Origin of the sequence: Bradyrhizobium tunisiense (assembly GCF_042263385.1) — a bacterium.
In the GTDB taxonomy this organism is placed as follows: Bacteria; Pseudomonadota; Alphaproteobacteria; order Rhizobiales; family Xanthobacteraceae; genus Bradyrhizobium; species Bradyrhizobium tunisiense.
This window is the reverse complement of sequence record NZ_JBHLEV010000005.1, coordinates 341,450-427,567: the sequence shown is the minus strand read 5'-3', so window position 1 is coordinate 427,567 and position 86,118 is coordinate 341,450. Positions and strand designations below refer to the sequence as shown.

Below are 86,118 nucleotides of genomic sequence, written 5' to 3'. Positions count from 1 at the left end.
AGGGAAAATACCGCCCCAGTTTGTACCGGTCATGATCTATTATCCTCAGTTAGGAGATGTGGTTGGAGTTGCGGCCGGCTGTGCGGCAAGGGGGCCGAGCAGACGAGCCTGTTCTGTGAAGCGTCCGACGAAAGCGGCGAGCCTTGGATTGGCGTTCGACAGCAGGAGCTCACGGGGTGCGCCGCTGGCAGCGACGACTCCTTGGTCCATGAAGACCACGCGATCGGCCAACTCATAGGCAAAACCGATCTCGTGCGTGACGATGACCATGGTCATGCCCTCGGCGGCAAGCTGGCGGATAGCGGCGAGCACTTCGCCCACCAGTTCCGGGTCCAGTGCGGATGTCGGCTCGTCGAACAACATGATACTGGGCTGCATGGCAAGCGCACGTGCGATCGCGACCCGCTGCTGCTGGCCACCCGACAACTGGGAGGGGTACTTGTGCCCGGCGTCGGGAAGACCCATGCGGGTGAGAAGCTCGTGCGCCCGTGCTTCGGCTTCGGCACGGGGCAGTTTCTTCACCATCAGTGGGGCTTCGATAATGTTCTCTAGCGCCGTGCGGTGAGGGAATAGGTTAAAGGTTTGGAAGACCATGCCGGTCTTAATACGCACGGCGCTCACCTGCCTACCGGAGAGCTTCAGCCGCTCGCCCCCGGTGCGGCGGAAAAGAGGCGCCCCCTCGATGACGATCTCGCCCTGATCCGGCTCCATCAACAAGTTCATGCAGCGCAGCAGCGAGGTCTTGCCCGAGCCGCTTGCGCCGATCAGGCAGACCACTTCTCCGCGATGGACGTCAAGATCGACGCCGCGTAGTACGTGATTCTTCCCGTAGGACTTCTCGATGCCACGTGCACTCAGCACGATTTCGGAGGTTGTTGCGGTCATCACGCGGCCTCCTTGCGCTCGAACCGGCGCGAAAGAGCGCTAAGGGGAAACAGCATGAGGATGAAGACGACGCCGATAGCGGTGTAGACCTCCATCGGCCGGTAGGTAAAACTGGCAATGTAGCCCGCCTGATAAAGCAGATCCGGAATGGTCAGCACGGAGAGGAGCGTCGTGTTTTTGAGCTGCATGATGGTCTGGCCCATCAGCGGCGGCACCATGCGGCGCAGCGCCTGCGGCAAGATGATCCGCTTCATGCGCTGAAAATACCCCATGCCGAGCGCAACGGCGGCGTCGGTCTGGCCACGGTCGATAGACTGGACGCCGGCGCGCAGGATCTCGGCATAGAAGCCGCTGGCATAGAACCCGAGACCGAGGACGCCCGCCGTTTCCTTGCCGATCTGGATCTGAAGAAAGATTGGCAGCGCATAATAGGTCCACATAAGCAACACCAGCAGCGGGATGTTGCGGAAGAACTCGACCCAGATTCGGCCGGTCCAGCGCACGAGTGGCCAAGGGGAAAGTTGCAGCAGCGCCACAAAGAGTCCGATCGCGAGTCCGATGGCGCAGGTGTAAATCGTGTACTTCAGAGTAACGAGCAGGCCGTAGGCGAGGATGTCCCAATTCGCGAAGACGATAGACGGATCGAATTTCATGGCACTCTCCGTCAGTTGGGGAGGAAGCCGGCAGGCAGCGGATCGTCCGATTCCAGAACGAGGGTAGAAAATGCGGTGACATGAGCCATGCCCCGCACCTCCGGAATTACAGCGGGCTTGCCGTCACTCTCCTCAGCCAACTCTGCTATTTTGGCTTCGAAGGGCACGCCGAGGATGTTCTCGGCCCGGTATGGAGCGCCGACCGCCAGCTGCCCGCGGGCGTGAAGTTGGGCCAGCCGGGCGGAGGTACCAGTGCCACAGGGCGAACGGTCGAACTTGTTGCCGGCCAAAACGACCAGATGGCGGGCGCCGCCCTTGATGGAATGATAAAATAGAACGCTGCCAACCTGCGGCAGTCCGCTGCGGGCATTTAGCGTTTCCTTGATCGCCATGCCCGCGCGGCACCATCGGCTGGCATGGTCGATGTCGAAGGGGAGATTGACCCGGTCAGCGTCGACTAGCGCATATGTAATACCACTGTAAGCAATGTCGCAGGTCACCCTGCCGAGGCCTTCGACCTCCGAGACAATGTCGGAGGCGAGAACAACGCAGGGCACATTGCGCAACAGGACAGAAGTCAGCTTGCCAGCCTCGAACGTGCCGGTCACATGGACGATACCCGCCGGGGTCTCGATGGACATGCCGTTTTGCTCAAAGCCCTGCGGGAGAGCTCCCATAGCGGCGAGACTGGCGATGTAACCGATAGTGGCATGACCGCACATGTCGGCGTAGACGTAAGAGAAGATGAAGAACAGCCCCATGTCCGCCTCGCGGGAGGCCACGGGCACGGCCGCCGCCATGGCGGCATGCCCGCGCGGCTCATGGAGCAGCAGCGCTCTCAAGCCGTCATGGGTGTTGCGGAAATCGTCCCGCTGCTCGCGCACGCTGCGCCCGTGCAGCGGAGGGATGCCGGCCAAGACCGTTCGAGTGGGATGCCCTGCAGTGTGGCTGTCGATGACAGTGAAAAGACGGCTCGTACGCATGGCGTCAGCAATACTTGCCGGACTGAGGAACCACTTTCATATCGATACCGCGCTCGAGCATGTAGCGAGTGATGCGCGAGCACGCGAGGCCGAGCGAATTCTGCTGCGACATCCAGTTAGCCAGGAAATTGGCGAACCCCTCGTTACCAGCTTCGCGGCGGATGCCGATCGTTGCCGGGTTGCGCAGGACCGGTGTGGGCACCACGGCCTTGCCGACGCCCTTGGAGTCGAGGAGCGCGGCGTCCTGGTCGGCAATAATCATTGCATCGACCTTGCCTGACTGCAATTCCAGCACCGCTTGGTCGCGTGTGGGCACGACAACAATGGTGGAGTTGGGGATCACGGATTCGGCGATTACCTGCATGGTGCCGCCCTTCTGCACCGCGACGCGCACTTCCTTCTTATCCATCTCGCGCCAGGTCTTGGGTGCGAAGCCGGGACGCGCGACGAGCGCCCAGATGCCCTCGACGATGGACCCTGGCACATAGTCGATGACGAGCCCGCGGCGAGGATTGGGGTTCAGTGCCACCGCGAGATCCACCTTGCCGGCCTGGAAGTCGGCAGCAAGATTGCCCCAGGTTGTCTCGTAATATTCGATCTGAACGCCAAGCAGATTGGCAATATCCTTGCCCCAGTCCACGAAAAATCCGGACCATTCGCCGGTGCGCGGATCCTTGATATAGCCCGGCTCCTCTGCAATCATTACGGGAAATTTTAGCTTGCCACTCGCCTTGATGCGGTCGAGTACCAGGGAGGGATTTTCGGCCCGGGCCTGATCTGAGAGCGGCCCGAACAGCATGGCGGCACCAATGGCCGCGGCGACGATTGCGCTTATCCACCGGTTCATTGAAGTCTCCCTGTTGTTATTGAACCATGTCATTTATTGATTGAACTATATCATTTCGAGAAGACAGTGCAATACCAAACTTCGCGCCAATGATCCTTATCCCAACGCAGACGATACTGAGTGCTCGAGGGGGCGGGCTGGGCCGTGCGACGATGTCGGCGAGCATGACGCGCTGCTGACGCCCTAGCTGCAACGCCCATTGGGCGGCGGAATGTACAGGACTCGTGCGCAGATATCGCTCGGGATCGCCACGCCGAACGCCCCTTCCCGGGCAGGGAGGACGTAGACGTCGCGGAAGGGTCGGAAACGGCCCGTCTCCCTCCAAGCCACGCCATCAATGCATTTGTTCGCGAACGCTAGCTTAGGATGGAAGCCACCGATGATCGGAAGACTGTCCGGCCGATGGCTTTACATCCATCCAATTCGTCTTTGAATCGCAAGATCGCGCGGGCGCATGCCGAACCTAGTTACTTTGCTTTGCGTTGCGCAGCCGATCGGACCTTGAACTTGGTGAAGCCCACGATCCACTGCGTTGTGTCTGTCAGGGGGCGCTCGAAATCCGATGGCCCGCGATCGTGCGCGCCCATAGGGACTGCAATGACAACTGGATCGCAGCGGTGCGGTCTAATTTTGCTCGTAAGGACTCGCCCATTATGTTGGTCCAATAGCCAAAATCCGGCTTGCCCCATAGATAGAAATACCTCACGGCCGCACCGCGCTTGGAAGTGCGCAAGCGGCTAAATAGCCTCTTAGGGATGCGCCGCAGCGGCTTTGTGCAAAGCATCTATGAAGGTCTCCTCCATCGGATAATAATCCTTTGCCCGATCTTCCGGCCAAACCGAGTTGAGCGCAATCACCAGGTTGTCCTTCGGATAGATAAAGATTCTTTGGCCAGCGTGGCCAATGGCCGCGAAGTGATCCTTGTAGGTCCACCAGTTATAGCCATATCCCTCCGCGCTCAGAAAGCCGAACCCATCGCTAGGTGACAAGGTAAGTTGAGTATTAGTCGCTTGTGCCAGCCAGTCCCGCGGCAGCACCTGGACGCCGCCGGCTTTGCCGCCCTCTAGCACGAATTGGCCGATGCGCGCGAAATCGCGCAATGTCGTAAGAAGGGTGCCACCACCGCGTTCGATGCCAGCGGCATCCGTGACCCAGTATGCCTCTTTTTCCATGCCGAAGGGCTGCCAAATTTTTACCGAGAGATACTCGGCTAGCGAGCTGCCAACCGCCTTCGAGACTAATATCCCGGCGAGATCGCTATCGGCGGAAGAATAGTTGAACTTGGTGCCCGGTTCATTGGCTCGTGGAAGGCGGCTCATGAATGCGACGGTGGGATCGACGCCATTCACGAACGGCTCCTTCCACTGCTGATCGAGGAGCTTTTCATCCCACTTTACGCCCGAGGTCATGGTCGCAAGTTGGCTGATTGTAACCCCCTCATAGGCACTCCCTTTGAGCTCGGGAAGATAGTCGGTGACCGGCGAACCCATGCCTTTGATGTAACCATCATGGATCGCTGCGCCGATTAAGAGCGCGGTGACAGACTTTGTGGTGGATTGGCCATCCCAATGGTCCTTTGGCGTGCGCCCGAGACCATAGCGTTCGTAGAGTATCTTACCGTCTTTGAGCACAATAACGCCCGAGACGCGTGTCGCTTCCATGTAGCGATCCACGTCCATAGGCTGGCCATTCCAGGTCCAGTGAGGTGATATCTGATGCACTGCTAGCGGCAAGTGGCGCACATTGGACCCGTCGCCCGCTCCCACCATACGGGTTGGCTCGATCTGCATTCGCTTCATGTAACCGACGATCTGCTGCTCGGGGGTCCAATGATAGGCTATGCCCCGAGGCGGTAAGGGTTCGACTCCAGGTGCCTTGGCGGGGTTTTCGGCTCGAGCCGGCACGGAGGCCGCCCCCAACAGCGTGGCGGCACCAACACCAAAGCTGATCGCATTTATCCAACAGGCCATTGAGCCCCCTATTGAACTATGTCAATTTGTAATCGAGACATGTTGTTTGCTTTGGACGGTGCAAGATAAACTTACGCCGCCTACCTATTTCATCGCACCCGATAAGGGCCGTTCGAAATCCGGGGCGCACGGCCCGCGACGAGGTCGGAGATAATGGCCGCAGTCATGGCGGCTCCACTGATGCCCATGTGACCATGGCCAGTGGCGAACAAGATGTGGGCGTGTTTCGGATGGGGACCGATGATCGGGAGGCTGTCTGGCGTCGACGGTCTTACGCCCATCCAGTCGTTCACCTGGCTGATGGATATGTCCGGCAACATTGCACGGGCGTATCCCTGCAGCTTGAGACTCTGCTTTGCATCGCGCGGCGCATCGGGCGCATTGAATTCGGCGATGCCCACGATGCGCAGTCCTTCGTTGAGCGGCGTGGCAACGAAGGCCGAGGCTGCGTCGGTAACGGGGCGGCTGATGGCACCGGAAGCACCGGGCATGGTGATGTGATAGCCGCGCTCGCTAGCCAGCGACAGGGAAATTCCGAGGGAGCGCGCTAGATCGCGGCTAGCGATACCCGCTGCGATAACCACTGTATCGCAGCTGAGAGGCCCGGTACTCGTCTGCAGTGTTACACCTTCTGTACCGGGCTCGATGGCCTCAACCCGCGCCGCCCAAATTGAAGCGCCAAATGCAGCGGCTCGATTCATTAGGCCCTCCACCAGCGACGGAGGTGAAGTCACATGACCACTGCCTGGAAAGAAGATCCCGCGCTTGTAGTCATGGGACAAAGCGGGCTCCAAGTCCTGCAACTGCTCAGCGCTGAGGCTCTCAAAGGCCACGCCATGCCTCGTCCGCAGACTGCCCACCAGCTCATCTAGCGCGCTGGGTGATACGTCGCGCCATACATGGAGAGCACCGCTCGGCCGAAACAATCGTTTCCATTCAGTGTCGCCGAGCATATCGCGATAGAGAGCGGCACACGGCTGGTTGAGCGCGTGCAACGCCGTATACGCCGCCTCCCAAGCCTCCGGACGCCCGGTACGCAGGAAGCGGACGAGCCATGGGAGGGTGCGGGGAAGCTCACGCGGGGCGAGCCGCACCGGGCCCTTGTTGTCGGCAAGCCATCGCAATGCACGCCACATGACGCCGGGATGAGCCATCGGGAAAGCCGATCCCGCGTTGTATTGGGCACCGTTGCCCCAAGAGCAGCCATGGCCGATGCGCCCCTCTTCGACCACGGTGACGCGGTGTCCCTCCCGCGCCAGCATGAGCGCGCAGCTTACGCCAACTATGCCCCCGCCAACGATGGCAACGGTGCGAGGTTCAGCCATGCGACATCTCCTGTTGGCGCCAAGCCGCGAACGAGACCCGCTGCGCCTCGATCATCACCGAGATGCGGGCCAATCTTCACGGTAAGCTCCCTCTGCCTGAAGATTGATCTAGTTCATACAAGGGGTACCCTGAAAGATTGACCTAATACAACAAACTTAATGGGAGGATTCAATGGCGATTTCGTTTGCCGGACGTTGTCATCTTTGTCAGGACCTGATTCGCGATAACGGCCGACGCAATCGCTGCAGCGGTGACTGCGCGGCGGAGCGCGACCGGATGAGCTGTCCCACTCGACGGCCGTCACGTTGCTCGAATTCCCACGGTTCTGGTCCGGTGACGCTCAAGCAAATTGCGGTCGATACCTCACAATCCTACAAGTGGCAGCAGAGTTGCGAATGAGCGTCGCTACCGCTGCGATCGCAACAGCGACGGTCGAATCAGGCCTACTCTCTCTTTTCAGGGCTCAACTGAAGGAGCCGCTGAAGCAGCGACACGCATTGGAAAGACTCATTCACGAAACACTGATCACAGGCAACTCACCAGAAGGCCTCGACCACGCCACTGGAATTTCGAGATCTTCGCTGGGCGATGTCGCGCCCCAACATCAAAGCCTCCGCCCAGCGGCAGAGACACTGAGCATCAAGCAGTCAACGGCCAGTCCGAACAATCCGTGCGGCAGCATCGCTGATGAGGTATCTTCAGCGCAGAGAGGAGCGCTGAATGGACAGCCTCGATAATCCTTTGCTCGCTCCCTCGAGCCCAGCCGCCCGTCCTGATCCGCGTACTTGGCAATTCGACGATTCTCTTGAGAGACTTGGCATCATATTTTGCTCCCTTAGGCAGAGGAGGTTGGTACCTCCATACTGAAGAACGCCGTTCTTACGATCTCCATTTTGGTCAGGCGAGCTGGATTTTCTTCGCCTAGCATGCACCTTTTCGACAACCTTAAAAAAAGGTCCGCTAAGCGAGAGATGATCTGCTTCGCTAGGTCGATAAACAAGCGAAGCTATTATGCCAATGCGGAACACGCGTTAGATGGCCGCAAATCTGCGCACGGCTGCACGATCACTAGCGCCCCTCGTTACGAACGAGATTCAATATTCCGCTTTTCAATGGTTCAGTCTGCGGCACCGAGACAGACCGATGGACAGATTTGTCTGAGATCCGAGCACTGGATTCGTGTGAAGCCGCAGGTGGTCAGACAATACGATAGCGCACGTTAGTTCGCAGAGAATATGAGAAGGTGTGCCCTCCCTATGCTTCTGAACTCATGCGTTCGTGAGACAGCTGCTTGATTGTCGGTTCCTTGTGCGCAGCGTGACAGCAGGCCTACGCCGGCTGGCCTTCCGAAGGCAGTCCGCTCTATGAGGAGGCGACACGCCTTCATGCCAAGTAAAGACGGCACGCTCTAATGAGCAAGTTTAGACTGGTTCTACCTACCGGTCAGGCCACTACGCCCGACGTTTCGTCAGGCGATCGGCTCAGCCCGTTGTGTCTGGAATCACGTTCTGCGCGCGCGGCCTGGGCCGCCAGCCCGTCACGTAGAAGGCGACTAGCCAGAGCACAGGCAAAAGTATCAGCAGCGATGCCACAGCAGCAATTGTCGGGTCGATCTGATTGCGTATGTTCTCCCACATTTTCAGCGGTAAGGTACGGATCGAGAACCCACTGACCAGGGATGTTTTGACGACCTCATCGAAGGAGTGGATGAACGCGAATAGAGCGCCGCCGATGATACCCGGTCGAATGAGCGGCAGCGTCACCCTCCTGAAGGTCTGGAGAGGCCCAGCCCGCATGCTGTTCGCCGCTTGCTCGAGCCGACGGTCGAAATTCGCCAGAGTAGCTGAAACGATCACCACCACATAAGCAATGGCGCCGATGCTGTGCGTCAGGATAATACCCGTCTTGGTGCCGATCAGTCCGAGGTTGAGTAGACCAAAATAGGCAGCAATGCCAACAACTATGCTCGGAAAAGTGATCGGCGCGAGTATGATCAAAGTGAGAAAGCCGCGCAGCTGCGGAAATGTACGGTTAATTCCGTATGCTGCGAGGGTCCCGACTATGGTGGACAGGACGGCGACCGCCACTCCGATCTGAATGCTCATCCAAGCTGCGCCGGTCCAGGAAGGATCGCCGAAGAAGGACCTGTACCATTTCAGCGAAAGGGTAGAGGGCGGGAATTCCAGAAACTCCCCACCACTGAACGACATGATGATGACTACAACACTCGGAAATAACAAATAAAACATAACGAGCAGGATGAACAACGTACCGAGGATGGTCCACCAGCCGCTGCTGCCGCCGGCCTGGTAGAGCTTAGCCGTCCAGCGCTTCGCCCGATACGGACTCGCAAGCTCATTAAGATACCGCGTCAAAGTACGGAATGAAAGCAGACCGCTGCTCCAGGATTTTCGCGGTAGCCGAGCCTTGTCGGTCTGCGTATCGGAAAGGTCGAGTCCAAGAAGAGAGAGAACCACCGCGGCGATGCCAAGAAGGATAAACGCCGAAGCCGCGGTTTGCGCCATATTGAAGGAGCTTGCCACTTGGGCTGCGATGAAGGTCGAGAGCATGGCGTCCCGTAACCCGCCGAGGGCTGCGGGCGTGATGTAGAAACCTAGGCAAAACACGAAGACGAGCAACAAGCCGCTGCGCACTCCCGGCAGGCTGAGTGGAAGGAACACACGCCAGAACGCGGTAAAGGGGCGCGCACCCATGCTGCCAGCAGCCGCCACTAACGATTTATCGATGCCCAACATGACGCTGACCAACGGTAGAATCATTACCGGCAGCATAATATGGACCATGCCGATATAGACGGCCATTCGGCTGTAAATGAGTGACAGCGGGCTGGAGATTAATCCGAGGCCGAGCAGCAGGTTATTAATCAATCCGCTGTCGCCGAGTATCACAATCCAGGCATAGGTGCGCACCAAAAGGCTGGTCAGATAGGGGATGATAACGAGCACGAGCAGGACCATACGCACGCGCTTCGAAGCGGCCGTGATCAGATAGGCCATGGGATAGCCGATGATCAGACAAATGGCCGTGGCTACTACACTGACCTGAATGGTTTGGAATAGTACGCGCACGTTTGCCGGCTGGCGCAAAAACGCCTGATAGTTGCCGAGCGAGAAGGCCGGCGCATTAACGCTGGTCAGGAAGAGCAGAACGATCGGTAAGCCGAAAACAACTAGCAGGATCGCGAAGGCTGGGACCGTGAGCCCGATAGGCATTCGCCCGAGCTTCTGAAGCGTTTGCATCTGCCTTGACCTCTCAGCGCCTCATGCCGCAACGAAGCGGATATCGGAGCGCAACCACTCGAGCCGAACTTCGTCGCCAGGTCGGAAGATCTCCTGTCCCGAAGCAACATGCTCACGCACCATGAGCAAACTATTCCCAACACGCACACGGTATTTGCGCAAAGGACCAGCATAGATCATGTCGTCTACCGTGCCGGTGACGGATTGGCGCTGCTCTGCATCCGCGCGCTTCGTTTTGTCGGTAGGGAACACGCAGATACGTTCCGGTCGGATCATGGCAAGGGTGCCAAGCGGCTTAGGTGCAGCGGATTCGACGTCAAAACCAGGATTATCGAGAATGTTGGCTTCGCCGAGAAAATTGGCAACAAAACGGCTTGCTGGTCGATCATAGAGGGCTTCCGGCGTGTCAGTCTGCTCAATCCGTCCTTCTCGCATGACGACGATGCGATCCGACAGCGTGAGTGCCTCCTCCTGATCGTGCGTAACGCAGACGGTGGTGATGCCAAAATCTTTGTGCAGGCTCTTGATCTCGCCCTGCATCTGTTCGCGAAGGTTGCGATCAAGCGCCCCGAGCGGCTCGTCAAGCAGGAGGATCGGCGGATCGGCGATCAGCGCACGGGCAAGCGCAACGCGTTGCTGCTGGCCCCCACTGAGTTGCGACGGCATGCGCTCACAGAGATCGCTAAGGTGCACGCGCTGGAGGATGCGATCGACCCGCGTTGTCCTCTCGACCGCCTTGACGCCTCGCATTTCTAGCGGAAATTCGAGATTTCGTCGCACCGTGAGGTGTGGAAAGAGCGCATAGCTTTGGAAGACGATGCCTTGGTCGCGCCGATATGAAGGCACTGCGGCGACGGATTTACCGGCAATCAAAATGTCGCCCTTGGTTGGTGCCTCGAAGCCGGCGAGCAGCATCAGTGTCGTGGTTTTGCCGGAGCCGCTCGGACCAAGAATGGTCAGGAATTCGCCGCGATGAACCGCTAGCGAAAGATCCCTCACAGCCGCAACGGGGCCGTACATCTTCGTGACGCGGTGAAATTCGATTTGCGTCGGCGGAACCAAGCTTTTCTCCAATGCTTCATACTGGGCAATTTGGAGTGGACGTGTGACATGCACAGATGGCAAATTGTGCTCCAAAGTAATCCGATTGTATAGCTAGCCGGAGCGGCGCGCCCGATGTGCGGACCTGGCGCGCTGTCCGACTTACTCGCCCAGCACCAGTGATTATATCAGAGCAGAACCCACTCGTTCCAGCGCTGACGGAGCTGCTCGGCATTGGTCAGGCCATCCGCGCCGACCTCACCGTACCACTTCGCATTCGAGGGAAGGCTGATGGCCATGTAGTCGGGATGGCTGGCTAGATTGCGCGCTACCTTCTCGGGGATCAGCTTGAAGGCGTTACGGTTAGTTGGGCCGTAGTTGAGCAGCTGGGCGAAGACGGCCTGGCGGTCGGCACGGGTGGCGAATTCAATGAACTTCTGCGCGTTCGCCGCATTCGGACTACCCTTCGGAATCGCCCAGTAGTCCCATCTCAGCTTTGCCTGATTTCGATTGATCTCGAGCGGCGCGCCCTGGTTGATCAACTGGCTAGCCCGGCCATCAAAGGCATTCACAAGGTCGGCCGTCTTGTCGTGCATTATTTGCTGGATCTCGGACCCAACAGTCCACCATTTGCGGATGTGCGGCTTTATCTTGTCCAAGCTCTTGAAAATGCGGTCAATGTTCATGGGGTAGACCGCGTTCATAGGAACGCCGTCCGCCAGCAAGGATTCCTCCCAAGGCCCCTCGACGCCACGCTGGCCGGTCGGCAGCACGCGGACGCCAGGAAACTTGCTCACGTCCCAGAACTCGGCCCAAGTCGTGGGCCGCGGCTTGCCAGCCGGAAACTTCTCCGTGTTGTAGACCATCACGTTCGCATACATGAGCGATCCGACAGCGAACGGTTCTTTGGCGAAGTCAAGGATACCATCGAGCTCGTCCTTTTTGTAGATGGAGTAGTCAATCTGTTCGAGCTGACCTCTTGGGCCTGCGATGGCAACCGACGGCGCGCCTAGGTTGATCACGTCAAGGGTCACGTTTTTTGTGGTCACCATTAGCTCAAGCTGCGCTATCGTCGAATCGTCGGTGATGGGATTCACCTTGATCCCCGTTTCGGCTTGAAATGGTTTCACATACGCTTCGATGTTCGCCTTCCCCCATTCGCCTCCACCGACGGATACCCGAAGCTCGTTCGAGGCTCCCCAAGCGCGAGTGCTGACAGAATTTAGCGTCCCCATCATGAGGACGGACGAACTCGCCTGCATGAGGCGCCTACGATTGATCAAAAAACTCATGGTTCCCTCTCCAGCGTTTCATTCTGCTGTCCGTGTCTCTTTCCCGTGACGGTCTTTTCTTGCTTTGGGATAGTGTATTGAGTCCTCGAAGCAGATTTTCCCAAAAGTAAGAGCTAAACCAGCAGGAATCCTGCGCCTCATCGGTGAGAATGCAAGCTTTTCTGCGGTCACGCGCCCTTGTCGGCCCGAACAAGACTCAAGAGTGGTCAAGTTTTTGGATACTGGAGCGCCAACCACGACATCTGCATTCATGATTACGGACTGACTCCGCTCGTCGTATTCCTTGTCCACTGATGCGACGCTTCACCCGGGCGGCGTATCATGCACGATGCGTGTCGCCGAAGTTGCGCTTGACGATAACCCTGTGAATCCCTCAGCTGCACGCGGCTACCGTAGAGCTATAGGGCTCTCAGGCCAGCCAGCCTCCAAACCGCTATCACGTCTCTGCAGGCTGGCCCTCAAGTGTCTAAATTAGACTTCGAATATTTGCCGTGGCAGTTTGGAGAAGGTTTCGGCTCCCATGTCGGTAACGCGCAATGTCTCGCTGATCACATAACCAAAGTCCTCATCGATCCAATTGCCGAGCATCAGATGGAACGTCATATTTGGCTGCAGGACGGTTCGATCACCTTCCCGGAAGCTGGCCGTCGGCTCTGTCCAGTCGATTCCGATGGCGTAGCCGCACCTGGACTCTTTCTCGAAACCATATTTTTTCAGAGTGCGGCTAAATGCCGTGGCGACATCACTACAGGTCGCACCAGGTTTGACGGCAGCGAGCGCGGCTTCCAATCCGGCAACTTCACCTTCGTGGAGTCGACGCAGGCGATCTGAGGGCTTACCAATCGAGACTGTCCGCATCAGAGCCGAGATATAGCCATGACGCACGCCGCCAAATTCGAGATTGATCTGTGAACCTTGGCGGAAACTATCTTCGCTCCATCGGATGTGGGCAGTGGCGGAACGCGGTGAGGCACACAGAAAAAAAGCAGACAGATCCGTGCCCGGCTTGCCATTCGCGCCGCGCACCAGCGTCGCGACGATTTCTGCGGCCGCATCGGCCTCTCTCACACCCGGACGGATCACCTCCTTTGCTCGCAACATGCCCGCATCGGCAATTGCAGCGGATTCCCGCATCACGGCAATTTCGAGATCGGACTTAATTCCCCGAATCCAGTGGATTGCATTTCCGAAATCGACCACCATGGCTTTCGACATTCTCGTCTTGAACTTGTCGACAGCTTGAGCCGAAATGAATTTGGCTTCGAGACCTACGCCCGCGCCGGCAAGGCCCTTGTCATGCAAGAGATCGATCACCGCATCAAAGCCGTCCAGGTCAGGATTGGCGATAAGATGTTCCGGATAGCCAATAACCCGAGTATTGTCGATGAACATTTGATGCATCGCCGCCGGCGCATCCATACGTCGCGTAATGAAACTCGGCTCCTCCTCCCGCAGGCTAAGGACCAGGCCTTGCGGCACATAAGCAGATTTGCTGGTGTAGCCGGAAAGGTAGGTGATGTTGGCGGGACTCGTGACGATTAGCGCGTCGATCTCTCGACGTTCCATTTCCGCTTTAACTGCGGATAGTCTTTGCAGATACTCAGCCCGCGGGAAAGCTGGTGGTGCTTTTGGCATTGCCATTGTGCGTATCTCCTTCTGTCTATTCTGCTGGTACTAGCGCCAAACGGAAGCAGTCGCAGGCGGCTGTCGACCGTTTGCGGTGCGCGATCCGTTCTACCCCGAGACAGGCGCGATGCGCGCCTGCCGATCAGATGGTCAAAAACCTGCCCAGACTAGCGTATCACGCGCGGTAGAGGGTCGGAGGCGTCTTGCTGAGTATCTCGGCGCCGCACTCGGTCACTAGGACGCTCTGGCTACAACCCGACAGGTAGTCGCCCTCGCCGATGAGAATAATCGGCATGTGAAGGGTCATCCCAGCCTTAATGATGTCGCCCGCGCTCGGCTCCAGACTCAGATTGCCCCGCTCGCTCCAAGGGGCGCCGATCTGATATCCTACCCGATGGTTCAAGCCCTGCGGACGAACGGACCGCTCGACCACCTTGCGCCCGGCGGTGTCCACGTCTCCCGCTGTCACGCCTGGCTTAATGGCTGCGATAACGGCCGCAAGTGCTTCCTCGGCCACAGCGTGGAGCGTTTCGGCCTCTGCGTGGCGCCCAAGCACGGCGCTGCGGACCAGCCCTGCCGTGTATCCGTTCTTCGCTCCGCCCAGTTCGACCATCGCGGGCTCATTGTTTCCGATGGGATGGCGCGTCAGTTTCGTGTGTGGCAGCTTCGTGCGCTCGCCGAACCCAATGGAAACCAGCCTGGGGTCATCGCCCCCTGCTTTCCTGACCTCAGCGAGGATTGCCGTGGCCATTTCCACTTCGGTGATTTCTTCTCGAAGCGAATTCTGGAACGCCCGCACTGCAACATCGGTCATGGCCATCGCCTCGCGGAAAATCTCGATCTCCAGCTCATTTTTTACGGCCATGACAGAGGAAACCAAACGAGAGGCATCCGTAACCTTCATGTCTGGAAGCAGCGACTGGAGCGCGGTCACATCGGCGTACGCAAGATTCCAACAGCCGAGTTCTAAGCCGACCCGCTTGCTCGCTAATCCGTACCGTCTGAGCACATCGGCGCAAACCTTCGCAAAGTCCGTCTGCTCGGCATAACCGATGATTTCGTCGATGCAGCTTTCCGCGCGAACGCCAACCAACTCGAATTCGCGGACGACATAGGTCGGCGATCGGCCCGGAACAAGGATCAGTGGGAACGGCATGAAGTATCCACCCATCCCATCGTATCCCGTGAGATATCGCAGATGACCGTGGGCAGTAACCAGGAGGGCGTCGAGTTCGGCGCGCTGCATGACGTCCAGCACATTTCGTTGCCGGCGCTCGTACTCTGACCTTGCGAATGGCGGATTAGTAAAAGGAATTGGTTTGAACGTCCGGGTCATCGATTAGCTCCTTTTCGTTTCCTATGGTTCGTTTTTCATTCGACCAGTTGGTCGGACGTCTCGCGGTCTGTTGGCGGCCTCGAGCCGGTCAGTGTCCGAATTCGATTGAAGGGCGTGTATCCGTGTCGACTCCGTTTTCCTTCAGGCCTGGACGCGACTGCAAAGCTAAGCTTATGGGTGCACTGCTCGACGGATCTAAAAGCGACTGGTCTGCCGAAATGTTGGCTCTTTCGCCAACCAGGAAGGTCCTTAGAGTGATATGGTGAACAGTGCACTCGCCGGCGAACAGCGCCGGACATGCTGACCGAATTGCGAGTGCAGCCTGCTCCCAATTACCCCTTAGCTTGAGTTGAAAGTTCGCTCTCGACATGTAGCTACTCTACAGCTCTAAATGTTATCGAGAGCTTGTGGATGCCTTGGTGCGCGCGCCCAACCATCTTCTTCCAATCAACGACCCATTGCTGTGACATGCTAATGATCGCAAGAGCCGAATTAGCGCAATCAGAGGCATCCTGCTCCAGAAATTCTGCGTTCGATTAGGACAATGCGAAGGTTTCGAACAAAAGGTTCGGGCCTCCGGTTTCGGCGCCGCCATCCGGCGTACGATATCGCCTCCGGCGCGACCAGCCTCGCTCGGTCGCTCTAAGAAACTTAAGGCGTAAGCTACATCTGAATTACGTCGGCGAATGGCTGACACTGAAACATGATGATGCGCCATCGGCAGCTGTGCGGCGTTGTGGGTTCCTGTCGAATTTCGTGGATAGCGCCGCATTCGCTTCGCTGCCGCGCCAACGCCGCACATGAAGTGCGGCGTCACCCTCTCCAATCTCTCTGGTCCATCGGCATGCTTGCAGAGATTGCCGCGCTGTACTTATTCTCAATCAGTGCACAGACCAGCGGGCCCACGCGCAGTTTGCGCGTGGGCCCGCTTCTTCTGAGTCCGCCTCTGCGTCGAACTGACCGAACGGGACAAGTGATCTCAGCTAATTGACATCAAGGTCATCCGGCAGAGGGTGGAGATATCGTATAAGGGCAGAGTCGTGACGCGACGGATTGCTGGGGTTACTTGCGGCGCAGCCGTACATTCGAACACGATCGCCGCAATTTCCGGATGGGCTTCGCACAAGCGCACAACGCAGGCGACGAACTCCGCCTCTATATCGGCGACGTCGGTCGGCGGCGGCGGGCGCTTCATTTCGTTCTCCAAGAGTTTACCGCCTTCGATGCCCCCGACAACCACCCTCGCCCGTTCGGCGGGATCGTCTACGCCGAGTAGATCTTCACCGCAATTGGCCGAGTCGGCTGTCACGACGGCAAGCTTTGCAGATGGTGGCAGCTGACGGAGCAGGGTCGGCACCAAAAGCAGACTCGAGATCGCCACAGGAACATTCACCGATGCCGCCACCGCCGCCTGATGCCGGATAGAGAAACCGCAGTTCGCGGTTATTGCGACCGCGCCTCGCTCGACCAAACGCCGGGCAGCAGCGATGTACGCCGACTCGAGGGCTGGGTCACCGCAGATGACTCTGTCCGCCCAACCTCCTGCTATGGTCTCCGAAATGACCGGGAACCCGCAGGTAGCCGGATTCAGGAGCGAGCCAGGCTGAGGCGGCGGCGGCGAGGCGTCGGGCGGCCTCCCGCGTTCGAGGTTCAGGACTCCGAGATAACGTGAGATCTTCGATGCCATTTAGAACTCCAATAGAGCGATGCGATGCGCAATTTGGAAGAATGAGGCATGGTGGCTGGCCAGCGGAGTGGGTATAGTCGCTAGCAGAGGCGCGCATGTCGGTCGCTACGTGGCTCACCAACTCCAGACCTCTTCTTCATCCACGGATGATCAGACAATATCTCGCGGGGCTTTGTGCGTTTTTCAATGTGTATATGCAGCATATCCGCATTCTATCTGGCCCAACGCCGGAAAGCGGCGGCGATAAAATTCCGCCGCATACACGGACTGTGCGCGACCTCAGTTAAGTTGGTCGGCAAAGTTGAAGACTTGCTGAGCTGATAGCCAATTGCGCAGCGCGCGCTCAAAAGGCGCAAAGATCGATTTTGACGCCTGTTTCCTTCGCGAACCTTCGACCAACGCTGGAAATCGACGCCAAGTTTCAAATACGATCTCGTAAGCTGCATGGGAGCACCTGCGCCCGCACCTAATTTTTGAAGATGGAGCTGCTGGCGATAATCATAAGGGCTCCTCCGCTGTCTAACCAAACTTCCCCCGTATCGTTGATCGGGCGAGGCGCACCGGTCGTAGTCCTCCGTCAGAAACCACGCTTGAATCAAACTGCTGTTGCGAGTGAACTTCTGGCAGAACCAAAGCACGAGTTGCGCTGTGTATTCAGAACAGCGCCGAATTCTGACTTCGGATGGCCCCCCTTCTGAACAACAACTCTTCAAACGAGGTGGTAAATGACTAACACGTCTTCAACGGCACCTGGCGCCCTTGCATTCCCGATTGCCGAGTATGAACTACGTCAGCGGAAAGTGTTCGAGGCTATGGAAAAAGCCAAGCTCGACGCTCTCGTGGTAACCGCTCATGGGCATCTTCAGTATCTTAGCGGATACGACGGACTCGGCGCATATTTCATGCCCTTCCCATTGATCCTCGTGCCGGGGCGAAGGCCGACCTACGTTATCCGAGAGTATGAACTGAGCAGTGTCCGTCCAAATAGCTGTATCCAGGAAATCCTCACTTACGCGGATCACGAAGGCTTTGCCCCGGCCTGTGCCGACGCTATTCGTGGATCTGGTTTGAGTGGCAAAAAAATTGGGCTCGAACTCGGCTGCTGGAATCTTGCGCCAGCGGACGTGAGCGCGCTTCAGGCGCACTTGCCCGATGCGAACTTCGTTGACGCGACTCGGCTGGTAGCGACGGTCGCAGCTGTGAAGACGCAGTTGGAGCTCGACGCCATGCGCTTTGCAATGAAATTGACTGATGTGGCTGTTAGAACATTCCAGCAGTCCCTACGTGAGGGCATTACCGAAACCGAAGTGCTCGCGAACATAGACCGGGAAGTCGAGAGGGCTGGTGGTGTAATCAAAAAGCCCTCGGTCACTCTGTTGTTCGGCGAGCGGACAAAGCTGTCGCACGGCAGACCCCAGGATAATCCGATACGAAATAACGAACCGGCGTTTACTGAGCTTGGCGGTCTCAAAGCTGGTTACCCGTGCGGGCTGGTCCGGTGTGCTGTACTTGGCCGACATCCAGAAACTGAATTCCTGCACAGCCTGTCGATCGAAGTTCTCGAGGCCGTTATTTCTGCGATTAAGCCTGGTGCAACGGCCGGCGAAGTTGATGTCGCTGGACGAGAGGTACTTAAGCGCCATGGGCGTCCCGAGTTGCTTAATCATCGGGTGGGCTACCAGACCGGCATCAACTGGTTGGAGCGCGGTAACATAAGCCTTGAGCCTGGTGCTACGGACGTACTTGAACCAAACATGACCCTTCACATGCCAATTATTCTGCGCGGGGAGAACGGTTACCAATTTGGCACTAGCGAGCACGTTGTGGTGACGGAAAGAGGCGCAGAAATACTCAGCCGGACACCTCACAGTCTGCACTTTGCATAACGGAAGGGGCGGAACGGCCTGCAGGTCCTCCCAAATCAATTATTCCGAGTGCTTTGGAGATGCAGGCCACAACGAGCGTCGATCCTGAGATCGGCGCTCTGGCACGATTCTAACATGGCTTCGAAGGGAGAACGACCTCTGGTGCTGTCATGTTAGCTCGATGGATAAAGGGCAAATGAGGCAATGAGCAAAACATCACACGTAACCTTCGATTTTAACGCCCCTGGCGTGAATACGGGGCATGTTATTGTCGGACAAGGCGAAGATTGCGAAGCGCTCTCGCTTCCGGTTATCAGCATCAATAGAGGAGAAGGTCCGAGGCTCTTAATCACAGGCGGATGCCATGGCGACGAATTGGAAGGGCCAATAGTCGCTCGAAGGGTTGCTGAATGGTTGCCGGAAACGCAAACCTGTGGAACAACCATTATCTTACCCACACTCAATCCGCCTGCTGTGCGGGCATGGACCCGTAACACACCGATTGACGGCTTGAATCTCAATCGAGTGTTTCCGGGCCGTGCCGACGGATCGGTGACCGAACGCATCGCGGATGCTGTTTCTCGCCTACTTTTGCCCCTGGTCGACATCGTGTTCGATCTGCACAGCTTTGGACCGGCCTGGGATTTTCCGCCCGCGACGACGACGCATCCCATTGCTGATGCCGATCTGATGGCCAAGACGCTCCGAATGGCACAGGCGTTCAGATTGCCCGTGTCGTTGGTCTGGGAATCCAACGAGACGCCGGGAATGTTCGATACATGGGCGCAGAGCCAAGGCAAGGTATTCGTTTGCGCCGAGTTCGGCGGCGGCACGGTTGGCGCCGAAGTTCTGGCTATCTATGAAACCGGCGTCCGCAACGCTCTTATCGCGGTCGGACTAATTAACGGAACAGTCGAGATACCAACCTTCCGTCAGCACAAGTCGAGCCGGACACTAGAATCGCTTTCGTCTGACGTACTAAAGTCGCCCGCGGCGGGCATCTTTGAGCCCCGCTGCTCAGTGCTGAGCGAAGTGAAGCAGGGAGATCTCATAGGGATCCTGCATCCGATGGATTCTCTATCGACCGGCTCCAGTTATATTCGTGCGCCTCGCGCCTCGACGGTCTGCGCTATTCGATCCGGAGGGCATGTGCGCCCGGGCGTGGGGGTGGCGTATCTTGCGAGACCCCTAAACTCCTGAGGCTCGGGGAAACCAATGACGAAGCTGTCAGAGGCTCTGACAGCTTGTTTCTGATGATCATGAGTTGGATGGAACGGCGGTGGGTATCTTGCAATTAACTACTTCGGTCTCGTGCCAGACTTGGTTTGCACGGCAAAGGTTCGACAAACGGATCTCTCCGATGTGGGCCGCATGCGGGATGTCTGTGATGCTCGCTTCGCAGGGTCCGCAAAGCCAAATTGAGCTTTTGCATGGTTTTGCTTTCTCCATTCACCATGCCGCGTGCCTAACGGGGCTAGCCGTGTCAGTCTATCAAAACGAAGGATTACTTACGGCAGCCGAATTATTGCCGACTACTGAAAGAGCAATGCATCGATGCCGTCGGCAGATCTCGATCTTTCGCTGGAACGGGCTCGCAAACGGACCTGCTGCGGCTGGCGAGCGCATAACTGGGGCGCTTTGAACCTGACCTTAGACAATCGTGCTTAATCGCCAGTGACGCAAAGCGGGTGGCAATTCCTGCGGTGATGGTCATCACCGGCACAATCCGACCTAATGTTAGAAGATGGGCAAATATCAGCGGTCTCTCGCACCAGATGCACAGGTCTGGTTGCAGAACTGCGCTATGGGAGGAGAATGCCCGTCGAACACGGTTACTCTAATACCCGAACGGAGACACGACATGACTGCACATACTCTACGGACTCACAATTCTGATCGCGAGCAACAGATGAATGCTCGGATGGATTTGGCTGCGGCGCATCGCCAAGCGGTGACCGACGGGTTCATCGAAGGGATCGACAACCACTTCACTCTTACCGTGCCGGGGCACTCGGATCGCTTCTACTTGAATGCATTTGGACTGCATTGGTCAGAAATTAAGGCATCCAACCTTATTGAAGTCACCCTCGATGGCCAAGTCGTCGCGGGCAATGGCATAGCCAATCTCTCAGCGGTCAGCATTCACGCCCCCATGCATCGGCGGGGAATTGCCTGTGTCATGCATACCCATATGCCGTACGCGACCGCACTGTCGCAGCTCGAGAATATGACGCTGGAGCCGTCAAGTCAGAACGGGATGGTTCTCCACGAACTAATCGCATACGATTATGATTACAATGGCTTGGCGAACACCCAGGAGGAGGGTGAGAGACTGGCTGATGTGCTTGGGAATAAGCAAATCCTAATGCTCGCGAATCACGGTGTTGTCACGACAGGCGAAACGGTAGCGGAAGCGTATCACAGGCTTTACTTTCTAGAGCGTGCGGCAATGACCCAAATGATTGCGTCGGCAGCGGGGAAACGACGAATGATAGCCGATGAGGTTCTCGCAAAGTCACGGACCCTTTTGCAGACCGCCAAGCAGGAGTTCTCAGACGAGGTCAACCTCTACTTCAACGCTGTCAAACGTGTCCTAACTGCCCGCGGTTCGGACTATGCGGAGTGACCTGAGGCCCAACTCTCCTTCGTCTTGAAGGCCTGTTTCGGTCTGGCCTTAAGGAGGCCTGTTTTGTTTCACTGCGAACTCCGCCGGCGTTAAGTTGGCGAGGGCTGGGTGGCTCAGGGGGGCAATATCCAGATGAGGTGATCGAGCTGCTGTTTGCGGCAACCAGCCCCCTAGGCTGGCGCCGCTCGCGCGCGTCACTCGGTGGGATGTACTTCGACAACAATCAGGCCGTCGCCACGAATAAGGCGGCATGGCCTATCATCACATGCCTCGTATCGATCCGGTTGTTTAGTGTAGCAATCTTCAGGGTGAATAGGCGAAAGTGCCGGCAGCATACGTTCAAGGTCTTCGCAAATTGGCGCAGCCAGCGCGAACGCTAGTTGCCCGGGACGATCGTCCCGCGTTCGGTCCGCCACTCGATGCTGACTTCCTGACCCAAATTCGGCGTGAAGCTCAAAGCATCAGTCTTCAAGCGAGCATAAACGGTTTGATTTAGAGCCTGCAATTCGTATTTGAGCGTATCGCCGAGGTATACGACTTGCCGCACACATCCAATGATACGCTGGCTTCCTGGGTCCCGCGGCGAGTCGACCGGAAGCAGCGTCAATTTATCGGGTCGGAGTACTAATGCAGCTCGGCACCCGTGTGCAAGGCCATCACTGGACTGAACCGGTCCACACAGATCCCAGCCATCGCCTTTAACAGCGGTGGTCCCTGAGTCTTGGCTCATCACCCCGTAGAAGATGTTGGAGTCGCCGACGAAGTCTGCGACGAAGACTGTCTTGGGGTTATCATAGAGGCCTCTCGGACTGTCCAGCTGTTCAACGCGCCCGCGACGAAATACTGCAATTCTGTCGGACAGCACGAGGGCTTCCTCTTGATCATGTGTCACGTGCAGAATTGTTATGCCAAGCTCCTTATGCAGGCGTCGGACCTCCAGCTGCAAAGTCTCCCGTAGCTTCTTATCAAGCGCGCCAAACGGTTCATCCATGAGCAAGAGGCGTGGGCGATAAACGACGGCGCGTGCGAAAGCCACGCGTTGTTGCTGACCGCCCGAGAGCTGCCGCGGGAACCGTTTCTCGAGACCTTCTAGGCCGACGAGACGCAGTGCCTCCTGAATTAATGCTGCTCGCTCAGATTTGGGGACGCGAACTAGTGGGAAGGCTATGTTCTGAGCTACGGTAAGGTGCGGGAACAACGCATAGTTTTGAAACACCATCCCAATGCCACGCTTGTGGGACGGAATGTGAGTTGCGTCCTGCCCATCGATGAAAATCCGCCCCGACGTCGGCTGGACAAACCCTGCTACCATATTGAGCGTGGTGGTTTTACCGGAGCCGGAAGAGCCGAGAAGGGTCATAAATTCACCTTTTCGCAGCTCAAGGTCGATCGCATCGACGGCGATAAGGCTTGCAAAGGCCTTCGTAACGGCTTGCATCCGCAGAGCCGGCTGCACTACTTCCGTCATTATCTCACTCCCTCGGACGTCGGACAGGATGTTCATCGCTGCGCGCTGTCTCCAAGGAGTTGTCTGCTGCCGCGGAGAAGCATCAACCCGAGGACGAGGGAGCTGATTGCCAGGAGAACGCTTGAGACAGCGGCGGCTGTAGGATCGACTGACAGCTTGACCTGGGAAAAGAGCCCAACCGGAATGGTATTGACCTCCGCACTCGAGAGGAACGATGCAACAATATATTCGTCCCAGGATCCAAGAAAGGCGAAGACAAACCCGAATAGAATCCCCACCTGTATCAGCGGAGCGGTTACACGAAAGAAAACCATGGGTGGGCTGGAGCCCATGATTGCTGCGGCCCGCTCTAGATTGCGATCCACCGTAACGAGGGCGGAAGTTATCATGATGATGGGAAATGGCAGATTCATAACGGCATGTGCCAAGATCAGCCCTGTCACAGTTCCTTGCAGATCACCTCCTAGCGTCACCGGCCCGATCGACCACCCGAGAGTCCACACGAAGAACATGCCGATGGCGATCACGACGGTTGGGACAACCAAGGGCGACAGGAGAAGTGCCGATACAATACGCTTTCCCGGAAAACTGCCTCGGACGAGGCCTAGCGCGGCCAACAACCCAAGCGCGGTCGCGAGCACAGCCGAGCCCATGCCGATTTCGAGCGAGGTTACGATACGCTCCCGCCAGTCAGGGCTCATCAGCACGGTCTCGTACCAGCGGGTGCTGAAGCCGATCGGCGGCCAAATCATTTCCTCGGCCTCTGTAAAGCTCAAGGGCACGATAATAAGCAGTGGCGCCGCTAGGCAAAAGCAAACCAGCACGCCAAAAACGCCCAGCAGCAGCCGGGTGGAAAGCTTGGAGCTCATTCGGAGACTGCCACACCGAAGACATCACGGAGTCGCACGGCAGCGCTAGCTGTAAGGAGCACGCCGAACGTCACGACGAGCAACGCCACACTAAGCGCGCTGCCGTATCCCCATTCTAAATGTCGAACTGCCAATACGACCTGCTCAGTGACGTACAGATCTCGGCCGCTGCCCAGTAGGGCAGGCGTAATGTAAAACCCCAGGGAAAGGACAAACACGAGCACGCATCCTGCGAGGACGCCAGGCACGCTGAGCGGTACGATCACGCGCACAAATGCGCGGGCAGGTGGTGCGCCGAGTATCGCGGCCGCCCGCGAATAATCGTGATCAATTCGACGCATGACAGCGTAAATGGGAAAGACCATGTATGGTAGCAGCACCGCCAGCATTCCGAACATCACTGCGAAGTCGTTGCGAATTAGCGGCAGGGGATTGCCGATGAGCCCGAGGTCGATCAGCGTCTGGTTTATGACGCCCGTGTCACGGAGGAGCACCGTTAATGCATAGGTTCTCACAATGAAGCTCACCCACGACGGGATTAGCACAGCCAGCTGGAGGACTGCCGCGAGCCTCGCCGATGATATGTACATGAGATAAGAATATGGATAACCGACGAGCAAAGATCCTAGCGTCGCCACGAGAGCCGTTTCAATGGTCGTAACGAAGGTCTGAGCGACGAGCGGGGAAGTGAAGAGACGGACGTAGTTCTCGAAGCCCGGATCAGGCTCCACAAAACTTTGAACAATCACGTACGCCAACGGCCACAAGAAGAACGCGATAAGAAACATCAAGGCGGGCAACACCAGCCATCCCCATCTGTTGGCTGAGGCCCCTTGCGCTCCGGCATTCCGCAGCATTCCACGGACAACTCGGAACCGCTGCCAAAATAAACCTCGAGCGTCGGACTTTGGATTTTCGATGCGATCAAGTTGTGAGTACATCTCTATCGAGACTCCGAAGAGGGAGTTGTTCCACCGTCCCGAGATGTTCTTCGCGGTGCGCTTACTTGATGACGCTTATGCTGATTATTTGGATTTCCATTCCTGGTAGCGACGGTGCATATCATCGTAGTGGTCACCAAGCCACGCCGCGACCCGCGGAGTATCAAGGAGCACATGCGGCTCGTTCAAGTGGTTAGCCGGATAAGCGTCCTGCCATTTAGGATTGGCTTCTGCGTGTATATTTGCAGGGCCGAGCGCGATACAGTTGGTCTGCTGCCCATTTATCTTTTTGCTCAGAACAAAGGCTAGATACTTCATTGCTGTTGCCTTGTTCGGATCGTCTTTGGGCACAGCTCGCATGTCCGAGCTAACTATGAAGCCGTTCCACACTTGCTCTACGGGCTTGCCATCGGCGCGTGCCGATGCAACGCGATTGGCGTAAGCCATAGTGAGCGGCGTTTCTCCAGATATGAGGAGGTCCTGAAGTTGGGCCCCCGTCTCCCAAAACACCAACTGCCTTTTTATGGTATCAAGCCTTTTGAAGGCACGATCGAAGTCCAAGGGCACAATATCTTGAGGTGCTACTCCATCGGCGAGCAAAGCCATTATGAGAATTGTGGCCGGGCCATCTCCGACCCCGCGTTTTCCTGGGAACTTCTCCAGGTCAAAGAAATCTGCCCAGCCGGTCGGAATCTTACCCCCTGTTTTCTGCGAGTTGTAGGCGAGAGTGAAGGCATAGTTATCGAGCGCGACTGCGTAGGTTTGCGCCAGATCTGGGATTAAGTCCTCTTTATTGATGATGGAATAGTCGATGGGTTCAAGATATTTTGGGCCATTCGGGGGTTGAGCAAAAGCTGAACCTATACCCATCACGTCGGCGACATAATGACGAGTAGTCACCGAGAGCTTAAATTTCGAGCTATCGGCATTTTCGGGGATGGTAAGGATTCGGACCCCCGTCTCCTTCGTGAATGGCTCGAAAAAGGAAGTACGTAGACAGTCTGCATACATGCCGGTCCCATTCTCGACCGTCAGCTTTGCGCTGTCCGCCTGCACTCGATTAAGCGATCCCTCTAGGGAAACGGTGACTGAAAGCGCAAGGCCGCCGACTAGCAGGCCGCAAGTTAGCGTCCGACGTCGCATGGGCTGACCACGCATTTTCGACATTTCTGATACCATCGCCCCCTCCTCTGCCATTTCCTGTTGTTCCCTGATAATCAATTCCAGCCGCCGGGGCGGCCGTCGCAGCCTGCCTTCAGCGGGTCAAGAGAGTTTGAATCGGAACACCCCGATCACAGTCGGCCTTACACTTCTCCGCAAAGCGCGCCTGACTTGCAAGCCATCGCCAAATTCGCGCCTTCGACTTGAATGGTCTGCGGGAACAGTGCTAACAATGCAAGATCGCTCCTCCCTCGTATTTCCTACGAAGTCGTTTGAAGTCTCATTGAAGCCTAGTACATCGGTAATGTTAGCCTGCCGCGTTGCTTCTTCTCGTGCGATTTCGAGCCGGATGCGCAGTATCGCGGCTTTCTCGACTGTCGTTGCGCGGGAAAGCGGCGAAGTGACTTCGAAGTCGTACGTTTAGACAAACGCGACACGCGTCTCTTGCTCGAAGGGCCAGCCAAAGTGCCTGCAGTGCGTGGCCCGCGGCCATTATCGCGATTAGGCCTCAGAGCGTTACGAACGTTAATACTGCGAGAGTGGATGATTCCTCCCATACGGCGTCCGTGCTTTGCTAGGCCACCTGATGTCCCTCTACCACCCACTGAGCGGCGACGGCTCAGTACTACATTCCGAATGTGAATTCCGGATACTCGCTTCGGACGCAATCTTATCGAGCAGATCGAAAATCTGGCAGGGACGTGCAGAGTTTTCGAACGAAACAAATAGGCGGCTAAATGGGACAGGCATCCTCAGCTGTTGCGGATCCCGCGCAACCGCTCCGAGCGTCGGCGCAACAACTCGACAGTAGTTAGCATAACGACGGTGAACAGGACCAGGACGGCGGCGGCCGCTATCATGGTCGGGTTGTACTGCTCTCGGATGCCGGAATACATGACCATGGGCAAGGTGCGCTGTTCAGGACCAGCAACGAAAAGGGCGACTACCACCTCGTCGAAGGAGGTGAGGAAGGCGAAGAGGGCCCCGGTGGCCATGCCAGGCAGAATGAGCGGCAGGATGACCATGAAGAAGACGGCGATCGGCGGCGCGCCGAGACCGGCCGCCGCGCGGCCGAGCGACTCGTCAAAACCCGCCAGGGTGGCGGACACGGCGATAACGACAAAGGGTGTCGCCAGAGTAGTGTGTGCCAGGATCAATCCGGCATAGCCGTTGAGCAGCCCGATCGCGGCATAGAAAAAATACACCGCGACCGCAGTGATCACGATCGGGACTATGAGCGGCATGACCAATATGTTCATCGACAGGATGCGCCAGCGGGCGCTTAGGCGGGTAAGTCCGATCGCGGCTAGAGTACCCAGCGCCGTCGATAGCAAGGTGACCGACACCGCAACAACGATAGAGTTCAGCAGCGCGCCCTGCCAGAGCTCTGTCAGAAAGAATTGCTCGTACCAGCGGAGCGAAAATCCTGCCATGGGATAGGTGAAGAAAGCGACCGAATTGAAAGACAGCGGAAGGACCACTACGATCGGTGCGACCAGGAACATCAGCACCGCCGCACAGATCAGTCGATGCAGATAGTACCAGCCCTTTTCCATCGGAGAAGCATAGGTAAATTTCGCCATCATTCTCATCTCATCATAAGCCGGTCGGCGCCAGCGAGCCGATTGTAAACAAGGTAGAGTAGTATCGTCGTCATAAGTAGAATCGCGCCAAGCGCCGAGGCCATGCCCCAGTTGAGTTCCTCGTTGGTATAGTGGGCTATGAAGTAGCTGATCATCTGGTCGGCTGGCCCGCCGACAATCGAGGGGGTGATGTAGTAGCCCAGACACAAAATGAATGTCAGCAGGCAACCAGCGACGACTCCCGGCAGGGTTTGCGGGAAGTAAACCTTCCAGAAGGCGTAGAACGGACCGGCGCCGAGCGACCGGGCGGCGCGCACATAGTTGGGCGAAATCGTTTTCATCGCGCTGTAGATCGGCAGCAGTGTGATAGGCAGCTGAATATTGATCATGGCTCCGACCGTGCTGAACCGGTTGAAGATGAGTTCCAGCGGGTGCGATATGATATGCAGCTCCTGTAGCACGTTGTTGACGACACCGTTCTTCTGCAGGAGCACGACCCAAGCGATGCTGCGAACCAGGCCTGAGGTCCAGAACGGCAAGACGACCATGATCATCAGCAGATTGCTCGTCTTGGGCGGCACCGTCGCAAGAAGATAAGCTACCGGGAAACCTAGAAGCAATGTTGCGATCGTGACAGCAGTGCTGATCCCAAACGTGCGCAAGAAAACATCGCGGAAGATCGCCGTCTCCGGGGGAGAGGAGACGATCTGTCCCTCGGCGTTGTATTGAAAGTCAACGGAACGCAGCAAATAATACGCCGTGTACGGTGAATGGGCGCGCTTCAAAAGGCTCCAGACATCGTGGCGTCCCCACAAAGGGGCGATTGCAATCATCGCCTGTTTGTAAGGTCCGGTGGTCAACATGTTTGCCTGGCGCGCGCTGGCGAGCACGGAGCCTGCTGCGCCCGGCAATTCGTAGTTAATGCGATTTCCGATTTGAAATGCATTGTTATGTGCCCAAGCTTCTTTGAGATCGGCCGCCAGCGCGACAAAAGAGGACTCACCGGGTACGTCCGTGCCGTCCCACGATTCAATCGCCAACATTGTCTGCGGCATCAACGTCAGCAGTATTCTATCGTAGACCGCGTTCTCGAGCATTCGGCCAATCGGCAAAACAAAGGCGATCAGGACGAATAGCAGGAGCGGAAGCAGGAGGGTGAAAGCCCTGAGTTGACGCCGGGACTCAACTCGTCGGAATTTGACACGCAGCGGCACTCGTTCAGGACCGTCTGTGAATTTCACCGCAATCGTGCTCATCGGGCTCTCCCTCACTCGCTCTACTTCAGATCTTTCTCAGCGGCGAGGAGGACACCTCCTCGCCGCTCTTTTCATTACTTCGCGAGCCAAGCGGTGAAGCGCTGACGCAACTCATCGCCGTGAATAGCCCAGAAGTTTGGGTCGAACTTCAGGGCCACGGCTGCATGCTCGGGCGAGGTAGGAAGCTCGGGCAGCACCGCCGGATTGACAAGCGCCAGCGCGTCCTTGTTGGCAGGGCCGTAAGGCGCGTAACGTGTCAAATCGGCCTGCGGTTGGGCTGAGCCGGCGAAGGCGAGGAACTTGTAGGCGTCTTGGATACGAGGGCTTCCCTTAGGGATGACCCAGTAATCAAAGGCTCCTTGCGCAGCGTCCCACATGATGCCGTATTGCTTGTTCAACTCGTTGTCGGTCCAAGCCGCGGTCATGATGACTTCGCCGCTCGCGAGTAGCTGCGTCATTTGTGGGCCGGTCGTCCACCAGATGATGTCATTTTTGACCGTGTCGAGCTTCTTCAACGCGCGCTCAACACCTTCTGACGTGCCGAGGACCTTGTAGACGTCATCCCTTGGCACGCCGTCAGCGATCAGCGCCCATTCGAGAGTTGGATAGGGATTCTTCCACAACCCGCGCTTACCGGGAAATTTCTTCGCATCAAACAAGTCGGCGATCGTCGTCGGAGCGGGCGTCAGTTTCTTGCCATAGTAGACGATGGTGGCATTGGTCTGGCTCGGCACTCCGCACTCAAACTTACCGACTTCGCCAAACTTTGCCCGGTCAAGACCCAGCTTGTTCCAGTCTATCGTCTCGAGGAGCCCTTGGGCACACATCGCCCAAGCATTTGAACCGGCATCGACTACGTCCCAGCTCACCGTCTTGGTTTCGACCATGGCACGAACCTTAGCGGCCTCGCCCGCGTACACCCCTTGGATGACCTTGATCCCGGTGGCCTTCGAGAAGGGCTCGAAAATGTACTTGGCCAGCGCATCCTGATAATTCCCACCCCAGCTGACGATCGTCAGCTGATCGGCCGCGAAAGCCGCAGTACTCGATGCACTCAACATCAAGCCCACGGCAGTCAATGCGCGGGCCACCATTATATGTGTCCTCATCGTATTCCTCTCCCTTTTAGTCCGCTCCAGACTAGGAGCGGCGCTGTCAAAGTCCCTGCCCGCCTGGTCGACGGCACTTCGCCGATGAATTAGGCGATGAAGGCGTTGCTCGGCTGTTCGTACAAGTCGACGCGCGCAGCGAGTTGCTGAATCACCCATCATTGAACACCGTGATGCGGTCCGACATGGTCAGCGGCCCGCTTGATCTCAAGCTGCTTTTATTACTTCGCGAGCCAAGCCGTGAACTGCTGGCGCAGATCATCGCCGTGAATAGCCCAGAATCTTGGGTCGAAAGGCAGAGCAATGGCTGCATGCTCCGGGGTATTCGAAAGGCTGGGCAAGATCTCTGGATCTACTAGCGGCATTGCATCCTTGTTGGCCGGTGCCAAGGGCAGCTCGCGCGTCATATCTGCCTGCGGTTGGGCTGAGCCGGCGAAGGCGAGGAACTTGTACGCTTCGTCGAGATGTGGGCTACCCTTGGGAATGACCCAGTATTGATACGCCCCTTGCGCAGAGTCCCACATGGTATCATACCGCTTGTTCAATTCGTTGCTCGTCCATGCCGCGGTCATGACGACTTGGCCACTACCGAGTAGCTGGTCCGCCTGGGCGCCGGACGTCCACCAGATGACATCGTTCTTGATCGTGTCGAGCTTCTTCAACGCCCTATCAACACCTTGCGGCGTGCTGAGGACCTTGTAGACGTCATCCTTTGGCACGCCGTCAGCGATCAGCGCCCATTCGAGACTTGGATAGGGATTCTTCCACAGCCCGCGCTTGCCAGGGAATTTCTTGGTGTCAAAAAGGTCGGCGATGGTCGTCGGAGCGGGCGTTAGTTTCTTGCCATAGTAAACGATCGTGGCATTGGTCTGGCTTGGCACCCCGCACTCAAACTTGCCAGCTTCGCCAAACTTTGCCCGGTCAAGACCCAACTTCTTCCAGTCTGTCGTCTCGAGGAGGCCTTGGGCACACATCACCCAAGCATTTGAGCCGGCATCGACCACGTCCCAACTCACAGTCTTGGTTTCGACCATCGCACGGACCTTAGCGGCTTCGCCGGCGTACACTCCTTGAATAAGCTTGATCCCCGTGGCCTTCGAGAAGGGCTCGAAAATGTACTTGGCCAGCGCGTTCTGATAGTTCCCGCCCCAGCTGACGACCGTCAACTGGTCAGCGGCGAAAGCCGGCGTTCTCGACGCACCCAATATCAAGCCCATGGCAGCCAACGCGCCGGCGACCATTTTATTTGTCCTCATCATATTCCGCTCCCCTTTTTGTCCGCCCCAGAATAGGAGCGGCGCTCTCAAACTTCCTGCCCGCCGAGTCGACGGCACTTCGGGCCATAGTCACGACGCATCGAGCGCTCGACAATCCTCCGTTTTCCATCCGATCGTGATCGCTGCGCCCGGCGCGATCTGCGCCACGCCGTCCGAATTCGGCAGCTTGATTACAAAATCGTCTTGGCCGCAGACCGAGAGCCGGGCTCGCACGTGGTCGCCCAGGTAGATCACTTCCGCAATCCGCGCGCTGAAGATATTTGGCAAGGACCCCGGCACTGGGTTGAGCTTCACCCGCTCCGGCCGAAGCGACAACACCGTCGGTCCGCCGGACACCTCGACGTTGACAGCGAGCGCCTGCACGCCACCCGCGCCAGGAATCTCCACCCTGCACGTCGCACCATTCATCGCGACGACTTTACCAAGAAGACGGTTATTCTCGCCGACGAACTGAGCGACGAAAGCGTTGCGCGGCTCTTCGTACAACTCCGCGGGCGCAGCGAGTTGCTGGATTACCCCATCATTGAACACCGCGATGCGGTCCGACATGGTCAGCGCTTCGCTCTGGTCATGCGTCACATAGACCACGGTGACACCGAGATCCTCATGGATGTGTTTGATCTCAAGCTGCATCTGCTCGCGCAGCTGCTTGTCGAGGGCGCCGAGCGGCTCATCCATCAGGACGAGCTTGGGATCAAAGATGAGCGCGCGAGCAAGCGCGACGCGTTGCTGCTGCCCGCCGGAAAGCTGGCTAGGCCGCCGCTTGCCATGGTCCCCGAGCCGAACCATGTCGAGCGCCCGCTTGATTCCCATCTCGCGCTCGGCCCTGCCGAGCTTGCGAACTTTGAGCGGGAAGGCGAGATTCTCCTCCACGGTCATGTGCGGAAAGAGCGCGTAGTTCTGGAATACCATTCCAATGTCACGCTTGTGCGGAGGCACGTTATGAATTGAGCGCCCCTCCAGATGGATTGAGCCTCGAGTAGGCACCTCGAAGCCGGCGAGCATCATAAGCGTCGTTGTCTTGCCCGAGCCGGACGGCCCCAGCAACGTCAAGAACTCACCCCGCGCTACATCCAGGTTGAGATTCTTAACAACGAGGGTTTCACCATCATAAGTCTTCTGGATATCGGAAAACTTCACAAAGGCAGTTTTCGCGTCGGCCATAGAGTCTCTCGTTAGCGCTGGCGTCTTCTCCGCTAGCGTCTCACCGCCAATCAGCTTGCGGTGCTCTTTTTTACCTGATTGCATCTTGTCGACCTCGTAGTCGAGACCGTCGGGACAGGTCCGCATTGGACGTCCGCGATTAACCAACTGGCTCATTCTTCCTCCCACGCTTAGTTCTCCGTACTTGGAGCTGACACACGATTTATCATTCCAGAAACCGGAATGTGTTTGTCACCTCAGGTATTGAATTCCGCGCGGTTACAAAGTTGCCCATCGAAATGGTCCCTTCCTACCAACGACGCGCCGTCGGTGGCGAGGACGAAGCCATTCTCGCCACATGCTGTAGTTACTTCGCGAGCCAGGCAGTGCTTTGCAGCTTTACCGCACATGGCTTGGCGAACGCCTCGGCGGGACCAGGCATCCAAATGCAGTTTCAAGAACCTGTGCCGCGGACAGCACAGTCATGTCGTTGTAGCGCGCAGCGACTAATTGAAGGCCGACGGGAAGACCATTGCTATCCAATCCAGACGGCAAAGAAGCTGCTGGTTGCTTTGTGATGTTGAAAGGGCCAGTGAATGGCGTCCAATTTGGATGATCTGGCTCATCACGCCCAACGGGGAAAGGTGCGATCGGCATGGTTGGCGTGACCAGGAGATCAAAGTCCTGATGAAACGCAGCCATCTTGGCCGTAAGTTCGAAACAAGCTTCTTGGGTGTCTTGATATTCAGAAAGAGTGAGCGACAAACCTCGCTCGGCGTAATCCAAAAAGCTGGGTTCAAGTAGAGACCGTTGCTCTTTGTTCAGTCGGCGAAGGATCCGAGCGACGCCGGCAAGCCAAATCGTTCGGAGCAGTGGTCGAGGATCATCGAAACCGGGATCTATCTCGACTACTTCTGCGCCGAGGGATTTGATCTTCTGAACGGCCGCATCCGTAACCTTCAGAATGTCCGTGTCCACATCCACATACCCGAAGTCTCGGCTATAGGCCACTTTCAGTCCTTGTAATGTGGATCTGAGAGGAACGTCACCGAATGGATATTCCGGGCCGGCATATCCGTCCCTGACATCCTGTTGGCCGATAACCCTCATCATGAGGGCCGCGTCAGCCACTGTGCGAGTTATTGGCCCGGTATGCGAAAGCGTAGTAAATACGCTTGGCGGCCACTGGGGGACATACCCGAAGCTCGGCTTGAAGCCGAACGTGCCTGTGAAGCTTGCGGGAATGCGTATCGATCCAGCGCCATCGCTTCCTTGATGGAGAAAGCCGAGATTTAATGCTGCGGCAACTGCCGCACCACCGGACGATCCGCCTGGCGTAAGGTTAGGATTCCAGGGGTTACGAGTAATTCCGAAAAGTAGACTGTCGGTAACACCTTTCCAGCCATATTCCGGGGTAGTTGTCTTTCCAAGAATGACAGCTCCCGCCTCCCGCAGACGTGCAGCGGCCGGGGAATCGACATCCCAGGGCCCACCCTCACTGGTCGACTTCGATCCCCAGCGTGTCGGCATTCCGCGAGTAAGTGTGACGTCCTTTAAAGTTACCGGCACTCCGTCAAGCAAACCCAAGGGCTCTCTCCGGATCCACCGGGCTTCTGAGAGTCGTGCTTGGGCTTTCGCCTGTTCGACGCCGATGAAGCAGAATGCGTTGAACTCGGGATTCGTTTCATCGATGCGCCTCAAGCAGTCATCGGTCACTTCAACCGGAGATAAGTCCCGGCTCTTATAAAGCGCAAGGCAGTCATGCGCAGTAAGATCTGCAATCTGTGTTGCCCGTTTCGTAGACATTATGGTCTCCTTGCCTCCCTTGCGCTGGAGCTCGCAGGTCGCTGGCGCTTGTGTGTTAGTAGATTTCACTTCAGCGCCCGTTTCCTGCAAAAGCTATCAGCGCGCGACTAAATCCGGCGTACACCTGCCCCGTTGCGCAGGTTATGAGTGTACCGGGGTGGGTGGCGGATTCACGCGACACCAATCACTCGTCCAGGCGGCAGTAGAAGTGCAGAGTTCGCAGGGCAGGTACATCGACGCGATTACGAGATAAGGGCCGCAGCTGGCCGCTCGGATGGAGGCGGCGTCAGCTCCTTTCTGTTCAGAGCGCGGCGCCATCTCGCGATCGATTCAGACCTAGTCAATTTTTCCGCCGAGCTGCACAACGCGTGCTTCAGATTGATGATTTGATCGGGCCCGCCTCCTGGCTTCTTCGATCGCATCGCTTCCCCGCCGCAACCGCGCAATGACGGCGACTGGTTCGAACGGATCTTGAGGAAAATTGGCAATGTTTCGAGGTGCAGACTCTTGATCGGCGGCTTGCACACTTTCTTACGGACAGGGAATAGCGTATCTTGCGCGGTCGCTAAGTTCGCAACTTTCGTTAAATATCGCTGTCTGGGCCCCTTACGCTAACGTTCCAACGAATTATGCTATCCTCCCCGGACCGGCGCGAGGTGATCCACGTCGTCATTCAAGAGGTGCGCGAAGTCGCCGCGTGAATCCTGAGAGCCGCACAAGACGAGCCGACATCGAGACGCCCGGCGCACATCGCACGGTGTCCGTGGATGAAGAAGGTATCCGCCGTCGCGAAGTACGTAGGTTCTTGCGCAAGCTCCCTCGTCTCGCCAAGAACGGTGGATTCAGCTTCGAAATGGCTTGGTCTATCCGTTCCAGGCAGCGTTTCCGGCCATGCTGGCCACAACGCCGCTCGCAATCGCGCCGGCCACGTGTGCGGCTCCTTCCACGACTCCTTCGGCAACTCCCATAGCGCGCTCGACGTGCTCCTGTAGTCTCACGTGTTGTGCACTAGCATGCGCTTGGGTCATTACAGTCCTTGCGTGCTCTCAGAAAGGATTGGATGCCCCCGGCGCTGTCTTAAATCTCGCCTAGGCCGGTGAAGGGCCTGCGTATCAAGCCACGGATAAAGAATTCCACCATTGAGGTGAAGTCGAAGACGGGAATGCCGGTAGCACGTTGGACCGCTGCTGCGTAAGGCGGGAGCTCTGAGCATTCGAGGAGCAGCATCCCGACATCTGGGCGCGTTTCAAGTAGTGCCACCGCAGCACCGACTGTTTCGCTCTCGACAGCGGCAATGTCCAAGTCGGCGTTGCAGGACAAAAAAGCTGCACTAAAGGCCGGAGCGCCCTCGAGTCCCGAAACCACAACTCGTTCAGAATTCGTGCGCAACCCTGCTAACGTCAGTAAGTCCGGTGTGAGAGAGGACGCGTTCGCGGTAATGATCCCGAGTGCCTTGCCCCGGGGAAGTAATCTTTCGAGAAAAGGTCCGAGGAGCAGGCTGGACAAGAGTACGGGCACATCGACCGCGGCTCGAACCGGCTCTTGGTAGCGAATCATGAACCCGCAGTTGGAGGTGATCAGTTGAGCACCTTCATCGACGAGTTCGGCCGCGGCGTGTGCCACGATCTGCGCCACATCCCCAGCGTTAGGCCCAAGAACTCGCTCGAAGCTGAGGCCTGGCATTGTCTTGTATCGCACCGGGACACTCCACGTGCTGGCATTGCCGACGCTCCCTGGAATGAATGGGCGGTCAAAGGGGTCGCGAGGACGCTCGAACATCAGAATGCCCACAGGCGCCCCATAGAACTGCGGTTTTGGCTTCAGCAGATTTTGAGCAGGATCGATCATCTGTGTCAGGTCCTTTCGGCAGTAGGACGTCGCAGCCGCGGCAATGGTCGCTCTAAGCGATTCGGTCTAAGCTCACGATCAGCCCCGGAAATATCCTATAGCCACTTCAACGTCCAATGAGCGCAAACATGAGCGCTACATTGGAGAAATACTGCCAAATCATGGGTGGATGATTTTGTAACCAGCATCTAAAGCGGAACCGGCAGCACGCTTCTCTCCTTGGTCCACGATTGCATTATGCGCTGAATCGACACTTTTGGGCGAGTTGGATGCCAAATTGCGTGCGGATGCCAGACCGAAAAGACAAACGCATGCGGCCCCGATCTCTGAGACCGAAGCAGAATGAGCGCTGCCGGGGTAAATGGCTGAGCTGCTGCTCCCTGGTCTGCTTCAGGACGTCGCACGTCTTCCTGGGGCTCAAGTCGGCTCACTCCGGAACTTCCCTACCCCGTGTGCTTCGGTCGTTACCAATCTGTCATTGTCGAACTTCATGAATCATGCACGCCAACTCTGGGCGGCTGTCACGCGAGTGCCGATCGAATATAGCTGATCTCGACTCTCAGGTCTTTGCTCAGCGAGAGCTTCAACCCGCAATCGTCTGGCGATCAGCTGAGGCTTCAATACCCGCGCGCCTGATCCACCACATTCTCGAGCGTTTCGCCGGCCTCGAACCGCGTGATCTGCGCGGCGATGTATTTCGAGATCTCGTCGGCATCTGTATCAGCGGCATTGTGCGGCGTCAGCACGACGTTGGGATGAGTCCAGAAGCGGCTGTCCGTCGACAGCGGCTCCTGCACGAACACGTCGAGCGAGGCGGCGCCGAGCGTGCCGTCGTCGAGACAGGCCAAGATATCGTCCTCGTTCTGCAAGCCGCCGCGGCCGGCGTTGATCAGCACCGGCGCGCCGAGCGGGCTCGTGCGGTCGAGCCTGGCAAAGACATCACGATTGAGAATACCACGGGTATCGTCCGTCAGCGGCAACAAGCAGACAAGGATATTGCTCTTGTGCAGGAAGACCTTCATTTGCGTGCCGCCGTGAAAGCATTCGACCCCGGCGACGGCGCGCGCGCTGCGGCTCCAGCCGACGACTCGAAAGCCGAATCGAGCCAGGAGCTGGGCGGCATCTGCGCCCAGCGTGCCGAGCCCCATGATCCCGACAGTGACAGCACTTGCCGGCCACTGATATCTCGGCTCCCAGATTTTGTCGCGCTGCGACTGCCGCAGATACAGCTCCTGGCGATGATGCATCAACACATGCAGCACGACATATTCGGTCATGCGGCTCGTGAGATCGGGCACAGCCATGCGGACCAGCGGCACGTCCGGCAGCCTCCTATCCGCCATCAGCGCGTCGACACCGGCACCCAAGTTGAAGATTGCGCGCAGGTTCTTGAATGCGGCAAGCTCGCCTGGAAGCGGGTTCCACACCACCGCATAATGGACTTCGGTTGGGTCGAGCCGCGTATCGGGCAACAGCACCACGGGCCGGTCGCCGCAGACCGCCTCGAAGCGTGCCTTCCAGCGCTCCGGCAGCCAGTTCTGCGAGCGGCTGTTGATCAAGAGAGCCATCGCGCCATTGGTCATTCGAGGTGTCCTTTCAGTTCCGCTGACTCGCGGCTTTTCTACGCGCCGGTCAACAGTAAGTGGCGCGAGCAGCTCGGTGGCGAGACTGATGTATGCACGCGAAGGCGACCAACGATTTGGATTTCATTGCTCCTAGCGCATCCAGGCGAATGTTCTCGCAGCTCGGTGTCAACCTGTCTCGTCTTCATGAGACATCACGCCAACTAGTAGTGGCATTGTGGCGCAATTTCAGAAGTACCCCGCGCAACAGGCTTTCCGTGCCGACACGAAGGATAAACTGAACCGGATGGGTGCAATTTCTCCAAGGTAGCGAGGATCTCTCTGGCTCAGGCCGCCAGCGCAGTCTCAACTAGATTCACCCAATAGCCAATGCCATAGGGCAGCGCCTCGTCATTGAAATCGTATGCCGGGTGATGCACACCGGCGCCCGGCCCATTGCCAACGAAGATGTAGGCGCCTGGGCGGGCCTCTAGCATGTAAGCGAAATCCTCCGCTCCCATGCTAACAGCTTGCTTGTTGTTGACGGCACCCGGCCCGACGAGCCTACTGGCCGCCCTGATCGCCAGTTCGGTTTCCTCTGCATGATTGAGCGTTACGGGCACGTAGCGCCGATAAGCGAATTCAATGTCAGCGCCATATGCCGCCGCAATGCCTTGCGCGGTTACAGGCATTTGTTGTTCTGCAAAATCGCGGAGGGCGGGCACGAGGGTCCTAACGGTGCCGCCCATCTCCACCGTATCTGGAATGATATTGTTGGCCTGAGCGGCCTTGAGTTTGGTTACGGATATCACGAGCGACTCGATCGGATTCGTCTTGCGCGAGACCAGCGTTTGCAGGCCGATAATGATCTGTGCTGCAATGACAACCGGATCGATGGTTTGATGCGGCTTTGCCGCGTGCCCTCCTTTACCTTTCACGGAAATTTCGAAATCGTCCTGCGCGGCCATAATTGGTCCATGGCAGATACCGAATTTGCCCACATCCATGCCAGGCGCGTTGTGCATGCCAAAAACCTGGGAGATACCGAAGCGCTCCATAATTCCGGCTTCTACCATTTTTTGAGCGCCCAGCTTGTCGCCCCCACCATCTTCCTCTGCGGGCTGAAAGATCAGAGCCACCGTACCTTTGAATTTGCGCGTGCTCGCGAGATATTTAGCGGCGCCCAGCAGCATGGTCGTGTGACCATCATGGCCGCATGCGTGCATTTTGCCAGGTATTGTCGAAGACCAAGGTTTGTTTGAAGCTTCCAAAATTGGCAAGGCGTCCATGTCCGCTCTCAGACCAATGGTCGGCCCCTCGCCACCTTCACCCTGAATCAACGCAACGATACCGGTTTCAGCTATTCCGGTTTCGATGTGATTTATGCCGAACGAAGCCAGCTTCTCAGCTACGAAGGCAGCCGTGTTATGGACCTGATAGTCGAGCTCAGGATTCTGATGGAGGTAGCGGCGCCAGGAGATTGCCTCGCTCTGCAGAGATTGGAACCTTTCAACGCTGTGCATGCCTGCTCCCATTTCAAAATGATAAGCTAGATGTTTTCGTGTTCTGCGGAGTTGCATCGCGCATCTCAATCGGTAACGTCACCGCTCTAGCCCTTTCCGCGGCTCGCCTCCGCATGAAGGAACGCACTGCCCTTGCCAACGGGATTGCTCAGAATCTGTAATCTTACATCATCTCAGTTGCCCCGGCGAGATTGAACCTGTCCTAGGGTTCTCATCCTGCTTTTTTTAAGGTGGCCCGCAGTATTGCTGCGCTGTAGCTGAGATGGCGCTGGAAAACTACGACAGGTCGTCAGCTATGGTAGGCTGACAGCGTAACGCCATCCCGCGGCGTCTCGGGAATAGCAGTTGCGAACAAACTGCGAATTCATCCCACTTTGATTGAAGAAAAGCGGCAGACACACGGTCCGACTGGAGATTCAATCGCCAGCGCCAAACATCGATGCGAACGCTCGGAAATCTTGCACAATGCTGCCTTCGGCGCATTCAAACTGCCTCTCGCCGCCAGAACGACACTTGCAGAGGAATGTCGGGCGCCATACCCAGATGGTCTCGACCGAGGTCAAACCGCACCGAATAGCCGAAAATACTGATATTTCATCTCGTCGCGATTCCGCTTGGCGATCTTGTCTATTTCCGTTCTTACCATCATTCACGCGCGGCATCTGCCTGGCGCTGCAAAGCGTGCGCACATCGCCAGGTTTTGATCACTCTGCAATCGCGTACGAGGATCGCCGCGGATCTGCACCACCGAATAGCTGGCCTTCGGTTCTGCGGATCGCATTGACTCCGCCCATAACACGGGACCAGCTGTCTACTCGCTTCACCACCCAACCGGCTTTCGACAGGGCAGAGTCCCAGTTCGACGGACATCTGCGCTCCAGCATCACGTCCCGGCCGACGTCATGGCGTAGACGCGGCCACTCGATAGCCGATTGAATGTCCAGGCCCTGCTCAAAGTGGCGTCGCATGACTTGGAACAGCGACTGCGGCTGGCCGTGATCCCCTGGCGTAGCTATGGCAAGTTCCACGCCTCCCTTCCCGGTTACCAAAGCCGGGCACAGCGTATGAAAGGGACGAAACCCACCGCGTAGACCGCGCACCGGATCATCGTCGAGGCGCTCGAGCATGGCGCGATTGTGCAGGACTAGGCCGTGACTCGGGCAGACGACGCCCGAACCAAAAGCCTCGAACAACGATTGAACCCAAGATACGGCGCGACCGGCAGCATCTACAACGACCAATGTCGACGTATCGCCGCCGCCCGCCAAGCTCATGGCGGGACCTGCGTCGAGCTTCAATGTCCGGAACCGATCGGGCGAGAGGAGGTCTGGCGGCATATGGATTCTTCGTGAGTCCGCACAGTAGGCGTCGCGCATCGCAAATGCGACGGTTTTCCGCCTCAGATAGGCAATCGGATCTATAAGAGGATCCGATCTGTCGGATGGCGGCGGTGCAGGTTGCGCCTCGGTTAGGCCGAGCATTGCGAGCAGTGCCAAGCCTTGAGAATTTGGGGGTGCCACATGCACTTGCAAGCCTCGCCACCATGTCGATAGCGCGCGCTGAAACGAGGTCGCATGCGATACGAGGTCTTCCGAATCGATCAAAACGTCCTGAGCGCGGGCTTCGGCTAGCCATTGCCGGGCAAGATCGCCTGAATAGAATGACCGCCATCCCTGCGTGGCTAGAACCCGCATCGTCTCAGCGGCGCTGGGCTGCTTTAAACGCTCTCGGAGTTGGCGTCCTCCAGCTGGACCGAATTGGCTCTCAAGCGCAGGGAACTCACCGACGAGAGCCGCGTATTCGGCACCGTTGAAGTACTCCACCGCCGAAACGTCGAGCGCAACGCCCTGCTCGGCGAGGGCAATCGCCGGTTCAAGAACTTCCGCGAGAGGCCGGCTGCCAAACCGATCGAGTGCCTCACCCCAGGCTGCGACCACCCCGGGCACCGTAACCGAAACAGGGCCTCGCTGTGGCATTGCAGTCAGACCACGACTGCGCAAGCTAGCAACCGACATAGCGCATGGCGTCGCTCCGGAGCCATTGATCGCGGTGACATCGCCCCCTGGCATCGTGTAAAGAGCGATGGCGTCTCCTCCGAGACCGTTCATGAACGGGATGGCGATGGCAAGCGTCGCAGCGGCGGAGATCGCCGCGTCCATCGCGTTCCCGCCGTTCCGCAGCATGGCCGCTCCTGCTTCGGATGCTTTGGGATGACCAGCCACGACCATTCCGCGGTCGCCTATGACGACGGGTCGAGCCGATCTGAAAGTCTCGTTTTCGTTTGTTGCATTCACAGTCGACTACTCCATAAGTCCGGACGCGTTCATCAACACGCGTATGCGCTCACACGCCCTATGAAATTCTGGATCACGCAGAGAAGAGAAGTCGCGAGGCCGCGGCAGTCCGATTTTGATGATTTCCTGGATGCGCCCGGGGCGCGGGGTCATGACCACGACCCGATCCGCAAGCATGACGGACTCCGTGATACTGTGCGTAATCAGAAGGACGGTCTTGCCAGTCTCGATCCAGATCCGCTGGAGCTCGAGATTCATCTGCTCCCGGGTGAGTGCATCCAGAGCTCCGAATGGCTCGTCCATGAGGAGCAACGACGGATTGGTCACGAGCGCGCGGCATAGCGCTACGCGCTGTTGCATCCCTCCGGACAACTCGTAGGGTCTACTTCTCTCAAAACCGCGGAGGCCGACCAGCGCCAGCAACTCGTCAATCCGCTTTGGCTCTTTGCCAGATCGTTGAATGTCTAAGGGTAGCTGAACATTTTGTTGTACGTTGCGCCATGGGAGGAGCACTGGCGTCTGAAACACGATTCCGATCCCCGGTGAAGGCTCAGTGACGACTTTGCCGCCGATCAGAACGTGGCCATTTGTGGGTGCCATCAGTCCAGCAACAAGTCGCAGCAGTGTGGATTTTCCGCACCCCGAGGCGCCAACGATGGCTACGAATTCGCCGGCGTCCACGTCAACATCGATGTCCTGCAAGGCCTCAATCTTGCCCTTGCCAACCCCGAACGCTTTCGAGACATGGCGTACTACAATCGGCTGAGCCATACCGCCCTCAGCTCTCGATCAATTCGTTTGTGTAGAGCTTGGACAGCTCAACGGCTCGGGAAAGCCCTCCATACTTTAGCAATAAGTCTTGTGTCTCACGCCAATCCTGATCGGCCATAGAGCCAAGCGGTTTGCCCACTGTGTTGCGTGTTACGAGAGACGGGAACGTCAGCTCGAGCTGTCGACGTAGGACGGTTCTGTTGCGCGCCTGCTGTGGCATCCGCTTGATGAGCATGTCGATGGCCTTATCAGGATCCTCCTTGGACATCATGAACGCATCCATAGAGGTACGAACGAACGCCTTGGCAGCATCGTGGTTTTGCCGGACCCAATTGGCGTTGGCCACAATCCCATTGTTCATCATTTCGACGCCGAAATCGCTAAATAGAAAGTGGTGGAGTTTGGCCCCCTGGTCCTCGAGTTGGGCGATTTGAACGTTCACGTTGGCGGGAATGGCGTCGGCGCGCCCCTGTAGAAACAGCGCATTCTTTGCCCCGGTGGCTGGATTGAGCACGTTGATCTTGCTGGCATCGACATCTGACCGCTGCAACAGCGCAGGAAGCATCTGACCAGTGCTTTCGGTAGCTCCATACGCAACGACCTTGCCCTCGAGTTCCTTGGGCGCGCGGATGGGCGCCTCCGCGTGACTGATGACGCACATGACGTTCGAAATCACCCGCCCGATCGCAACCAGCGGAATACCCTGTTCGACAGCCCTGATGGTGCTGGTGAAATCGAGAAAGCCGACCGGGTCATTCCCTTGCCCCACGATTTTGGCCACCGTGGCCGAGCCCTGTCCCTCGCCGATGGCGACGTCTAATCCGGCCTTCTCATACATCTTCTCCTGGAGCGCGAAGTAGAACGGCGCATGCGAGCCGTAGATCGCCCAATCAAGCCTGAAGCTGATCGGCGTAGATGCCTTCGCTCGCCTGACGAATGGCCCCGATAGTGCGAATGTCCCCGCTCCAAATACCGCGGTCCGTCTTGAGATCTTCTTCATTGTCTCCACCCTTGTGTCGATGCGTTGGGAAGATCACGCAGCCATGTTCTGTAGACGTATCGTGCTGTGCCACGGTATGACTAATTGCTCGATAAATTCGACTACGTAGTAGAGCACCACGCCGACAATCAGCAGCATCACCAGCACGGAAAACAACAGACTCGTGTCCAGATTGGCATTAGCCTGCAGTAGCAAATATCCAAGTCCTGAATTGGTCCCTACCCATTCGGCAATCACCGCGCCGACCACTGAAAACGCGATTGAGACCTTCATGCCGGCGAAGATGTTCGGCAGGGCCATTGGGAGCCGAAAATGGAAGAACATCTGCAGCGTGCTCGCGCGAACAGAACTCGCGAGCTCAATCATCTCCCGCTCGATGCTTCGCAGGCCAACGATGGTCGAGATCAGAATCGGGAAGAAAGCGACCAGAAACGTAATCACGAACTTCGGCCCCAGCCCTAGGCCGAACCAAACCACGATGAGTGGTGCCAAAGCGACCTTTGGAAACGTCTGGCTCAGGATTAGCCAAGGCATGACCGCACGCTCAAGTACTCGCGACGCTACCAAAGCGATCGCGAGCGGCACGCCGAAGGCAATCGACAGCAAAAATCCGCCCAAAGTGATACAAATGGTGATCCAGCTATGATGAAGCAGAAACCAAAAATCTTCCCTCATGCGCTGGATTACGTCACCCGGCAAAGGCAGGAGATATGGTGGAACGTGGAAGATTTTCACCGCGGCGTACCAAATCGCGAGTAGAGCAACGAGCGTACTGACGGGGTAGAGAGTAGATATGATCCGGCTAAGCATTAGAGCAAACCCGAAAACGGCGTCCGCGCACACGCATGATGAACAAGGGACACCAAATGCGTGAAATCAAATACCGGTAGGCCGATTGCCGCCTGGACCGCGGCGGCATAGGGCGGCAGCAACGAACATTCCAGGAGGAGAGCTCCTGTATCCGCCGCCTCGTGAACCAGTTGCTTGGCGACGGTAACCACTTCGTTGCTCACGCGACCAACGTCTAACGTCGTCTTGTCGTCCCAAGCCATTGCTGCAAACTCAGGGCAGCCATCCATCCCGACAAAGTGGATTCTCGCGGGGTCGATAGCCCCCGCGAGAAGATGACGCGCGGATAGGCTACCTGCGTCGGCAGTAATTACTCCGACGCGACGTCCCTTTCTTAAGGTAGCCGCGACGAATGGGACCAACATGAGCGATGAGGAGAAGACTGGGATGTTGACCGCCTCTAGCAAGTGCTTCTGAAACAGAATGGCAAAGCCGCATGACGTCGTAATCGCCTGGCAGCCCTGATCCTCGAGGTACCGAGCGCCGTCGACCCAAGGCGCTATTGCCTTACGGAACTCGTCGCTTTCAGGATCGAGGGCTGCAAGATCGCGCACGGTTCGGTTACCCGAACATCCTTTTACGACGTGGTGCATCACCGGAAAGGGGAACGATGACGCGTTCCCGATCGCACCAGGCGGCCGCGGAAAGCGGCCTTCGATCATCAAAATCCCAATCCGATGACCATAGACGTTATGCCCTCCTTTGAGCAAACCGCTTTCCATCACAAGCTCCTCAGCTTTTGTACAGGAGTTCGCGGGGATATTCGGCGAAGACATCGGCACCGCGATCCGTCACAGCGAAGGTCTCTGAGATCACGACACCAAAGTCCTCGGTCCAAATGGCCGGAATGCAGTGGAAGGTCATGTTTGGCTCTAGTTCAGTGCGATCGCCTGCACGGATACTGGCGGTGAGCTCTCCCCAAGTTGGGGGGTAACCAATGCCCACAGGGTAGCCAATTCGGCTTTCCTTCTCGACGCCGTATCGTGAGATTACCTGCTTCCACGCGGCGGCAAGTTCTTCACATACGACACCAGGCCGGACCTTCTCGAGGACGGCATTCAGGCCCTCTGCGATCACCTTGGCGGTAAACATCATCCGCTCAGTCGGCTTGCCAAGGTAAATGCATCGGGAAAGAGGCGAGTGATAACGATGCCTTACGCCACCGAGTTCGATGTAGAATAGGTCGTTTCTGACTAAGGGCGCATCAGTCCACGACAAGTGAGGCGCGGTACAATATTCTCCCACCATGGCATTGGGAGGCTTGCAAGGAAACGTTCCACCAAACTCAGGCAGTCCCGCCGTGGTAACGCGGTAGACTTCAGCCATTACGTCGCATTGGCGGACTCCGGGTTGCGCCGCATCAAATGCGGCCCGCTGGGCCGCAGCAGCAATGCGCCCCGCTTGGCGCATGTACTCAAGCTCGCGCGCAGATTTTGCCATCCTGCAGCGATTGACTAGCAAGAACGCGTCGACGAATTCGGCATTCGGAAGATTCTTCTTTAGGATCGCGTCCCATTTGGCTGTGTAATAGTAGTCATCGGTTTCAACACCGACTCTGCCGCGATCCCAGCTGCGACGCTGCAGCTCCTCGCTGACAAACTGAATTGGATGAAGTTCTGGCGAGCCGACGTATTTATCGGGATAGGGCACGACGTTCTTGGCTGCGAGAAACGCCGTAAACTTGGCCCCGACGGCATCCATACCACGGCCGATCCAAATCGGCTCTTCTTGGCGCTGGCTGACCACCACCATCTGGGGGGTATAGAATGACCATCCGTCGTAGCCCGTCAGCCAGAATTGGTTTGCCGGCGAAGCTACTAACAAAAGATCGATGCCACGCTGCGTCATCGCTTTTTTCACCCGGGCGACGCGTGCCAAATATTCCGATCTCTCGAACAGCAGCATGTTAGTCCTTCTCGTTGAATTCGTACCCAAGAGTTGCGCGTCCCGCATATCCTGTCTAATGAATAGTTCTGCGGACTACATAACCGATTGGTCATGAGACGCCTCAACTTAAGATTACTGGAAGTGTTCAGGGTTGTATTCGAGACGCGCAGCGTAACGGCCGCCTCGATGAAGCTCGGAGTCACGCAACCCGCAGTAAGCAAAGCCCTTGTTGAGCTAGAGCAGGATGTGGGTTTGGTATTGTTCGGGCGTGAGCGGCGACGGCTGATCCCGACGGAAGACGCCACTCGACTCTACGACGAAGCGACCCGCCTTTTCACGCACGTGACTGCTTTCGAGGATCGGGTCAAAGAGTTCCGTTGCGGACAAGCAGGGGAAGTCTCGATCGCTGTGATCCCGACGTTGGCGACATCCGTTGTTGTTCAAGCAGCCGTGGCTCTGCAACTGAAAGCACCGCATGTGAAACTGAGAGTGGTGACGGGATCCCGCGCCGAGGTGATAAAGGCGGCGGCCCATCACCAGGTGGACCTTGGGTTATTGCACGGGCCCGTAGAGGATCGCGACCTGGACACTGAGATAATCGGCGAAAGCGAGATCGTTGCGGCAGTTCATCGCGGGCATGTCTTTGAGAGATATGAATTCCTGACTCCACGCGATCTCGAAGGCCACCCGCTCATAATTACGTACGTCGGCGCGCCGGCGAGTTATTTGCTGCGGGAGTGCTTCGAAGCAGCTAGAATCAAGATGCAAGTGGCAATGGAGGCAAATAGCTCGGCTGTGGCATTCGCGGCTGCTAGTTCTGGACGCTGCATCGCACTGATCGATCCCTGGCCCAGTTGTGTCGTCCGCGATGATCGATGCGTGCTAGTTCGGTTTAGACCGCTCGTACCTCAACGCGTCGCGCTGCTGAACTCCAGCTTTCGTCCGCCATCGCAGCTGGCCTTGCAATTTGCCGAGGAACTAAGGCAACAGATGAACACGGCTGCGGCGTCCACTCATTTTGTAAGAGGAACGGTCAACAGCGCCTAGCTGCGGCGCTGGCGGCATTTTGGCAACATTCAGTACCCGATTCCTTCTGTCCGCAGATGCGCCTGTGCAATCACTGCGTTCCGCAATCCACCGCTCCGCCTGGTCTGCAGATCGCGCAGCTCCACGCCGGTGCGTCTTCCCCTTGCGGCAATTACGCGTTCTATTGCGGATCAGCTACGACTATGTGCGACGCGCCGTAGCCTCATGCTAGGACGGTGGGTGCAACAGCTGCTGTCGTTTGGATTTGCCAGCCGCTCGCCCATTCCCAAACTCGCTGCGCAACCTCTCAGAGTCGGCTCCGCAAGCAGGGACAGATCGGAATTCGTCGACTTCCTCTTCGGGAAAGATTGCGCCCGGCGCGATCACATGAACCTCCCCTGCCGGCGTAGAGACCGGTATCCGTCGTAGATGTGGATGTTTGGATACATCCTCGATCTGGTTGAGCCGTCCGTATGCGAGACCGGCCGCCTCCAGCGCTGTCATGGCGACCTCACTCGAGATTTGCGAGAAGTGACTGTTAACGATTTCATCCAGGGCAGCCCGGTTGCCGATTCGCTCCATGTTATCGGCAAAACCGGGCTGTCTGCTTAATTCTGGTCGGTTGAGGAATTTGGCGCAGAAGTTGATCCATTCACGGTCGTTTTGAACGGAGAAGATGACATCTTTGCCGTCTGCGCAGCGGTACGCTCCATACGGGGCTAGAGACGGGTGAGTAACTCCCGCTCGCGCGGTCTGGTATGCGCTGTAATCGAACTGAAGGACGGGAACATTCATCCAGTCCGCAATGGCATCGAACAGCGATATCTGAACACTCGTTCCTTTGCCCGTGCACTGCCGCAGGAGCACCGCCTGCAGAATCGCGCTGAGAGCTGTCATACCGGCTGCAATGTCGCACACAGAGACGCCGACGCGCGCGGGGCCATGAGAAGTGCCAGTGATGGCGCAAAGCCCGGTCTCACCTTGCACAATCAGGTCGTACGCTTTGAGATTTGAAAGCGCACCGCCATCGCCAAAACCAGAGATGTCACAGGTTATCAGGCGAGGAAAGCGCTTTCGAAGTTCGGCTGAACCAAAGCCAAGCTTTGATATGCTTCCAGGCTTTAGGTTTTGAATGAAAACATCTGCCACAGCGATCATAGCATCGAGAACCGCTCGGTCTTCCTCGATGGTCAGGTCGAGACAAATCGATTCTTTTCCACGATTCAACCAAACAAAATACGCGCTCTGACCATTGACGAGTTTATCGTAATTTCGCGCGAAGTCGCCCTCAGGGCGTTCGACTTTGATGACACGGGCACCAGCATCCGCAAGCCTGGAGGAAGCATAAGGCGCCGCAACTGCCTGCTCGACGGCAATGACAGTAATACCTTCGAGGGCCTTTGTCATGCGGACGTCGCTCTGGCATTGGGCCGTGACCCTTGGCGGCGTCTGTAATTGAGAATGCAAAGAAGTCTATTCTGCTCATTGCCCACAATTGACAGACCTTCATCTACGCCCATGCCCGGCTTGGCGAGAATCATGTCAGCCTGAGTAGCGACTGCAATATTGACCGCTGCCCGCGCCGACAAGTCCGTTTCGGTGCAACTCCCCCCGACGTACGCACCAACGCCACTTTCCTTGCAGGCCAACACGGCTCTCGCAGAATCAGCTATGGAACCGACGTCAGGCATCTTGATCTGAACTAGATGCGCCGCTTTCGCGTTCGCAAAGAGGCGGACGTCATCGAGCGTATTGCATTGCTCATCAACTACAACTCGCGCTTCTGTGCCGCGCCTGTCGAGGCTCGCGACGATCTTGGCGTATCCCTCTAGCTGAGCTGAGGTTGAGCCAAAATCGGCTGGGCATTCAATATGCAGTCGATAGCCTGGAACATCGTCCGCAACTCGCGCGATGAAATCAGCAATTTCTTCTGCGTCCATACCAATCTCGAGTCCGATCCAACCGTAGACATCGAAGTGCAGAATTGGATGATAACCTGGCTCGCCGATTTCCTTTGTACGTTTTGCGACCCATTTGACGAACTCACGAAACCTTTCGCCGGAGGGACCGAATTTTTCACGCGAATTGATCAGTCCATGCGGAAGCACATCAACAGACTTGAGGATCATCTTGTCAACGTTGATTTCTCTTGAATCCCCACTCTGAGCATACATCGGAACTGGTTTATCCGGCAGTGGCAAGTGGTATTCGGAGCAGATAACCTCGACCATCGTGGTCCGGGCAATGTGCGCAGCGGCGCGCAGCAACGCCTGGCTCACTCCATATTCGATGGCGAGCGGTAGCCGCTTATCCTCATGGTACGCAAGCACGTGCTCGCAAGCACCAATAAACTGAGAAACGTCAGCCGCAAGAAGTCGCGGGATCACGACGGTTTTCGTGAGGGCTTTAATCGCCTCGAGCTGAAACACCGGATCACGGCCGCCTGCGCCGGAGTATTGTACGTTCATCATGTCGCCCCACACGACCACATCGTCCGACAAGACGAGGCCGATGCTGAGCGAACGCGCTGGCATGCGGATACTAGTGAAGCCGGGCGTCACCGGAGTCCCCAAGTAACGAAAGCCATCCTGAGCCGCCCCCGCCCGTATTGCAGATTGATCGTCGTAGAAGAAGCTTCCATTACCGGGCGCTAGAATAACATCTTTTAGACTAGGATAGATTTTCATTGCGCGCTCAATCCAACTGGTTTCATTTCGACGGCCGTTGTCCCGCGGCGGGCTTGACGCCGGTAAGCTCTGCTTTCTGCGAGCGACTTCTGCCAAGGAGCGGCTGATCAACTGGCCACTCGGCCACGCTTTTTTACTTGATCAACTGATGCGGGGCCTGGACAGTCCTTGATTGGCTGCTGGGCCCTCAGGCGACAGCCACCGCCTTAGCCCCATTGACAAGCTTCAGGTTTTGGAAGGCCCTCACGCCTTCCACGCCACCTTCGTAACCATAACCACTTTGTTTGATCCCGGCGTTTGGTGCATCCGCAGATACCCCCTTAAGATGATTCAAGCTAATCGCACCTGCGGAAAGGCTGCGGATCATGCGCTTCTGAATTTCAGGCGAGTCGGTGAAGAAGTAGGATGCAAGGCCATACTCCGTCGCGTTCGCCTCTTCGATCGCTTCTTCGATTGTACTGAATGGAGCGACAGTGAGAATCGGTCCGAACGGCTCTTCACGTAAGACCTGTGAATCGGGGGAAACGTTGCTTAGAATTGTCGGTGACCAATAGTATCCCCGACGATCAATGCGTTTACCACCGGTTTCAATTTTCGCTCCGCGATCGACCGCATCGTTAGTCAGGCGTTGCATGGCTTCGACGCGTCTCGAACTCGCCATCGGCCCCATGTCTACGTCAGGATCATTCGGTGCGCCGACGCTGATTTTTTCTGCCGTCTGAACAAGCCTCTCCAGGAACTCCTTATAGATTGATCTGGCGACTAGAATGCGACTGGGAGCATTGCAGCTTTGACCAGCGCACTCGAACTTATATTCGGATATCGCCGAAACAGCCTTTGTCAGGTCTGCGTCTTCAAAGACAACAACGGGTGAGTGACCGCCGAGCTCAAGGACGCAGCGCTGAAGATTGTTTGCGGCGATCTTGGCGAGTCGTTTTCCGACCGGCGTAGAGCCCGTGAAAGACAAAGCCCGGACGACAGGGGAACCAAGCAGGTATTCAGAGATCGTGGCAGGATTTCCGAAGACCAGACTCACAACGCCCGGCGGGATTCCTGCTTCCTGCAGGGCCTCGATCATATGGGCTCCCGCACTTGGAGTTTCCTCTGCTGCCTTCAGGATTACAGGGCAGCCGGCGGCGATAGATGCGGCAAGTTTTCGAGCGTTGAGGACAGCTGGGTAATTCCATGGCGTGAATGCGGCAACGACGCCGATCGCTTCCGGTAAGATTAGCCTTTCTGGGTCTATCGGCCATGGTGCACACAATTTCGCTGCCTGAGCACCATTCCACTCAATCATTTCCACCGCACGAGCGTACTCGCCCTTCGCTTCGGTCAGGGTCTTGCCCTGTTCCCTCGAAAGTGCTGCCGCCGCCACCTCGATTTTTCCTTTGAGAATCCGTGCGGCGCGAATGAGAAGCGCACCACGTTCCTCGGCCGAGGTGTTGGCCCAAGGCACCAGGCTAGCTTGCGCGGATCTCAGACAATCATCGAGATCTGAAGTCGAGGCGACAGCGACGCGGCCGAATTCCTTCTCGGTGGCCGGATTGATAACGGGCAGATCCGCGTTCTCTCCACCCGAGCGCCACTTCCCGTTGATGAAGAGTTTGTAGTTTATGCTGTCGGACATTCTTGTATTGCCGCTCTTCCGTTCGGGTCATGCTATGTTTCGATTCGCTGGCCGAGCCGGGCCCGACCAGAGCTAAGTGATTGTCCCGATACCGGATCACCATCATATTCAGTCAGGTCACGCGGAACCGAGCAGCGCCATCACTTCAAACGTCTATGTGCGCGCAAAACAGCGCGTCCACCATCCTCCGTTAAGCGCGAGGAAATGGCGGCCGAACTATCTGCGGCCGCCGTCTTTTACATTTTTTCGCCGCCGCGGACGAGTTCGTCCATAACTGAGCGGACGGCAACCTCGGCAATAGATACGATCTCATCGACATCGGCCTTGGTGGTCACGAGCGGCGGGGCAAAGCCCAAGATGTCACCATGCGGCATGGGGCGAGCGATCAGACCCCTATCGCGCGCGGCCTTGGAAATGCGAGCGCCAACCTTGAGAGACGGATCGAATCGCTTCTTGCTGTCGCGATCCGCGACGAACTCGATTGCACCCATTAGGCCAACACCGCGCACTTCGCCAACGATCGGCAATTGCGCGAACTTCTCCTTGAGCTGAGCTTGGAAGTAAGCGCCGACTTTTCGGGCATTACCAGGAAGATCCTCCTGCTCCACAATGTCGAGAACAGCATTCGCCGTGGCGGCGCCGATCGGATGCCCCGAATAGGTGTAGCCGTGCGAAAATGCGCCAACCTTATCTGCACCGTCTTCGAAGACCTTATAGACCTTCTCCCCCACGATCGAGGCCGACAACGGGAAGTAACCTGAAGTCAACCCTTTGGCGACCGTGATCAGATCAGGCTCAATTCCGTAGTGCTGCGAACCGAACATGGAGCCCGTGCGGCCGAAGCCGGTGATTACCTCGTCGGCAATCAGCAGCACGTCATGCTTCTTGAGCACAGCCTGGATCGCTTGCCAGTACCCCTCCGGAGGCGGTGTGATTCCGCCGGTGCCAAGCACCGGCTCGGCAATAAACGCACCCACGTTATCCGGCCCGAGACGCGATATGAGCTGGTCGAGCTCAGCGGCGCGACGAGCGGAGAATTCGCGTTCGGTTTCCTCTGGGTTGGCTCCCCAGTAGTGATGCGGAGCGCCGGTTCGCGCAATTTGAGGCAGCGGGAGGTCCATATAGTCGTGGTAAAAGCTCATACCGGTCATGGAACCGGAAAGAACGCTGCAGCCGTGATAGCCGCGTTCGCGAGCGATGATCTTCTTCTTGTTCGGCTTACCGCGGAGATTGTTGTAGTACCAGACGAGCTTTGCCTGCGTCTCGTTGGCATCTGAGCCCGACATGCCATAGAAGACTTTACTCATTTTTCCGGGCGCCATCTTGACTAGACGATCGGAGAGAATCGCAAGCTCGTCTGTGGTGTGCGCAGCGTAGCAGTGGTAGTACGCGAGACGATAGGCTTGGCGCGAGATCGCTTCCGCTACTTCGCTTCGCCCATAACCAACATTGACGCAGTACATGCCAGCGAACCCGTCGATGAATTGGTTGCCGCTCGCATCCTGAATGCGAATGCCCTTGCCAGTCTCGATGATTACCGGCTCGCCAAGTTTGCCCGTCGCAAAATCCTTGAGCTGCGTGAAAGGATGCAGAACGCTGTTTTTATCCTTTTCGCTGATTTCTTTGATATTAATGGCCATTTTTCACCACTTTCTTCGAGGCTGCTAGGTCCGCAAAGCGGATCTGTTCGGATTCAGGATTATCGGCACGGCTGCGCTTGAGGCCTTCAAAATCAAGCGACGCTACGAGCAGCATTAACTCGCCCGAGTCTCCAGCACGGACGCAGACCGGCCAACGATTCCAATCATCAAGGGTCACCAAGCTTTCCTTCTCATCATCGAAAGCAAAGCCGTTGCTAACTTGCCGAACGCCTCCGCTTTAGCGATCGGCACCAGCTGCGGAATACGTTGAAAGATCATCTGAAGATCCGGCGCCGCCTTTTGTTGAAATGCCTATCTATTCAGGATACTGATGTTAGATACATATTTGCGTCGTATCTCCTGTCGTTTGGAGGATTTCCTGCATCGCACAGGCATTTGACGCGGCGAATCATCCCAAGGCTGGAGCCGTTATGCAGTATGATCGAACAGACGCCCGCATCCTCGAGATCGTGCAAAAGAACAACCGCCTAACTTCCGAGGTGATCGGTGAGATGGCGGGGCTTTCTGCTACGGCGTGTCAACGACGTCTGAAGCGTCTCCGTTCAGATGGCATCATCGAGGCCGACGTCTCGATCGTTTCGCCGAAAGCGGTTGGAAGACCTCTTCAGATGCTCGTGCTTGTTAGCCTCGAGCGGGAGCGCACAGATATAATTGACCGGTTCAAGAAGGCGATTAAATCATCGGCTGAAGTCGTCAATGGATTTTATGTCACCGGCGATGCTGACTTTGTCCTGTATGTTACCGCGCGCACCATGGACGATTATGAGCAATTCACGCGTCGGTTCTTCTATGAGAATCCGAACATCAAGGGCTTCAAGACGATGGTTATAGTGGATCGCGTAAAGGTGGGGCTTGCAATCCCGATCGAGTCTCCCGAGGACTGAGTGACTCCTGCGTTACGCCAGTTTGCCGGCCTCGATGAACGTCCAGGCCTGCGCGCAGATGCGGATTTTCGAGCACGGCTGCAAACCCCTTGTTGGCGAGAGCCAAACCAAATGGCAGCGTGGCGTTGTTCAATGCCTGGCTTGAGGTGAGCGGGACAGCTCCGGGCATATTGGCGACGCAACAATGGATGACGCCGTCCACCTCGTAAGTCGGATCCGCGTGAGTCGTCGGACGCGAGGTCGCGAAGCATCCGCCCTGATCGATAGCGACGTCCACGATGACGGAGCCTTTGCGCATCGAGCTCAACATGCCGCGACTGACCAGCTTCGGCGCGCTGGCGCCGGGAACGAGCACCGCCCCAATGACTACGTCCGCTGCAAATATTTCCTCCTCAACGGCGTCTATGGTCGAGAACCTGGTGCGAACGCGCCCCTCGAATAGTTCGTCCAGTTCGCGAAGCCGGGGAATCGAACGATCGAGGATCGTGACCTCGGCACCCAGTCCCGCCGCCATCCGTGCGGCATGCGCACCAACAACCCCGCCTCCGATCACAACGATGCGGGCCGGCTGCACACCGGGCACGCCGCCGATCAACAGCCCCCGCCCGCCTGAGGAGCGCCTCAGCGCCGCCCCGGCTGCTTCGATCGCAAGCCTGCCCGCAACCTCGCTCATTGGCGCAAGCAGCGGAAGCCCGCCAGCCGGACCAGTCACGGTCTCGTAGGCAATCGCGGTACATCCGGACTTTATGAGGCCCTTAGCCTGCTCCGGGTCCGGCGCCAGATGCAGATATGTGAAGAGGATCTGGTTCTCTCGCAGCTGGGTCCATTCCGAGGGCTGCGGCTCCTTGACCTTTACGATCATCTCGCTCGATGCGAATACATCGTGAGTCGACCCCAGAATCGTCGCGCCAGCCTTGCGGTCCTGGCCGTCTGTTGCGCCGATGCCAGCGCCAGCCGTGGTCTCAACCAGCACGCTGTGGCCTGCGCTGACGGCCCACGGGTCAGGCCCGCGGTATTCATTCCTTGGAAACACCGACCTTCATTCGCTTCTCCTTAGTTTGGGCACTTCCTTAAACGAAAAGAGCGGTGCAGCTTTGCGACGCAGGCCGCTGGATCGTGAAGCAGTTATGAGGTTGTCGTCCTGATCACGCTCGCTGGAGCTGTTGGCCGATGCCGTGGCGTTGCACCGCGCGCGAAGAACTCGATGATGATCATGCGACCGCCGGAATATGGACAAGTCGGTTTGCTGGGATCGACGGCGGCCGCGGCAGGCTGGGTTCAGGTTTGCAACGGTGAGCCGCTCCAGCGCGCGTGCGATATTGTTAGCGCACGCGCTTTTGGCGAACAGGCCGTAGTGGCGGATGCGATGGAAACTGGACTGTGCGAGGCATCGCAGTCGACATTCGCACCGCTGGTCGTGGAAATCGCGTTGGAGGAGCGTCACGTTCCGGCGATCAAGCTTGAGATCGCGATCGGCGATGTCGTGCTGAGGACGGACACAGCCATAGATGGCGAGCAGCTGTCCCGGGTGATCCGCGCAGTGCGAGCGTCACGATGATCGCGGCCGGTGCCGATCTGAAGATTTACATCGCGACGCGGCCGATCGACTTCCGCTGTGGCCACGATGGGCTTGCGGCGAAGGTGCAGGAGATGCTTCGTCTCGACCCGTTCAGTGGCGCAGCCTTCTGGTCTGGGATCGAACGGGCCTGGTATTGGTGCACAAGCGTCTCGGAGGTTGCAAGTTCGTTTGGCCAACGATCGCAGACGACGTGATGCGCATATCGCCGGCGATGTTCGCAGCCTTGTTCGAGGGACTGGATTGGAGGTTGGTCCGCCCGGAAGAAGCGCGGCGTCCCCAGGCGGCTGGATAACTGCGGCAGAATGACTCGGAAGCTATTTTGAACGTGGCACGCGCGGCGGCGATGTGCTCGAAATAGCGCATGAGCATCGCGGCACTGCGCGACGAATATGAACAACTGAAAGCGCTTTTGGCGCAAACGCAGGCGGCCTTGAGCGAGCATCAGGGGGCGCTGGCGGCGTCGGAGGAAGCGCGGCGTCGGCTGGAGGTTCATCCTCGGCGAATTGCGACGCGAGAAGTTCGGCGCGAAGTCCGAGAAGCTGCGGCCAGATCAGTATCACTTGCCGCTGGAAGACGTGGAGATCGCGCAAGGCATCCTGGACGCGGCGCAGGAGAGAGCCGAGACTGTGATCAAGGGCCGATCGCGGAGCGTGCCGGATCAAGGCTCTCATCGCAATCGCGGCTGCTTGCCTGCCCATTTGCCGCGCGTGGAACGGATCATCGAGCCTGCGAGCACGCTCTGTCCGTGCGGTTGCGGCGCCATGACGAAGATCGGCGAGGACGTCAGCAAACGCCTCGACGTGATCCCGGCGCAATGGCGGGTGTTGGTCACGCGCCGCCCGAAATACATCTGTCGCCATTGCTCGGGCCCTGTCGTGCAGGCGCACGCACCGGAGCAGGTCGTGCCCTGCGCGTTCCAGCCGATCGTGATCACCGATTCCAGGTCATCGTGATCACCCATTCCAGAGCATCGTGATCACCATTTTCAGTCGATTGTGATCGCAATTCCAGCGAACGCGATCAGGGCAACCAGGAGGCGCGCACCGCTGACAGTCTGCAACCGGGTAGCTTGTTCTTTTGCCTAACTGAGAGGATCGAGATGCCGACCGAGAGACCGTCCATGCGCCACATTCGCGAAGTTCTACGCCTGCAGTATAGCGTCGGCTTGTCGCAACGCGCCATTGCCCGCAGCCTCGGTCTGGCCCAGGGCACGGTCAGCAAGTACGTCAACCGAGCCCGCCGCGCCGGCCTGACCTGGCCGTTGCCAACGGAGCTGGATGAAGAAGTCCAGCTCGAGAACCGCCTGTTTCCGCCGCCTTCCTATCGGCCCAGCGACGAGCGTCCGCATCCCGACTGGGCGCTCGTACATCGCAAGCTGCGGCGCCCGAACGTCACGCTGATGCTGTTGTGGGAGGAGTATTGCGACGCCAATTCCGACAGCTTCAGCTATGCGTGGTTCTGCGAACGCTACAGGGAATGGGCTGGCCGTCTCAAGCCAACCCTGCGCCAGGTTCATGTCGCCGGCGAGAAGCTGTTCGTCGACTATTCCGGCCATACCATGGAGGTGGTTGACGGGCTCACCGGTGAGGTGCTCAGCGCGCAGATCTTCGTAGCCCTGCTCGGCGCCTCGAACTACACCTATGCCGAGGCCAGCCTCAGCAAGAGCCTACCGGACTGGATCGCCTCGCACGTCCTGGCCTTTGCCTATTTCGGCGGCGTGGCCCGGCAGACGGTGAGCGACAATCGGAAGGCCGGCATCACCAGGGCCTGCTTTCACGAACCGATGGTCAACCGGACCTATGCTGATCTCGCCCGCCATTACCGCACCGCCATCGTTCCGGCACGGCCATATCGGCCGCGCGACAAAGCCAAGGTCGAAGTCGGGGTCCAAATCGTCGGGCGATGGATTCTGGCACGCTTGCGCAACCGCCGCTTCTTCTCGCTCGCCGCCCTCAACGAGGCGATCCACGCGCTCCTCGTCGAGCTGAACGATCGACCTCTCCGGAGCTGGGGGCGAAGTCGGCGTGACCTCTTCCAAGAGCTCGATCATCCGGCGCTCACCCCCTTGCCGGATGAACCGCACCAGTATGCCGAGTGGAAGCGCTGCCGGGTCACCCTCGATTATCACATCGAGATCGCCAAGCATTACTACAGCGTCCCTCACAACCTCGTGCGTCAAGAGGTCGAGACCCGCGTCACCCAAAAGACCGTCGAGATTTTCCTGCGCGGCAAGCGGGTGGCGTCGCATCTGCGCAGCACCCTGCCGCATCGCCCGACGACGATTGCCGAGCATATGCCGAGCTCGCATCGCCGTTATCGCGACTGGACCCATGAGCGTATTCGTTCCGAAGCCGCCAAGGTCGGCCCCGACGTCGACACCCTGATCGACGTCATCCTACGGTCGCGACCGCATCCGGAACAGGGCTTCCGCTCCGCCATCGGTATTCTCGGGCTGGTCAAGCGCTATGGCCAGGAACGCGTCGACGCCGCCTGCGCCCGTGCCCTCCTGCTCAACGCCCGTTCGTACAAATCGGTCGCTGCCATCCTCAACAATGGCACCGACAGGACCGCTCAGCCCGCCGACGAGACGCCCATTCTCTTCCACGCCAACATCCGCGGCCGCAGTTACTACAATTGATCAGGAGATCAGCATGCTCGTTCACCCTACCGTCGATCGCTTGCGCGCCCTCGGCCTCGCCACCATGGCCGATGGCCTCACTGAACTGCAGAACAATCCCGAGGCAGCCGGGATGCCGCACGCCGATTGGCTCGGCCTCCTCGTTGATCGCGAGGTCACCGCCCGTGACAACCGTCGCATCACGCGTCGCTTGACCAGCGCCAAGCTCCGTCAAGCCGCCACCATCGAGAACGTCGACTATCGTACCGCCCGTGGTCTCGATCGTTCGCTCTTCCAGAACCTCGGCACCTGCCAATGGATCCGCGATGCCAACCACCTGGTCATCGTCGGCCCAACCGGCACCGGCAAGTCCTGGCTTGCCTGTGCGCTCGGCAACAAGGCCTGCCGCGACGGCTTTTCCGTCCTCTACAAGCGGGCATCCCGCCCGTTCGCTGATCTCGCCCAGGCGCGCGGCGAAGGCCGTCTGGCGCGCCTGATCACCGCGCTCGATCGCGTCAATCTCCTCATCCTCGACGACTGGGGACCCGAACCGCTCACCGCCAACCAGCGCCGTGATCTGCTTGAGATCGTCGACGATCGCTACGACAAGGGATCGTTGTTGATCACGAGTCAGGTGCCCGTGTCGCAATGGCATGATGTCATTGCCGATCCCACCCTCGGCGATGCGATATTGGATCGCATCTTCACAATGCTCATCGCATCGAGCTCAAGGGTGACAGTCTGCGGCGTCAAGCCGGCGAAAAGAAAAAGCCGTGAGCACCTCGCGCACGATCGCCCCGCCGGCCCACAGGCCCCTCCCGCGCGCGTCGCTCCGTCGCTCGTGCGGGCACTCCGCGCCGCGCACGGGGCCCTCCCATGGACCGCCGGAACGATCTTTGTACCAACCCGCCAGCCTTGACCAGGAGACCATTTCCAGCACACATAAGGCCGTCAGTCGTGTTCGCCTCCGAACTGATCGCGATCACTGGAATCCGTGATCACCATCGCCTGGAACACCTGATCGCCATCCCTGGAATCCGCATCGTGCCCAGCGGGCTGCCGACCGAAGCGACCATTGTGCACGTGATCGTTGCCAAGTTTGGCGACCATACGCCGTTCTACTGTCAGGCCGAGATCTATGCGCGCCAGGGCATCCGGCTTGATCGGGCGACATTGGGCAACTGGCCCGGGCGCGCCTGCTTCCATCTTCACCACATCGCGGACCACATGCGCCGCCGCCTGGCCATGGCGGATCGTCTGTTCATGGACGCAACCACGGCGCCGGTGCTCGATCCCGGGCGAGGCCAAACGAAGAAGGGCTACTTCTGGGCGATCGTCTCCGACGACCGCGGCCACAGCGGCCCAAGTCCGCCGATCGTTCTGTTCCGATATGCCCCGGTCGCAGCGGTGCCTTTGCGGAGCAGTTCCTGGATGGCTTTTGCGGACGCTTCCTGCAATGCGATGCCTATGATGGTTATGACCGGCTGACCGAAGTCGCTCGACCGCAAGCGCCGTGGACGCTCGTGCATTGCTGGAGCCATTTGCGCCGGCGCTTCGTCAAATTGGCCCGTAACAGCAAATCGCCGATCGCCGAGGCCGCCGTTCGGCACATCGCACAGCTTTACGCCATCGAAGCCATGGTACGCAGTGCATCGCCGGACATCCGGCTGGCCGCGCGCAGAGAGCACTCGCTGCAGTTAGTCGCCGCGTTAAAGCTTTGGTTCGAGAAACAGCTGTCGATGATCTCCAGCGGTTCGACGCTCGCCGAGGACATCCGCTACGCGCTCAATCACTGGCAGGGGCTGACTCGCTTCCTCGAAGACGGGCACCTCGAGCTCGACACGAACCCAGTCGAGAACGCCATCCGGCCAGTCTGCCTGACCAGAAACAAATGCCCTCTTCGCCGGGCATGAGGTCGGGGCTGAAAATAGGGGCTTGCTTGCGTCGCTCGTCGCCACCTGCAAGCTCAACGACGTCAACCCGGCCGCCTACATCGCCAAAACACTCGAGGCCATTATCGACGGCCATCACCATAGCAGAATGACGACCTCATGCCGTGGCGATAGGGTCGCGGCTAAGCGCTTACGATTAATCCGCGGGAAATGGACTCACTGCTTTCGTAGGTCCTGGATGCTCCTCGCGTCGCGTCGGCGTTGCTTTCGACCGCGCTGCCGGTGCTGGTGATTGCGCCTGTCGCGATGCGACATAGGACTAAACCGCTCGCGCGGTAGGGCCCTGCGGCAGACGGCTGAACCAGTATCGGGAAGGTAGCGTCCTGTCTGAAGATGAGGGGTTGCCAACCTCACATCAGACAGGTATGCGCGCTCCAATCACTTCGATCCAATGTCCGCAGCGCCTTCTGGTGAGGCGGTCCGTCTCGATTAGATATATTCGGACCGGCCAGTCACCCCTCCAAAGCCACCGCTTCCAAGCATTTGACGTGTTAACTGCCGCGAAGTTCATTCGCTGCGACGTCTGGCTTAGGTCCACCAGAGAACGAGATCCGGCCGCGCAAACCCAAAGAAGCAGTTCAGCAGAAGACGGCGCTTGCCGTTGCCTAACAGCCGGGTCACGCCATGAATGAACCCGCCATCGATCACAGCGACATCGCCTGCCTGAAGTTTGAACTCGTGAGAAGGAAACCCCTCAAGATAAGCTGCTGAATAGGGATAGCCCGTGGTCTCTACACCCTGCGACTTTCGGTCCGTGGCTGTCGGCTTATGACTCCAGATCCTCAGATCCCCACCTTCCTCGGGCATGCTAGGATAGAAATTGAGCGCGACGACAGTGTTTTTGGCCACACCATCAAGTTCATATTCTTTCCCAGCACTTAGGACCTGAGCAAGGTCATCGTGAGGCTCCAACGCATACGTGCCGGTGCCAGACCAACAGATAGCGCGACAAATGTTTGCTTGGCCATGCTTTGAGCTGGCAAGCCGCAATTCAATGCCATCCCTGTGAAGCTCGCGCCTCAACGCGTCGAACACTCCGCGCACTGGATCCACCAAATTGGCAAAAAGGGCCTCGACGAACGGTCGCGCATTTTCCGCCTCTGCGAAATAGCTGGCTGCATCCTTCCTGTAGTGAGATGCGCCGATATATTGTCCGGGAACGCCATCTTTCCGCTCCCTGAGACCGGGATTACGAGTAAAGTTCGCGGTGATCTCCTCGGCTACTTCGACACTGAAGCCTTGTCTGACGTGTAAGCCGGTGATCTCTCCTTTCAGGATTGAGATGATCTCCGCAGTGCTGATCGAGCCGGTCCGCTCTCTGATCACAAGAGGCGAAATCCGTGGCGCTTGAGATACTTGATCAGTTACCATTGGCTTGCTCCTGCAGTGCTTGATTGAGGATGGTGATACCACGTTCGAGTTCCTCGTCGGTGATCGTTATCGGCGGAAGGACTTTGATAACATCGCGATTTGGCCCTGAAGACTCGATTAGGAGGCCGTTTTCAAAGGCGAAATCATGCACATGGCCGACAATGGAGGGTGAACGGCACTTGAGGCCGGCCATCAGGCCGCGGCCGCGCTTTCGTTCAATGCAATTGGGGAACTTCGAAACTAGGCCATCAAGGTGTGTTTGCAGTTTGACTACCGTCCGCTCGACGCTTGCGGTAAACTGCCTGTCAGACCACATTCTGCACATAGCGGCTGCAGTTACAAAGGCGAGATTGTTGCCTCTGAACGTTCCACTATGTTCTCCCGGATTCCATATGTCTATCTCGGGTCGAATTAGAACAATGGATAGCGGATTACCTGAACCGCTTAGAGATTTTGAAAGGCACACGATATCAGGCTCGATTTTTGCGAACTCAAATGAGAAGAACTGGCCCGTTCGCCCTGCACCTGCCTGAATGTCGTCGACAATCAAAACCACATCGTGCTTACGACAAATTCGCTGAATTTCTGCAAGCCAAGCTGCGGATGCGGAGTTCATGCCGCCTTCTGCCTGGATGGTCTCCAGGATGATTGCAGCGGGCTTCTCTATGCCACTACCTGGGTCGCCCAGTACGTAGTCAACGTAATTCGCGGAATCAAACGTTTCGTTCGGATAGCAGTCATATGGCATGCGGATGACGTCGTGGCGAGGCACGCCGCCCAGGTCCCTCGTCGAGGCCGAACCCGACACCGCCAGCGCGCCAAGCGACATGCCGTGGAATGCATTTGAGAAGGCCATAACGTTCGACCGGCCAGTATATTTTCGCGCTAGCGCAAGCGCAGCTTCGTTAGCGTTTGTGCCGGTCGGCCCGGGAAACTGAATCTTGTACGAAAGGCCTCTGGGTTTGAGGATCGAATCGACAAACACTTCCAGGAATTCACGCTTTGCCGTCGTGTACATATCAAGCGACAATAGAATGTTCCCACCGGCGAGATATTCAATTCCTGGTTTAAGAATGCTAGGATTGTTATGCCCGTAATTCAATGCGCCGGACCCCACAAGGAAATCGATATAGTTCTTACCGGCCTCGTCCCAGATCGTCGCGCCACGGGCCTTTGTAAAGACCGTGGGAAACGAGCGCCCATAGCGGCGAACATTGGACTCATGAGTCGCGAATACATCGATATTCATTTTGGTGTCCATTTGTACGTAGGCATTGCACAAGCGCGTTTCGTTTCTGCGATAGATGTCTTCCAGACTGGCTCCGAGAACCAGGGTGATGAAGGCGCATTTCCAGGCCGTTGATGTCGCTTAGCTGCTCACAGCCTCTCTGAAGCCCATTTACTTCATCGGTTTGATCGATGCTGCGCCGTGGTGTCGCTTATGTTCAAGGCGCACCTCCCCGTCCGGGTTGCGCTTTTTGCGTGGCATGCGCCCAGCCCACAGGAACCGTTTTTTGCGGCAACGCCATCCGCGCATAGTTAACGTCTAGACGCCCTTTGTTTCGGCGAACACGCTGTCTGTGCAAGTGCGCTGGCATGCACACGATTATTAGCAGCTTCCAAAGCATGATTCTCTCCCGGAGCTATAGACTCATCTTGCGTCGCGCGTGTGTTTCAGATGGCTTCCTCGATACCTGAGAAAAGCGAGCGACGAACCTACTAATGCTGGCAGTGTTCGCATCCTGACTCACGGCTAAGCGTTGCCGCGCGTATCGCAGATTCTGGGAAACTGAGCGGTTTTGCGGTGGGGTCTGTCGGCAAAAACGCTAATGGCGGAATTCTCATCTGATTCAAGCTGTTTGCCGTTGCAGAGGCTGGGAGGCCGCTAGCAGTCTGCTGAAAACCCTGCAAAATCGCCGGGGCTTCCTCGCTGGGTGGTTCGAGTTGTGTTGGGCTGGGCTACGTACCGATCGGTGCTGCGATCGACCGCATTAGGCTGCGGCCGATCTAGCATCCGGATGAAGTTGTAGGCGATCAGGTTGAGCAGGAATTCGGCGGCAACGCGGGCGGAGTCTCGATGTTTAGGTCTTACGCATGGTTCAGTGCTGCTTGCCCCGAAGATGCATTCGGCCATGGCACCGCATGATTGTGACATGCCAAAGCCGTCGTGTCGGGCGGATCGTCCGTCGCCGGCACTCGGACGTCCATTCGGGTTATCGCTGTTGTATTGGGCCACATGTGACGTGACGTTCAGCGCGCGCAGCTTGGCGACATGGTCGGCGGTGTCATCGGCCTAGTCCTCGCCACGGTGATGCGACGGACGTTTCTTTTGCCTTGGGCTTGCGCACGTATTCCGACGCGCCGCTCGGCTGTTCCCGTGGCATCGTGACCCGACCATCCACTGCCAGACGGTTCCGGCTCTCCATGATGACGTGTCCCATTAGCAAAGCTTCGTGTCCCGTCCGGCAGCCTAGCAATAAAGCGGGTTGGCGGGATCGGTCACGCTGGCATGCGTGTCGCTCTTGTGTTTATTGTCCGTGAAAGCTCGCTCCATCGCCATGGTCGCCGGGCCCCTTCAACCGCCTGCATGATGGCTTTCCCTGTTCAGCGTTGGCGTGCAACTATCGGCGTCTCGTTGTTTCGGCCAATGCGCATAGTGGGGATTTGTGCGCGCATCGGCCTGAAGACATTGCACATCACGGATGCGCAGCACCCTCACCCACAAGCCCGTAAGTCATAACGATCCCATTCAGAGGATTCGCACCGCGCGTCGTGCTCGGCATTTTTTACTGGTCAACAGCATTTCTTGATGAACATTGAATTCGCGTCTCCTTCACGGCGCATATCCTGACGTCTAGCGGACACACGCACGACGCTCGTCTGCATCATGATGAACGTCGCGACCAAAGATACCAACGTAAGACCGTATGTCCGCCTCTGCCGATGAGGTGGCTCGCCCTACACTGTGCGTCCGAGGGTTGCGCGGGCGGACCGAGCCGATCCTCATCACAGGAGGACGAGCCGTGGCAGATTATAAGGAAGCATTCGCCGGAATCGACGTGGCCAAGCTGAGAAACGCGGTCGCGATTGCGGAGGCAGGCCGGGAGGGAGAGGTTCGCTTCTTCGGTGAGGTCGATGCTTCAGCGACCAACATGCGCCGCGTCATAGGGCGGATCGCGAGCCGGTTTGGCCGTGTACATTTTTGCTACGGGGCCGGCCCGACCGGCTATGGTCTTTATCGCCTGATCCGGTCGCTCGGCCACCAATGCACGGTGGTAGCGCATCGCTGATCCCAAGGAAGCCGGGCGATCGTATGAAGACGAACCGCCGGGACGCCGTTTCTCTCGCGCGGCTATTACGCGCCGGCGAGCTGACGGCTGTGTGGGTTCCCGATGAAGGTCACGAAGCGATGCGTGACCTCGTTCGCGCCCGATCGGCAGCGGTTGAGACGCTGCGGATCCACCGGCAGCAAGTGAGCGCCTTCATGCTCGAGCATGGCCACACCTATCCTCGCAAAAAGGGCTGGACGATGCGCTATTTGCGTTGGCTCCAGGAACAGCAGTTCGATCACCCCGCACATCAGATCGCGCTACAAGGAATGGTCGAAGCAGTCCGCGTCGCCAGGGACCGGGTCGACCGGCTCGAGCGCACGATCCAAGAATTCGTCTCGGCCTGGTCTTTGGAGCCGCTTGTGCGGGCGCTTCAAACATTGCGCGGCGTCAATCTGGTCGTCGCGGTGACATTCGCGACCGAAGTTGGTGACGTGAGCCGGTTTGAGAGCCCACGTCAACCTATGGGTTACCTCGGCCTGGTGCCAAGCGAACGATCGACGGGAGAGGCTGTCAGGCGTGGTGGCATCACCAAGGCCGGCAACGGCCGTGTTCGCCACATGTTGGTCGAAAGCGCCTGGACATATCGACACCCTCCGAAGATCGGCAAGACGAAGCTATACGGGCTCGAGCAGGTGTCGCCAGCAGTACGAGAGATTGCTTGAAGGCGCAGAGCCGCTTGACGGCCCGCTACCGGAAGCTGGCTGCGCGCGGCAAACGAATGACGGTGGTGTGCATCGCTATCGCCCGTGAACTGGTCGGGTTCATGTGGGCGGTTGCTAGGCAAGTGCAGACAGCCTGATCGGGCGCCCTTCTTATCATCGTGCATGGACGGAGGCGGGACCACGGCAGAGGGAATGCCCGTCAGACGCTTTGTGGCCGGCAAGAGCGCCGACGCCCGCAGTAAGATAGGAGCAGACCTCGGACGTATAATCGGGAATGCGGTAGCCAATCCGCGCATCAGAGCTTGATCACCTACGTCCTTCGGTTCCGCCTCCACCTATGCACGATCATCTCTATGAACAGCCGATCGACGATCGGACGATGCTCTGCGTTCTAATCCTTGACAGCGGACGTCAGAGCGTCGTTCTCGGGCCACAGCTTTGAGAGATTGTGTGCGGTGGCCCAGGGCCGTAGCTGGTCGATGTCGCGGTTTGGATGTCCGCTGGCGATCCTGGTCAGGACGTCGGTGAGATAGGCGAGCGGATCGACGTCGTTGATCTTGCAGGTCTCGACCAGGGACGCGACGACAGCCCCAGCAGCGTGTTCTTGCGACTGAGCTTGATGCCACGGATTGATCGTTCGACCGTATTGTTGTCGAGTTCGATGCGGTCGTCATCGATGAAGCGCGTTAAGCCTTGCCAGCACGAGAGGGCGTAGCGGATGGCCTCGGCGAGCTTGATCTTCTGACTGATGAGAGCCAGCTTGTTATGCAGCCAGCCCTCGAAGGCATCAGCCATCGGCCGGCGTTTCTGCTGCCGCACGAGGCGACGTTCCTCGGCGCTGCGGCCGCGGATCTCCTTCTCGATCGCATAGAATGCGGCAATGTGCTTCAGGGCCTCGCTTGCGATCGGCGCGGGGCCGCCTGTCGCTAGTTCGTAGAGGTTGCGAGTATGCGCGATCAATGTTCCTCCACGACGCAAAACCAGCTTTCTTTTGGACGTAGAGCAATACTAGATCCGTCAGCAGGGACGGGCTTTGAACGGTCTTGCTCCTCGCGCTCAGGCCAGCGCCGGATTGCCTCGATAGCAAGCAATCGAGACATCATGGCTTCGGCTGCACGGAAGAGGCCGCCTCTGCCGGCACCTTCGCGGCGACGGGTGCGCTCCAAGAATGTGAGGCAGGCACGTCTCTTTTCGGCTGATGCGCCCAGCTACAGGGCCGGCACTCAATGAGTTTCTTGCGAAACGATCTCGAGCTCCGATACGTGGGCACTCTCCTGCTGCCGCTCGCCCCCAATACCGGCTGCTCATCGCCAAAGCGGCCATGTCGCCTTAAGCTCTGCCATCGGCGCGCATCCGCCGAATCACTCACCAAACTCACCAGCACAGTGTCGAATTCCGCTCGTCTGCATTCGGCCTGCCGTCAACGCGGACAAAATCCAACGGGACGTTTGGTTGAAGCCACCGCTGTCGGATATCCGACAAGGCTGCTCATTCGCTCCACAGACCAAGCTGATATGAGTGGTTGATTCATCTCGAAAGCAGCGCGCTGCCATACTCCGCAAGCGGCACGCGGATTGCAGGATGAGGAGGAGACGCGGCGGACAAAGTGGTCGTTGCCGCCCATATCAGGAGTCTCCAATGACGATTGGCCGTATGATCCTGAGCAGTTCAGTTCTGACGCTGTTTATACTTGGCACTTCGTAAACGGCGAACATCACTGTGGCCGGCGCCCGGGCAAAGGGACTGCAGCGCTGTCCAGGCAGAATAATCGGCACGACACGAGCTTTGGCGCGAGCGGAGAGCCCTTCGGACAGATCAACAAACCATGTCATTTCAGCTGTTTCGTTCGGCCGACCGCTTTCTCCCGAGCAAATTCGGCGAGAACGGCCTCGCGCTCGAACCGGCTTCATCCATTCCACACGCAGGCTCGTGCTGTGGAGATCGAGTGCTAAAATCGCGAATAGCCCGGAGACGTTCGAGATGCCATTTTTTGTAAAATTGTCGGCCTTCATTAGACTCGCGCCTCCTTTTGGCGTAGCCGCGGCGCGCGCGATGACCACGCTCGGCATCCGCGAAACGATGCAGCAGAAGCTGCTCAAATGGGCGAGCAATACGCAAGGCTATCAAATCGCCAAAACCGGCAAGGCCGAGCCGGATTTCGTCACGCAGCCGAGGCTCACGCATTGCAGGACCGTATCGTGGCGGGCTAGTGCAGCAGGAGACTTTTGATCCCCTCCGGCAGCACTGCCTTGCTGTTAGAGGCTGTCTCAAAAAGTAGACGCGCCTTCGTCGATTTTCTCAAAGGACCGGGCTCCCAAGGAGGGGGCGCGCGTCACGGCTGTGCGTGGCAAGCCTGGAGTTGAACCATGGAGGACCTTTCGGAGATCTGGGAGTCGGTCAGGCTGACAATCGAGCTCGCGGGCATCACGACAGTGATTCTCTTGATAGTCGGTACACCTCTCGCCTGGTGGCTAGCGCGCTCAAAGACCATTTGTAGTGAGGCTGTGGCGACGATCGTCATGCTGCCGCCGATACTGCCGCAACCGGTGCTCGGGTTCTATCTGCTGGCCTTGCTCGGCCCGGCCGGGCCAGGCGGTCTGCTCGCGTCTCTCTGGGGAGAGCGCACACTCGCCTTCACCTTTGCGGGCCTGGTTGTCGGATCGGTTTTGAGCGCACTACCACTCGTCGTCCAGCCAATCCGCAACGCCTTTATTACAATGGGCGACCAACCGCTCGATGCCGCCGCCACTCTGCGCGCCTCTCCGTCATACGCCTTCTTTACGGTCGCCCTGCCTTTGGCACGACCGGCTTTTCTTACCGCTGCCGTACTTGGCTTTGCACATACGATCGGCGCATTCGGGGTCGTACTGATGATCGGCGGCAACGTTCCCGGGCGTACCAAGGTACTGTCCGGCGTTCTGTTCGACTATATCAAAGGATCCCGTTGGGACGAGGCAAGCTGGGTTGCTGGCGGCATGTTGGTGTTCGCCTTTGCGGTCATCCTGATCTTGACCTCGATCGATAAATACCTAGGACGGAGGAGCACGTGAGGAAAGCCACACCGGGCCGGATCGAGGTCGCGTTCAGCGAGAAGCGCGCTCGTTTCCCGCTGAACACGCGGTTCAGCATACCGGCCAAAGGCGTAGCCGGGATTTTTGGACCGCCAGGTTGCGGCAAGACCACTGTGGCGCGCTGCATCGCAGGGCTCGAGCTGTTGTCAACCGGTTTTTGCGCCATCGATGGCGAGGTGTGGCAGGACGAAACGACGTTCCGCGCGCCCCATCTTCGTGCGATCGGCTATGTCTTTAAGGAGCCGAGCCTCTTTCGGCATATGTCGGTCAGGCGTAACTTGCTCTACGTTGCACCTAAACGCGAGCCGAGGCTGATTGCATTCGATGAGGTGGCCGAATTGCTCGGCATAGCGCCACTGCTCGACCGCTCGCCAGCGCATCTGTCCGCCAGCGAGCGGCAGCGCATCGCCATCGGCCGCGCACTCTTATCCCAGCCAAGAGTTCTTTTGATGGACGAGCCGCTTGCAACCCTGGATCGCTGCGCCAAACGTGAGATTTTGCCATGTCTTAAACGCGTGAATAATAAGTTCGCCGTGCCGACGATCCACATCAGCCATGACATGGCTGAGATCGAATACCTCGCCGATCACCTCGTGATAATGGAGCGTGGCGCGATCACCGCGGCGGGCCCGCTGCATACCTTGCAGAGTGATCCGACGCTGCCCCTTGCGGCGGGTCACGAAGCCGCCATCAGCCTTGATGCCGTGGTCGGCGGCTATGACGGGCGCTACGGGCTACTCATCCTCCGTCTCAAAGGTGCACGCCTTTTGGTGCCGGCGGCGCCGCTTGCACCTGGCGTGCGACAGCGGCTGCGCATCGCAGCCAACGACGTCAGCGTCTCGCGCGATGCGCCGCGCTCAAGCACCATCCTCAATGTCTTTCCGGCGCGGATTAAGGCTTGTTTTCCGCTCGGCGCGTCCGAGATCACTCTGGTGCTTGCGCTTGGCACCGGCGGGTCAGGCGCGGACATTTTGGCGCGTATCACGCGTTACTCGTTCGATACGCTGGGGCTCAAGGACGGAATGGACGTATTCGCCCAGCTCAAGCATGTCTCGCTGGTCTCGACCTCTGAAGCGCCATCGCAAGCCCCAGAGGCCTCCACGTCAGCAGGAGATTCCGAACAGGCAAGCGTCGCTGCTTGAAATCAGCCAATAAGGGAATCAAGATCTTGATCGCGACCTCACGTGGCCCCCCGATTCCCGTCGACGCAATCCTCGACCGTCTGGAACATGGCCTCGATTGCCTACTCACGGACTTAGCTCAGACTCTCGCGCGATCGGTCGGTGTCGATCTCCCCCTGATCGGCCCAACTCTCCCAGAGGAGGCGCAATGCGATGGGCATGTCCCCTCCTCAAGAGCAAACCCGATCGAGTCTCATCTATAATCCGAAGCTTTACCTGCGACCGTCGGCTGACCTCACCGCTCGCCTTACCTGGAGCGGTCAAGCTAACCTGCTTACGGCTCAGCACTCAACGCTGCTCGTTCAAGCTGTACTTCGACCAACGCGATGGAAGCTGGATGCGTTTCAAAGGCACGCCGAAGCGCGCGCATCACGATCACTTTCCCGGGCGCTCGACACCGGCGTACGCCGCATACCATCGAAGGCGGCTTCTTGCCGCGTTGGTCAATCGACCAACGCGAATGGCTGGACGAGCTGAGGCTCCGGGAATTTCATGAAGGAGGATGGGTCATCGAGCAGCTTTCAGATGATCCAAGGGCCTGACGTACACGTCAATTGAACTGAGGGTCTCACACCGGGGCTCTCCTCCCGATCCGCGGGTCTCAGCAACGGCGGAGGTCCGGTTTCAGTCAACACGAAGGTTTTCAGCCGACATCTTGCCGGAGCGGCCGGGGAGAAGCTCGTAGCTCACGCGCGCGCCCTCGGCTAAAGTCGTGTGCCCGGCCTTTTGAACCGCCGATATATGAACGAAGACGTCAGCGCTGCCGTCCTCAGGCCTGATGAATCCGTACCCCTTTTCAGGATTGAACCACTTCACAAAGCCTATCGCCACTTTCACAATCTCCAACAGTCTCAGACCCGAGCTTTCATGAGCGCAGACGGTCGCCGCCGTGACCGAGGGGGCTGAGCGCCGAGCGCCCTACCATATCTCCGCTTCGTCTCGCCTATTGCAAGCTTTGAGCCAGACTTGTGATTTCTACTGGTCGCGTCCCCAACAGCCAGACCGGAGGACAGGCGGGCCAACCGTGTTCTGTGCGGGCGAGGCCGTTTTGCAATAAAAGCCCACCCGGATTGTGGCCAGCATTGTGGTTGCTGTCACCCCGGAACACCGCCACGGCGATTATCGCGCACTGAGCCACGTCTGGGCGCTGTCGCCTGCCTAAGACGCATTGCGGGTACGGCGCCGGCCGATCCCATGGGCTTGCTGCTGCGCCTGCGGATCAAGAGTCGCGAACATATCAGACTGGTCACGCACGCACCTTAATCCGGAGACTTCATCGTCGAACCGGAAATGCGAGGGTCTCACAACTCATATGTATAATTACATTTCACCGAGATCGCTTCAGGTCGTCGACGTCGCCCCGAGGTTCTGGAAGACACAATGACGAGCGCGGCAATTCACGGGTTCGCAAGGTCTGGACCGTTCTCAAGAAAACGGTTAGCTGGTGGACTCGCAGGATTCTGGCGGCTAGTCACTAGGTCATTCCGCTTAAAGGCACGCCGGTGAGCACGGCGACGAGAACAGCAACGCCATAGTCGTTGGCGTCATAGCGGTTCCCGCGTCTAACCTCGCTTCCCCAACAGTGCTCCACAATCGCCGGCGCGAGCGCGGGTCTCCATCGGGCGTTGTCAGCCGACCCGCAGCGGCAGGTTCTACTCCCTTGCGGCCAAGTCTTTGTTGGTACGCATACGAGGAAGACCGCCTGATTGACGCATGCGCGCGGGCACGGACAGCTCTATGATAGCGCTGCGTGAAGGTCAGGCGGCTTGCTGATCGGCGGGCTTGTCGGCTTGGTGCAGAAGGTTCCATTCCCAGGGCAACAGTTCGTGCAGACGCGAAGCTGGAAGATCAGCGATACGGGCGAGGACGTCGGCGAGCCAGGCTTTGGGATCGACATCGTTGAGGCGGCAGGTCGTGATCATCGTCAGCATGATGGCGGCGCGGTCGGCGCCGCGCAGGCTACCTGCAAAGGTCCAATTGCGCCTTCCCAAGGCGATGCCGCGCAACGCTCTTTCGGCGGCGTTGTTGCTGAGGCAGATCCTGCCATCGTCGAGGAAGCGGGCAAAGTCGTCCCAGCGCCTGAGCATGTAATTCATGGGCTTCAGGACCTCAGAGGAGCGCGATAGGGTTTCCCGCTCGCGGAGCAACCAGGCGTGCATGTCGTCGAGAAGCGGCTTGCTCTGCTCCTGGCGCACGGCACGCCGCTCGTCGGCGCTGCGGCCGTTGATGGCGCGCTCGATCTCGAACAACGCATCGAGGCGTCTGACAGCCTCCAGCGCGATCGGGGAGACTGGTTTGCCTTTCTGTCCGTCCCGGGCGGTTTTCTCGATGTCGGCCAGCTCGAAGAAGCCCCGCCGCGCATGGACCAGGCAAAATGCCGGCGTGATCGGCATCGCTTTCTTTTGCGGGTCGAACAACGGCTCGAAGCCGCTATAGCAATCCGCCTGCAGGATGCCGGCGAAGGCGGCCAGATGCTTCTGGGGATGCTCGCCTCGGCGGTCTCTCGAGGCGTCATAGACCGCTGCCGGCGGCGCAGGCCCACCGTAGGGCCGGTCATCCCGCACGTAGGTCCAGATCCGGCCGGTCGCGCACTTGCCCTTGGCTAGGATGCGGATGGTGGTGTCGTCGCCATGAAGGCGCTCAGCCGCGAGCACATGACGCTCGATCAGCTGGAAGAGCGGCATGACGGCGAATGTCCGTGTAGCCTGTCGCGAGCCACACTCGCGCGCCCGTCGGAACCGGGATCATCGGCGGACCAAAGCATCGAGAACGCGACGTAGCGCGTCTCCATCAACGTCGCCATCGACCCGGATGCGGTGTCCGCTACCAAGATCAATCTCGATGATGCCCACGTTCTTCCGTCGACGCGCCGCCGTCGTCGTCAATGGCGCTTCGGCCACCTCCCGCGGCGGCACAGACGGCCCAATCTCGACCGGCACGAACGGCGCTATACTCGCCTCACCGTGCTTGCAAAGCTCTTTGCGCCACCTGAACAGCTGGCTCACATGAAGGCCGGCCATGCGAGCCACCTCGGAAACACTGGCTCCGGGCTCGAGCGATGCTGCAACAAGCCGTTCCTTCTCATCCTGCGACCACCGGCGCCGCCGCTCGACCGATGTGATCACCTCCGCCCTCGAAATCGTCATAGCGCTTCTCCTAGGATTAGCCAGACGCCGCATTTGACGCTGCATGCCCTAAAGGACGAACTCGCCGCTCGAGGGGTTAAGGTCTCTCACAATGCGGTTTGGGTATTTCTGCGTCGAGTAGGGCTGCGGTTCAAAAAAAACACTGCTCGCCCTCGAGCGGGCTCGCTCCGACATCGCGCGTAGACGCCAGCGCTGGCGTTCGTTGCAGGCCAACCTCGACCCGCGACGCCTGGTCTTCATCGACGAAACCTGGGTCAAGACCAACATGGCCCCATTGCGCGGATGGGGACCAAAAAGCGAGCGGGTGCGCAGCTTCACGCCACATGGCCACTGGCGGACGCTGATTTTCCTCGGCGCCTTGCGCTGCGATCGCCTCACCGCACCTTGTCTGTTCGACGGTCCAATCAACGGCGAGTGCTTCCGTGCCTATGTTCAGCAGCTTCTCGTGCCGCAGCTCCAGCCGAGCGACATCGTGATCATGGACAATCTCGGCAGCCACAAATCGGCTGCCCTGCGCAGCCTGATCAAAGCAGCCGGCGCAAGGCTTTGGTATTTGCCGCCATACTCGCCTGACCTCAATCCGATCGAACAGACCTTCGCCAAGATCAAGCATTGGATGCGCTCCGCCCAGAAGCATACCATCGACGATATCTGCCGCCACATCGGCGGTCTCGTCACGACCACCCAGCCAAACGAATGCAGCAACTACTTCAAAAATGCCGGATATGCTTCCATCAAAAGATGAAACGCTCTAGTACCGCACGTGCGCTGCCGTTCGTTCGTGGTGGAACTCGCAGACTATCGCGCGGCCATAAAGGGTGATTTACCCGCATCAACCGAGCTGTCCTCGATCGCTTTCCCCTGAAGAACTTGTCGCGTCTCAAAAGGAACCGCCGTCAACGGGTGGGGCAATACGTCGTTCATTTTCGTTCTCTGGCAGTGTGCATTGCACGGGCAAACAACCTGGCTCCAGATCAAGCGCCTGTTGCCCGTAGCCCCCAATCGCCAGCCGCGCGGGCGCCGGAGCGTGTCGTTCTAGCCGCGACTGCTCACTAGCGTTCTATGAGGACCGCATGGGCGTGAGCCTGACAGGGCGGCAATGATTGCGGGCGGCTTGGGTGCTGCCTTAAGTTCCGATATGGCTATCATCACTGACCGCGACCCTCGTGTGATCGATGGCGCGCTGGATGTCGTCGCTGGCGTCGCGCCGGGAATTCGCTGCATCGTTCTTACCTGCCCCGGTCTTCATCAAGGAGAACGACCTGCCCTCGAACGCACTCTCTTTTTTGCCAAGAGCCTGATTTCGCACCTGGACCGATTCGAGTGACCGAATTAGTTCGCGGACTCTTTCCTCCCTAGCCTTGATCATCTGGTTCTCCTAATTTGTCGCGCGGCGGTTCAGGATGGAAGAGCGCGTCAATCAAGGTGAGAGAGTTTCGCCGGGCTCGTGACGTAGGGAGGGCGTAGCCCGACCGGAGTTACGAGCCCGGCGTCGGCGCGATCCGCGAGGGACCGCGCCGACTGGTGATCGCGGCCGGCAGGTTATGCAAGTGGTTCTTCCGCCAAGAGGAATCACTCGCTTGCCAGGCCGACACATCACAGATCACCAAATGAGGCTCTACATGAAGTACCGTCAGACCGATAGCCCGCCAGTGGCGGCGGCCAAGGCATCATTCAGTGCGTCGACCGCTTATCGGATCGAGAGAGATCCCCGACTTCCATCGCAAAAGAAGGCTCCCCGCGGCCGGCGACGACCGGACCCGTTGAGCGAGGTATTCGAGACCGAGATCGTCCCGATCCTGAAGTCGGCACCTGGCTTACGCCCGGTGGCGGTCTTCGAGGAGATGCTCCGACGTCATCCTGATCTCGGCACCGGTATCCGTCGTACCCTGGAACGTCGTATCCGTGCCTAGCGGGCGATCCACGGCGAGGAACAGGAGCTAATCTTCCGCCAGATCCATAAGCCTGGTCAGCTCGGCCTCTCCGACTTCACAGACATGGGCGAGTTGGGTGTTACGATCGCGGGCGCACCGCTGGATCATCGTCTCTATCACTTCCGTTTGGCCTATTACTTCTGCGCGTTCGCCGCATTCGGACTACCCTTCGGAATCGCCCAGTAGTCCCATCTCAGCTTTGCCTGATTTCGATTGATCTCGAGCGGCGCGCCCTGGTTGATCAACTGGCTAGCCCGGCCATCAAAGGCATTCACAAGGTCGGCCGTCTTGTCGTGCATTATTTGCTGGATCTCGGACCCAACAGTCCACCATTTGCGGATGTGCGGCTTTATCTTGTCCAAGCTCTTGAAAATGCGGTCAATGTTCATGGGGTAGACCGCGTTCATAGGAACGCCGTCCGCCAGCAAGGATTCCTCCCAAGGCCCCTCGACGCCACGCTGGCCGGTCGGCAGCACGCGGACGCCAGGAAACTTGCTCACGTCCCAGAACTCGGCCCAAGTCGTGGGCCGCGGCTTGCCAGCCGGAAACTTCTCCGTGTTGTAGACCATCACGTTCGCATACATGAGCGATCCGACGGCGAACGGTTCTTTGGCGAAGTCAAGGATACCATCGAGCTCGTCCTTTTTGTAGATGGAGTAGTCAATCTGTTCGAGCTGACCTCTTGGGCCTGCGATGGCAACCGACGGCGCGCCTAGGTTGATCACGTCGAGGGTCACGTTTTTTGTGGTCACCATTAAGCTGCGCTATCGTCGAATCGTCGGTGATGGGATTCAACCCTTGATTCCCGTTTCGGCCTGAAACGGCTTCACATACGCTTCGATGTTCGCCTTCCCCCATTCGCCTCCGCCGACGGATACGCGAAGCTCGTTCGAAGATGCCGAAGCCCGACTGGTGATCGAATTTAGCGTCCCAAGCATGAGGACGGACGAACTCGCCTGCACGATGCGAAGCTTTATCCATGCAGCGTATCGTGCACGATCCGTATTGTCGACATTGCGCTCGGCGAATTATCTCGAGCCCTTAGCTCCCTCAGAACCACACGCGCAACCGGCCTTCCGAGACCGGTGTTAGGTGATGTTGGCGGGACTCGTGACGATTAGCGCGTCGATCTCGCGACGTTCCATTTCCGCTTTAACTGCGGATAGTCTTTGCAGATACTCAGCCCGTGGGAAAGCTGGTGGTGCTTTTGGCATTACCATTGTGCGTGTCTCCTTCTGTCTATTCTGCTGGTACTAGCGCCAAACGGAAGCAGTCGCAGGCGGCTGTCGACCGTTTGCGGTGCGCGATCCGTTCTACCCCGAGACAGGCGCGATGCGCGCCTGCCGATCAGATGATCAAAAACCTGCCCAGACTAGCGTATCACGCGCGGTAGAGGGTCGGAGGCGTCTTGCTGAGTATCTCGGCGCCGCATTCGGTCACTAGGACGCTCTGGCTACAACCCGACAGGTAGTCGCCCTCGCCGATGAGAATAATCGGCATGTGAAGGGTCATCCCAGCCTTAATGATGTCGCCCGCGCCCGGCTCCAGACTCAGATTGCCCCGCTCGCTCCAAGGGGCGCCGATCTGATATCCTACTCGATGGTTCAAGCCCTGCGGACGAACGGACCGCTCGACCACCTTGCGCCCGGCGGTGTCCACGTCTCCCGCTGTCACGCCAGGCTTAATGGCTGCGATAGCGGCCGCAAGTGCTTCCTCGGCCACAGCGTGGAGCGTTTCGGCCTCTGCGTGGCGCCCAAGCACGGCGCTGCGGACCAGCCCTGCCGTGTATCCGTTCTTCGCCCCACCCAGCTCGACCATCGCGGGCTCATTGTTTCCGATGGGATGGCGCGTCAGTTTCGTGTGTGGCAGCTTCGTGCGCTCGCCGAACCCAATGGAAACAAGCCTGGGATCATCGCCCTCTGCTTTCCTGACCTCAGCGAGGATCGCCGCGGCCATTTCCACTTCGGTGATCCCTTCTCGAAGCGAATTCTGGAACGCCCGCACTGCAACATCGGTCATGGCCATCGCCTCGCGGAAAATCTCGATCTCCAGCTCATTTTTTACGGCCATGACAGAGGAAACCAAACGAGAGGCATCCGCAACCTTCATGTCTGGAAGCAGCGACTGGAGCGCGGTCACATCGGCGTACGCAAGATTCCAACAGCCGAGTTCTAAGCCGACTCGCTTGCTCGCTAATCCGTACCGTCTGAGCACATCGGCGCAAACCTTCGCAAAGTCCGTCTGCTCGGTATAACCGATGATTTCGTCGATGCAGCTTTCCGCGCGAACGCCAACCAACTCGAATTCGCGGACGACATAGGTCGGCGATCGGCCCGGAACAAGAATCAGTGGGAACGGCATGAAGTACCCACCCATCCCATCGTACCCCGTGAGATATCGCAGATGGCCGTGGGCAGTAACCAGGAGGGCGTCGAGTTCGGCGCGCTGCATGACGTCCAGCACGTTTCGTTGCCGGCGTTCGTACTCTGGCCTTGCGAATGGCGGATGAGTAAAAGGAATTGGTTTGAACGTCCGGGTCATCGATTAGCTCCTTTTCGTTTCCTATGGTTCGTTTTTCATTCGACCAGTTGGTCGGACGGCTCGCGGTCTGTTGGCGGCCTCGAGCCGGTCAGTGTCCGAATTCGATTGAAGGCCGCGCATTCACGCCGACTCCGTCTACCTTCCTACCTTCAGGCCTGGCCGTACTGCCAAGTTAAGTTCGTCAGTGCACTCCTCAACGGACCCAAAGCGGCTGGTCTGCCGAAATGTCTCGTGCTTCGTCAAATCAAGAAGCCTCGCAAAACCATATGGGTGAACAGGCCGCTCGCCGGCGAACAGCGCCGGCTGTGCTGACATGCTAATCGGCCGCAACAGCCGAATTAGCGCGATCAGAGGCCTCCGGCCCCAGAAATTCTGCGTCAGATTGGGACAATGCGAAGCTTTCGAACAAGAGAGGTACGAGCCGCTGGTGTTGGCCACGATCCGGACCGACGACATCGCCTCCAGTGCAACCAACCTAGTCGTTCGCTCCAAGACACTTACGTCATCGATGGCTGAAGTTTGACCATCCAATGATGCGCCTCCGGCAGCTATGCGGCGGTGGGCTCCGGACGAGATTTGCCGGTTCGCTGCCGCGCCAAGGCCGCACATGAAGTGGGCGGTGCTTCTCGATCTCTCATCCAGCGGCACGCTTGCCGAGATTGCCGCACTTCACTTATTTACTTGATCCGTACACAGACCAGCGGGCCCACGCGCATGTTGTGCGTTTGCCCGCTTCTTTTGAAGACTCCTCTGCGTCGAGCGGATCGAACGAGAGAGTGATCTCAGCCAATTGACATCAAAGTCATGCGGCAGAGGGTGGAGATATCGTACAAGGGCAGAGTCGTGACGCGGCGGATTGCCGGCGTTACTAGCGGCGCAGCCGTACATTCGAACACGATCGCCGCAAATGGCGTGGTGACATGAGGCAGGCCCCGTAATGAGGAATGCTACGAGTTTCATTTGACGCAACATTTCATTGCCCTGACGTTCAGCTGTTGGGAGATATGCCACTAGCGCGGGTGTTCGAGGTTGCAGCGAGTTGAGCGTCAGCCCCACGCTTGCAAAGTCGTTGTGGTTTCCCTTTCGCTGCGAATTCTGATGAACCTGCGGCGCAAAGTAAGCGGCACATTGCCCGCACCTTTTCCGAACGCGAGCTGATCAGCATATGCGAGCCGAGATATACAGGCAGGCGCCATATATGGTTGACCATTGCTGGCACTTCGGACTCGCGGGGCCGAGTAATATCCGGGTTGGTGATTATGTCGGCGACGGTAGAGCGACGAAGGTCAAGGATCGGATCATGGCAGAGACGTATGCGAGGGCGTTGTTGCGTCGGAGGAGCCGCGCCGGCACGGCCGCGTACCGCGAACTCTCTTCGCTTGGCAGAGGGCGGCGCGTGGACTGAGCTTTTCGACGGGGAATGCCCCACTCTTCGTTCCGTTAATATCTGAGCTGCGCTGGGAGGTGCGTGGAAGCGGCCATATGCAACGCGACTACGATCAGCATCGTGATTGGCGGTACTGGGGTTCTCGCAGCCGCGGGGAGCGACCCGGGCTCGTTACGCGATGTGCTGCGTGCCATGGCGGCGTGACGACATGATCCCCGGCTCCCCCGGTGTGACGATCATTGTCGCAACGAGGTGACTTCCATAAAGGGGTCGATGCTCCGCCGCACCGTGTGCGAGCAACTTGCCTATGAACCCTTCGCGGACACAATTTTCGTTCTCCGTTGCAAGCGAGCGAACCGTCTGACAATTCTGGCCTTGGGGCCGATGCGGGCTGCCGCGGCGGCTGGAGCAGTCCGCGCTCTATTTGCCGCCCGTTACGCGGCCTACTGTTGTGAATAGCCCGGCAAGCCAGATGCCCAAATCTAACTGTGAGCGTAACTGGAATGGCTGAACTATTCGACAACAGCGGCCGGTTACCTATTGAAGTAGGCAATGAGTAACTCGGCAACCTGATCTGAACGATCGATCCCAGAAGAAAGTTGTGAGTCATATAGCCCGCCGGTATTCGCTATGTTGAATTCGAGTACATATGGATAAGCCATATCTATGCCGGCGAAAGTGATTCCATGTGCCATCAGTTTTTGACCAACCAACTCGGCAAGCTCAACTTCGCGGGAATGTAGATCGACTGGAACCAACCTTCCTCCTTGCGTAAGATTCGACCGATGATCGTCTGGAGAACTTTGCCGGCCGTGCCAGGCAACCGCCTTTCCGCATGTCACAATGATGCGTTTTTCCCCTTGGGCCACCTCCGGGATATGTTGCTGAAGAATGGCGTACTCAGCTTTAAAGCCACGTACGCCATGCCCGAGCTCGTGTTTCCCGTGTTGCGCGACGGCACCAAATTCGTCTAGTGCGACGGTGTTTCCGGTGAGGCATTGGAGAATTGTTCGAACATTTGATCCATTTGGAGAGAGCAAAAAGACGTTCTGCCCGCCGAAGGCGTTGGGCGGTTTGGCGACCCAGCATTGATCTTGGATCTGCTGATAACGTTCCCACATTAACGAGAAATCGTTCGAGATATATGAGGTCGGCCTATTCTCTTTCGGTACGACATAGCCGGCCGCGTGTTTCGTGTCTAGAAAGGCCAGCCCCTCAACGCTGTTAACGAAGCGAATGTTTTGAGAAGCTAGCCACAACATTTGCCAAACATCGCGCGCCACGAGCGGATGAGGTGGAGTCATGACCCAGATCAGCTGGCACTCATCTAGGAAGTATGCATCTCGATCTCCCAGTGCCGCAGAGCCTGGATAGTAGGGTTGGCCGTCTTCCGGCACCCGCACACCTCGTGCGAAATAACGATAGTCGTCCGCCGCAATAGTATTCACGTCACCGAGAATTACCTCGCAGCCGAGACGACGGAAAGCATTACTGATAGGTGCATCATTTTCACCCAAGCAATTGAGGTGCCTTGTCAGAATAAGCAATCTCACGACGTCCTCCTGGCCAGATTGGCAAACAGCGTACTAGCTGCACGCAGAGCTGATGGTACCGAGGTCTCGCGTCATCCGGTCGAACGTAACGTTTGCTCTCGTGATGCTAGCTACAGTCTCGCTCGGTTCAAGGATAAATCGCAAATTCCATGCCAGGACTCTCTGGTCTCTAAGCGACTGATTTGGTTCGACACTCTAATCCGACGAATGATTGACGCGTGTTCTAGATCCGACACGATTGGTGCTGTTGTCACAGCTCGAACACCGGTTGCAGCTCCTACCACTCGACGGTCTCGTTGACGTTGCCCTGGCCGCACGCGAGGTACTCCAACTTCAGGTCCACCAGAGAGCAAGGTCTGGCCCGGCAAACCCGAAGAAGCTATTGAGGACCAGCCGCCGCTTTCCGGCGAATGGCGTAACCCCATGAACGAACCCACCGTCGATAAGCGCAATGTCTCCCGCCTTTAGCTGGAAGTCGTGACAGGGGACGTCTTTAAGATACGTGCCGGAGTAGGGATATCCCGTAGTCTGTACACGCTGAGCCTTTCGATCGGCGACTGTTGGCTTATGGCTCCAGATCCGCAAATTACCCCCTTGATCGGCAACGTTAGGATAGAAGTTCAGGGCAACAACGGTGTTGTTCGCCACCGAGGAGATATCGTAGTCGTTCCCAGCATAGAGCACCTGAGCTACGTCATCGTGAGGCTCCAGAGCATACGTTCCGACACCAGACCAACAGATGGCGCGACAAATGTTCGCTTCTCCGTGTTTTGAGCGGGACAATCTTAATTCAATTCCTCGCTGGCGGAGCTCTCGCCTCAATGCCTCGAACAATCCGTGGACCGGGTTGACCATATTGGCAAAAAGAGCATCTACGAACGGTCGGGCGTTCTCCGAATCTGCGAAATACGTGGCTGCATCCTTACGGTAGTGAGACGCACCAACATATTGTCCGGGAACTCCATCATTCCTTTCTTTGAGACCGGGATTGCCAGTGAAGTTCGCGGTAATTTCGGCTGCAACTTCGAGATTGACGCCTCCTTTGATATGCACGCCAGTGATCTCACCCTTCATAATAGAGATAATCTCAGCGGTGCTGATCGAGCCGCTTCTTTCTCTGATCGCAAGAGGCGAGATCGTTGGCGCTTGAGTTGCTTGCTTCGCTGTCATTGGCTTTGCTCCTGTATTGCGTGATCGAGAATGGCGATAGCATCATCTAATTCGGTATCCGTTATGGTGATCGGCGGTAGGACTTTGATGACGTCGCGATTTGGCCCCGAAGATTCGATGAGCAAGCCCTTCTGGAAAGCAAGATCGTGCACACGACCGACAACCTCCTGTGAGCGGCACTTGAGGCCGGCCATCAGACCGCGGCCACGCTTTTGCTCGATGACGTCAGGAAATTTCTCCAGGAGGTGATCAAGGTGTGCTTGCAACTTGATTGCCGTCCGCTCGACGCCTGCAGTAAACTGCTTGTTGGACCACATTTTGCACATGGCTACCGCGGTCACAAAGGCGAGATTGTTACCTCTGAAGGTCCCGCTATGTTACCCAGGGGTCCATATGTCTATGTCGGGGCGAATCAGAACCACGGATAACGGATTACCTGAACCGCTCAGCAATTGGGAAAGACAGATGATATCTGGTTCGATTTTTGCGGTCTCGAACGAGAAGGAGTCGCCCGTTCGTCCCGCACCCGCCTGAATGTCGTCAACGATCAAAACAACACCATGCTTACGGCAAATGCGCTGAATTGCCGCGAGCCAAGCTGGTGATGCGGTGTTCATGCCACCTTCCGCCTGGATCGTCTCCAAAATAATTGCAGCGGGTTTTTCCACGCCGCTCCCCGGATCACCCAATACATGGTCGATGTAACTTGCGGAATCGAATGCGCGATTCGGGTAGTCCTCGTAGGGGACTCGGATCACATCCTGGCGAGAAACGCCGCCTAGGTTTCTGGTGGACGCCGAGCCCGACACCGCTAACGAGCCGAGAGACATACCGTGGAAGGCATTCGTGAAGGCCATAACGCTTGAACGGCCAGTATATTTTCGGGCGAGGGCAAGCGCCGCTTCATTGGCGTTGATGCCGGTAGGGCCAGGAAATTGAATCTTGTAAGAGAGGCCCCTCGTCTTCAGAATCGATTCGACAAACACTTCAATGAAGTCCCGTTTCGCTGCTGTATTCATGTCAAGCGACAAACGAATGTTTCCGCCAGTGAGATATTCAATCGCCGGTTGGATTATATCGGGATTGTTATGCCCGTAGTTGAGTGCCCCGGACCCTACAAAGAAATCAATATAAGGTTTACCCATCTCGTCCCAGATTATCGCCCCACGAGCCTTCGTAAAGACCGTGGGGAATGATCGCGCATACCGGCGAACGTTTGATTCATGAGCTGCGAAAGTGTCGGTATTCATCTTAGTATCCATATGCCTAAGATTCGGGAGATTCGTTCTTGCTTTGCCTAGTGCCTCTTACCTACACAAGAACCGTTATCGGTGAACCTGTAGACATTGGTAGTTTCGTAAAATCGGGCCGCTTGTGGCTATCGTTGTGTGTCATCAACATGGGGGCTGTTACTTCGGACCGAGCGGCTGCGACGTAGCACAGAGTCTCTATCGAGTCCTAAGTTCCCTCAGGCCGCTGAATTTGTCCGATCTGCCGGTAGGCGCGATGTGATCCGTGCGCGTAGCGCAGCACCCGATCCTGGTCCGGTTTGGCATGATGCCAGACTCCTGACGCGATCTACCATCTGAGCAGCGATTGAAGTCTTGTGCTGTCGTACAACAAGGTTGAGAACGCCACGACGTTATTTGCCCTGAGATTCTGTAAAGGTTTCACTCCTAGCAGCGGTCATCGACCCGGCCGACGTTTCATTGCATAGAGAGTGGTGCAGCAGCCCCCGGAACGAGTACCGGCCCTGCAGTCTCGTCGAGCGCGATCTCGCTCGCGGTGAGAATGACTTCGTGCAGCGTGAGCCAGAGCGGATGAAGCTTTGGCGGCCGCATAGCCCACTCAGAACACCGGACCCGAACGCCTGCTGTCGATACTCTGCGGATCTAGGCCGGCCGATACAGAGGCAGGTGCCAAGCATACTCTGGCGACCAGCTCATAGGGTCCGTCGCACTCGGTCGGAAAACCGCCGTTGATCAGCCGCACCGGTGTTGGCGTCTGAACCACACCCATCCATGGAGGCCCGGCAGGCACATTTGGGCACGATCAGCGAAATTGCGCCGGGAGGACGTCGAGCCGCCGTGTGGTCTCCTCACCGATCACATGCAGAGGCACGCGCGCATGAATGATTGGTATCTTTCGAGGCGATCGTGACTCGGATATTCGGCGGAAGGGCCGGAAGCGCTCCAGGGCTGGCGGAACGCCTGTCGGCCGCGGGTGCGCGCCTCTTCGTCCTTCCTGTCTTAGGCGTTTAATCACGGTATTTGTTGAGCGGATTAAGTTTGAATGGTTCCGGCTGGGAAGTCCAGCATTGCAGATGTATTCGTAAGGCGTGAGGTGTAGAAGTTTTCATATAATCTGACCAGAATGGTTTTGGCCGGTGGGAATGGAGCTGCCGGGCGAGCGGGAGCGCTCACCCGGACGGGCGCTCCAGCGCTGCCCGCAGGGTCTCTCTCGCACAGGAGATGCAACCATGACTCAGGAGCAGAAAGTCATTCGTGCGAATCGCAGTGTTTGAACTGGCCAAGCAACTGGGGCTATGTCAGCCAAGCCTGCAAGATGATGGGATATAGTCACGACAGCTTCTACCGGTTCAAGAAGCTGTATGAGAAAGGCGGCGAACTGGCGCTTGCCGAGATCAGCCGCAAGAAGCCGATCCTGAAGAACCGTGTTGCGCCTGAGATCGAACCGGCCGTGGTGGCGCTGGCGATCGAACAAGCGATCTGGGGCTAGGTGCGTGTTTCCAATGAGCTGAAGAAACAGGGCTTGTCGATCTCGCCATTCGGGGTGCGGGCCGTCTGGATGCGCCACGATCTGGCGAACACCAGGACGCGGCTCAAGGCGCGCGAAGCCAGGATGGCGCAGGAGGGCTTTTCCTAACCGAAGCCCAGGTCGTGGCGCTGGAGAAGCCAAGTCCGAGAAGGAGGTCAACGGCGAATTCGAGAGCGAATGTCCCGATTATTGCGGCGCCCAGGACACGTTCTATGTCGGCAACATGAAGGGCGTGGACCATCTATCAGCAGACCTTCATCGATACCTATACCAAGGTGGTCTTCGCCAAGCTCTACGACCGCAAGACGCCAATCACTGCGGCGGAAGTTCTGATGCCGTTCCTCGAGGAGCACGGCATTGTGCTGTGCCGGGTGCAGACGGATCGCGGCACCGAGTATTGTGGCAACCCCGGGCATCACAACTACGGGCTCTATCTCGCGGTCGAGGACATCGATCATACCGGACCAAGACCAAGAGCCCGCAGCCGGAATCTACGAGCGCTTCCATGGAATCGTGCTCGATGAGTTTTATCGAGTGGCGTTCCGCAAGAAGATCTATCGAACCATCGCCGAGTTGCAGAATGATCTCGATGGTTGGGTGACGGCGTACAACGAAACGCGCCGGCATCAGGACGATAGCGCTATGGAAAAACATCCCTGCAAACCTTCCTTGACGCGCTGCGCGTTGCGAGGGAGCAACTGCCGCCGGCCGCGTAGCGCCGGACCAGGACGAAGAGCCAGTTGTCAGGTCAAGTGCATACTTCTACACGTGAGGGCATTGGCGTCGCTGACGCCGTGCTTGCAGCAAGATCGGCCACCGCCCCCCCGGCCTCGTGCTCCTTCAAATCCCGATAATCTGTTCTTCCGTAAAACGACTGCGTTTCGTGCTCTGTCGTCATCCTGGGCCACAGCGAACTTCAGACTGGATTAAGCCCGGAGGGCAAGGTCAGCGATGATCGGCTTTGCCGCCCAGCGGCAGTGAAGCTCGAACGGGCAGCTTGTGGAGACGCTTCTAACGTCTGGCGCAGCGCATCGCGATTAGACTTGCTCCCGAGCTGGCGAACTGCGCGTTCGCAGTCGTATTTCCCAGTCTTTCTAGCGCCCCCTGGACAGCCGAGAATGCGTTCACCCGCCGTGGTGCAGCAGGCCTACGTGCAAGGACTCCCTACCCGGTCTTGAACGATCTGACGCCGGCCATGGGCATGAGCCGAATCTCCAACCTCGGGGGTGTCGCGGCTGTGCACCCGAGACGATTCGCCGCAACGAGGTGTCCGTCTATCCCTGGATCGACGCCAATTCAGAGTGTGCGCCGGAGCGGATCACGAATGTATTGCGTCGGCCTATCGCGGACGGAACGTCCACTCGATCACGGCTGATCTTGATTGTCATCGATCGTGAGAAACGCCTGGCGAGCCTAGTGAATCAGATCACTCAAACATCTTTCAAGCATGGACCGGCTTTGGCCATCCACATTCGGCCGGCAGCGATCGACCGCGTCAATAAACGCCTGATCGCGCTCAGACGCCAACTGCGCTGGAGCTACTGAGCACTACGCTGCGGGGAGTCGACAGGACATCACTTGGGACTGAGGCGCTCGATCAGCTTGCGTATCATGGAGTTGACGCTGGTCGACAATCATCGTGCCCGCACCGCGCCGAGAATGTCTCGCCTGACTACCCGCTTGCCGAATTGAAGTTCACCGACCGACAAATAAGAGCTATCGCTCCCGCTCGCAGTCGTGAAGGAAAGTCGCGTTCGCCACGCTCGCCGACATTGTCACTGTCATCGCAAACCAGATGCGAAGGCAGCGCGGGCGACTGTCTGCAGTCGCTCGCCCCGCTTCTCCCTCCTTCTGATCGACGAGATTAGTTACCACCGGTCGTGCCCGGCGGCGGCAATTCTCCTTTAAGTCGCTCAACGTCCGCCTTAAAACGGGGCGCGATATCCTCACTCCGAACCGCGACTTTGCCCTAAACGGCGATAGATTTTAGATGCCTTCGTCGCCACAGCATTATATGACTCGACGTACTACTTTTCGTGGCGTCTGCCTTGATGCGCGCCACCACGCACCATTTATATTGCTCACCAGAGCAGGTAGTGTCCCCGTCGTTATTGATAATGTACGTTCAACTACCACTGCCCATGGCAGTCGCTTCGTCGCATGCGCTGCGGCAGCCATCGGTTGAACGGATGGCGACGCCTCTTCTCCGGCATCA

At 57.9% G+C, this 86,118-nt stretch carries 58 protein-coding genes and 15 pseudogenes (1 of these 73 running past the window's edge); 21 read left to right on the top strand and 52 right to left on the bottom strand.

Annotation, left to right across the window (positions count from 1 at the left end; all coding sequences use genetic code 11):
* Positions 1 to 45: 45 nt before the first annotated feature.
* From ACFDR6_RS24590 to ACFDR6_RS24535, 12 genes are all read right to left on the bottom strand, one after another.
* Positions 46 to 885, bottom strand: a complete 840-nt coding sequence (locus ACFDR6_RS24590; protein ID WP_375859810.1) for an amino acid ABC transporter ATP-binding protein — start codon at positions 883 to 885, stop codon at positions 46 to 48.
* Complete coding sequence (locus tag ACFDR6_RS24585) at positions 885 to 1,538, bottom strand: amino acid ABC transporter permease (RefSeq protein WP_375859809.1); 654 nt, start codon at positions 1,536 to 1,538, stop codon at positions 885 to 887. The genes ACFDR6_RS24590 and ACFDR6_RS24585 overlap by 1 nt, the downstream gene beginning before the upstream one ends.
* Positions 1,539 to 1,549: 11 nt before the next feature.
* On the bottom strand, positions 1,550 to 2,521 hold the full coding sequence (locus ACFDR6_RS24580; protein WP_375859808.1) for a proline racemase family protein: 972 nt from the start codon (positions 2,519 to 2,521) through the stop codon (positions 1,550 to 1,552).
* A gap of 4 nt (positions 2,522 to 2,525) precedes the next feature.
* On the bottom strand, positions 2,526 to 3,368 hold the full coding sequence (locus ACFDR6_RS24575; RefSeq protein ID WP_375859807.1) for a transporter substrate-binding domain-containing protein: 843 nt from the start codon (positions 3,366 to 3,368) through the stop codon (positions 2,526 to 2,528).
* Between the two features lie 749 nt (positions 3,369 to 4,117).
* Positions 4,118 to 5,338, bottom strand: coding sequence for a serine hydrolase domain-containing protein (locus tag ACFDR6_RS24570; protein ID WP_375859806.1), 1,221 nt, complete (start codon positions 5,336 to 5,338; stop codon positions 4,118 to 4,120).
* Positions 5,339 to 5,427: 89 nt separating this feature from the next.
* Complete coding sequence (locus ACFDR6_RS24565) at positions 5,428 to 6,663, bottom strand: NAD(P)/FAD-dependent oxidoreductase (protein ID WP_375859805.1); 1,236 nt, start codon at positions 6,661 to 6,663, stop codon at positions 5,428 to 5,430.
* Between the two features lie 1,482 nt (positions 6,664 to 8,145).
* Complete coding sequence (locus ACFDR6_RS24560; RefSeq protein WP_375859804.1) at positions 8,146 to 9,924, bottom strand: ABC transporter permease subunit; 1,779 nt, start codon at positions 9,922 to 9,924, stop codon at positions 8,146 to 8,148.
* A 21-nt stretch (positions 9,925 to 9,945) separates the two neighbouring features.
* Positions 9,946 to 10,944: an ABC transporter ATP-binding protein gene (locus ACFDR6_RS24555; protein ID WP_375859834.1), complete on the bottom strand. Its 999-nt coding sequence runs from the start codon at positions 10,942 to 10,944 to the stop codon at positions 9,946 to 9,948.
* A 209-nt stretch (positions 10,945 to 11,153) separates the two neighbouring features.
* Positions 11,154 to 12,257 (bottom strand): polyamine ABC transporter substrate-binding protein, encoded by a 1,104-nt coding sequence (locus ACFDR6_RS24550; RefSeq protein WP_375859803.1) that lies wholly within the window; start codon positions 12,255 to 12,257, stop codon positions 11,154 to 11,156.
* Positions 12,258 to 12,728: 471 nt separating this feature from the next.
* Positions 12,729 to 13,898 (bottom strand): M24 family metallopeptidase, encoded by a 1,170-nt coding sequence (locus ACFDR6_RS24545; RefSeq protein ID WP_375859802.1) that lies wholly within the window; start codon positions 13,896 to 13,898, stop codon positions 12,729 to 12,731.
* Positions 13,899 to 14,058: 160 nt separating this feature from the next.
* Positions 14,059 to 15,219 (bottom strand): M24 family metallopeptidase, encoded by a 1,161-nt coding sequence (locus ACFDR6_RS24540; protein WP_375859801.1) that lies wholly within the window; start codon positions 15,217 to 15,219, stop codon positions 14,059 to 14,061.
* Positions 15,220 to 16,198: 979 nt separating this feature from the next.
* Complete coding sequence (locus tag ACFDR6_RS24535; RefSeq protein ID WP_375859800.1) at positions 16,199 to 16,906, bottom strand: aspartate/glutamate racemase family protein; 708 nt, start codon at positions 16,904 to 16,906, stop codon at positions 16,199 to 16,201.
* A gap of 725 nt (positions 16,907 to 17,631) precedes the next feature.
* Here ACFDR6_RS24535 and ACFDR6_RS24530 point away from each other — a divergent pair.
* The 3 genes from ACFDR6_RS24530 (at position 17,632) to ACFDR6_RS24520 (ending at position 21,397) form a co-directional block, all read left to right on the top strand.
* Positions 17,632 to 18,792 carry a M24 family metallopeptidase gene (locus ACFDR6_RS24530; RefSeq protein WP_375859799.1) on the top strand — a complete coding sequence of 387 codons (1,161 nt, stop codon included), beginning with the start codon at positions 17,632 to 17,634 and terminating at the stop codon, positions 18,790 to 18,792.
* Between the two features lie 183 nt (positions 18,793 to 18,975).
* On the top strand, positions 18,976 to 19,971 hold the full coding sequence (locus ACFDR6_RS24525) for a succinylglutamate desuccinylase/aspartoacylase family protein (RefSeq protein WP_375859798.1): 996 nt from the start codon (positions 18,976 to 18,978) through the stop codon (positions 19,969 to 19,971).
* Positions 19,972 to 20,632: 661 nt separating this feature from the next.
* Positions 20,633 to 21,397, top strand: a complete 765-nt coding sequence (locus tag ACFDR6_RS24520; protein ID WP_375859797.1) for a class II aldolase/adducin family protein — start codon at positions 20,633 to 20,635, stop codon at positions 21,395 to 21,397.
* 376 nt (positions 21,398 to 21,773) lie between these two features.
* Here ACFDR6_RS24520 and ACFDR6_RS24515 read toward each other — a convergent pair whose 3' ends face one another.
* The 19 genes from ACFDR6_RS24515 to ACFDR6_RS24425 form a co-directional block, all read right to left on the bottom strand.
* Entirely contained in the window at positions 21,774 to 22,901 is a 1,128-nt protein-coding gene (locus ACFDR6_RS24515) for an ABC transporter ATP-binding protein (protein WP_375859796.1), read from the bottom strand.
* A complete protein-coding gene (locus ACFDR6_RS24510; RefSeq protein WP_375859795.1) occupies positions 22,898 to 23,734 on the bottom strand; it encodes an ABC transporter permease in 837 nt (278 codons plus the stop codon). The genes ACFDR6_RS24515 and ACFDR6_RS24510 overlap by 4 nt, the downstream gene beginning before the upstream one ends.
* Entirely contained in the window at positions 23,731 to 24,537 is an 807-nt protein-coding gene (locus tag ACFDR6_RS24505) for an ABC transporter permease (protein ID WP_375859794.1), read from the bottom strand. The genes ACFDR6_RS24510 and ACFDR6_RS24505 overlap by 4 nt, the downstream gene beginning before the upstream one ends.
* Before the next feature lie 222 nt (positions 24,538 to 24,759).
* A complete protein-coding gene (locus ACFDR6_RS24500; RefSeq protein WP_375859793.1) occupies positions 24,760 to 25,854 on the bottom strand; it encodes an extracellular solute-binding protein in 1,095 nt (364 codons plus the stop codon).
* Between the two features lie 734 nt (positions 25,855 to 26,588).
* Positions 26,589 to 27,419, bottom strand: a complete 831-nt coding sequence (locus ACFDR6_RS24495; protein WP_375859833.1) for an ABC transporter permease — start codon at positions 27,417 to 27,419, stop codon at positions 26,589 to 26,591.
* Positions 27,420 to 27,424: 5 nt separating this feature from the next.
* Positions 27,425 to 28,675 carry an ABC transporter permease gene (locus ACFDR6_RS24490; protein ID WP_375859792.1) on the bottom strand — a complete coding sequence of 417 codons (1,251 nt, stop codon included), beginning with the start codon at positions 28,673 to 28,675 and terminating at the stop codon, positions 27,425 to 27,427.
* A gap of 74 nt (positions 28,676 to 28,749) precedes the next feature.
* Positions 28,750 to 29,769 (bottom strand): ABC transporter substrate-binding protein, encoded by a 1,020-nt coding sequence (locus ACFDR6_RS24485; protein WP_375859791.1) that lies wholly within the window; start codon positions 29,767 to 29,769, stop codon positions 28,750 to 28,752.
* A gap of 236 nt (positions 29,770 to 30,005) precedes the next feature.
* Complete coding sequence (locus tag ACFDR6_RS24480) at positions 30,006 to 31,043, bottom strand: ABC transporter substrate-binding protein (RefSeq protein WP_375859790.1); 1,038 nt, start codon at positions 31,041 to 31,043, stop codon at positions 30,006 to 30,008.
* A gap of 87 nt (positions 31,044 to 31,130) precedes the next feature.
* On the bottom strand, positions 31,131 to 32,225 hold the full coding sequence (locus tag ACFDR6_RS24475; protein ID WP_375859832.1) for an ABC transporter ATP-binding protein: 1,095 nt from the start codon (positions 32,223 to 32,225) through the stop codon (positions 31,131 to 31,133).
* 378 nt (positions 32,226 to 32,603) lie between these two features.
* Positions 32,604 to 34,010 carry an amidase gene (locus tag ACFDR6_RS24470; RefSeq protein WP_375859789.1) on the bottom strand — a complete coding sequence of 469 codons (1,407 nt, stop codon included), beginning with the start codon at positions 34,008 to 34,010 and terminating at the stop codon, positions 32,604 to 32,606.
* Positions 34,011 to 35,087: 1,077 nt separating this feature from the next.
* On the bottom strand, positions 35,088 to 35,858 hold the full coding sequence (locus ACFDR6_RS24465) for an aspartate/glutamate racemase family protein (protein ID WP_375859788.1): 771 nt from the start codon (positions 35,856 to 35,858) through the stop codon (positions 35,088 to 35,090).
* Between the two features lie 617 nt (positions 35,859 to 36,475).
* On the bottom strand, positions 36,476 to 37,441 hold the full coding sequence (locus ACFDR6_RS24460) for a 2-hydroxyacid dehydrogenase (protein WP_375859787.1): 966 nt from the start codon (positions 37,439 to 37,441) through the stop codon (positions 36,476 to 36,478).
* A 326-nt stretch (positions 37,442 to 37,767) separates the two neighbouring features.
* Positions 37,768 to 38,943 (bottom strand): M20 aminoacylase family protein, encoded by a 1,176-nt coding sequence (locus tag ACFDR6_RS24455; protein ID WP_375859786.1) that lies wholly within the window; start codon positions 38,941 to 38,943, stop codon positions 37,768 to 37,770.
* A 704-nt stretch (positions 38,944 to 39,647) separates the two neighbouring features.
* Positions 39,648 to 41,171, bottom strand: a complete 1,524-nt coding sequence (locus ACFDR6_RS24450) for a gamma-glutamyltransferase family protein (RefSeq protein WP_494516629.1) — start codon at positions 41,169 to 41,171, stop codon at positions 39,648 to 39,650.
* Positions 41,172 to 41,243: 72 nt separating this feature from the next.
* Positions 41,244 to 42,008, bottom strand: coding sequence for an ABC transporter ATP-binding protein (locus tag ACFDR6_RS24445; RefSeq protein ID WP_375859784.1), 765 nt, complete (start codon positions 42,006 to 42,008; stop codon positions 41,244 to 41,246).
* 7 nt (positions 42,009 to 42,015) lie between these two features.
* Positions 42,016 to 43,008 (bottom strand): ABC transporter substrate-binding protein, encoded by a 993-nt coding sequence (locus tag ACFDR6_RS24440; RefSeq protein ID WP_375859783.1) that lies wholly within the window; start codon positions 43,006 to 43,008, stop codon positions 42,016 to 42,018.
* A gap of 33 nt (positions 43,009 to 43,041) precedes the next feature.
* Positions 43,042 to 43,743 (bottom strand): ABC transporter permease, encoded by a 702-nt coding sequence (locus ACFDR6_RS24435; protein ID WP_375859782.1) that lies wholly within the window; start codon positions 43,741 to 43,743, stop codon positions 43,042 to 43,044.
* 74 nt (positions 43,744 to 43,817) lie between these two features.
* Entirely contained in the window at positions 43,818 to 44,579 is a 762-nt protein-coding gene (locus ACFDR6_RS24430) for an aspartate/glutamate racemase family protein (RefSeq protein ID WP_375859781.1), read from the bottom strand.
* 10 nt (positions 44,580 to 44,589) lie between these two features.
* Positions 44,590 to 45,762, bottom strand: coding sequence for a M24 family metallopeptidase (locus ACFDR6_RS24425; protein WP_375859780.1), 1,173 nt, complete (start codon positions 45,760 to 45,762; stop codon positions 44,590 to 44,592).
* A 93-nt stretch (positions 45,763 to 45,855) separates the two neighbouring features.
* Between ACFDR6_RS24425 and ACFDR6_RS24420 the strand changes: the two genes are divergently transcribed.
* A complete protein-coding gene (locus ACFDR6_RS24420; protein WP_375859779.1) occupies positions 45,856 to 46,791 on the top strand; it encodes a LysR family transcriptional regulator in 936 nt (311 codons plus the stop codon).
* A 207-nt stretch (positions 46,792 to 46,998) separates the two neighbouring features.
* On the opposite strand, the gene ACFDR6_RS24415 is transcribed toward ACFDR6_RS24420, so the two are convergent.
* The 5 genes from ACFDR6_RS24415 to ACFDR6_RS24395 form a co-directional block, all read right to left on the bottom strand.
* Entirely contained in the window at positions 46,999 to 48,177 is a 1,179-nt protein-coding gene (locus ACFDR6_RS24415) for a CaiB/BaiF CoA transferase family protein (protein ID WP_375859778.1), read from the bottom strand.
* Positions 48,174 to 49,457, bottom strand: coding sequence for a methylaspartate ammonia-lyase (locus ACFDR6_RS24410; RefSeq protein ID WP_375859777.1), 1,284 nt, complete (start codon positions 49,455 to 49,457; stop codon positions 48,174 to 48,176). The genes ACFDR6_RS24415 and ACFDR6_RS24410 overlap by 4 nt, the downstream gene beginning before the upstream one ends.
* Positions 49,458 to 49,644: 187 nt before the next feature.
* Complete coding sequence (locus tag ACFDR6_RS24405; protein ID WP_375859776.1) at positions 49,645 to 51,084, bottom strand: aldehyde dehydrogenase family protein; 1,440 nt, start codon at positions 51,082 to 51,084, stop codon at positions 49,645 to 49,647.
* Positions 51,085 to 51,320: 236 nt separating this feature from the next.
* Complete coding sequence (locus tag ACFDR6_RS24400) at positions 51,321 to 52,724, bottom strand: aspartate aminotransferase family protein (RefSeq protein WP_375859775.1); 1,404 nt, start codon at positions 52,722 to 52,724, stop codon at positions 51,321 to 51,323.
* A complete protein-coding gene (locus ACFDR6_RS24395) occupies positions 52,714 to 52,902 on the bottom strand; it encodes a hypothetical protein (protein ID WP_375859774.1) in 189 nt (62 codons plus the stop codon). The genes ACFDR6_RS24400 and ACFDR6_RS24395 overlap by 11 nt, the downstream gene beginning before the upstream one ends.
* Positions 52,903 to 53,155: 253 nt before the next feature.
* Between ACFDR6_RS24395 and ACFDR6_RS24390 the strand changes: the two genes are divergently transcribed.
* On the top strand, positions 53,156 to 53,629 hold the full coding sequence (locus tag ACFDR6_RS24390; RefSeq protein ID WP_375859773.1) for an Lrp/AsnC family transcriptional regulator: 474 nt from the start codon (positions 53,156 to 53,158) through the stop codon (positions 53,627 to 53,629).
* On the opposite strand, the gene ald is transcribed toward ACFDR6_RS24390, so the two are convergent.
* Positions 53,571 to 54,662: an alanine dehydrogenase gene (gene ald / locus ACFDR6_RS24385; protein WP_375859772.1), complete on the bottom strand. Its 1,092-nt coding sequence runs from the start codon at positions 54,660 to 54,662 to the stop codon at positions 53,571 to 53,573. The genes ACFDR6_RS24390 and ald overlap by 59 nt on opposite strands.
* Positions 54,663 to 54,754: 92 nt before the next feature.
* Positions 54,755 to 55,001 (bottom strand): annotated as a pseudogene (locus ACFDR6_RS36360) (IS91 family transposase); the annotation flags it as partial.
* A gap of 182 nt (positions 55,002 to 55,183) precedes the next feature.
* Between ACFDR6_RS36360 and tnpB the strand changes: the two are divergent.
* The 7 genes and pseudogenes from tnpB to ACFDR6_RS24350 all read left to right on the top strand — a co-directional run bounded on the left by tnpB (position 55,184) and on the right by ACFDR6_RS24350 (position 60,009).
* Positions 55,184 to 55,500: pseudogene (gene tnpB, locus ACFDR6_RS24375) on the top strand (IS66 family insertion sequence element accessory protein TnpB).
* A gap of 211 nt (positions 55,501 to 55,711) precedes the next feature.
* Positions 55,712 to 55,861, top strand: a pseudogene (locus ACFDR6_RS36355) (transposase domain-containing protein); the annotation flags it as partial.
* Between the two features lie 33 nt (positions 55,862 to 55,894).
* A pseudogene (locus ACFDR6_RS36350) lies at positions 55,895 to 56,113 on the top strand (IS66 family transposase zinc-finger binding domain-containing protein); the annotation flags it as partial.
* Between the two features lie 194 nt (positions 56,114 to 56,307).
* Positions 56,308 to 57,846: an IS21 family transposase gene (gene istA / locus ACFDR6_RS24365; protein ID WP_375859769.1), complete on the top strand. Its 1,539-nt coding sequence runs from the start codon at positions 56,308 to 56,310 to the stop codon at positions 57,844 to 57,846.
* Positions 57,847 to 57,859: 13 nt separating this feature from the next.
* Positions 57,860 to 58,602: pseudogene (gene istB, locus ACFDR6_RS24360) on the top strand (IS21-like element helper ATPase IstB).
* Positions 58,603 to 58,701: 99 nt separating this feature from the next.
* Positions 58,702 to 59,738 (top strand): annotated as a pseudogene (tnpC, locus tag ACFDR6_RS24355) (IS66 family transposase).
* A 22-nt stretch (positions 59,739 to 59,760) separates the two neighbouring features.
* Positions 59,761 to 60,009, top strand: a complete 249-nt coding sequence (locus ACFDR6_RS24350; RefSeq protein WP_375859768.1) for a transposase domain-containing protein — start codon at positions 59,761 to 59,763, stop codon at positions 60,007 to 60,009.
* A gap of 296 nt (positions 60,010 to 60,305) precedes the next feature.
* Here the strand turns inward: ACFDR6_RS24350 and ACFDR6_RS24345 are convergent, their stop codons facing one another.
* Both ACFDR6_RS24345 and ectB (ACFDR6_RS24340) read right to left on the bottom strand, forming a co-directional pair.
* Positions 60,306 to 61,148: a 2OG-Fe(II)-dependent halogenase WelO5 family protein gene (locus ACFDR6_RS24345; RefSeq protein WP_375859767.1), complete on the bottom strand. Its 843-nt coding sequence runs from the start codon at positions 61,146 to 61,148 to the stop codon at positions 60,306 to 60,308.
* Complete coding sequence (ectB, locus tag ACFDR6_RS24340) at positions 61,138 to 62,397, bottom strand: diaminobutyrate--2-oxoglutarate transaminase (protein ID WP_375859766.1); 1,260 nt, start codon at positions 62,395 to 62,397, stop codon at positions 61,138 to 61,140. The genes ACFDR6_RS24345 and ectB (ACFDR6_RS24340) overlap by 11 nt, the downstream gene beginning before the upstream one ends.
* A 1,774-nt stretch (positions 62,398 to 64,171) precedes the next feature.
* Here ectB (ACFDR6_RS24340) and ACFDR6_RS24335 point away from each other — a divergent pair.
* Positions 64,172 to 65,279 (top strand): annotated as a pseudogene (locus ACFDR6_RS24335) (IS110 family RNA-guided transposase).
* Between the two features lie 254 nt (positions 65,280 to 65,533).
* Here ACFDR6_RS24335 and ACFDR6_RS24330 read toward each other — a convergent pair.
* Both ACFDR6_RS24330 and ACFDR6_RS24325 read right to left on the bottom strand, forming a co-directional pair.
* Positions 65,534 to 66,087, bottom strand: a pseudogene (locus ACFDR6_RS24330) (IS66 family transposase); the annotation flags it as partial.
* Between the two features lie 680 nt (positions 66,088 to 66,767).
* Complete coding sequence (locus ACFDR6_RS24325) at positions 66,768 to 67,154, bottom strand: hypothetical protein (protein WP_375859765.1); 387 nt, start codon at positions 67,152 to 67,154, stop codon at positions 66,768 to 66,770.
* A gap of 40 nt (positions 67,155 to 67,194) precedes the next feature.
* Here ACFDR6_RS24325 and ACFDR6_RS24320 point away from each other — a divergent pair, with 40 nt between their 5' ends.
* From ACFDR6_RS24320 to modC, 3 genes are all read left to right on the top strand, one after another.
* Positions 67,195 to 67,371, top strand: coding sequence for a hypothetical protein (locus tag ACFDR6_RS24320; RefSeq protein ID WP_375859764.1), 177 nt, complete (start codon positions 67,195 to 67,197; stop codon positions 67,369 to 67,371).
* A gap of 137 nt (positions 67,372 to 67,508) precedes the next feature.
* Positions 67,509 to 68,192, top strand: a complete 684-nt coding sequence (gene modB / locus ACFDR6_RS24315) for a molybdate ABC transporter permease subunit (protein WP_375859763.1) — start codon at positions 67,509 to 67,511, stop codon at positions 68,190 to 68,192.
* A complete protein-coding gene (gene modC / locus ACFDR6_RS24310; RefSeq protein ID WP_375859762.1) occupies positions 68,189 to 69,355 on the top strand; it encodes a molybdenum ABC transporter ATP-binding protein in 1,167 nt (388 codons plus the stop codon). The genes modB and modC overlap by 4 nt, the downstream gene beginning before the upstream one ends.
* Positions 69,356 to 70,018: 663 nt before the next feature.
* On the opposite strand, the gene ACFDR6_RS24305 is transcribed toward modC, so the two are convergent.
* The 3 genes and pseudogenes from ACFDR6_RS24305 to tnpA all read right to left on the bottom strand — a co-directional run bounded on the left by ACFDR6_RS24305 (position 70,019) and on the right by tnpA (position 72,540).
* On the bottom strand, positions 70,019 to 70,225 hold the full coding sequence (locus ACFDR6_RS24305; protein ID WP_375859831.1) for a cold-shock protein: 207 nt from the start codon (positions 70,223 to 70,225) through the stop codon (positions 70,019 to 70,021).
* Between the two features lie 926 nt (positions 70,226 to 71,151).
* Positions 71,152 to 72,090, bottom strand: a pseudogene (gene tnpC / locus ACFDR6_RS24300) (IS66 family transposase); the annotation flags it as partial.
* Between the two features lie 48 nt (positions 72,091 to 72,138).
* A complete protein-coding gene (gene tnpA / locus ACFDR6_RS24295; protein ID WP_375859761.1) occupies positions 72,139 to 72,540 on the bottom strand; it encodes an IS66-like element accessory protein TnpA in 402 nt (133 codons plus the stop codon).
* 12 nt (positions 72,541 to 72,552) lie between these two features.
* On the opposite strand from tnpA, the pseudogene ACFDR6_RS24290 reads away from it, so the two are divergent.
* A pseudogene (locus tag ACFDR6_RS24290) lies at positions 72,553 to 73,285 on the top strand (IS630 family transposase); the annotation flags it as partial.
* 381 nt (positions 73,286 to 73,666) lie between these two features.
* On the opposite strand, the gene ACFDR6_RS24285 reads toward ACFDR6_RS24290, so the two are convergent.
* The gene (locus tag ACFDR6_RS24285) at positions 73,667 to 73,909 is read right to left on the bottom strand and encodes a hypothetical protein (RefSeq protein ID WP_375859760.1); all 243 of its coding nucleotides are present in this window, start codon (positions 73,907 to 73,909) and stop codon (positions 73,667 to 73,669) included.
* Between the two features lie 211 nt (positions 73,910 to 74,120).
* Here ACFDR6_RS24285 and ACFDR6_RS24280 point away from each other — a divergent pair.
* A pseudogene (locus ACFDR6_RS24280) lies at positions 74,121 to 74,609 on the top strand (IS21 family transposase); the annotation flags it as partial.
* Here the strand turns inward: ACFDR6_RS24280 and ACFDR6_RS24275 are convergent.
* The 6 genes and pseudogenes from ACFDR6_RS24275 to ACFDR6_RS24250 all read right to left on the bottom strand — a co-directional run.
* Complete coding sequence (locus tag ACFDR6_RS24275; RefSeq protein ID WP_375859759.1) at positions 74,609 to 75,229, bottom strand: extracellular solute-binding protein; 621 nt, start codon at positions 75,227 to 75,229, stop codon at positions 74,609 to 74,611. The pseudogene ACFDR6_RS24280 and the gene ACFDR6_RS24275 overlap by 1 nt on opposite strands.
* A 625-nt stretch (positions 75,230 to 75,854) precedes the next feature.
* On the bottom strand, positions 75,855 to 77,015 hold the full coding sequence (locus ACFDR6_RS24270; RefSeq protein ID WP_375859758.1) for a M24 family metallopeptidase: 1,161 nt from the start codon (positions 77,013 to 77,015) through the stop codon (positions 75,855 to 75,857).
* 1,920 nt (positions 77,016 to 78,935) lie between these two features.
* Entirely contained in the window at positions 78,936 to 79,955 is a 1,020-nt protein-coding gene (locus ACFDR6_RS24265) for an ATP-grasp domain-containing protein (protein ID WP_375859757.1), read from the bottom strand.
* A 333-nt stretch (positions 79,956 to 80,288) separates the two neighbouring features.
* Positions 80,289 to 81,125, bottom strand: a complete 837-nt coding sequence (locus tag ACFDR6_RS24260; protein ID WP_375859756.1) for a 2OG-Fe(II)-dependent halogenase WelO5 family protein — start codon at positions 81,123 to 81,125, stop codon at positions 80,289 to 80,291.
* Positions 81,122 to 82,375, bottom strand: a pseudogene (gene ectB, locus ACFDR6_RS24255) (diaminobutyrate--2-oxoglutarate transaminase). Before ectB (ACFDR6_RS24255) ends, ACFDR6_RS24260 begins: the two are co-directional and overlap by 4 nt.
* Before the next feature lie 483 nt (positions 82,376 to 82,858).
* Positions 82,859 to 83,343: pseudogene (locus ACFDR6_RS24250) on the bottom strand (IS66 family transposase); the annotation flags it as partial.
* Positions 83,344 to 83,645: 302 nt separating this feature from the next.
* Here ACFDR6_RS24250 and ACFDR6_RS24245 point away from each other — a divergent pair.
* The 3 genes and pseudogenes from ACFDR6_RS24245 to ACFDR6_RS36345 form a co-directional block, all read left to right on the top strand.
* A pseudogene (locus ACFDR6_RS24245) lies at positions 83,646 to 84,619 on the top strand (helix-turn-helix domain-containing protein).
* A gap of 550 nt (positions 84,620 to 85,169) precedes the next feature.
* Entirely contained in the window at positions 85,170 to 85,448 is a 279-nt protein-coding gene (locus ACFDR6_RS24240) for a hypothetical protein (RefSeq protein ID WP_375859755.1), read from the top strand.
* A 639-nt stretch (positions 85,449 to 86,087) separates the two neighbouring features.
* Positions 86,088 to 86,118, top strand: a pseudogene (locus tag ACFDR6_RS36345) (ATP-binding protein) (its annotated part continues 357 nt past the right edge of the window); the annotation flags it as partial.

Excerpts from the sequence above, each read along its gene's own strand:
- ACFDR6_RS24590 (WP_375859810.1), bottom strand. The coding sequence starts at position 885 with ATGACCGCAACAACCTCCGAAATCGTGCTGAGTGCACGTGGCATCGAG.
- ACFDR6_RS24585 (WP_375859809.1), bottom strand. The coding sequence starts at position 1,538 with ATGAAATTCGATCCGTCTATCGTCTTCGCGAATTGGGACATCCTCGCC.
- ACFDR6_RS24580 (WP_375859808.1), bottom strand. The coding sequence starts at position 2,521 with ATGCGTACGAGCCGTCTTTTCACTGTCATCGACAGCCACACTGCAGGG.
- ACFDR6_RS24575 (WP_375859807.1), bottom strand. The coding sequence starts at position 3,368 with ATGAACCGGTGGATAAGCGCAATCGTCGCCGCGGCCATTGGTGCCGCC.
- ACFDR6_RS24570 (WP_375859806.1), bottom strand. The coding sequence starts at position 5,338 with ATGGCCTGTTGGATAAATGCGATCAGCTTTGGTGTTGGTGCCGCCACG.
- ACFDR6_RS24565 (WP_375859805.1), bottom strand. The coding sequence starts at position 6,663 with ATGGCTGAACCTCGCACCGTTGCCATCGTTGGCGGGGGCATAGTTGGC.
- ACFDR6_RS24560 (WP_375859804.1), bottom strand. The coding sequence starts at position 9,924 with ATGCAAACGCTTCAGAAGCTCGGGCGAATGCCTATCGGGCTCACGGTC.
- ACFDR6_RS24555 (WP_375859834.1), bottom strand. The coding sequence starts at position 10,944 with ATGTACGGCCCCGTTGCGGCTGTGAGGGATCTTTCGCTAGCGGTTCAT.
- ACFDR6_RS24550 (WP_375859803.1), bottom strand. The coding sequence starts at position 12,257 with ATGAGTTTTTTGATCAATCGTAGGCGCCTCATGCAGGCGAGTTCGTCC.
- ACFDR6_RS24545 (WP_375859802.1), bottom strand. The coding sequence starts at position 13,898 with ATGGCAATGCCAAAAGCACCACCAGCTTTCCCGCGGGCTGAGTATCTG.
- ACFDR6_RS24540 (WP_375859801.1), bottom strand. The coding sequence starts at position 15,219 with ATGACCCGGACGTTCAAACCAATTCCTTTTACTAATCCGCCATTCGCA.
- ACFDR6_RS24535 (WP_375859800.1), bottom strand. The coding sequence starts at position 16,906 with ATGGCATCGAAGATCTCACGTTATCTCGGAGTCCTGAACCTCGAACGC.
- ACFDR6_RS24530 (WP_375859799.1), top strand. The coding sequence starts at position 17,632 with ATGACTAACACGTCTTCAACGGCACCTGGCGCCCTTGCATTCCCGATT.
- ACFDR6_RS24525 (WP_375859798.1), top strand. The coding sequence starts at position 18,976 with ATGAGCAAAACATCACACGTAACCTTCGATTTTAACGCCCCTGGCGTG.
- ACFDR6_RS24520 (WP_375859797.1), top strand. The coding sequence starts at position 20,633 with ATGACTGCACATACTCTACGGACTCACAATTCTGATCGCGAGCAACAG.
- ACFDR6_RS24515 (WP_375859796.1), bottom strand. The coding sequence starts at position 22,901 with ATGAACATCCTGTCCGACGTCCGAGGGAGTGAGATAATGACGGAAGTA.
- ACFDR6_RS24510 (WP_375859795.1), bottom strand. The coding sequence starts at position 23,734 with ATGAGCTCCAAGCTTTCCACCCGGCTGCTGCTGGGCGTTTTTGGCGTG.
- ACFDR6_RS24500 (WP_375859793.1), bottom strand. The coding sequence starts at position 25,854 with ATGGTATCAGAAATGTCGAAAATGCGTGGTCAGCCCATGCGACGTCGG.
- ACFDR6_RS24495 (WP_375859833.1), bottom strand. The coding sequence starts at position 27,419 with ATGGCGAAATTTACCTATGCTTCTCCGATGGAAAAGGGCTGGTACTAT.
- ACFDR6_RS24490 (WP_375859792.1), bottom strand. The coding sequence starts at position 28,675 with ATGAGCACGATTGCGGTGAAATTCACAGACGGTCCTGAACGAGTGCCG.
- ACFDR6_RS24485 (WP_375859791.1), bottom strand. The coding sequence starts at position 29,769 with ATGGTGGCCCGCGCATTGACTGCCGTGGGCTTGATGTTGAGTGCATCG.
- ACFDR6_RS24480 (WP_375859790.1), bottom strand. The coding sequence starts at position 31,043 with ATGATGAGGACAAATAAAATGGTCGCCGGCGCGTTGGCTGCCATGGGC.
- ACFDR6_RS24475 (WP_375859832.1), bottom strand. The coding sequence starts at position 32,225 with ATGGCCGACGCGAAAACTGCCTTTGTGAAGTTTTCCGATATCCAGAAG.
- ACFDR6_RS24470 (WP_375859789.1), bottom strand. The coding sequence starts at position 34,010 with ATGTCTACGAAACGGGCAACACAGATTGCAGATCTTACTGCGCATGAC.
- ACFDR6_RS24465 (WP_375859788.1), bottom strand. The coding sequence starts at position 35,858 with ATGATCGATCCTGCTCAAAATCTGCTGAAGCCAAAACCGCAGTTCTAT.
- ACFDR6_RS24460 (WP_375859787.1), bottom strand. The coding sequence starts at position 37,441 with ATGACCAATGGCGCGATGGCTCTCTTGATCAACAGCCGCTCGCAGAAC.
- ACFDR6_RS24455 (WP_375859786.1), bottom strand. The coding sequence starts at position 38,943 with ATGCACAGCGTTGAAAGGTTCCAATCTCTGCAGAGCGAGGCAATCTCC.
- ACFDR6_RS24450 (WP_494516629.1), bottom strand. The coding sequence starts at position 41,171 with ATGGTCGTGGCTGGTCATCCCAAAGCATCCGAAGCAGGAGCGGCCATG.
- ACFDR6_RS24445 (WP_375859784.1), bottom strand. The coding sequence starts at position 42,008 with ATGGCTCAGCCGATTGTAGTACGCCATGTCTCGAAAGCGTTCGGGGTT.
- ACFDR6_RS24440 (WP_375859783.1), bottom strand. The coding sequence starts at position 43,008 with ATGAAGAAGATCTCAAGACGGACCGCGGTATTTGGAGCGGGGACATTC.
- ACFDR6_RS24430 (WP_375859781.1), bottom strand. The coding sequence starts at position 44,579 with ATGGAAAGCGGTTTGCTCAAAGGAGGGCATAACGTCTATGGTCATCGG.
- ACFDR6_RS24425 (WP_375859780.1), bottom strand. The coding sequence starts at position 45,762 with ATGCTGCTGTTCGAGAGATCGGAATATTTGGCACGCGTCGCCCGGGTG.
- ACFDR6_RS24420 (WP_375859779.1), top strand. The coding sequence starts at position 45,856 with ATGAGACGCCTCAACTTAAGATTACTGGAAGTGTTCAGGGTTGTATTC.
- ACFDR6_RS24415 (WP_375859778.1), bottom strand. The coding sequence starts at position 48,177 with ATGACAAAGGCCCTCGAAGGTATTACTGTCATTGCCGTCGAGCAGGCA.
- ACFDR6_RS24410 (WP_375859777.1), bottom strand. The coding sequence starts at position 49,457 with ATGAAAATCTATCCTAGTCTAAAAGATGTTATTCTAGCGCCCGGTAAT.
- ACFDR6_RS24405 (WP_375859776.1), bottom strand. The coding sequence starts at position 51,084 with ATGTCCGACAGCATAAACTACAAACTCTTCATCAACGGGAAGTGGCGC.
- ACFDR6_RS24400 (WP_375859775.1), bottom strand. The coding sequence starts at position 52,724 with ATGGCCATTAATATCAAAGAAATCAGCGAAAAGGATAAAAACAGCGTT.
- ACFDR6_RS24390 (WP_375859773.1), top strand. The coding sequence starts at position 53,156 with ATGCAGTATGATCGAACAGACGCCCGCATCCTCGAGATCGTGCAAAAG.
- istA (WP_375859769.1), top strand. The coding sequence starts at position 56,308 with ATGCCGACCGAGAGACCGTCCATGCGCCACATTCGCGAAGTTCTACGC.
- ACFDR6_RS24345 (WP_375859767.1), bottom strand. The coding sequence starts at position 61,148 with ATGGTAACTGATCAAGTATCTCAAGCGCCACGGATTTCGCCTCTTGTG.
- ectB (WP_375859766.1), bottom strand. The coding sequence starts at position 62,397 with ATGAATATCGATGTATTCGCGACTCATGAGTCCAATGTTCGCCGCTAT.
- ACFDR6_RS24325 (WP_375859765.1), bottom strand. The coding sequence starts at position 67,154 with ATGAAGGCCGACAATTTTACAAAAAATGGCATCTCGAACGTCTCCGGG.
- ACFDR6_RS24320 (WP_375859764.1), top strand. The coding sequence starts at position 67,195 with ATGACCACGCTCGGCATCCGCGAAACGATGCAGCAGAAGCTGCTCAAA.
- modB (WP_375859763.1), top strand. The coding sequence starts at position 67,509 with ATGGAGGACCTTTCGGAGATCTGGGAGTCGGTCAGGCTGACAATCGAG.
- tnpA (WP_375859761.1), bottom strand. The coding sequence starts at position 72,540 with ATGACGATTTCGAGGGCGGAGGTGATCACATCGGTCGAGCGGCGGCGC.
- ACFDR6_RS24285 (WP_375859760.1), bottom strand. The coding sequence starts at position 73,909 with ATGATCAAGGCTAGGGAGGAAAGAGTCCGCGAACTAATTCGGTCACTC.
- ACFDR6_RS24275 (WP_375859759.1), bottom strand. The coding sequence starts at position 75,229 with ATGGTGACCACAAAAAACGTGACCCTCGACGTGATCAACCTAGGCGCG.
- ACFDR6_RS24270 (WP_375859758.1), bottom strand. The coding sequence starts at position 77,015 with ATGACCCGGACGTTCAAACCAATTCCTTTTACTCATCCGCCATTCGCA.
- ACFDR6_RS24260 (WP_375859756.1), bottom strand. The coding sequence starts at position 81,125 with ATGACAGCGAAGCAAGCAACTCAAGCGCCAACGATCTCGCCTCTTGCG.